Origin of the sequence: Idiomarina seosinensis, from assembly GCF_003987275.1 — a bacterium.
Classification (GTDB): domain Bacteria; phylum Pseudomonadota; class Gammaproteobacteria; order Enterobacterales; family Alteromonadaceae; genus Idiomarina; species Idiomarina seosinensis.
This window is the reverse complement of record NZ_PIQF01000001.1, coordinates 403,701-517,695: the sequence shown is the minus strand read 5'-3', so window position 1 is coordinate 517,695 and position 113,995 is coordinate 403,701. Positions and strand designations below refer to the sequence as shown.

Genomic DNA, 113,995 nt, shown 5'->3' with positions numbered 1-113,995 from the left:
CAGGTGTAAATAGCGTGTACTGCATACCCCAGTAACCATATAAATGGAAGCCGGCAAGAGCAATAAGCATCAGCCACAAGTTTAACTGCCCGTTGGCGCTTAGGCTTAGTTTTGATTTTGCCGCCAATAAAGCTAGAGCAATATAAGGAATAGCACGGAATGATGCGGTAAAAATATAGCTATCGAAAGACGCAAACTTAAAAGTTTTTGCGTAAGCTTGCTGCATGTCGAGATCTCCGACAAAAACCGCTAATAGCCAGGTTGCCAGATATTCATTCACCAGAACGAATGATGCCAAAAGTGCGATCCAGAAGCTCCGTTTCATATAAATTTCCTTAATAAAACTTGTACACGACTACTCTTGTTTAGCAATTTGCCATAGTTCTTCTAATTGTTCCAGATTGCAATCGGTAGCGTGTTTGTTCTGTTGTCTCAAGCTCTGCTCTATGTGCTGAAAGCGGGTTTTGAATTTTTCGTTAGCACGCTGCAAGGCTCGCTCTGGATTAACCTGCTTGTGTCGGGCTAAATTGACTACCGCAAACAACAAGTCGCCCACTTCCTCTTCAATATGATCGTGTTCGGTAGCTTCTTTGACTTCCTGAATTTCTTCTTCAACTTTGGCATAAACCGGTTCGGCATCATTCCAGTCAAAGCCAACCGAAGAGGCGCGTTTTTGCAGTTTAGCCGCTTTTAAAACACTCGGTAACTGACTCGGTATATCGTCAAATACCGATGCTCTAGCGTCCTTTTTAGTGCGCTCTTGATGCTTTATCTGCTCCCATTGCGCTTTTATTTCAGCGTCGGATAAATTGCGTTCAGCATCCGTCCCAAACACATGAGGGTGACGATGAATTAACTTGCTTGCGGTGTGTTCGGCAATATCATCAAAATTAAATTCGCCCTGCTCATTGGCCAGTTGCGCGTAAAAAATAACTTGAAACAGTAAGTCGCCAAGTTCGTCTTTAATTGAAGCCATGTCGCCCGACTGAATGGCATCCACAACTTCATAGGTTTCTTCAATCGTATAGGGCAGTAAAGACTCAAAGTTTTGTTTTAAATCCCACGGACAGCCCGTTTCAGGATTACGCAGACGCTCCATGACTTCAATCAGGGCGGCAGTTCCTTTAAATTCACTCATACGACTTAAACTCTCTGTACCTGTTCAACACCGTTAATTTGTCGCAAGCGCTGACTAATGCGTTGTAGACTCTCATTATCTTTTACCGCCAACTGCAGCACAATGATCGCGGTTTGGGAGCTGCTATCTGCATCACTATCCATCTGCAACACGGCGGCTTTCTCATTGGATAGAATGCTGGTGATATCGTGCAATAGACCATTACGGTCCATGGCAGAAATCCGTAAGCCGGCCTGATAATCCTGTTTAGTCTGCCGCGACCAGCTGACATCAATCCCCCGCTCAGGGTGTTGATGCAGTAAATGCCCGAGTTGATCACAGTCACGACGGTGGACTGACACGCCCCGTCCCTGCGTAATAAAGCCCATAATTGGCTCGCCAGGTAAGGGTTCACAGCATTTCGCGAACTGCATCATCAAGTTGCCAATACCCTCGATAACCACCTCGGAGGTGCCACCCAGCTTGCGTTTGTTAACTTTACTGCGTTTTTTCAGCTGTTCCAGCCGATCTTCTTCGCTCGCCTGTGGTTTAACTTGATTCACCACCTGCTGCAATCTGATATCACCGGCACCAATGGCGGCCAATAAATCATCCAGGCTGGTCACGTTAAAGCGTTCTAAATCAAGCGACTTACTCACTTTCGCCAGCGTTAGCTGATGTTTCTGCAATTCATTTTCGAGTAGCTCTTTACCGGCCGGAATATTCTTTTCACGATCGAGTTTTTTAAAGTAGGTGTGTACTTTGGCTCGCGCCCGCGAAGAGTGCAGATAACCCAGTTGCGGGTTTAACCAATCACGGCGCGGCTTAGCGGTTTTCTGAGTTAATATTTCAACCCGATCACCGTTTTGTAACTGATAAGTGAAAGGCACAATACGGCCGTCAATTTTCGCCCCGACACATTTGTGCCCAACCTGGCTGTGAACGTAGTAAGCAAAGTCCAACGGCGTCGAACCCATCGGCAAGTCGACTACCTCACCTTTCGGGGTAAATACATAAACACGGTCTTCAAAAACCTGGGAGCGGATTTCATCGACCAGACTCTCACTGCCCGCCATATCCTCATGCCAGGCTAGTAATTTGCGCAACCAGGCAATTTTATCTTCAAAGCCATGACGCTTGCCGGGTGCAGCTCCTTCTTTATACATCCAGTGTGCAGCAACACCCAATTCCGCGTCATCATGCATATCGTGCGAGCGTATCTGAATTTCAACGTTCTTATCTTCCGGACCAATCACCACGGTGTGAATAGACTGATAACCATTGGGTTTAGGCGTGGCAACATAGTCATCAAATTCTGAAGCAATGTGCCGCCAGCTTGAATGAACGACACCGAGCGCAGCATAACAGTCTTTCAGGTTGTGAGTGAGAATACGCACGGCGCGGATATCAAACAACTGATCGAACTGCAGATGCTTTTTCTGCATTTTGCGCCAAATCGAATAAATATGTTTCGGACGACCATAGACTTCAGCCTGAATCCCCTGCTCATCAAGCGCTTGCTGTAAACTTGATACAAAGTTATCAATATACTGCTCGCGATCGGTGCGCCGCTCGTGCAGACGCTTAGCAATGGTTTTATAGGTATTAGGGTGTAGGTAACGAAACGCAATGTCCTCGAGTTCCCACTTAAGCTGTCCAATACCTAAACGGTTGGCCAGCGGCGCATAGATTTCAGCGCACTCTTTAGCGGCTAACACTCGGGTTTCTTCGTCGGCCGCTTTTACTTCACGCAAATAACAAATACGTTCGGCTAGTTTGATCAGCACGGCCCGAACATCCTCGACCATCGACAGCAACATGCGCCGCACGTTATCAATTTGACTGCCATCGGGCTGGCCGTGCTGAAAATGTTGTAAATCGCCGATACTTTGCATTTGCTGCACGTTACGCAGCAATACGATTAAAGTCTTTGACTGTTTGCCATTTAACTTGTCTAAATCAAGTTTCCCAGCATCGAGTAACGGCACATACAAAGATGCCAGTAACGATTCAGCATCGAGTTTTAACGGGGCCAGTATCTCAACCATTTCCTGACCTTTTAGCAGTGCTTCTGGGTGCTCGGGAAACTGCTGCTGCAACTGCGCTAAGGTGTTTTCTAAGGGTTCAGGATCGCTGACCGCGTTCAGCCAATGCTGTTCGCTGTCTTTGTATTTGGGATCATCCACGTGGGTACTACGTACATGGACCATGATTTACGATGCTCGCTCCAGACAAACCATTGTTTCAATGTGATGTGTTTGTGGAAACATGTCAACTGTGCAGAGCTTTGTCAGCCGATATCCGCAGGCTTTTATACGGACAATGTCGCGCGCCAACGTATCGGGTGCGCAAGACACATACAAAATTCGTGTTGGCCGCTGCTCGGACTTTAATTTTTGCAATAAATTAACCACTCCTTCGGCACCTGGGCGGGCAGGATCCAGACACCATAAAGCAGCAGGTTCGGCCAGTTCAGCCGCAGTAATTCCGGTTAGATCAGCCGTTAATGATGTGAGATTTTTTAGGCCATTGGTTTCGGCATTTGCTCGTATTTGCTCAACCATACGCTGTACACCTTCAACCGCTACAACCGACTGTGCCCGCTGCGCTAACGGTAGACTAAAGTTACCAATGCCGGCAAAAAAGTCATAAACCCGATGCGTCTTTTCAGGTTGCAGCCAATCCATCGCCTGCTGCACCATACGCGCATTAATATCGCCGTTAACCTGTAAAAAATCGCCGGGTTGAAAGTACAACGTGTCACCATCGATACTGGTATCAAACGGCATTTCTGCACCGGTTAGCGGCTGCAACTCGTTATCAGTTTGCAGCCAAACACCCACACCATGTTCAGTCTGCCAGTTTTGTAACGCTTGCATTGCGTCAATTGGCAAAGTGTCGGTTATCCGCAACAAAACAGCAGGGCTATTAGTGTTAATTGCCTCAATATGACCAAGCTTAGTTGCCACAGTCGGCGTGTTCAGCACGGGGTATAGCGCATTAACAACCTGCAATAGCTTTTCATCAGCCACTAAACAGTCTTGAATGGGCACAATTTGATGGCTTTGGGCTTCTCGAAAACCAATCAGTAGTTGTTGCTCTTTGCCTAACCACCGAGTAGCCAACCTCACCCGACGCCGGTAGCGTATTGATTCACTAATTAACGGCTCTTGCCACGGCAAGCTTTCTGTTTGCGGATCAAAAACACCGAACTTCTGGAATAGCTGCTCAACCACTTGCTGCTTGTGATCTCGCTGCTTTGTTTCCTCAATATGCTGAAAGTCACAACCACCGCATTGCTGATAATAGCGGCACGGCGCATCACGCCGGTCATCGCTAGGCTCTAGAATACGCTCGAGAGTGCCGCTGTTTTTCCCCACGGTTTTATATTGGATTAGCTCTCCGGGCAAAGCGCCGATAATAAACCGTGTTGGTTGATTTCTAGCTTCGCTACGCAGCACCCCGCGAGCCTGATGATCTAATGCCGAAACACGTGACTTAAGCGTTTTGCTGATAGGTTTTTTATGCTTTTTCGGTTTAAAAAACTGTGCCATTAGAGTGTTAGCTTCCGTCCGTTTCTAAGATCACGGTTGCTACCGCATAATTTTTTTCATCACTAATGGATAAATGACTCGCGGTAATCGCGCGCTCTTCTAATAATTTGGCCGCTGTCCCGGTAAATTGCCAGCTGGGCTTTCCCCATTGGTCGTGGGTAACTTCCATATTCTGAAACGATAAGCCTTCAGCGATACCCAGCCCAAAGGCTTTGGCACAGGCCTCCTTGGCCGCGAAACGCTTCGCTAAATAATGATCGGGGCTTGGATCACCCTGCATTTGCTCGAATTCTTGCTCGGTTAAAATGCGTTTGGCTAAACCTTGTCCGCGTCCCAGCGATGCCTGTATTCTGGCCACTTCAACGATGTCCGTACCGATTCCATAAATTGCCATTAGCGCGCCTTGTTTAAAATTTCTTTCATATCCCGTACCGCTGTCTCTAAGCCAACCAGTACTGCCCTGCCAATAATTGAGTGGCCAATATTGAGTTCTTCAATACATTCAATTTGAGCTACTGCTAATGTATTGTGATAGTGCAGCCCGTGTCCAGCATTCACCTGTATTCCTAAATTATCAGCATACTCCGCTGCATTTCTAATTTTTATTAGTTGCTGTTGCTGCTCCGCCAATGTTTCTGCCTCTGCATATTGGCCGGTGTGCAGCTCGATAATTGGTGCACCCGTTGCTTTGGCCGCATCAATTTGCTGTTTGTCGGCGTCAATAAACAGCGACACTGCAATACCTGCAGCTGTTAAACGCGTGACCGCCTCGGTGATTGACTGCTGCTGCCCCTTTACGTCTAATCCACCCTCAGTGGTTAACTCTGCCCGTTTTTCAGGAACCAGGCAGCAATAGGTAGGCTTAATGTCTTCCGCGATACTCAGCATTTCTTCGGTGACCGCCATTTCTAAATTCATTGGTACGTTCAATGTCTGTTTTAACAACTGAACATCACGGTCAGTAATATGGCGACGGTCCTCACGCAAGTGAATAGTAATTCCATCGGCGCCGGCCTGTTCAGCAATGGCGGCAGCAGCTACCGGATCCGGATAACGAACACCGCGAGCATTCCGCAAGGTGGCTATGTGGTCAATATTGACGCCTAGTCTTAAGTTTTTCATTAATTACTCCTATCGTCTAAATAGCTCGCGTGAGCGCAGCGGCTTACTGCCTAAATGCAGCGCTAAAGCTTCTCGCATAATCAGTTTACACGCTTTACGTTGGCTTTGAGTTAAGTCATCAGTGCCGAGATCAATTTGCGCTAATGAGGTAATCAACTCGCTCGGCCAGGCGGTTGCTTTGTCTCGATGAGGGGTGTGCAAAAAGCCGCGCTCAGGATCAAAATAACTAACCGAATGTCGCGTTAGAGGTTCGCCATTTTCAGCATCACACGACCAATCAAAAGCGGTACCTAATTGATTTAGTAATTGCCATTCAAACCAGCGTAATATGGTTTCCAAATTACGCTCACCGGAAAGCTGCTGCAATGCCTGACAGTAGACCTCGAACAATTCATCAACTTCGGCTTGCAGGGGCAATAAGCGTTGCAACAATTCGTTTAAGTAAAAGCCGCTGTATAAGCGGTTACCGATTAAAACGTGGGGATGTCCCGACAGCTCCGCCAATGTCAGTGTCTTTAGTTCGTGGCGACCGCTAAACTCGATGTTAATGGGGGTAAATGCTTGTAATACCGCTCGCCAGGGGTTTTTGTTGCGTTTTGCACCTTTTGCAACAACTCGTATGCGACCTGAGTTTTGCGTAAGCAGGTCGACCAGCAAGCTGGTCTCCTGATAATCACGCCGATGCAGAACAAACGCCGCCTGGGGCACTCGCTAGTCCTCGCGATAACCTAAACTTTTTAACGCGCGTTCGTCATCCGACCAACCTGACTTAACTTTCACCCACAGCTTTAACAATACTTTATTGTTTAACAATTTTTCCAAATCCTGGCGAGCTTCGGTGCCAATCGTTTTTAGCTTACTGCCACCTTCGCCGATCACCATCCGTTTTTGTGCCGGGCGTTCCACTAAAATCAGCGCGTGAATGTGGTGCGTTCCCTTCTCCGATTGACCGAACTGTTCAATTTCAACAGTGGTCTCATAGGGCAGTTCTTCACCTGTAAAACGCATTAATTTTTCTCGAATGATCTCGGCAGTCATAAAGCGTACCGACCGATCGGTGACATAATCAGACGGATAAAAATGAAAGCCCGGTTGCAAGTGCGCTTTAACAATTTTGCGTAAGGCGTCAATGTTATCGCCCTTAGTCGCGGAGATAGGCAAAATATCGGTAAATTCGCGCTGCTCATTAAGCCACTGCAAATGCGGCAGCAACTTGCTTTTGTCCTTTATTTGGTCAACTTTATTCACTAATAACACCACCGGCCGCTGGGTACGTGCTAATTTTTCCAGCACCATTTTGTCGTCTTCCAGCCATTTGGTGTTTTCAACCACAAACAAAATTAAATCAACATCGTTAATAGCCGCGGCCGCAGTCTGGTTCATTACCCGATTTATGGCTCGCTTTTCTTCCACGTGCATACCGGGGGTGTCTACGTACACCGCCTGACAATCGCCCTCAGTGTCAACTCCCAAAATTTTATGTCGAGTGGTCTGGGGCTTATTGGACGTGATACTCACTTTTTGACCGAGCAAATGATTCAGTAGTGTCGATTTACCGACGTTAGGCCGACCAACAATCGCAACAAAACCACACTGCTTGTTTTCGTCCACAAGACCTTCATCACCCAGTGACTTTTTTAACATTTCATCAAGGTTCATGATGACTCCTGTAATTTCTCGAGTGCAGCTGTCGCAGCAGCTTGTTCCGCTTTTCTGCGGCTGGTTCCGGTGCCTAAGAAGGGATCAGACAGCCCCTCTATATGACAGGTCACGGTAAATTGTTGATTGTGCGCCTGACCTTGAGTGGCGGCTACATCGTACTCAGGCAAAGGCTGCTGACGCGCCTGCAACCATTCCTGCAACCGTGTTTTTGGATCTTTTTGACTAACGCCGGGTTGAATATGCTCTAGCTGCTCCGCAAACCAGGAAAGCACCATTTGCTTAACAGTTTCCATATCACTATCAAGATAAACCGCACCAATAATAGCTTCCATAGCGTCAGCCAGGATTGATTCGCGACGATAACCGCCACTTTTTAATTCACCCTGCCCTAACCATAAATAGTCACCGACTTCTTTTTTCCGACCTAAGCGAGCCAGCGAGCGACCACATACAATGGCTGCGCGCATCCGGCTCAGGTCACCTTCGGCGACTTGAGGAAAACGTTGAAACAAGGCTTCGGCGATAACCACACCGAGTATCGAATCACCAAGAAACTCAAACCGCTCATTGTGCTGTGCGTGAGCACTGCGATGCGTCAAAGCCTGCTTTAATAATTCTCGCTGCCGAAACTCATAACCAATCACCTGTTCTAATTTCGCCAACGGTGGTTTGGGTAAACTCACTCAATACTCCCCAATCGTTCAAACCTAACACCTGTGGGCACCCAGGATGGCAATAAGCTGTCAGGCCCACGATCCATCTCAAAGCTCATCCAAACAAAAAATGCTCGGCCTACAAGGTAATCATCAGAGACAAATCCCCAGTAGCGACTGTCTTGAGAGTTGTCCCGGTTATCACCCATCGCAAAGTAATGTCCTTCGGGCACAATAAACTCACCAGCACTGGTGCCGGGCTGCTCATAAAATAACGGCACTCGCGGGCTGACTCGCGGATCCAGTAAAATTTTATGCTCTACACCGCCCAGCGTTTGCTGATATACATTTAACGAACTGCCGCCCGAGAAGTATGCTTTATCAGTATTGATTTCCTTTTGCGTCACCTGCAACGGTTTACATGATTCACCATTGGCACATTGCGGTTGAATGAACAAATGTTTGTTACGGTAAATAATCCGATCGCCCGGCACGCCAACAATACGTTTAATATAATCGACACTCGGCTCTAAAGGATATTTAAAAACGGCAATATCGCCACGCTCCGGTTCACCTGTTTCAATTAACTTTGACCGGAACAGCGGATCTTTTATCCCATAGGCAAATTTCTCAACCAATATGAAGTCGCCTTTTAATAAAGTCGGCATCATCGACCCTGACGGGATTTGGAACGGTTCGTATAGAAATGAACGAAGCACTAAAACGACCGCCAATACCGGAAACACAGACTGCCCAAATTCAGTAATTGAATTTTGCTGTTGACCCTGTTCGCGCCTGGGCTTTAATACTAAAACGTCGAACAACCAGAGTAATCCGGCCACTAACGTGACCACAGTTAACAAGATTGAAAAATAGTTGGCCATTGCCAAGTCCCGTTGTTAATTTTACTAATTCGTTTTTGATTAATGAACAATGGCTTATTTGCCAACCTTCAAAACCGCTAGGAAGGCTTCTTGAGGCACCTCTACGTTACCCAAGTTTTTCATCCGTTTTTTGCCTTCTTTCTGCTTCTGCAACAGCTTTTTCTTACGACTTACGTCACCACCATAGCACTTCGCTGTTACATTTTTTCTCAGTTGCTTTACGGTAGAACGTGCGATCACATGAGTGCCAATAGTCGCCTGAATCGCAATATCAAACATCTGTCTGGGAATAAGCTCTCTCATTTTATCAACCAGCATCCGGCCGCGACCTTCTGCGTGATCCCGGTGGGTAATCATAGCCAACGCATCAACCCGATCGCCGTTGATCAAAATATCCACCCTGACCATATCCGCCGCCTGAAACTTCTTAAACTGATAGTCCAATGAAGCGTAACCACGGCTGGTTGATTTAAGACGATCGAAAAAGTCCATGACCACTTCAGCCATCGGCATTTCATAAGTGACTGACACTTGTTTGCCATGGTAGTTCATTGCCGTTTGTACACCCCGCTTGTCAACACACAGGGTGATAACATTACCAAGAAACTCTTGCGGCACTAAAATATTAGCTTCAACCACCGGTTCGTAAATTGTCTCAATTTCATTGACGGGTGGTAAATTTACCGGGTTGTCTACTTTTACCATGTCACCTTTAACGGTTTCGACTTCGTAAACAACCGTTGGCGCTGTAGTAATTAAATCAATATCGTATTCGCGTTCCAGTCGCTCCTGGATAATTTCCATGTGCAACATGCCGAGGAAACCACAGCGGAAACCAAAACCTAACGCAGCAGAATTTTCTGGCTCATAAAATAACGATGCATCGTTAAGTGACAATTTGCCCAACGCATCGCGAAACGACTCATAGTCGTCTGAGCTGATCGGAAACATACCGGCATATACTTGCGGTTTTACCTTTTTGAACCCAGGTACAGGCACTTTTGCGGGATCTTTGGCATTGGTCAAGGTATCCCCAACCGGCGCCCCTAGTATGTCCTTAATGCCAGAAATGACATAACCTACCTCACCCGTATGCAGAATTCCTGTTTCATGGGGTTTCGGGTTAAAATAGCCTACTTTATCAATGCCATGAGTCTGGCCAGTTGACATAACCGTCATCTTTTCACCGGCTCGCAAGGTACCATTTTTTATTCGTACCAGTGACACAACACCTTGATAATTATCAAACCATGAGTCGATAATCAGCGCTTGCAGCGGTTCTTCGGGCTCACCTTGCGGCGGCGGGATTTGACGTACAATGCGCTCTAGTACTTCCTCAATGCCAATACCTGTTTTGGCCGAGCACTGAACAGCGTCTACCGCCTCGATGCCTACAATATCTTCAATTTCCTGAGCAACGCCCATCGCGTCTGCTTGTGGTAAATCAATTTTATTCAGCACCGGCACGACTTCTAAGTCCATATCAATCGCGGTGTAACAGTTCGCCAGAGTTTGTGCTTCTACCCCCTGGGCCGCATCAACCACCAACAAAGCACCCTCACAACCGGCTAACGAACGAGAGACTTCATAAGAAAAGTCGACGTGACCAGGCGTGTCGATAAAGTTTAATTGATAGGTTTCGCCGTCCTTCGCCGTGTAATACAGGGTGACGCTTTGCGCTTTAATCGTGATCCCACGCTCACGTTCCAGATCCATCGAGTCGAGCACCTGTTCGGCCATTTCCCGGTCCGTTAAGCCACCACAATGTTGGATTAACCGATCCGATAAAGTCGACTTACCATGATCTATGTGAGCAATGATCGAGAAGTTACGGATATTCTTTTGATTAAACGCCTTATTCGGCATTGATGACACCTCTGAATACTAAACCCTGACTTGTTCTAGCATCCGCTGCACAAGCCTTCCAAAATAGTGTTGATCATACCGATGTTGCGCTAAAGAACAAATCCTTTTGTCGTTTTTCACTCAACCCTGTGGGTTGGATAATTGGATAAGCTGATTAACTTTTACGTCTCGACGACGAAACCAATGCTTTAATCCAATAAAGGTGAGACCAAAACCACAGAACGCGAATACGATAACGAGTCCTTCAGGGATTGTTTGTAGCGACGAAAGCGCCATGGCGCTAAACAATAAGACAAGGATGGGTAGACCGTATAACAACAAGGCAAAACGAATTACCTCAGATTCGGGCATACTAATTTCAACGTGTTCGCCAACAGCAACTTTAGTATCACTGATGACCCGGAACTGTGTGTTACGATCAGCAAACACTTTGCTTAAGATTCCGGCACCGCAGGTTGTGTTGTGACTACAGCCTGAGCAGGCTGTCTTCAACTCGGTTGTTAATGTAATTCTGTTACCTTCAACGGCAACAACTTCTGCTAATTCTTTCATCCCACTATTGTACGCTAGATGCGATCTGTTTGGCGACCTCTATCGGTATTTGACCAACCACCGTTACCATTATCTGAGCGTTGTGCTGGCTATACAATGTTTGCGGACCAGTAAAACTAATGTTTGCCTGATGCTGTTGTTCTGAATCGTCTGTTAAATAGACCGAGTATTCGGCTAAGCCGTCAGAATAAAGATAGTGGTCAACCGGTGTTCCGTCGATGACTAATCGATGATGTTGCTTCTTTAATAACTTAAAGCCCGCTGGTGACCAGTTGGGAGCTACGTCGAGCCGTGGAGGTTGATGAGGTTGCAATTTATCCAGCATGGGTGGACGCTCGATCTTTCCGAGCTCATTAACCATTTCGTTAGCAACTGGACGAACCGATAAATTGGTCAGTTGCAGCTGCTCCATTACTTCCCCTTCACGGTTGACCATTAACACCTTAAGCGGCATACCATTATCACGGTCAACCCAAATAGAAAAACCGTAACGTTGGTTGTCTCGACTGACTAAACGGATATGCTGAGCTTTGCGATCTAATATTCTGGCACCGCCCACGGCTACTGCCCGATAGTATTTTGATACGTTCACGAAAGGTTGGTTAAACGCACTGGGGATAAGCGTTGATACCGCATTTGAATTTAGCGAGTAACTGGTTGCTGCGGGATGAAAATGTGACACCACATCATCAATTCGTAAGGCGCGGAAACCCGGCCCATTCATTTGTGATAACCACTCAAACTGACGACCATTTTCGTCAACACCATGAACCCATTGATAAGGTTCGATGCGATCTCCTTGAACATGCACAAAAGAGGCTTCGAAGTTTAGCTCGTTTAGCGCGTCAGCCATTAAATTAAACCAACGCTCACCCTCCTCGGTCTCAGACAACTGAGTTTGCGCTGAAGCAGCAGCACTGACAAACAACAATAAAACTGCTAACCAACTCGTCAACCGCTGCATTACATCCTACTCCGTTATTATTGCGAGCCGTCTTTTTGCTGTGATTCAGGACTCTCGTTCTTATCGCTACGGGTTTGATTGGCTTTACCCTCAACAATCATTAGCTGCTGTTGATGGTCAATTAAATATGACTGAGCCTGACGCCTTAGCTGCGACTCTCTTGCTTGCTGCTGCTGTTGATCAGCGGAAGTAGTGTTAGCCGATGGACTGTAGCTGACCGGCTGACGTCCTCCTATTGGCGCAGTCATGAAAGCAGGTTCTTCTGCGGATGGCACCGAAGCAGGCTGTTGGTACGTTTGTACCGTAAGTACCGCAACAACCGCCACACCGGCTGCCACCGCCGCTTTGCCGGCAGGCTGGAGCCACCGCGCAGCCGCTTTACGCGCAGCTGCAGAGCGACTGCTAAAGGACGTGCGTACCACTTTTGCTGAGCTCTCATCATCAATCGACGCGCTAACCCTGGCGCTGATATCGATGTGAGCAACCTCTGCCAGATCACCTTTCAGACTACTGCTAATAATACTATAACGGTGCCAACGCTCAGTATTCTCAGTGTTGTCCAACCAATCGTCTAGCGACGCGCAATCCGCCACTTCGCCATCAAAAAGTGCTGATGTTGCCTCTACTTCTGGCGAATTTTTTTCGTCTTTAGACATATTGTCCTGAGACATAATTAACCCTCTATAAATTACCGTTCTAGCAACGGCCGTAACTGGTTATCGATAGCTTCCCGAGCGCGAAAGATACGTGATCTTACGGTGCCTATCGGGCAGTCCATCTCTATTGCAATCTCTTCATAACCAAGCCCTTCTATTTCTCTTAAGGTAATGGCTCGGCGTAAATCCTCTGGCAATTCGTCAATCGCTTTCAACACCACCGTCTGAATTTCGTCGGTTAATAACTGTCTTTCTGGTGTTGTGCTATCTTTCAGAGCCCCCGCACCTTCTAAGTACTCGGCGTCTTGTACATCAACGTCTGACGACGGCGGTTTTCGTCCCTGCGAGACTAAATAGTTTTTCGCCGTATTCACAGCGATTCGATACAACCAAGTGTAAAACGCACTATCACCACGAAACTTAGGAAGCGCTCTGTATGCTTTGATAAAGGCTTCCTGAGCTACATCAGCGACATCGCCCGGCTGTTTGACATAACGAGAAATTAAGCTCATTACCTTGTGCTGATATTTTTTTACCAGCAAATCAAACGCTCGGTTATCTCCTTGTTGTACTTTTTCAACTAATTGTTGATCTGATAACTGTTCGCTCATCCGAGCCGGTTCTCCCTAGCTTAAGGAACTGCTTGAACTGACGGCCCGTCGCTTTTGTTACAAACTGTGACAGACCTCAACGTAAAAAGTTCGCAAAAATTTTAGTGAATGCGTAAAATCAGGCAAAATTCTTTATGAGTACTTTATGGAACCTGCAGCAAATTATCAATCAGATGTCCTGGTTATTGGTTCCGGGGCAGCCGGTTTGACCACTGCTTTACAACTGGCAGACCATGTTAGCGTTATCGTCGTCAGTAAAGGCCCGTTAACCGAAGGCTCTACCTACTATGCTCAAGGCGGTATTGCCGCCGTATTCGACGAAAATGATAGCGTCGAAAGTCACATTGAAGACACCTTAAATGCCGGCGCAGGCTTATGTGACCGCGATGCCGTTAAATTTACTACGAGCAATGCTCGCGATGCTCTCCAGTGGCTCATCGAAGCCGGTGTCGGCTTTGATCAAGTCGGTTCTGACAAAAGTAAGCCTGAGTACCATTTGAACCGAGAAGGTGGTCATAGCCACAGACGCATTCTACATGCTGCCGATGCCACCGGTCGTGCTGTTCAGACCACACTACAGGAAAAAGTTCTACAGCACCCGAATATTACTGTACTGGAACGTTTTAATGCGGTCGATTTAATCACTGGACAACGCATCAACAAAGCTAACGGCTGTTACGGAGCTTATCTATGGAACCGTAAGCAAGAGCAAGTTGAAACGGCCTCAGCTCGCTATGTCGTGCTAGCTACAGGCGGTGCCAGCAAAGTTTATCAGTATACCAGTAATCCCGACATTGCCAGTGGCGATGGCATCGCTATGGCCTGGCGCGCAGGTTGCAGTGTCACTAATATGGAATTTAACCAGTTTCATCCAACTTGCTTGTTTCACCCTAACGCGCATAGCTTCCTGCTGACAGAAGCCTTGCGTGGTGAAGGAGCTCTGCTGCGTCGTCCCGACGGCAGTCGCTTTATGGATGGCTTTCATGAATTGGCCGAATTAGCGCCGCGTGATGTCGTTGCCCGCGCCATCGATTATGAAATGAAACGGTTAGGGGCTGACTGCATGTATTTAGACATCTCGCATCAGTCTGTAGAGTTTATCCAACAGCACTTCCCGACCATTTACAAAAAGTGCCTCGAATTAGGCATCGACATTAGTAAAGATCCTATGCCGGTTGTTCCAGCAGCTCACTATACCTGTGGTGGTGTCACCACAAATTTAAATGCCGAAACCGATTTACCGGGGCTTTATGCGGTCGGTGAAGTAGCTTATACCGGGTTGCACGGCGCAAACCGCATGGCCAGTAATTCGTTACTTGAATGTCTGGTGTTTGCCCGTGCCGCATCGCAACATATCCTATCGAAAGGCCCTGGTGCCGCGCCATTAAGCAATATACCAGCTTGGGATGAAAGTAAGGTTAGCAATTCAGATGAAGAAGTCGTGATTCAACACAACTGGCACGAACTTAGGTTATTTATGTGGGATTACGTTGGTATTGTAAGAACCAGTAAACGACTGGAGCGGGCGCTACATAGAATTCAGTTGTTGCAGCAAGAAATCAGTGACTATTATTCCAACTTTAGAGTGAGCAATAACCTACTGGAGTTACGTAACCTGGTGCAAGTTGCAGAGCTGATTGTGCGCAGTGCTATGAGCCGTAAGGAAAGTCGCGGATTGCACTATATACTGGATTATCCAGAGTTACTGCCACAAGCCAAACCGACTCGTTTAATACCGGACGCCACAACTCGCTAACAATCGTATCAGTGCCAGCTCCTGAGCTGGCAACTGAAACCACCAGAGCCATAACCAATGTCGCTGTCGCAAAGGTTCCGCGGCCAGCGGCACAATTACCGCCCAGCGCCAAAGCACCAGGGCCTTGCCGCACAACTGCAGTTGTTGTTCGTTTAACAGCCACTGCTCACCATCATCACTGATTGACAATAGCTTGTGCGGGTGTGCTGGCCGAAATCTATGCATCAACCCAAATTAAACTTTTACTCGCGACAGCATGAACTCGATCATACTTTTTAACTCTGGCTCGGGACACTCTTTATGCCCCATAAACCAGGCAAATAAATCAGGATCATCACACGTAACAAGACGTCTAAATACTGCTTTTTGTTGTTCACTAAGTTCGTCGTAAGCTTGTTCTACAAAAGGTTCAAACAGAACGTCTAGCTCCAGCATGCCGCGGCGACAAGCCCACTTTAACCGGCGTTTATCTTTTAGCGCTTCTTCGGATTGTTTTAATGGCAGCATGAATTCTCCAGCATCAACCTTGAAAAATAAATCAGTGCCCTAATATTAGCATGAAGTGAATCAATAAGGAGCTATTGTGATTGCACTCAATCAACCATTTGTAGAGCAGCCACCAGAGTGCGTTTCGGCAAAACTCGATGACTATGGTATCATCCAAGTCAGTGGCGACGATGCAAACAGCTTTTTGCAAGGTCAGTTGACCTGCGACCTGCAGCTATTAGAGCAGCAGTCGTTTGTCTACGGAGCGCACTGCGACCCGACCGGCAAAGCATTTAGTGTGTTTTGGTTGGTGCCATGGCAAGCATCTTTCTTGTTGATCATGCACCGCAGTGCGGTGGCTGGTTCTTTAGCACAGTTTAAAAAGTACGGTGTCTTTAACCAGGTTACGCTAGAAGATGTTAGCGATAATTGGACTCTTGCCGGTGTGTTTGGCACACAGGCAGATCAAGTTATCACTGATCAAAACGATGATACGATTATCATTAAGGTAGGTTCAGAACCGTTGCAATATTTGCTTCTGAGTCCTACACCAATTTCTACGGATTATTCGCAACTCTACTGGGATGCGTTGGAAATTGAACGAGTTCGTCCGCAATTAACGGCTGAAAATAGCCAACAATTTGTGCCGCAAATGTTGAATATTCAGGCGCTGGACGGAGTCAGTTTTGACAAAGGATGTTATATCGGCCAAGAGACTATTGCCCGAATGAAATATTTGGGTAAGCAAAAGCGAGCTTTGTTCCGGCTTAGTGGACAGGCACAAGCAGTAAAGCCTGGCACTGAACTTGAACGACAAGTTGGCGAAAATTGGCGTCGAGCAGGAACGGTCATTATGGCAGTGAACCGTTCCGAACAACTGCAGGACCTATTGGCGGTGCTCCCTAGCGATATAGAGCAGGAGACTTCAATACGAGTTCGAGGTGACGACGCAAGTCTCTTGGAAATACACTCACTGCCGTATCAATTAGGTTAACCAAATATGAGCGAAGCAATTGCCCAAGACAAAGTTGTGGGTATTCACTACACCGTAAAAACGGCGGAAGGCCAGACTTTAGATCAGTCAAAGGAAGGCAATCCTCTAACTTTCATTCACGGCCGTGGCATGCTAATTCCAGGTTTGGAAAATGCTCTGGAAGGTAAAACTCAAGGTGATAAGTTCACTGCAGAAGTTAAACCAGAAGAAGCGTATGGCGAACGTCACGACGGTTTGATTCAAACTGTTCCACGCAACCTATTCGGCGATAACGAAGTGCAACCTGGTATGCAGTTCCGTGCCAGCACTGATCAAGGCGACCAGTCTGTTGTTATCGTAGAAGTGAACGACGATGAAGTTACTGTTGATGGTAACCATCCATTAGCGGGTACTGACCTGAACTTTGACGTAGAAGTTGTTGAAGTTCGTGACGCGACAGAGCAAGAGCTTGAGCACGGTCATGTTCACACTGACGGCGAAGATCATTAATTAATTGATTTAAAACCGTTAAAAGCCCGTTTATTACTCGTTAATAACGGGCTTTTTTATGCCCTCGATTAAGAAGCCCAGCAACCTTCCTGGTCAAGCAACGCCTTTTTCCTCTCTATACCTGCAGCAAAACCTTTTATCTCGCCCTTTATCCCGATTACCCGGTGGCAGGGAATAACAATAATCAAAGGGTTTCTGGCAATCGCATTGGCCACAGCTCTGACACTATTGGGTCGCTCAATGGCATTGGCAATAGTCTTATAAGAAACCGTTTTACCAGGTTCAATTTGTTGCAGTTGAGCCAACACTTGTTGTTGAAATTCAGTAGCCTGAACGCGCAACGGGATACTAAAGCGCTGCCGCATACCGGAAAAATACTGTTCTAACTGTTGCTGAGTTTGTTGCAATACGGGATGACGATTATCAGGTTTAGAAATCGATAAATCCGGTAGGTTTTTTTGATCTCGATAGTACAGCCCGGTCAAATAGCAACCATCTGCAATGGCAACCATATGTCCCAACTGGGTATCGAATTCGATATGATGCATAGCGGCCTTTATCCTGCTGAGTGAATGTTCAACTATACAGAACTGTGAACTATTATCAGCATTTTTACCAATTTTCTTGAGGATTTTTTAAAAACCGCTGAAAAATCAAAGGCCACCCGAAGGTGGCCTTTTTATACTAGTTATTTGGATTTGTTTTAGGCCGCATGTGCGGGAACAATAACACGTCCCTAATTGACGGAGAGTCGGTCAGTAGCATCACTAATCGGTCAATACCAATGCCTTCACCGGCAGTTGGCGGCATACCGTGCTCCAGCGCGGTCACATAGTCTTCATCGTAAAACATCGCTTCATCGTCACCGGCTTCTTTTGCTTCTACCTGATCACGGAATCGCTGCGCCTGATCTTCAGCATCGTTAAGCTCCGAAAACCCGTTTGCAAGCTCCCGACCACCAGCAAAAAATTCAAACCGATCGGTAACAAATGGGTCGTCGTCGTTGCGGCGTGCCAACGGCGAAACTTCAGCTGGATAGGCCGTAATAAAAGTCGGTTGAATTAAGCGATGTTCAGCCACCGTCTCAAAGATTTCAATCTGAATTTTCCCAAGTCCCCAGGCCGGTTGCACTTGAACACCAACCTGCTCGGCAATTTCCAACGCTTTTTCACGGCTTTGTAACTGCTCAATAGTGACATCCGGCATATATTTTACAATCGCTTCAAGTACCGTCATTCGCTCAAACGGCTTGCCAAAGTCAAATTCAACGCCCTGGCTGGTGAATACTGAGGTTCCCAGAACTGATTCAGCAGCACCACGAAGCATTTCTTCGGTAAGATCCATCAAGTCATTGTAGTCAGCATATCCCCAGTAGAACTCCAACATTGTAAATTCTGGGTTATGCCGGGTCGACAGGCCTTCGTTACGGAAGTTACGGTTAATCTCGAAAACTTTTTCGAAACCACCGACCACTAGCCGCTTAAGGTACAACTCTGGTGCGATACGTAAGAATAGTTCCATATCCAAGGCATTATGGTGCGTTGAAAATGGCCGGGCCGCAGCTCCGCCAGGAATGGTTTGCATCATCGGCGTTTCGACTTCCAGGAACTGGCGTTCACTTAAGAAACGACGGATATAGTCAATAACTTTAGAGCGCACAAAAAAGGTACTGCGCGATTCTTCATTCGTGATCAAATCCAGGTACCGCTGACGATAACGGGTTTCCTGATCCGATAGACCATGAAATTTATCAGGTAACGGGCGCAAGGCTTTGGTTAACAGACGTATATCATCGACCTGAACACTTAATTCACCGGTGTTTGTCTTAAATAAAACACCGCTGGCACCAATAATATCGCCTAAATCCCACTTTTTGAACTCACTGTTATAGAGCCCTTCAGGCAAATTATCGCGAGCAACATAAAGCTGAATACGGCTACTCATATCCTGGATTGTAGCAAAGCTGGCTTTACCCATAATCCGGCGGGTCATCATACGTCCGGCAACTTTTACCCGAACACCCTGAGCCTCTAACTCTTCTTTACTGGCCTCGCCGTATTCTTGCAGTAAGTCGCTCGCTAATGAGTCGCGACGAAAATCATTGGGAAACGCAATTCCCTTGTCGCGAAGCGCTGACAGTTTTGCCTTGCGCTGGGCAATTTGCTCATTGACGTCGACATCGGGTGATTGCGATTTATCGGTCATACTTACTCTTCCTCTGTTCAGTCGCTTATAAGCCGCTTTTTAAACTAGCTTCTAAAAATGGATCTAGTGCACCATCTAGCACCGCTTGGGTATTGCGGTTTTCTACTCCGGTACGTAGGTCTTTAATTCTTGCATCATCAAGCACGTAGGATCGAATCTGACTGCCCCAGCCGATATCTGACTTGCTGTCTTCCAGTGCTTGCTTATCTTCATTCTGTTTTTGCAGCTCCATTTCAAACAATTTAGCTTTTAACTGCTTCATTGCTGAGTCACGGTTTTTATGCTGCGATCGGTCGCTCTGACATTGCACCACAATACCCGAAGGCTCGTGAGTAATACGAACGGCCGAGTCCGTCCGGTTAACGTGCTGACCACCCGCGCCAGAAGCTCGGTAGGTATCCACTCGCAAATCAGCCGGATTAATATCAATTTCTATATCGTCATCTACCTCAGGGTAGACAAATACCGAGGCAAACGATGTATGTCGGCGGTTGCCCGAATCAAATGGCGATTTTCGGACCAAACGATGTACGCCGGTCTCAGTGCGCAACCAACCGTAGGCATATTCGCCACCAATACGCACTGTGGCAGATTTAAGCCCCGCTACCTCGCCTTCGGATAACTCGGTAATTTCAACATTAAACCCATGCGCATCGGCCCAGCGCAAGTACATACGCAACAGCATATTCGCCCAGTCCTGAGCTTCGGTGCCACCAGACCCCGACTGAATATCTAAATAACAATCGGCGGTATCATTTTCACGCGAGAACATACGACGAAATTCCAACCGCTCTAACTGTGTAAGCAGTTGCGATAATTCCTGCTCAGCTTCGTTAAAGGTCTGTTCATCTTCTGCTTCGACCGCCAGGTCGACCAGTCCTTCAACATCATCCAAGCCTTGATATAGGTTGTCTAATGTTTCAATAATCTGCTCTAATGACGCACGTTCTTTTCCTAAAGCCTGTGCTTTTGGAGGATCGTCCCAAATCTCGGGCTGTTCGAGCTCACGAGTTACCTCTTCTAAACGCTCTTTCTTAGTAGAGTAGTCAAAGATACCCCCTAAGCGCCTCTGAGCGCTCGCGCATATCTTTTATCGCGTTGTAGGTTGCGTTCGTTTCAAACATGCATCACCTGTCAAGCTATTCGCTAAAATTCGAAGCGCATAGTCTACCGTAAAGCGCGGATTTGCTCCACCAACAACTGGATGTTTGTGCGACCGCGGAAGTGATTTAATTGCGGCTTGTATAGCAGTTCAACCTGCAGCACCTGATTGTTCGGCCATTGGTTAGTATCAACATTAAAAGCAATAGCGTCGAAGACACCACCACTTGGGCTTTTAACGACTAACTTTAAGTGATTACTACCGACAATTCGTTGTGATACCAAGCTAAACACACCATCAAATTGCGGCTCCGGAAATTTTTGTCCCCATGGACCCGCCTGCTGCAGTTGTCCAACCATGCTCAAGCTTAGCTGGTCGTCGGCAAGCTCTCCGTCTGACCAGTAAACGGCTTCTTTTTGCTCATCGGTCAGCCACTCACCAGCGACTTGCTGCGCTAGCTCCGTAAACTCCGCTAAATGTTGCTGTTGCAGAGTGAGCCCGGCGGCCATTGCATGACCACCAAAACGTTCTATTAGACCTGGCTTAATCGTGTCGATGCGTTCTAACAAATCACGAATATGCAGCCCGCTGACAGAGCGTGCTGAACCTTTTAGTGTGCGCTCGTCCTCTTGTGCAAAAACAATCACCGGTCGGTTAACGGTATCTTTCACCCGACCAGCAACAATACCAATAACCCCGGCATGCCAATCCGCTTGATAGAGACTCACCAGATCCGGCAACTGCCCTTGGTTATCAAGCTGCAACTGAGACATTATCTGCTCCGCATGCGCTCGCATTTCACTCTCTATAGAACGGCGTTCACGGTTCAATTGATCAAGCTCACCAGCCAGTTGCTCAGCTCTTTCTCCATCAGCTAATAAACATTCGATCCCCAGACTAATATCATCGAGCCTTCCGGCAGCATTTATTCTGGGAGCTAAGGCGAAGCCAAGATCAGTGGCTTGTAATTGTTGGCGGTCGCGTCCAGCGACCTCAAGCAGTGCCGCGATTCCAGGCCGACAATGACCGCTTCTAATGCGGGCCAACCCTTGCTGCACCATTATTCGATTATTGTAGTCCAGCGGCACTACATCAGCGACAGTACCTAACGCCACCAGGTCCAGCCAGTTAGCCAGGCTCGGCAGGTTCGATTCGCCCTGGTCTCTTAACGCCGCACGCAATGCCAGTACCAAATAGAAAGCAACACCAACACCTGCGAGGTTTTTACTTGGAAACTGACACCCCGGTTGATTCGGGTTAACGATTGCGTCGGCGTCCGGCAGCTGTTCCGGTGCCAGGTGATGATCGGTGACGATAACATCTAACCCCAACTGTTTCGCCCGTGTTACCGCCTCGTTAGCCGCAATACCATTGTCCACCGTTACAATTAATTGGGTGCCACGTGCGGCTAATTGGTTCACCATAGCCACCGACAAGCCGTAGCCTTCGGTCATTCGGTTTGGAACTCGGTAATCAACTTGAGCAAAGCCTAATTCAGCCAGAGCCGTAACCAATAATGCGGTACTGGTAGCTCCGTCTGCATCAAAATCTCCGCAAATAGTAATGCGTTGCTGTTCTGTTCTTGCGCTAAGCAACAACTGCACAGCACTATCAATACCGAGCAGGCTGTTAAAGTGGGTCAGCCCCCGGGCCGATAAATCGAGTTCTGCCGCCGAAGCGACTCCACGGTGGGCATAAATCCGACGCAGTATCGGCGGTAGGTTATCCGGCAGCATACTCTCATCCGCGGCCGGATAGCGGCGTATAGTAAAATCCGCCATAAAGCTTATTTGTTCATTTCAGCAAGCAAGGCATCAGCCGTACGCAGTCCTGGTAACAAACGCCCGTCAGGTAACACCATTGCCGGTGTTCCGGTTACGCCAAATGCCTGCCCCATACGATAATGATTTTCTACCGGGTTATTACAGCTTGGACTATCAACAAAGTCACCATCTTTAACCGCTGTTAGCGCATCTGCGGGATCATCAGCGCACCATACTGATTGTAGCTGCTTGCCGCCCTTACTGTTAATCCCACCACGGGGAAACGCCAGGTAACGAACGGTAATACCTTTATCGAGGTATTGCCCCAAATTTTCATGAAGTCGCTGACAGTAGCCGCAAGTCGTATCGGTAAATACCGTAATTTCATATTTTTCCTTCGATGACGGATACACTATCATTTCGTCTTCGACCTGTTTTAATTGCTCACGTCGCACGTCCGCCATAGCTTGCTCGGTAAGATTGGTCGGTTCACGGCTGGTTACATCAAACATGTTCCCTGCTATCAAGCGGGTGCCATCCTCAGACACGTAAAAAATCCCTTGGTTAGAGGTAATTTGATAAAGCCCGTCAATCGAGGTTTCTTCAAGGGTGTCCACAACAATACCCAGTGCTTCCAGCTTTGAAGTGTCTACCTCTTGCGCTATCGCTGCGTTTGTAACACCCAGGCCTGCACTCATGCTTGCCACATATAATAAACTACTGATCAAACTGCTTCTCATAATTACCTCTTTTAACCACGCGGATGATGCTCTGTATGCAGCGACTGCAACCGTTCCCGCGCTACTTGCGTATATATTTGTGTGGTTGATAAGTCACTATGACCTAACAACATTTGCAGAACTCTTAAATCGGCCCCATGATTTAATAAATGTGTCGCAAATGCATGGCGCAATGTATGGGGTGACAAATGCGCTCTAATGCCTGCCTGTTGTGCATAGTGTTTAATACGATACCAAAACGCCTGCCGGGTCAATAAAGTACCGCGTTGGGTAATAAAAATCCATGGACTCTGCTTACTCGAGAGTAACGGCCGGCCATTTTTAAGGTATTGCTGCACCCAGTCAAGAGCTTCCTGCCCTAGGGGTACCAACCGCTCTTTATCGCCCTTACCAACAATGCGCACCAGACCCTGCGACACGGAAACCTGATCATATTGCAAACGGATAAGCTCGGTAACCCTTAAGCCACTAGCGTAGATAACTTCTAGCATCGTGCGGTCGCGCAAACCAAGTTCAGTATCTGTGTCGGGGGCCTCCAATAATGCTTCCACATCCTGCTCACTTAACGAGTGCGGAATACTTTGCGGGAGTTTTGGTCGCTTAAGCCGCGCAGTGGGGTCTACCGCCAGCCAGCCTTGCTTAACTGCAAACTGACTAAATTTTTTCATTGCGCTTAAAAAACGTGAGGTACTGCGTGGTGACAATCCTTGCGCTCGCCGCCACAGCAAGTAGTCTTGTAGATGAGTTGCTGTTGTCTCCAGTAGTCGTAATTTCTGACCACTCAGATAATCACAGTAACGACGCAGATCGCTGCGGTAAGAAGCCTGGGTATTGGAACTGACCCCTTGATGTAGCCATAAGTGCTCGACAAACGCATCTATATGTTCGTCGTCCTCAGGGTGGACTTGCGTCATAAATTATCTGTGCTTCGCTGCCGCTTATTAATCGATAGCTTAAGCTTACATGAGCTGTTGCTTTGGTTCTATCCCAAGCTGCTGCAAAACATCATAAAGTCGCGCAGGGTCATGACGCTGTTTAGGCAACTCTTGTGGTTGCTTTTGTCGCTTCCGCCGTTGCAACGTTTGCCAGTCAAGATTGGCGATAAGCTCAAGTGGCAACCGCTGGGGATCGCTGTTGGCGATTAACGGTTGTGGATGTAGCGCATCGTGCAGTTTAAAATCGCTTAATTGAGAACTGCTTTGGTAAACACCAGCGCTTAATGCAAAAGCTTCGTTGTAGCCCAGTGGCCTTGCTTTAGCCGCTCCAATCGTGCGCTGCCAATTGGTTTCTGTTGACGTAGGTTCTACTACCGGTTGCTCACCCATGGCCGCTAACCACAAAGCAAACTCTCCGCCGTGTCCCTGACCTAGGGCATCACCAGCCTGCTGATCAAAAAACTGATACGCTGATACTGAACTGCTTGAAGAAACTTCTGCCATGTCTCACGCCAATAACCCCAACCTATTCCGGTTATCGGCATGACACAAAAAACATTAACTTTTTCTGCTTTGCCCTTTACAGCATCAGTCAGACTGCTATTATACGCGCCTCTTATGGAGGGGTTCCCGAGTGGCCAAAGGGATCAGACTGTAAATCTGACGGCTCAGCCTTCGCAGGTTCGAATCCTGCTCCCTCCACCACTTTTTCTAATACTGCTGGCTCTCCAGTTCAGCAATTTTCAGTACCACCTTACCCTGACTTCGGTCATCGCGCAGATAGTCTAATGCCTTATTTACCTGACGCGCATCAAACTCTTTATCAATTACAGGTGTTACTCGTCCGGCACTAAAAGCTGCACCAAACTGACGCCACATCGCTGTTAAAATATCGCCTTTACGGGCCGCTGATAAAGCGCGCAGAGTTGAACCAATAATGCGTTGTCGTTTTACCAATAACCGACCAAAATCAACTGTTCCCTGACGAGCACCCATTAGACCAATGATAATGATGCGACCGTCATCGTTCAGAATCTGCTGGTCACGGGCCACCGAATCACCAGCCACCGGGTTTAACACCACGTCTACTTTCCCCAGCCCTGTTAAGGTTTCCACGTAGTCTTGCTGATGCCGGTTGAACGCCTGTGTCGCTCCTAGTTGCTCGCACAAACGGCACTTATCATCACTGCCTACCGCAACATAAATGGGATTTCCCTGCTCTTTACACAGCTGAATCAATGATGTGCCAACACCGCTGGCACCCGCGTGCGCAAACACGCGGTCTGCCGAACTAAGTTGGCCCAACTGGAATACGTTTAAATAAGCTGTCGCAAATGTCTCAAGCCAGCCGGCAGCTTGTCGCAACTGCCAACCTGCGGGTACGGGTAATACCTGTTGCGCACTAACAGTAACAGACTCGGCATAACCGCCAGCTGCTAACAATGCAGCCACTTTTTGTCCTACGTGCAGGTTACTAACTTGCTCTCCGACTGCAGTAATAACACCACTACATTCCAGGCCTGGTATCTCTGAGGCCCCCTCAGGTGGAGGGTAAGCACCCGCGACTTGCATCACGTCAGCACGGTTTACTCCAGCATAACCAATACGGATAGTGACTTGCCCGGGGCCTGGCTGCTGATCTTCCTGCTGGGCAGAGACCCATTGAATCTTGCCCTGTTCAATCTTCGCTGCTTGCATAACCAATCCTGTTGTTCGCTAAATTTTTGCCGATAACAACTAATACGGTAGTTTAGCTTAGCATGATGCAGTAAGCTGTTAATCTTGAAAGAAACTTTTTGCACGAGCACCGACAATCAAAGGATGGCGTAACTACGACAATGAGTGACTCCGTTGAACTTACCGATAAACGTGTCTTGATTATAGAAGACCAAAAAGCATTCCAAGTGATGCTAAAAGGGCTGTTAATCAATTTGGGTGCGAAGGAGGTGGAGGCTAAACGAACCGGCGAAGCCGGTATTGCTGCTTACATTCGCAAACCTTTTGACATCATGTTGGTTGACTATAACCTTGGCCGCGGTAAAAATGGCCGGCAAGTTCTGGAAGAGTTAAAGCATCGCGGCGTACTCAAAGAAGATACTATTTTCTTTATAATAACTGGCGATAATACCCGGCCAATGGTGCTCAGTGCGCTGGAACTGCAACCCGACGATTATTTGACCAAACCATTTTCACACCGGGTGCTGCGCTCGCGCCTCGCCCGTGCATACAAACGCCGGATGTGGCTAAAAGATGTCTTCAAAGAGCTCTATCAAAACAATGACGAGCAATGTATTAACGCCTGTCAGCGGCACATCAACGCACAAAGCCGTTATTCCAGCTACTGTCAAAAACTGCAAATTGAGCTGTTTAATAAGACCCATCAATTAGACAACGCAGAAGCCGCTATAAAACAGGTTTTACAACAAGGTGCCCAACCGTGGGTACAAATGAAACTGGCCGAGACCCGGCTACTTCAAAAACGCCCGTCCGAGGCTCTGGAAATTGTTGAAAACGTATTAAAGAAGATGCCCAATGCTATCGAAGCGCAAGACTTAAAAACTCAGTGTTACTTGTTGTTAGAGCAATTGCAGGACGCCTTTGAAAGCGCTCGCAGCTCAATCGCGATGGCGCCATTTTCAATTGAACGACAAACACAGTTGGCCAATATTGCACGCGACAATGGTGATTTCGAAATCGCCAAACAAGCAATGAATAACGTACTGCAAATAGCCCGTACATCGGTGTTCCGAAACGTTCAGCATCTCTGCAATTATTTACGCGCCATTCTTGATGCAGCAGAACATGCAGACTCCCGACAAAAAATATCGAAATATCAAACCGAAGCGACTATGGAGTTGCAACGTGCGCGGTATGATGAAAATGTGGTCTACTCCGAACTGCCGTTTGAGACTATTGAATCAGTACTAGTGTCACGCATTGATGCGTATAATGGCCGACTGCGGGAAGCGCAACAGTCAATTAACCGCGCCGTGGGCGAAGAACTTGCCTCGGAAAAGCCAATCCCAACCGAATTACTGGCCGATGTCATTGTGGTGCTATTAGATCTGGGTGAATTCGAAAAAGCCAACGAACTGGCCGGAGATGCAGAAAACGCCGAAAAACTGGATAGCTATACGCAAAAGCTGCTTAGCGAGCGGCGCGAACTGGCCAAGAAAACAGAATCAGCGTTTCGTGATGTCCACCAACAAGGTATTCATTTATATGAGCAACACCGATACAAAGAGGCTCTGCAGACGTTTAGAGAAGCTCAACATCTGGCGCCACTGAATAGCGGCGCCGCATTAAACTTTATTCAAACGGCTATTAGCTATTGCCAAAATACTGGCAAGGTGGAACTCGAGCTGCTTCGCAAAGAATGCGCCAGTTGCTTCAAGACGCTGGAAGGACTGCCATTGTCAGACAGCCACCAGCGTCGCTACGATTACTTATTCGAACAAACCGCCTCACTTGGCCTACGTTAACTTTTGATTGGCTGCCAGGGTGCCCGCCTGATAGTCGCGGATTGCTTGCTCAATTTCTGTCGAGTTATTCATTACAAAGGGGCCGTACTGAGCAATTGGCTCTTCAATCGGATCGGCGGCCAGAATAATTAAACCTGCGCTATCGCTGCTCTCCAGCGATAATGCCACCCCAGCTGCCAAATGCACCAACTCGCCTTGCGCGACAGATTCGCCATTAATAGTTGCCGAGCCCTGATAACAATAAGCCACCCTTTGGGTCTGCGTGCCTGCTGCAACCGAGACCTCATCGCCAGCTTGTAGCTTGCAGTCCAACATCAGGAAATCTCTTCCTTTGGCGTTCACCGGCCCGCTTTGCTGCTGGTAATCGCCGGCAATAACACGCACCAAGCTGTTGCCCTGAGAAACTTCTGGTATGGTCGTGCTCGGGTAATCGTGCCACTCAGGCTCTGATAACTTTTCTTCTGCGGGTAAGTTAACCCACAGCTGAAAGCCCCACATCAGTCCCTGTTCCTGTTTCGGCATTTCCGCGTGAATAATCCCTTTGGCCGCCTTCATCCACTGCACGCCGCCTGCATCAACCAGCCCGGTATTGCCAACGGAGTCTTTGTGTTCCATTTGCCCAGCCAACATATAGGTAAGCGTGCAAAAACCACGATGAGGATGCGGTGGAAAGCCTGCGATATAATCGTCTGGATCATCGGAACGAAACTCGTCCAGCATTAAAAATGGATCCAGATGTTTTAGTCCAGGCTGGTTAATAACACGGGTTAATTTAACGCCAGCACCATCTTGCGCCGGAATTCCCCGGAAGCGTCCTTGAACGATGTTTTGCATTACAACCTCCTCCTACTCTACTGGCTGCAAAAAGTCGATATCGGGACCGACAGGCACAATTTGCGTCGGGTTAATTGTTTTGTGGCTACCATAATAATGAGTTTTGATATGGTCCATGACCACCGTTTCGGCAACTCCCGGATGCTGATACAAGCGACGTACGTAGCGCCACATATTCGGATAATCAACAATCCGCTGTTGATTCGTCTTAAAGTGACCATAGTAGACCGCGTCAAATCGAACTAACGTGGTAAACAGACGCCAATCCGCTTCAGTTAGACGCTCACCGGCCAAAAAGGGCTGCTGCTCTAATATTTTTTCAACCCGATTCAACGCTGAAAATAACGCCTCAAACGCCTCTTCGTAGGCATCCTGCTGGGTCGCAAAGCCACATTTATAAACGCCATTGTTGATGTCGTTGTAAACCCAGTCGTTGACTTCATCAATGTGTTGCTGCAAGTCATCAGGGTAGTAGTCGTCGTCGTTACCGGTTAGCTCGTTAAATGCCGAATTAAAAATTCGGATAATATCGGCCGACTCGTTATTAACGATGGTGCCCTGCTTTTTGTCCCATAACACCGGCACTGTGACGCGACCGGAGTAGTTTTTATCGGCTTGCAGGTAAAGTTGATACATAAAGTCATTCTGATACAGCGGATCGTTAAGCGGCGCATCACCAAATTCCCAGCCATTTTCTAACATCAGGGGATGTACCACAGACACATCGATGTGTTCTTCAAGAGACTTTAGCTTTCGGAAAATAAGTGCTCTATGAGCCCATGGGCAGGCATATGAAACATAGAGGTGATAGCGCCCTGATTCCGGTGGAAAGTCACCGTCAGCGGTTATCTGGTTACGGAATTGCGACTCGCTACGAACAAAACGACCGCCGTGTTTTTCTGTGTCGTACCACTTATCGTGCCACTCACCGTCAACTAATAAACCCATAAAACCTCCTCATTTAGACCTATTAAAGCATAAGCCTAATTAAGGAAAATAAAGAGCGAAGATTTTTTGGTTTTTCGTCCTATTTTTCCGAACTTACTAAAGACAGTACAGCGGCAGCTCCACGCTCGCTCGCATCAACTTTTAGTTGTTGGTGGAGTGCTCGAAAACGCTCTAACAACGGTTTGTTATCTTCGTCGATCAAACGCTGCAGTTGCTGCTGTAACTGGTTTGCATTGGCTTCATCCTGGGCCAACTCAGGAACTATTTTGTCACCAGCGAGTAAATTGGGTAAGGAAAAAAATGGTGCTTTAAACAATCGCTTAATCAACTGATAACTCAACCAGTTAAACTTATAGGCTACTACCATCGGCCGACTTATCAGCATTGCTTCTAAAGCAACGGTACCGGAGGTTAACAACAAATAGTCTGAGGCAGCCATAGTCTGCCGACTCTGCCCGACTTTGACGGTAATATCTAATTCTGGACAACAACGTTGTTGAATGGCGATAAATTGATCGGCGCGAGCTTGACTGACCATAGGCGCTACAATCGATAAATTATTGTTATCGTGTTGCAATTGAGCGGCAACATGCAAAAATAACGGTGCCATACGTTCAATTTCACCAGCTCGACTGCCCGGCAACAGCCCCAAATACATTTTGTCAGTAGCCAAATTAAGTTCGTTCCGCGCGGCCGTTTTAGACCACTCCCCCGAAATTTCGTCGGCCAGCGGATGGCCAACGAACGTAGCATCCAGATGGTGTTTGTCATAAAACTGTTTTTCGAACGGTAACAGGCAAAGCATGTGATCGACCGCTTTTTTTATGCCTTTGATGCGACCCTCGCGCCAGGCCCAAACCGACGGACTAACATAATGAACTGTCTTAATTCCAGCTTTCCGCAGTCGTTTTTCTACGGTTAGATTAAAGTCCGGCGCATCAATTCCGACCATAACATCAGGTTGTTGCTGTTTTAGGTAAGCGACAAGCTGACGACGATGTTTTAATAACTTAGGTAGATGCTTAACCACTTCGGCGATGCCCATAATGGCTAAGTCGTCCATTGGAAAAAAGGACGCCAGCCCCTGTTCTTGCATCAATGGGCCACCGACGCCAATAAACTGCACATCACCCTGGTATTGTTGCTTAATGGATCTCATTAGCCCAGCGCCGAGTAAATCGCCGGAATGCTCTCCAGCGACTATCGCAACTGTCAAACTCTTCGAACTGTTCATGGATATGCTGTATTTGCTTAGGGGCGGATAATACCGCGTTGACTGTTCTGTACAAATTGACAGAAGTCATCAAGGACGGGCTCTTGCAACGCGTTAATTTTTTCCAGCGACTCTTCAATGGTTAAACTTGAACGGTACAGTATTTTATAAGCGCGGCGAATATTCTGTATCTGCTCTGGTTCAAAGCCCCGGCGTTTAAGCCCCTCGGCGTTAATTGTGCGAGGTTTTGCGTTATGACCCTGAGCCATTACAAACGGAGGAATATCTTGCACCACAATGGAATTTACCGCGGTAAAACTGTGTGAGCCTATGTGACAAAATTGGTGCACTCCGGTCATGCCACCTAAAATAACCTGGTCTCCAACATGCACATGACCCGCTAGAGTCACTTGATTGGCTAGAATATTGTCGTTACCAATAACGCAGTCATGCGCAACATGCACATACGCCATCAACAGATTGTTATCGCCCAACTGAGTTAGGCTTTGATCCTGGACCGTACCACGGTGAATAGTTACCGACTCACGAATAACGTTATTATTGCCAATAACAAGGCGAGTAGGCTCCCCCGCGTACTTCTTGTCCTGACAGTCTTCACCCACCGAAGCAAACTGATAAATAACGTTATTATCACCAATTACTGTGGGGCCTTTAATCACTACATGCGAGCGGATATCACAGTTATCACCAATGACCACGTCCGGACCAATAATGGTCCAGGGACCCACACTGACATTATTACCAATGGTTGCACTGGGGTCGACTATTGCAGACTCGTGAATCACTAAACTTCCCTTCTTGCGCAAATAATATCGGCAGTAGCTGCAACTTCACCTTCTACTTCGGCAGTGCCAGTAAACTTCCAGATACCGCGTCGCTCTTTTTCAAAGCGAACATGGAAGTGAATGGTATCACCGGGAACCACTTGCCGTTTAAAACGCGCTTTATCAATACCGGCAAATAAGTATAAGTCGTTGGCAGCAGATTTTTGCTGAGTAATTTTAAACCCTAGCAACCCGGCCGCCTGGGCCAGTCCCTCTAGCAACAAAACACCAGGGAAAATGGGCTTACCCGGGAAATGGCCATTAAACATCGGCTCATTAAAGCTGACATTTTTAATCGCGTGGATAGACTCTTTCGAGTCGCACTCTATGACGCGATCAATTAATAAAAATGGGTAACGGTGCGGCAACAAGTCCAATACACCTTGAATATCGAATCCAGAATCCGTGGCTTTCACAATAACTCCAAGTTACTCTTTATCGTCTGCTTGCTTTTCTAGCGACTTAACACGCTTAAACAAATCATCTAATTGGCGGAAACGAGCGCCATTTTTTCGCCATTCGCGGTGGCTCGCGGCTGGTATGCCGGACGCATAAATACCTGGCTCCGTGATCTCTTTTATGACCATCGCAAAGCCCATAATCTGTACGTCATCACAAATACTAATATGTCCATTGATGGCTGACGCACCACCTATCATACAACGTTTGCCAATGCGGCAACTGCCAGCCAGCACTGTACAACCGGCAATTGCGGTGTCTTCATCAATAAACACATTATGTGCAATTTGGCACTGATTATCGATAATACAACCCGCACTGATGACTGTATCGTCCAAAGCTCCACGATCAACGGTGGTACTGGCACCAATTTCAACTTGGTCACCGATAATAACGGTACCAATTTGCGGTATCTTTAGCCACTTCCCGTCTTCTGGTGCCCAGCCAAAACCATCGGCTCCAATAACGGCTCCCGAGTGAATAGTGCAACGAGACCCGATTTGGCACCGATGATAAATATGTACCCCTGACCAAACTCGTGTGTCCGAGCCAATCACAGCTTCAGGACCAATATGGCTATGCGCACCGACACTGACATTGTCGCCAATAACGGCACCCGCTTCGATAACCACATAATCGCCTAAGCTAACGTTTTTCCCCAGCGTCGCTTGCTCGGACACTTTGGCCGTAGAGGCTATTCCCGTTGCCGGGGCTGGGGTGGTATCTAACAGCTGTGCCACTTTGGCAAACGCCGCATAGGGGTTAGTAATAACAATCGAATTAGCAACGTCGTTTTCATTAGCATCTTTTGGTGATAACAAAAAAGCACCCGCGTTACTGCTAGCTAACTGATTGGTATAGCGGCTGTTTGCCAAAAAAGCAATTTGCTTAGGTTGTGCTGATTGTAACGTGCCAACCCCATTAATAATGAGGTTCGCGTCACCGCGAACCTCACCACCAACATGATCGGCTAACTGCTGTAACGAATACTCAGCCATTCATTAGTTTCCTGATGACATTTCAGCAACAACTTCGTCAGAAAGGTCATTATTTGCTTTCATAAAGACCACTGAATTGCTCTCTAAGACAAGATCGTAGCCTTCTTCTTCAGCAACCACATCAATTGCCTGGCTAACTTTACCCATTAGCTGGTTGCGCTCTTCTTGCTGACGACGACGAGTGTCTTCCTGCAGTGCTTTATTTTTTAACTGAGCTTCTGACATCAGTTGTTCTAATTCACGTTTCAGTTGGGTCTTTTCCGCTTCAGACATGATCGATGCATCACGCTCTTGTTTCTGGCGTAACTCTTGAACTTTTTGTTCCATTTGGCGCAATTCGTCAAAACGTTCCTGAAACTCGCTCTGTAATTGCTGAGAGATCTGTTCACGCTGTGGAATTTGCTGAAAAACAGACATCATATCAACCACGCCGATTTTTTGTTGTGCCTGAGCTGCACCAGCGAATAAAGTTGTCGAAAGTGCAATCGCTGTTGCCGTTGTTTTTAATAAAGTTTTCAAAGTTAACTCCTGTTAATTCTAAATTTCTGTAACTGTCTGCTAAGTAAGTTTATCAGAAAGTTGTACCAATATTGAACGAGAACACCTGGGTCTCATCACCTTCAACTTCTTTTAACGCACGCCCTAATGAGAACGTCAATGGACCCATTGGTGAAATCCATTGCACCGATACCCCAGCCGAGGCTCGGAATTCGCCGGGATCACTATAATCTGATAACGGTTGGCTATTACCAACGACTTCCAGGTTTTTATAACGATCGTAATCGAATTCAGTATCCCACACCGTGCCAACATCGACAAACACGCTGGTTCTTATACTGTTTCTCATTCCTTCATCAACAAACGGTGTTGGTACGATCAGCTCGATTCCGCCTACCATTTTGGCATTACCGCCTACGGCGTACTGACTCACTTGTACTCGTTCAGCACCCTGTCCTTCTGGATACCCACTAGGTAAGCCGGATGGATTCGGTGGGCCACCAATTTGACCGGCAGAGCTATAGATTGCACGGGGACCTACGGTGTTAGCTTCAAAACCGCGTAAATCACCTTGACCACCAACCCGGAATGACTCCCAAAACGGCATTAGATAATCATTGCCGTTATCATCTTCCCCATAGCCGTTACCGTAGCCTATATTAAAGCGAGTCAAAACAGACCATTGCTCATCATCCGTTAGCGGCAAATAGTATTTAAAATCATAGTTTGCACGAAAATACTGAATATCGCTAAACGGTGCCGATAACTCAATGGACGCGCGTTGTGAGGAGCCCGATGTCGGGAACCTACCACGGTTTAAAGTGACTCGCCGCCAGCCTGCATTAAACTCGTATATATCGAAACCAACACCTTCATCAGGGTTGTCTCGGTTTAAGAAGGCTGAGTAGAATTTTCTTATCTGTTCATAGCCATCGACGTTGCTTACTTCTTGTTTTTTATAACCGATACCAAAGTTAAAGCTATTAATTTCGTCGACAGGGAATCCAATACTTGATGATGCCCCATAGGTTTTCTGATTATAGCGGATCAAGTTCTCAGCGCGGCCAGCATCAAACTCAGTCAAATACACTTGTCCGGATAAGCTAACACCATTGATGGTGAAGTAAGGGTCAGTATACGACAGACTAAAGTTCTTATTAAAACGGCTGGATGAGACATTAATACCGGCACGGTTACCTGTGCCTAAGAAGTTATCCTGCTGCACGCCTGCGTTTAACTGCAGTCCAGAATAGTCGCCATAACCAATACCGGCATTGAAAGAGCCTGACGGTTGTTCTTTGACTTTATAGGTAATATCAACCTGGTCTTCCTGACCATTAACTTTTTCTGTTGACGTTTCTACCGTCTCAAAAAAGCCAAGCCGCTCAAGTCGCACTTTACCTTGTTCTATTTTACTATCCGATAGCCACGCACCTTCTAACTGGCGCATTTCCCGGCGCAATACGCGATCCTGAGTAAGGCTGTTCCCTTCAAAACTAATCCGTCTAACGTAAACCCGTTTACCCGGTTCTATCGAGAAAGTTAATTTAACGGTTTTGTCGTCATCATTACGCTCTGGTATTGCCCGAACCTCTGGATAGGCATAACCATAGCGACCATAAAAACGTCCTAGCGCCTCTTCAATATAGGTAACCTGAGCGGCGTTATAGAGCGTACCTTCTTTAATGGTCGCAATTTGCTTAACAATATCCCCATGACCTTTTAGGTCGCCGATGACATCAGTACCGCTGACACGATATTTTTCGCCTTCGTCGACATTAACAGTAATATAAATGCCTTCTCGGTCCGGGGTCATGGATACTTGCACAGAGTCAATTGAAAACTGCAAGTAGCCGCGATCGCGATAAAACGACTCCAATGTTTCCAAATCACCACTTAGCTGCTCTTTTTGATACTTCTTCTTGCTGATGAAGTTCCACCAAGGCAGTGAATCACGCAGCTCGAAAGTATCCAGCAAGAGTTCGTCCGGGTAGGCTTTATTACCAACAATATTGATTTGCGCAATTTCGGCCGCTTCACCTTCGTCGAAGTTCATCTGCAGTTCTACCCGGTTACGGGGAAGCTCGATCACTTCAACTTCAACCTTAGCGTTGTACTTACCAACACTGTGGAAGAAATCCTCGAGGCCTTTCTCAATGCCTGAGATGGTTGTGCGATCTAACGGCTCACCGGCGACAATATTGTTGTCTTGCAAGCTGGTTTCCAACTGCTCGTCCTTAATATCGTTATTACCTTCGAAGGTAATATCAGCAATAGTTGGCCGCTCACTAACCTGAAAAATAAGCGTATTGTCTTTTCTTTGTGCCTCGATGTAATCAAAGTGTGTCGATGAATACAGCGATTTTATAGCGCTACGTATTTGTAGTTCGCTAATGTCATCACCCACTCGAACGGGGATGTACGTTAACGCTGCCCCCAAGGCAACACGCTGTAGACCTCTGACTTCAATATTGTCGACAACAAAATCGTCCTGGGCATACGCCGGTGATACCGCCGCCGCCACCATGGCACTTACTAACAGCTTTTTAAACGTCATTATCAATAGCTACTTATTGTTGATTCTAAATCAGAATGCATACCGCATGATGTCATTACTGATGGCAATGACCATTAACGCGAACACTAAAGCCGCGCCAACTCGATAGCAAACATCTTGCACTTTTTCTGAAACCGGCTTGCCACGCACCCACTCCAGCGTAAAGAACGCCAAGTGACCGCCATCAAGCACTGGCAATGGCAACAGATTTATTATCCCTAAATTGACACTGAGTAGCGCTAAGAAACTAAGAAAGTAAACAAAGCCGTTACCCGCGCTAACACCGGCACCTTCCGCAATACTCAGTGGTCCGGCTAAATTTTTAACCGACACGTCCCCGGTTAATAACTTACCTATCATCTGTACACTGACAACCATCAAGTTCCAGGTTTGCTGCGTACCTTTTATAAAGCCGCCGACAATACCATATTGATGGTTAAATACATAACCCTCAGGCAGTGGTTCGGTCTTCGGCACCACGCCAAGATAACCTATGACACCAGAAGCACTTTCCCGTTCCCCGGGGATCACGGAAATTTGTTGCGCCTGGCCATTTCGTTCTACGCTCAGCTCTAACAACTTGCCGGGTGACTGCCTGATTTGTTCGGTCAGTTGTTGCCAACTATCAATCGGCTCACCGTTCGCGGCATTGATTTTATCACCCGTTTTTAAGCCGGCCTGCGACGCTGGCGAATCGTCCATTACCTCTGCTAACTCGGTATATACATCAGGCTGATATACTTTAATGCCTAAGCTTTCGAAGGTCGATTGCTTTTCTGGATCAAACTGCCAGTCGCTAACGTCGAGCTGCTTTTGTTGCAACTGTCCACTCGAAGACTTAACGGTTATCGTCACTTGGTCATTGCCAATTGCCGACATTAAGCCTAACTGCACCTGTTGCCAGTCATACGCATCAACCCGGCCCACTTCAATAATTTCGCTGCCGCGCTGAAGGTCAGCCTGAGCAGCTATCGAGCCTGGCTGAACACCGCCAATAATAGGTTTTACCGTTGGTACGCCAATACCAAACATCAGCCACAACACCACCACAGCTAACACAAAGTTAGCAAGTGGCCCCGCCGCTACAATTGCAAACCTTTTATAAACTGACTGCGCATTAAATGACACCGATTTTTGTTCGGGCGGAACATCATCAACGCGTTCATCCAACATTCGCACATAACCACCAAGCGGAATAATACCCACCTGATATTGCGTTCCGTCTTTAGCAACACGGGACCAGATTGGCTTTCCAAAGCCAACTGAGTAAGTCAGTACTTTTACGCCACAACGCCGTGCCACCCAAAAGTGACCAAACTCGTGAAATGCAACTAAAATCCCCAGAGTGACTGCGAATGACGCCACATACCCTATTAAATCAAACATTCGCCACCGTCCTTACTACCTGCGCCGCTAACTGCCGCGCGTTATTGTCCAGCTCCATCAATTCATTGATTGACGACACCGGTTGTGTTGCGCTGCGCTGTAACACCTGGTCACAGACTTCGGCGATTTGGGTAAAGCCTATTTGTTGATTAAGAAAAGCAGCAACAGCAACTTCGTTGGCCGCATTCAGGCTGGTGGTTGCACTCTGTCCTTCCCAACAACAATCTATTGCTAACTGCAAGCACGGATAACGCTTAGCATCCGGTTGCGAAAAGTTCAGTTCGCTCACTTTCGAAAAATCTAACGGTTCAACACCGCTGCTTAACCGTTGCGGAAAACCTAAGGTGTGCGCAATGGGGGTGCGCATATCAGGCTGACCCATCTGTGCTAATACCGAACCATCCGTATATTGCACCATCGAATGAATAACACTTTGAGGGTGTATCACTATTTTTAGCTGCTCAGGAGAACAATTAAACAGCCAGCGCGCTTCGATGTACTCTAAGCCTTTGTTCAGCATCGTCGCCGAATCGACCGATATCTTACGCCCCATCGACCAGTTCGGGTGGTTACAGGCGGCTTCGGGGGTTTGCCGCGCTAACTGCTCTACCGGAAGTTCTCTGAATGGTCCTCCAGAGCCGGTCAGCAAAATATTATTAACACCATGTTCAGCCAGCTGCATGGAGCCAACTTGTTGTTGTGCACTTTCCGGTAAACACTGGAAGATCGCATTGTGCTCGCTATCAACAGGTAAAATTTGAGCGCCACTGTTACGCGCATGCTCAATAAATAGCTGGCCACTGACAACCAATGCTTCTTTATTCGCCAGCAGTACTGTTTTCCCCGCATCAACGGCCGCCAGCGTTGGCGCTAAACCAGCAGCTCCGACAATCGCAGCCATCACCAGCTCAACCTCGCTCGCTGAACTCACCTGCGACAACGCTTCAGGGCCGTATAAAATCTCTATGGTCTGGCCTTGTAACAGGGCTTGTAACTGCTTGGCAGCTTCTGCACTGCCTACTACCGCCACTTGCGGTTTAAATTCCAGGCACAATTGCGCCAACGGTTCAACTTGTGACATTGCCGTTAAAGCAAACACCTGAAAACGTTGCGGGTGCTGCCGAATAACATCCAGCGTATTCTGACCAATGGAGCCAGTTGCCCCTAATACCGTTATACTGCGCATGGTCTAGTGCAAAAACTCCAGGTAAGCGAGGGTAAAAATAGGTACCGCCGCGGTGAGACTATCTATTCGGTCTAAAATGCCGCCGTGCCCGGGCAAAATTGAGCCACTGTCTTTAACTCCGGCTGCTCGTTTAAACATACTCTCGTTAAGATCACCAAATACCGAAGCCACCACGGTAAACAAGCCCGTTAGATAGTAACCAGTAAATTGATCTGCCGGGATTTTGGTCCAGTGCGACACCACCATCATCACCACAAACGCCAGGCTAATACCGCCGCACAGGCCTTCCATGGTTTTCCCCGGACTTACCGCCGGCATCATTTTATTGCGACCGTAACGGACACCGGCAAAGAAAGCGCCTACGTCTGCGGCCCATACCAACAACAAAATAAACAACACAACCCAGCCGCCAAAGTACGGCTGTACGTCGATATTAATAGATCTTACGGTAACCAGCGCAGCCCAGGTCGGAACAAAAATAAGCAAGCCAAACAACCCGACAATGGACCGAGTGCGCGACCACATACGTCGGCTTGATGGGTAATTGACGATAAGTGCCAGAGCACACACCCACCATATGCCACCCAATAAAATAGTGTAGTAAATTAATGGATCGAGCGAGCCATCCGTCCACAGGTGCTGATAGGGCACGAAGAAACTCAAAATTCCTATGATGGCACCAACTGCAATGGTGTAAGCAATCCGACCGCTTTTACGGGTCACTCCCATCAGCGGAGACCATTCCCAGGCCCCAAGCATTAGTACTGCCTGGATAAATAAAGAAAAGCCCCATAGCGGCAATAAAAAAACCGCATACAGTGCTACCGGAATTAACAGCAGTGCTGTGAGTATTCGTTGTTTTAACAAAAATTATTCCTCTACCCGGGTTTCAATTTTTTGCATCACACTGTCCAGTTGTTCGCTGGTCAAGCCAAAACGGCGCTCTCTTTGCGCAAACTCGCTAATGGCGTGTAAAAACGTGTCATCATCAAAGTCTGGCCACAGGGTTGGCGTAAAATATAACTCCGCATACGCTGCCTGCCAAAGTATAAAGTTACTAATACGGCATTCACCACCGGTGCGAATCAGTAAATCGGGCGTTGGTTGATCAGCTAGCTGCAACTGCTGCTGCAGCATAGCGGAAGTAATATCTTCACTGCGCAACTCACCACATTGTACTTGTTCTGCTAACCGTTTTGCCGCTTCAGTGATATCCCATTGACCACCATAATTGGCCGCAACATTTAAGGTTAAAGAACCATTATGCTGGGTTTTCTCTTCCGCTTCGGCAATTTGTCGCTGTAAGCGTTTAGAAAAACGGTATCTATCACCAATAATATTTAGTTTTATATCGTTTTCGTCGAGCTTTTTCACTTCCCGCTTAAGTACAGTCATAAACAAATCCATTAACACCGACACTTCTTTTTCCGGTCGTTGCCAATTTTCGCTGCTAAACGCAAACAGTGTTAGTGACTGAATCCCATTTCTTCGAGCAAAGCTTACTGCACGGCGCACTGCCTCTGCTCCGGCCTTGTGACCGAACGTCCGCAGTTTACCTCGCTCTTTTGCCCAGCGGCCATTACCGTCCATGATAATTGCTACATGCTTAGGTACTAATTGCTGTAGCGAAGGAAGATCTGTCATGTTCTCGCCATAAATAATAAAACGCCGCGTGAGTTTTAGACTGACACGGCGTTTAACACCAAAGTGAAGTTAAAAAAGGCTTAAACTTCCATTAAGTCTTGTTCTTTAGCCTTTAACGCATCATCGATCTGCTTAACATATTTGTCAGTGATCTTTTGGATTTGTTCCTCAGCGCTACGTTCTTCATCTTCAGTAATTTCTTTGTCTTTCAATAATTCTTTAAAATCACCATTTGCATCACGACGAATATTACGTACTGCAACACGACCTTGTTCCGCTTCACTGCGAACCACTTTAACCAAGTCGCGACGGCGTTCTTCAGTCAATGGAGGTAACGGGATGCGGATAACAGAGCTGGTTGCAGCCGGGTTCAGACCAAGGTCTGAGTTCATAATCGCTTTTTCCACCGCTTGCGTTGCAGACTTATCGAAAACCGTCAAAGCCAGTGTCCGCGAATCTTCGGTGGTAATGTTTGCTACTTGATTTAAAGGCGTATCAACACCGTAATAATTGACCATCACACTATCAAGCAAACTTGGATGTGCACGCCCGGTACGGACTTTTGACATTTGACTGCGTAGTGACTCTACGCTTTTTTGCATGCGCTCTTCTGCGTCTTTTATAATTTCATTAATCACGTTGCTACCCTTTTTGCTTGAGTCGTTATTAACTATTTGCTTCTTTGCTGATCAGTGTACCCTCTTCTTCACCAAGAATCACTGACCGCAAGGCTCCGGGTTTATTCATATTAAACACTCGAATCGGTAAACCATGATCCCGTGCCAGCGTAAAAGCGGCTAAGTCCATGACTTTTAACTGCTGCTGCAGAACGTCATCGTAGTTAATGTGAGTATAAAGTTTGGCTTCTGGATCTTTAACCGGATCGGAAGAATAGACACCATCAACTTTGGTACCTTTTAGAACCAGTTCAGCCTCGATTTCGATACCTCGTAAACACGCAGCCGAATCCGTTGTAAAAAACGGGTTTCCGGTTCCTGCCGAGAAGATAACCACTCGCCCGGACTTCAATAAACTAATGGCTTCAGCCCAGTTATAACTGTCACAAACACCGGTCAGTTCAATCGCTGACATCAGTCGCGCATTAACAAACGCACGATGCAGTGCATCACGCATGGCCAAACCATTCATTACGGTTGCCAGCATGCCCATGTGGTCACCGACCACCCGGTTCATGCCAGCCTTTGCTAAACCTTCGCCACGAAACAAGTTGCCGCCACCGATAACCAGGCCTACCTGGACTCCCAATTCAACCAGTTCTTTAATTTCTTGTGCCATGCGATCAAGCACTTTGGCATCAATACCAAATGGCTCATCACCCATTAGCGCTTCGCCACTTAATTTTAATAAAACACGTCGATAGTTGGGTTTCGGGTGGGTGCTCATCATTGCCTCGCTTAAACTTACGTTTGAGTCATTAAAGTATATTCAAAAAAAACCGCGTCCTGAACCTTCAAGACGCGGTTTTTGTTCGTTACTTACGGGTTGTGACCCAGCACAAAGAATTAACCTTTGCTCGCTGCCGCCACTTGAGCCTGAACTTCAGACGCGAAGTCTTCTTCTTTACGCTCAACGCCTTCACCCACTTCGAAGCGAACGAATGTAACAACATCCGCACCTTCTTTTTTCAGCAATTCGCCGACGGTGGTAGAAGGATCTTTAACGAACGGCTGACCTGTCAGGCTGATTTCGCCAGTAAACTTACGCATACGGCCTTCAACCATCTTCTCAGCGATTTCTTTTGGCTTACCGCTTTGCATAGCAATGTCGATCTGAATTGCGCGTTCTTTTTCAACAACTTCAGCATCAACATCATCAGGCTTAACAAATTGCGGGTTGCTCGCTGCAATGTGCATGCACAAGTCACGCGCCAAGTCTTCGCTGCCACCAGTTAAGGCAACGGCAACACCAATACGGGCGCCGTGAGTGTAGGTAGCAACAACATCGCCTGCTTCCAGTGTTGCAACACGACGAACAGCCATGTTCTCACCGATTTTAGCGACTAAGTCTTCACGAGTTTTCTCGATGGTTTCGCCGCCGATGTCAGTTTCTTTTAACTTCTCAACGTCTGTTTCTTTGTTCGCAAACGCAGCGTTGATGACTTTCTCACCAAAACCAAGGAAGTTTTCATCGCGAGCAACAAAGTCGGTTTCGCAGTTCAGTTCAACCAATGTTGCCTGGTTACCTTCAGACTTAACTAAGATAACGCCTTCAGCCGCAGTACGGCCCGCTTTTTTAGCTGCTTTTGCCTGACCGCTTTTACGCATCAGTTCAATTGCCGCTTCCATATCACCGTCGACTTCCTGTAAAGCTTTCTTACAGTCCATCATGCCAGCGCCTGTGCGCTCGCGCAGTTCTTTAACCAGAGCTGCCGTAATTGCCATGATTTGTTCCTCGATTATTCTTCAGTTGCTTCAACAAATTCGTCAGCGTCTTTAGCGTCAGCTTGCGCTGAACCAGCTTCTTTTACCGCGTCTGCTGCTGCGTTCAAGTATAGCTGTACCGCACGAATTGCATCGTCGTTACCTGGAATGATGTAGTCGATGTTATCAGGATCTGAGTTAGTATCTACAACAGAAACGACTGGGATACCCAGGTTGTTTGCTTCTTTAACTGCGATGTGCTCGTGATCCGCATCGATGACGAACAATACGTCAGGCAAACCGCCCATGTTCTTGATACCGCCCAGGCCTTTTTCCAGCTTTTCCATTTCGCGCGTGTTAACCAGCGCTTCTTTCTTGGTCAGCTTATCGAAAGTGCCGTCTTGGCTCATGATTTCCAGATCTTTCAGACGCTTAATTGACTGGCGAACTGTTTTCCAGTTAGTCAGCATACCACCTAACCAGCGATGGTTAACGTAGTATTGACCACATGCCTTAGCTGCTTCTTTAACAGGCTCTGCTGCGGCGCGTTTAGTACCAACGAACAATATTTTGCCTTTGTTAGAAGAAACGTGCTGCAGGTAGCTCAACGCGTCGTTGAACATTGGCACAGTCTTTTCAAGGTTGATGATATGAATCTTGTTACGAGCGCCAAAAATGAACGGCTTCATTTTTGGGTTCCAGAAACGGGTTTGGTGACCGAAGTGGACACCAGCTTTCAGCATGTCACGCATTGACACGTTTGCCATAATCTTTTTCCTTTTGTAGGGGTTAAGCCTCCATACACCCCATAACACGACCCACCCTTTAACTTTTAGGTTAGGCACCCCGTATTATGTGTCGGTATATGTGTGGTTTAGGTTTAAGTTATTACCGCTTTGAGCATTACCACTCGAAACGGCGCGCATTTTATACCATAACCCCTGCCCAAACACAAGATAAAGAAGATAGCGAAAAGCCTGAGTGGCTGATAAACTAGGGCCATATTTGAAGCTATTTGACCGATTTAAAGAGAGCTGTAGTAATGGATATTTCGATTAAGACCCCAGAAGAAATCGAGAAAATGCGTGCTGCGGGGCGTCTGGCAGCCAGCGTTTTAGAAATGATTGGTGAATACGTTAAGCCCGGTGTCACTACCGAGGAGCTGGACGATATTTGTCATAAGTACATTACTGATCATGGGGCCTACCCCGCGCCACTGAATTACCACGGCTTTCCTAAGTCAATTTGTACATCGGTTAATCATTGCGTTTGTCACGGTATCCCGGGTCCTAAAAAATTGAAAGACGGCGACATTATGAATATTGATGTCACGGTGAAATTAGACGGCTACCACGGTGACACCTCAAAAATGTTTGTTGTCGGCAAGCCATCAATTTTATCCGAACGTCTTATCCGGGTCACCCAAGAGTCGCTTTACGAAGCGATAAAAATGATAAAGCCCGGTGTTCGCTTAGGCGACTTCGCCGAAGTTATTCAAAAGCACGCCGAAAGCCATGGCTACTCGATTGTGCGTGAATACTGTGGACATGGGATTGGCGCAGTATTTCATGAAGACCCGCAGATTGTGCATTACGGCACAGCCGGAACCGGCGAAGAGCTAAAAGCAGGCATGTGCTTTACCATCGAGCCGATGGTGAATGCCGGTAAACGTCACACCAAACTGATGAAGGATGGCTGGACCGTATTAACCAAGGACCGCAGTTTAAGCGCCCAGTGGGAACATACATTGCTGGTCACTGACGATGGCGTTGAAGTACTGACACTGCGTGCTGAAGAGCAGGACCAGTTATCTCGCGTTATCAGTAATAGTTAAAGAGTTTGTCATTATGGTATTTGATGTTGTTCCGGAAACATTGACTCAAGAAGACTTTTACAGTCAGTGGCCGAAAGCTTCTGAAGCACCCTGTCGCGAAACCTACCAGGAACTGCTTGAGCGTTATCGACAATGGTCGGAACAACAGTTTATTACCGCCGATATTGATGAGCTGGTTAATCACCGCTCAACCTTTTTTGATCAGTTGCTCGAACGTTTATGGCAACAATTTGAACTTAATAAAGAAACCGTAGCATTAGTTGCTGTCGGCGGTTATGGCCGGCAGTCGCTACACCCCGGCTCGGACATCGACTTGTTATTGCTGGATGACAGCCAGTCAGCATCTGCAGCCAGTAAACTGACTGACTTCCTGACCTTTTTATGGGATCTGCACCTTGATATAGGCCATGCAGTACGAACGGTAAACGACTGCTTTGTGCAGGCGGCCGATGATATTACTATTGCCACCAACTTAATCGAAGCTCGTTTTTTAGCCGGCGACGAGACCACTTTTCAACGCTTTCAACAACAATTAGTCAGCGATTTCCCCTGGTCCAGCCGTGACTTTTATCAAGCTAAATTAGACGAGCAAAAGCAGCGCCACCAGCAATACCACGGTACCTCCTACAATTTGGAGCCCAACATTAAGTCCAGTCCCGGCGGTCTGCGTGATATTCAAACCATCGGTTGGATCGCTAAGCGCCACTTTCAGACGCACTCCGACGAAAGCCTGGTTGAGTATGGCTACATGACCGCGGACGAATTTGTCGAGTTACGCGACTGTATGAATTGGTTATGGCGTATCCGTTTTGCCCTGCATTTAGAAGTGGGTAAACGCGAAGACCGCTTGCTGTTTGATTTTCAGCCCGGAGTTGCAGTCCGTCTTGGCTATGGCAACGAAGGTAAAGCATCGGTCGAACTCATGATGAAGGACTACTTTAAAGTCGTGCTGCGCGTTAGTGAGTTAAACCAAATGTTGTTGCAGTTCTTTCAACAGGCAATTCTGGGCGCTCAGGACTTACTCGACTCAACCAATCTTGATGATGACTTCGCGGTTACCGGAGAAATGCTGACCGCTCGTCACGACCAGGTGTTCGATAACCGCAATAATATGATTAAAGCGTTTGTGCTGATTGCTCAGCATCCGGAAATCACCGGCATTCAGTCACATACCATTCGGTTATTACGAAACGCGCGTGCGCAGCTGAATGAACCACTAAGCTATGATGCGCAGTGCCGGGAACTGTTCTGCCAACTGATTGAACATCCCCGCGGTTGCGGCCGAGCCTTTGCGCTAATGCATCACCACAGCGTCATGGCCAGCTATTTACCGCAATGGCAGCAAATCGTGGGGCAAATGCAGTTTGACTTATTCCATGCCTATACCGTTGATGAGCACACCTATCGCTTAGTCAGAAACCTCTATCGGTTTAGTGATCATGACCATCAGGGCGAGTTTCCGCTCTGTGAGCAGCTGGTCGAATCAATGCAGCGCCGTTATTGCCTTTATTTGGCCGGTATTTTTCATGATATCGCCAAAGGCCGAGGTGGTGACCATTCAGAACTCGGCGCAATGGATGCCCGAAACTTCTGTAATCAGCACGGTTATAAAGATGATGATGCAGAGCTCGTTGCCTGGCTGGTCAATCATCACTTAACCATGTCGGTAACGGCACAAAAACGGGACATTCACGATCCTGAAGTGATTCAGGCGTTTGCCAATAAAATGCAGACCCGGGAACGGCTCGATTACCTGTATTGTTTAACGGTTGCAGACATTCGCGCAACCAACAGCTCGCTTTGGAATAACTGGAAAGCCACTTTGCTCGAAGAACTGTACAACGCGACCCGTTATTTACTGGAGCAAAACAGTAATACCCCGACGCTGGATGTGCGCAAAAAAATCCAGCAAAACAAAGCCAGTGCCATGGCTCTGCTATTAAGTGCAGGCTTTGACGAAAAAGAAATTAACGCGCTGTGGGGACGTTTTACCGCGGACTACTTTTTCCGCCACACGGCCGAGCAAATTAGCTGGCATTCGCAACACATTCTCAATTTATCCACTGAGCAGCTGCCGCTAATTCTTATTGGTGATGAAAATAACTATGGCACCACCGAGCTGTTTATTTACCATCACGAAGAAAGCCACCTGTTTGCTTCCGTTGCCGGTGTTCTTGACTGCCAACAGCTGAGTATTTTGGACGCGCAAATTCTGGCCACCCGCGATGGCTATGTTATGGATACTTTTGTGCTGTTACAGCGCGACGGCAAGCCGTTAACGGACCCTCAACGGATTGAGGAAGTTAAGCAACAGCTACTGGATGTTATGCATAAACGTCAGTCTGTGCCGAAGAACGAACGCCCGCTATCGCGACGAATGAAGAACTTTGAAGTTAAAACGCGGGTTAAGTTTGTTACCAGCAAACACCAGCGGCGCACCACTTTTGAGCTAACAACACTGGACAGACCCGGTTTGGTGGCTAAACTAGCAGCCATACTGCAACGTCTTAATGTGATTGTTCTGGCCGCAAAAATAACCACGATCGGCGAACAAGCGGAAGATTTATTTATCGTTTCGACGACGGATAACGAAGCGCTATCAGACGCCGAAAAAGAAATTTTGAAGACACAAATTATTGAACAATTAGATTATTAACAAAGAACAGAATTCTGGAGCTCCAATGCCGTTAGATTACTATAAGCAGAAGATTAATGATGCCTTCGAGAACCGTAATGCGCTTAACCCGCAGACCGACGATGATGATTTACGCGAAGCAGTTCGCTACGTTATCGACGAAATCGATCGCGGCGAGCTGCGCGTTGCCGAGAAATTATCCGGCGAGTGGGTTGTGCATCAATGGCTCAAAAAAGCTGTGTTATTGTCGTTCCGACTTAACGATAACGACCTGATTGAGGGCGGCGAGACACGTTTTTGGGACAAGGTTCCTGCAAAATTTGCTGATTATGACGCCGCCAGATTCCGCGCCGAAGGCATGCGTGTAGTGCCACCAGCGATGGTTCGCAAAGGTGCGTTCATTGGCCGTAATGTGGTGGTCATGCCTTCTTACGTTAACATCGGTGCCTACGTTGGCGATGGCTCAATGGTCGATACATGGGCAACCGTGGGGTCATGCGCGCAAATCGGCGCAAACGTCCACCTGTCAGGTGGCGTCGGCATTGGCGGTGTATTGGAGCCGTTACAGGCAAACCCAACCATTATTGAAGACAACTGCTTTATCGGCGCCCGGTCAGAGATTGTTGAAGGTGTTATCGTTGAAGAAGGTGCAGTAATCTCTATGGGCGTCTATATCGGTCAAAGCACACGCATCTACGACCGCGAAAACGACAAAATTTTATACGGCCGGGTGCCGGCAGGCGCTGTTGTAGTGCCGGGGTCGCTGCCGTCTGCTGATGGTTCTCATAGCTTATATGCGGCTATTATTGTCAAACGCGTGGACGCAAAAACACGCGCTAAAGTGGGTATCAACGCCCTACTCCGCAGCGTCGAATAACGACGCTGCTTGACACTGGATTTGCCCTTTGCTAATCATAAGCTGGTGCGTTTCTGTAGTATGCCAAGGAATGAAATCGGCGTAGTTGCGTAAGAATATACTCTTAGCGATTAGACAAGGACTCTCCAGATGAAAATGTATCTATTAATAGCAGTATCATGCTTACTAGCGTCTGCTGTCGCATACGCGGACCAACCAGCACCAACCTGTTCCGCCGAAGCTTGTGTGCAACTCAAACACAATAAAGAATTTGAACGGCTGTCTGTAAAAGTTTGGGATGCTCAAGGCGACGTTATTCATTCCAATCAGTTTGATTTGGATAAAACGGCAAAATTAGTTCATCAAAGCCATGGAGAAGCTAAATTAACTGATGTTGAGCAGATTCCACCGTCTCCGTGCACTAGCGGCCAATATTGCTCCGAATCAAGGTCGGCTACCTACGAGACTGCAACAGATATTGTCACCGTAACACTGACCTTTATTTACCACGGAGAGGAATTATTCGACGTCGGCATAAGTAATAGCAATGTCACTTTTCCGCATAATAGCAGTCAGGACGCAGAATAGCGCCCTGTTCTTCAGTCCGCGTTGGAAACAGTCAGAGTCGTTGGTGTTCTGGGCCACAATGCTCCGGCACCGTATAACTGTCCCGCCAGCTCTACACCCAACACCTCAATTGAACGCATACTGAAATATAAGTACTCATCAGTATTTTGATCCCAGTTTTCCTCAAAAGCTCGAGCGAACTCTTCGCCAGTCGCAGATGCACCAAGCTCGGCATATAGCTGGATTTCAGCTTGGATATTCTCAGGGATTTTCTGTTCATCGCCTGATGGAGCCCAGGCAAACGCTGGGGCTGCAAACAAACTAACCGCTGTCGCTAAAATAAATTTGTTCATTATCTATTCCTCTTATCATAGACTTAACTAAGTCTTAGCAAAAAAAAAAGAGAAATCAATGATCAGAGTTCTGCTCGCGTTATCCTGTCTCGCTGCCGCTATCGCCTGTTATATCATCGGGGTTCCTGGCGGAGGGGTTATGTTTCTTATTCTGGGAGTTATTTTTGAGGTGCTATTCTGGTTCGGTTTATTCGGCCGGAAAAGGCGGTTCTTCAATTGATTTTCAGAGCCTCCTTGCTACTGGTGGCTCTTTTCCCGAATATCCGTTAACACGTTCTTCAATAAGTTTGCGCAAGCGCCAACAATAATTATTGGCATAAGCAAAATTAATAAATAGTCCATATTGCCCGCAAAAATCGCAATAACTTTTATGAAAACAATCGGAACTAATGCCAAAAATATCGCGAAAGCTGTGTGCTTTTTAATAACGGCATTGAGCTCTTTCTGAGTCAGGTTGAACACTGTACTTCCCCATTTACCTGGCCATACCGCGTGAATAAATAATATCTTCACCTGGGCAAGAATATTCTGGTTCTATTGTATCGCATGCCTGATTTCCTTTATCCATGCAAAAATCAAAGCGTGTTTGGGTTTTCACCGGCTCAGAAACAATATTGTTAGGAAGCTCACTCCATTTCCAGTTTGTCACAACATCTTTAGCCGCGGCCGAAAAATGCGTATCAGTTGACTCGACAACTGAAATGTCTTGGACCTGGTTATCTGGAGTTATTACATATTCAACCGTTGCGCAACCTTCTAACGAGTTAATAACTGCTTGCTTGGGATAACGTGCCGGGAACCTCTCCAGCTCAGCCCATTTAGCCTCTGCTAATTCATTATCGGTAACTGGTAAGTTAGGGTATTCAGCGGTCGTTGTTGTAGATGCGCAACCGCTAATTACGAATAGGCCGATGAGTCCGGCAAAAGAATATTTCATCATGTCACTTCCTCTGTGTTTTGGTTTTAAACCAAGGTAATTTCTTTAGTCAGGAAAATCAAATAAGTGACTTCTAGTTAACTGTCTATTCCACGTTGGAACGGCTGGCGTTGAGTTATACCAAGTGGGAGGTTATAGGTATGCGGTCCATTAAAAGAGTTAAATCACCCAAAGGGTACCAAAACAGTGCGCGTTCGTCTTTTCTGCGCCATAATCAAAGTAACTTTCGGGCAACGGGAATGATGACAATGACAGACAATGACCGTACTAAAGAGCAAGTATCCAGCGCATCTCAAGAGCTTGATGAGTTGATGAAGGAAAATCAGGGTATAACTGGCTACCTGAAACTCGGCTTTCAATCTTCGACAGCGGGGCTCGTCAAATTGAGCTATGTACTCGCCATCTTATTAACCGCTATTATCTTTTTTACAGGCTACAAGTTCTTCAATGCAGAACAATCACAACAAGTGTTTTGGGGCGTGTGCTTAATACTTAGCTTTAATGCGCAGGTCGCCACCAAATTGTGGATATTTTCGCAAAGTAACCGCAACTTTATTGCAAAAGAAATTCGGTTGATGGAGCTTCGGTTAAAGGCGCAACGGTAAGAAGCAAATATATGGAGTCACCACCCTCTGAACTTAGCCGCGATATAGGGAGAAAGCGTCGTTACCATAAGAACAACAAGCCAGATATTGCCATCTTTAAATGTATAGGCCTCAAGCAATTCAAGCCACGATTTGCCTTGCCAAAGTCCAAACGAAAATTCAAAAATAAGCGTCAGCGCGAGCCAGCTAGTCCCAACTGCGAAGAGCTGAGCGTGGCCGCTAATTTGCAGCCAAGGAAGCGACACGTATGCCACAGCAATGATCAACGATGAGAGTATCAGCCCGCTCAATACCAGTGCGCCCATGGTTTCTAATACAGGAACAAGTAAGGATTCCCGTAGTAGTCCGTTAGCAATGGCGAGCACAAGAATCCCCATCCAAACTATTAGAACTTTTAAAGCAACTCCCATAAATCTAAGTTACTCCCGGCAAGCTTAAAGACTTCTATACTTTTAGTATAAATAAATTACTGATAACATTATTTAAACATAAAAATAAGATAATCAGTGTTAATTTCAAGATATTCTGGAGGAAGTAGTGAAACGGATTTTATCTATTCTTTTTACAATCACATTAACGTCCTGTGGTGGGGCGGACTCAAATAACTCTAACTCAGGATCGAATCCAGACCCTCGAATTAATGATGTTATGGTTGACTTAAATGACGCTGAGGAGCTCTGGCAGTCAAACGGCTTGGTCGATTACAGTTTCGGCTATAACTTTAAGCTCAACCAAGCCTGCAGCAATTCTTCTAGTTCAGCAACAGATGAAGCGCCAGCGCTTAAAGTTACTGTCAATGATAACGAAATCACTAGCATTACAGCAGTCGACACGGGTATCGAGTGGCAAGCGCCTTCTGGTGACCATTTTGGTACTATTGATGAAATTTTTGCGTATTTAGAGGCGGAACTTGAAAAAAGCCCCCAAGTTGTTGCTTACAGTTTTTCCGAGAAAGATCAGCTTCCCGCATTCGACGAAAACTTTGGTTTTCCAACAAGGTACTACATAGAATTTAATGATGCCTCAGGGTGTAGCTCACTCGAAGTGGCAATATTCGACTTTAGCTGACAGACGAAGCTGATATCTTAGATCCAAACGTCGTTCTCTGCCGTTTTGCTGCCTTTTTCTTCACCGGTGTTCACAACACCTCGCGGCTCGATAAGTAAAATCTGGGCTTCGTGCTCCGCATAGGGCTTATGTTCGACACCTTTTGGTACGACGTACATTTCCCCCTCGGACAGCTCAACATGCCCATCCCTAAAATCGATTCGCAGACAGCCGGCAAGAACGATGAAGGTCTCATCCGTATCCTTATGCTCGTGCCAGACAGAGTCACCCTGAACCTTCACAACTTTGAACTGATAGTCGTTCATCGCGGCAATGACCTTCGGTGACCATTGCTCATTAAACAGACCAAGCTTGTTTTTGAAGTTGATCGCTTGGTAGGTCATGGTGACTCCTTTTTTTGTGTTTTGGGGCTGGTTTGTGTTGTGAGTTCAATCGTTCAGTGCAACACATTGTTTAAACCTCTCAGCTGGACATTCATAGTTTTGCGTTTTTCTCGGGCGTTCGTTTAACTGTCTTGCGATGCTGCTTAACTTCTGTTGACTGTGAACTGATAAATCGGTGCCCTTTGGGAAATACTGCCTGAGAAGCCTGTTTGGTAGATGGTCGGCATTATAGACGAATGGTAACGGTCAAACATTTTAGCGATATCGTGCAACGAATCGCCTTGCTTGTACCTATCCCAAATCAGTGCTTTTTGCTCTGTGTATAGTAAATACGTTTTCTTCGGTTCATGACGCAACCCTCCCTTAAATAAGGATAGCGTTGCATTCACCAATTGAACTCACAGTCGAGAGCGGTCATTAACAGCTCTACTATTTTGTATGGCAGCACCAAAGTGCTGCCATTCCTTTACATTTCTGCTACTCAGGATCACGAGAGTCATCCTCATCATCTTCGGGAGCGTCTCGTAAGAATGTTTCTGAGTAGAAAATCACATACCATCCGCCTGAGCCACCTGACTCTTGATACTCTTCAGTCCTCTTATGGCCATAGATTTTCCCGTTCCTTTCACTTTCCCACTTGTACGTAATTGTATCACCGTCTTGAGGAAGGTGGGGGGTTGGAGGAGCCGTATTAGTAGTAGAGCGCGACTGTTGTACTAACTTCTGCCCATCCCTACGTTTTGTAGTGGCCAGTACATCATCATCTTTAACCCCCATTGATAGAAGGTTGTTATATTGCTCAGAATTTATTGCTTGGCTATTGTATAGTTCAATTAGTGAGCTTTCCTCCTTTGAAATAGTAACCATTTCTTGTTCTTCACTACCCCCATTCGCTATAACAAATGAGCTAAATATCAAAATTAGCGTTCCCATTAAAAAGTTGCGAAGCATCATCAACCCTACTTTTTTAACATGTGCATATTCTTTGTAAAATAAAAAATAATAGCTATCAAGTACTAGCAAAGGGTACATTTTCCACTTACCCCTTATGCGTGTGACACTGTCCGCTGCCGAGAGCGCGCTGGATGATTTAGAAGCCAAATGGGGCGATAAATATCCCATCGTTATTCAATCCTGGCGCAATAAATGGGCTACACTCTCAGCGTATTTTAAAGACCCCGACTATGTAATGTACGCGGGTATGTTAAAGGCAACTGAGCGCTGGTCACATCCGGTGCAGAACTGGAACCTGACATTGTCTCAGCTAACCATCCACTTTGAAGGTCGACTGGATGGCCACATAGATTTATGAAAACTTGGCTGACACAGAATATTGAACAGTCTCGTATCACCTTGCAAGCCTTGCCACGGGCCTTCATTCCGCAGTTTCTTGTTTTAAGTTATGTGGTTAGTTGCCTTTTCGTATTCAAAAAATTATCGTAGGTTCAGTATTCGTAATGAACGAGGACGTCGCTCTATGTCTTCTTTTAAACAATCTTTTTTGCTTTTATTCGCTATTGTTTGCTCCATACTTTTTGTGGCCGCTATTGTGAATATTGTCTTTTATTGGCCGAGTAAAGGTTTTGACTGGATGTTCTTGGGAAGAAATGTACTTTACGCCCTAGCGACCGGCTATTGGGTATGGAAGCTTTTAATTATGCCCCAAAGGCGAAAAGTCGAATCCTGAAGCGGTTACGACATAGCGGCGTCCGGACTTCGTTCATTGCACACAACAGCGGGAAGTCACCCAGATTCCCATTGTTTACTTACCAAAGTCTTTCAGCCTGAGATGAGCATCTATTGAGTCGGTAAGCACTTTTGGCACATCATGTTCAGTGGCTAACTTCCGCCATTGAGACACCGCGAGTGTGGCCGCTGCGCTTGCCATTTAAAGACATCCAGTGCTGTTCTACCCAAGGGTTTCCGGGTTTATAGCTAAAGGCAACGTCGTAAGCCGGGCCCAACCGCCATTGTTTGTCCTCCAGCATAAAACCAAAGTTCTTGGAATGATCGTCGTGGTTCGTTGCTACGTGGTTAAAGACCATACGGCGAAACAAGTCTATAGCGTCCGCCCGTGGCAATCTTAGCTGGCGGGCAACCTGAAACAGCTCTTCATAAGAAAAAGCGCCAATGTCGTGATAATTCACGTGCTTAATAGCGGTCAGCGTTTGAATATGCCTTTTCTCATTGCCTATTCTGTAAAAGCGTTTGGTCACAAAATGGCGTCGGTTGCCTTCATCCAACAGGAGGCATGGTTTAAGGCACCGGCAGGCTCACCTTTGTAGCGAACTTCAATGGTATTAATCACCAGTCCAACTCCTTGTCATCAGCAGGTTGCACACGCGTTTTACCGCTCGCTCGTTTCTTCTGTTTGGTGCTACTTTTGAGTAGTTGCACAGGAGAAACGCCCTCGTCCGGGAACGCAGCCAGTAAATTATCGATATGACCCAAAGCCTGAAGAATCGCGACATAGGTCGGTAAGGTGCTTTTGCCACCCTCGGCGGATTTAACTGCATTCAGTGAGACATTCGCTAAGGTCGCTAAGTCCTCCTGAGTTAAATCCTGGTTCAACCGGTACTGCCTGACTCGCTGACCAATGATTGCTGAAACACGCTCAGAATCCATATAAAGAACCTTAAATAGACCTTAAAACTATAATTGGAGTATAGCAGACTATTTAAGGAACGTAATAAACTTAAAACAAAAGGCTTTTAATGGGCTTTAAAACCGTAATATTATTTTAAAAGCCCTTTTAACAGCTATAACAGTTAAGCACTGTGCGTAGGTTGGGTGCAACTGAACAGGTTCAGAACGGCTCACTCAAGCGAACGCGCCCTAAACGCCCTCATCAACTCATCGGGCAATTCTACGGACAGATCGAGTAACTCGTCGGTATGGGGGTGTTGAAAGCGGATGTTGGTGGCTGCGAGCAATAACCGATGGCTGTCAAATTGGTCCTGAAAAAAACGGTTATGGCGGCCTTCTCCGTGTCGGCTGTCGCCGATAATCGGGTGTCGAATGTGCGACATGTGTCGTCTTAGTTGATGCTTACGGCCGGTTTTTGGCTTTAATTCGACCAGTGAATAGCGCGTGGTGTCGTGCTTTTTACTGACTTTAAAGGGCAGTTCGACTCGCTCCAGGCAGCGGTATTCGGTGATGGCCTGTTGCGCTTCTTTGTCTTCTCGCGCATTTTTATCGGCAATTTTGTCGAGTTCTTCTTTTAATGGGTAATCGATCAGACCTTGGTCATCAATATAACCGCGAACTACTGCGTGGTAGGTTTTCTCAACAGTTTGCTCGGCCCATTGCTGGTTCACTAACCGCGCTGTTTCGCTGTCTAAAGCGAACACCAGCAAACCGGAGGTAGGACGATCTAAGCGATGCACGGGGTACACATGCTGGCCTAACTGATCACGCAACATCTGCATGGCAAATTGGCTGGCTCCACTGGCGAGCCGGCTGCGATGAACCAATAAGCCGCTTGGCTTATCAATAACCGCTAAATATTGATCCTGATAAACAACCGGTAACAGGTCCGTTGTCACTAAACATCGTCCTGCAAAGGGTCGGTACCGCTCAGCAGCACGTCAAATTCACGAATCAACTGTATTAATTGTTCGTGCTGTTCCAGTTCATTGCGGAAATTATGCGCGGCCATTGGGCTTACTGCAATTGATTCCGGCAGCGGATGTTGCCCGTCAATCAGTGCCCACATCCGCGGAATCATGACAAACTGCAGCCACTGATGAAACTCTAAGGTGTCTGTAGCAAAGGGTTGCTGACTCTCCAACGCTTGCACCGGGGGCTGATGAGACTGCCATAAACCCAAACTATTTAGCTCACGCTCAATTCGGTCGAGCAAGCGCGCCGCTTTTTGATACTGCTCCATTGGAGACTCCGTTACCACTTCGTACGATAAAACCGATATAATGCCGGCAATAGTGAGTTAATCGTTCATAAAATTCAAGTTTTTGGGAGATGTTGTGGCGCAATCAATTTCTACGTTGGGAGAGTTTCTACAGGCGGGTCAGGCTGATTATCAGATTTTTGATCTTGGCCGTTGCCTGACCGAGCTGGATATCACACAGTTTGATCGCATCGAGCGCCAGCAGCAACCTTACCCCTACCCGATTCGTCGTCAGGCGCAACTGGCGGTCCTTTTCCGCCACCGGAAACAACCCGATAACGACTACCTGTGGTTTTTACAATTGCCGCTGGACGAGCGGGGGCTGCTTAACGTTGCGGCCCGCGATCATTATCTGGAATTTGTGGTTAATGCACTGGGTCATGAGATCACCGGCGAATTAACTGATGAACAACAGCAGCAATTAAAACAAAACCCCTATTTATTTACCCCTAACGAAACACAGCGCGCCGCTTTGCACGCACGTATTGCCATGCAGCGCCATGGTGCACCCAGTCTCTACTTTGACGACGCGGTCAAATTTTTGCACCAGCAACAAGGTGACTGGAAAGACGTTGGCATGCAGGGAATTCACGATTGCGCGGCACGTCTGCAGCAGTTACCTGAAGTGACCAGCGCCATTGCCGAGCAGTTTGCGGACTATCCAGCCGCGGTTCGTCAGCAGCTGGCGGTTGCTCTTGAGCATCAACAAATACCCGCTCGGTTACGCGACGGCTTGCTCGAGCATGCTCGCTCGACGGACGCAGCTATTGCCAATGACGCCTTACGGGCCTTGGCATCGGTAGCAACAGATGGCACCGTGAGCAAACAAATTCGGACAGAGCTTGCAGACCAATCGGCGATGGATGCTGACCGGCTGACCATTATTGCGGCCAGGTTATGGCCAGTGCTTGAGCATGGAACACCGCTCAAACATTATGTTGAGCACCTGGCACAGCTGGAAATGGTATTATTTGATGCGTTGTTCCAGGATATTATTAGCCTGCCCGGTGTGCGGCCGATGCTGCTCAGCCTGTTAGCGCAGGGAGAGCTGTCGGAAACTTGTATGGAAGCCCTCAACCGCTTGCGCCAGCAAGCTCAGGGATGATTGACGATGAATTTAGTCGATGTTTTAGTACTGCTAGCGATTGTTTTGGTCGGCTGGGTGTTCTGGCAACACCGCCAGCAATCAGAAAGTGCTGACCGGCACGCGCGCTATTATTGTAAACAACAACAGCTGCAGTTTTTAGATGTTCGGCGTGATAAAACGCGATGGTCTTTTAAAGGTCGCCAGCCAGGTTGGCGCGCGACCTTTAAAATGGGATTTAGCAGTGACGGCGAAACCCGTTACGAAGGGAACCTTGAGCTACACAATCAGCAACTGATCGGGGTGGATCTACCTGCTTTCCGCGAACCTACCGTGCACTAGTCGTTTTTATCGCGCTGGTGAAAAAGCAGTTCGCCGGGTAGTTCCGCGATCTCTATGGTCGCAATTGACTGATAGCCACGCTTTACAAAGAAATCACGGTAATCATTGCGAGTAACATAGACACCGACGCCATGAGAGTTCGGGTCTTCCTGCAGAATGGTATCCACTGCTTTGACCAGTAACTGTCCCAGCCCATGATGTTGGTACTGCGGTGACACCGCGATAAAAGCCAACATGTGATAAGGCACATCTGGCATCGCCTGTTGGATCCGTCGTTCTTTTTCCAGCACTTGTTTGGTGCTTAAAAAGCCCGCGGTCATCAACATAGAGATACGCCAATGCCAAAAGCGCCCCGGCCCAAAATTTTCGCCCGGCTTGGTTAGACAGGCGACACCCAGCAAGGTGTCGCCGTCCCTAACCCCGACTAACGGCTGTCCGCTTTCCCAAAACGCATTGAGATCTTCGCGAATAGCTGCTCTTAGGCGCTTATCGTAGTCCGCTTTCTCGGCGCGGAAAATACGCCGAAACACGTCATCATCATAATAGGTTTGGTACAACAGTGAGGCCGCGGCTTTTAAGTCCTCCGCGACCAAATATACTAATTCCCCGTCTATTGATTCAACAATGTGTTGTTCAGCCGACTCCGACATCCTATACCCTTACTATTGTTATTGTTTTTCTCTAACCTAGCGAGATTTCTTGACTCTGTCGAGAGCCAATTCACCAGTTCCAGTTAATTCGCCATTAACAAACACCAAAGGCGTGCATTCATCGCGTGTGGTCATACCGTCGGCCTTAGTACGGTGAGTACGGTAATACAGCACTTGATAATCATGCTCTTGCTGCCAACGATCAGTAAATTCCGGCGTTCCGAGGCGTTGTTTAACCTCTGTTACTGATAACTCCATAGGTAAAGCCGCTATCTGGTCACGATTTTCTCGCTCTTGCTTATGTCCGTCATACTGCGCCTCACCTTTTTCCCAGCCTGACTCAGTAACAACAACACACCCTTGCAGCGCCAATGAGCTAACAACAACCGCAGCCAATAGTGGTAATTTCTTCATTCTTCTATTCTCCCTTTGTGATAATTCCTGCGATAGATTGCAATTACTATTCCACAATTATAAATAACTGATTTTATTGATTTTTATATTTTTTTAAGTTCAATCCTACGGCTCATCTTTTAGTGATTTTCACCACTAATTGGCGAACATTGCTGTAAAAACTCATCCAAATTACTGCTCAAACACTGATGCTGTGTCTTGCCTATCCACTCCAGCCCAATTTCCCCACTGTCATTATCAATCGAAATTAATAAGTCGTCGGCTTCTTCGGCAAGGCCAATAAAAACCGTTATGGGCTGCTTTAGTTTTCGCTTCATTAACACATGCCCGGTCAGGTTTTGTAATAGTCGCTCAGCGTCTTCTGGCCCTTGTACCTGTAGCAGCGAAATTGGGTGTTGCTCATCATCCTGCCGAAACTCTACTTTTAAGTCACCCGCATACCAGCGCCCGTAAAACGTTTTTACGGACGAATGAAAGCTAACTTCTAAAGCGGACTCGAGCGCTTCAAAATCCAGCGCTGGCTGTTGCCGACAGGGCAACCAATTCACATTATCGTCGTCGATCGGCTGCTGATAAATAGGACTCTGCCATTCTTCGACGTACTCGGTTACCAACGGCTCTACCTGTTCCTGGTAGCGCGCCATTAAACTATCCAATGCATCACTCATCTGGTACTCACTGTTAATTCGCTTTAGAATATTAAGCATTGTACGTGCGGAGTCTACTAATGCCAAAGAACAACTCGCTTGATCATCTCAAGCTCGGGCAAGCCACCGAATACCCGACCCAATACGATGCCAGTCAACTGATGGCTGTCCCCCGCTCGCTGAACCGTGAGCCCATCGGAATTAGCCAGCACAATCCGTTGCCTTTTCACGGGCTCGATTATTGGACCGGTTACGAAATTTCATGGCTGAATAAAAAGGGACTACCGCAGGTTGCCGTTGGCTATTTTACGGTGCCCGCGGACAGCCCTAATTTAATTGAGTCTAAGTCTTTTAAATTGTATCTGAATAGCTTTAATGAGAGTCGGTTTGAGGACTGGGCCGAGGTCACAGCCAGCATGCAAACCGATCTTTCTGCGTGTGCAGGCGCTACGGTTGAGGTTTCGCTAAAACCGGTAACCGCCATCAGCAATGAGGTGATAGATGACTTACCCGGCGAGCTGATTGACCAACAGGATATTACTATTGACAGCTATGACTATGACCCGCAGTTGCTGTGTATCGACGATGACGGCGCAACACACGAGCTGTCGGTAAAAAGTCATCTATTGAAATCAAACTGCCTAATCACTAACCAGCCTGACTGGGGGTCTGTTTATATTCACGGTTTCGGTCCGCAACTGGATCGGGCATCACTACTGCGTTATCTGGTCAGTTTCCGACGTCACAACGAATTTCATGAGCAGTGCGTGGAGCGTATTTTTCAGGATCTATCGCAGCTGGGCTTTAACAAGTTAAGCGTATACGCGCGCTATACGCGGCGCGGCGGTCTGGACATTAATCCGTTTCGATCTAACTTTGAAGAAGCGCCAGCCACGGGTCGACTGGCGCGTCAGTAGTTATTATTAAGCGTTAGGGTGAGGAATATTCAGCCACTGTAAAAAACGTGCTTGTTGTTTAGCCGTTGGCTCTTTAACAGGCACGATAGTAGCGCCGGTATGTTGCTCTTCACCAATCACTATCGTTGTTTGCTGCAACTGGTCGCGACGGAAGAAAGTCACTTCAACTTCGTCACCCACCTGATACTCGCTGATAGCTTCTTTAAAACGCCCACCGGCAGCGCGGTGATCATCATAGGCAACAATCACATCGCCTGGGGTAAAACCAGCATTCCAGGCGGGACTGTTGCGCTCAACCCTGGTCAGTTTAACGCCCTCTGCGGACTCAGAGCCTTTCCAGCCAACCCAGGGCAGTTGCTCATCGTCTGACTTAAAGGTCAGTTCCAGGCCGACTGTCTGTAGCATTTCTGCAAATGGCACATCGGCAACCGGTGCCTTAACGTTGGTTGCCCACCAGTCCTGCCAGGACTTGCCGGTCAGGTCCTCTAAAATGGTCAGTACGTCGTCACTGACAAAGCCGACTTCATCGGCATCAAAGCGCTGGTACAACTCATTATGCACATCGCGGTAACTGACTTCACCGTCAGTGGCTTCTATTAATGCCATATCCAGCAACCAGGAGATCGTCGCACCTTCGGCATAAATATTCACCGAGAAGTTTTGAGCCCGATCACCGTATTGGTCACTCCAGGCTTCAAACGATGCTTCCGCCACCGACATAACGTCAGTGCCTGGTTTGCGATAATATTTCTCGATGTCTTTTGACAGTCGCTCAAAGTACTCATTAGGCTCCATGATATCGGCTTTTAGCAACAAGTGATCCTGGAAATAGCTGGTGGAGCCTTCGGCAATCCAGAATAGCTCTGTGTAATTTTCTTTTTGATAGTCGTATGGAACCAATGGTGCCGGGCGGTAGGCCTTAACGTTCCACGTATGCACGAATTCATGCGACGCGGTCGACATAAACGACAGATAGTCTTCGCGGCTACCATAGCTGTAACGAGGGCGCTGAATAATGGTCGAGTTGCGGTGCTCGGTCGCGCCCCCTGCCCCGGATGTTGCGTGGATCATAAACACATAGCGTTGGTAGGGGTAGCCTTGCCAAATCTCAGGCCCGGTAGTGACCAATTTTTTAAGGTCAGCGACGGTTTGCTCAGCGTCATAGTTACCCTCGCCCCAAAACACTACTTCATAATCGCGATCATCCACTTCGAACTTGAACAGTTTGTTGATGCCTGTTTCGATCGGGCTATCGACTAAGATATCCCAATTATCGGCCACAAAGCGATGATCGTCGGTACTATCCATGCCTGATACACTGCGCCACGAATCCTGCACCTCCAGTGACACTGAGACGGGTTCCTGACGGTACTCGTCGGCATACATAAATACCGCTGAGGCGTCTAAATAAGCATGTGAGTCATCAATATGGCGTGCGCGGCGGCCCAATAAGTCGGCATAAATCTGATACTCGACGACAATATCTTCGGCTCTGGCGTTAGCTGGCAGTTCAACCCGCCAGGTGCTTTTATCCAGTTTGTGCCAGTTCAGCGAATCGCCGTCTTCCGTCATTACCTGAAAATCTCGAACGCCATTGGCTAAATTTAAAATGCGATAATAGCCTGTGCGCCAGGCCGGCATTTTTATATCCAGGTAATCTTTATCGGTCGCCGGGAAGGTAATCTGAACGTCGCCGGTGTGGTGCGTCGGCTCGGTTAAATCAATTTTGTAGTCCACATCAGCAACAGCTGGCATAGCTGCCAGTGCAACTGCAACACTCAATAAGCTTTTCTTTAACACGATCAAACCTCTGGTTTTTTTATTTTCTATATGACACTGTGAGCTTAAGGCTATCATAACTTTGGGCGCAACTAGAGCCAATGCGTTTAACGCCATGGATCAATAGTTTAATGATAATTAAACAATCAGCGGTGGTTCTTGGACACTAGAAAACGTACAATAGAAAGTGTAATTCAGCTTTACTATGCAGTATTTACGCTAGTTCCTATGATTTAGTAAATGGCTCAGTAAATGGCCCAGTAAAAAGTAAGGTCTCGCTTTGAATAACACCAACACCGCAGAAGCAAAAATCAAGCAGTTAAGTCAGCGACTGCAGCAAAGTATTCAGTCACGCAAGCAACTGGAAAACCAGTACAACCGTGATTACAACACCTTGTCAGAGCTAGTCGTTAAATTAACTCATGCCTGTTCTGGTGTAGATCATGAACTTGATAGTAAGCTGGTCAAGCTACGGGGCCTACTGCAACGTAATGCTAGCATGGCGGTACTAGAATCCACCATCAACGACACGCAAACGTTAATTCAAAAGCATACCTTAAATATTCAGCGTCAGCTTAAACAAACCAGTGAGCAAACGAGAGCTACGCTAACCTATTTGCGCCAACAGAGTTTACCACCTAAGTTGCGTACAAAGCTGAACGCGATTGAAGATCAAATGGAATCTCCCAGTATCGCTTTGAGCCATTACGTTCCAATCTTGTTAAGCTTTCTTGAGCTACTTACTGATCCCTCAGCAAGTTTATCCCAAGCTCCCAAGAATGGGGAACATAGAGACTCAGCGGTACCCAGTAAACAACTGCTTAACTTGCTTAATCAAGTAGAATTTGATGGCGCGACCGGGCAGCTGGTGCAGCGCATAAAGGCGCGCTTGGCTCAGCCGGTTAGCGCAGAACAATTTATTGAGTTAGTGCTGGAGCTGATTAAAGAAATATTTAAAAGTATTAACGACGAGCGCCAGTCGGCGCAAAGCTTTTTACTTGAATTAAACCAAACACTGGGGTTGGTACAGGGAGCGTTGCAACAAACTCTGAAGTCGAAAGGCGAGTTTGATCAGCGCAGCGGCGCCTTAAACAAACAACTGCTGGTGAACATGCAGCAGCTTAATGATTCGGTGAGTAAAGCCACTCAACTGGCTGAGTTAAAAGAGCAAGTTAGCGCTCATATGAGTTCAATTAATCAGGCGCTCGAGCAGAAATTTACGTTAGAGAACGATGAGCGGCGTAATTTTGAAACTCAGTATCAAACCGTTTCAGTGCGCCTGCAACACTTAGAGCGTCAAGTTGAACAATACAAACGCCAGCTGGCTGAACAAAAGTTTAAGAGCCTGCAAGATTCGTTGACTAAGTTGCCGAATCGAGCTGCCTTTGAAGAACGGCTGGAGGTCGAATTTGAACGCTGGGCACGTTATAAAGAACCTCTGTGTATCGCTGTTGCCGATATCGACCTATTTAAACGCATCAATGATAACTTTGGCCATATTGCCGGTGACAAAACCTTACAGGTACTGGCCAGTATGTTGCGTAAATCCGTAAAGTCATCTGACTTTGTTTGCCGTTATGGCGGCGAAGAGTTTGTCATCATCTTCCCGCAAACGGAACTTGAGCAGGCGTTACAACGACTGGAAATTGCCCGCGAAAAAATTGGTAATATTCCTTTTAAGTTTAAAAATGATGATATTCGCATTACTATCTCTGCTGGTATTGCACAATTTAAGCAAGACAGTGACACGGTAGTGACTGTCTTTGAAGCCGCCGACAAGGCACTTTATGAAGCCAAGCGAAGAGGCCGCGATCAATTAGTTAGCGCCAACGAAGATAAATAAGCGCAATGGCCGGACGCTGGTTAACAGGAGTAAATTAAAAGAATGAGAGCAAGTATTTCCCCGCAGGGCAGCATGTCCCTGCTATCACAATTAGAAATTGAACGACTGAAGCAATCTTCCAACAGCCATCTGTATAAACTTTTTCGTAATTGCTGCCTGGCTGTTCTAAATGCCGGTAGTCATACCGACAGCAGCGCCGATATCTATGATGCCTACAAAGACTTTCAGGTTAATATTATCCGCAAAGAGCGCGGTATTAAGCTGGAGCTTATTGAGCCGCCCGAAGAGGCTTTTGTTGATGGCGAAGTTATCGCGGGTATACGCGAATTACTGGAATCAGTACTGCGTGATATTTTATTTACCGGTGAACGCTATTCTGAAGCAGAACTGCAGGCAGCCGATGGGTCGACACTGACGCACGTTGTATTCGATATTTTACGTAATGCTCGCACCTTAAAACCGATGGAAGAACCCAGCATGGTAGTCTGTTGGGGTGGTCATTCAATTAACGAGATTGAATATAAGTACACCAAGCAGGTGGGCTATCATTTAGGTTTGCGTGGTCTAAATATCTGTACTGGTTGTGGTCCTGGCGCAATGAAAGGACCAATGAAAGGAGCCACCATTGGTCACGCCAAGCAGCGAATTAGCGGTGGTCGTTACCTGGGTTTAACCGAGCCCGGTATTATTGCTGCAGAGCCCCCGAACCCCATTGTTAATGAACTGGTTATTCTGCCGGATATTGAAAAACGGTTAGAAGCTTTCGTTCGCTCAGCGCACGGTATTGTTATATTTCCCGGTGGTGCAGGGACCGCAGAAGAATTGCTGTATTTATTGGGTATTTTAATGCACCCGGATAATAAGCAACAAAGTCTGCCGGTTATTTTAACCGGGCCTGAATCATCACGCGCTTATTTTGAAGCTCTTGATGAATTTATCGCCTCCACTATTGGCGCTGAAGCCAGAGACCTGTATCGGATTATTATTGATGACCCAGCCACTGTTGCACAACATATGCATGCGGGTATGGCCACGGTTAAGCAATATCGCCGCGATTCGGGTGATGCGTACTACTTTAACTGGACACTAAAAATCAACGAAGAATTTCAGCGTCCATTTATTCCGACTCATGAAAATGTGGCGTCACTAAACCTGCATCCAGATCAGCCAAAAGAGAAACTTGCCGCCGATTTACGTCGTGCTTTCTCAGCTATTGTTGCGGGTAATGTTAAAGATGAAGGTATTCGTCAAATTCGCAAAAATGGCGTGTTTACCATACATGGCGAACAAAGTCTGATGAAACGTTTGGACGAGTTACTGCGTGCATTCGTCGAACAAGGGCGTATGAAACTGCCAGGTTCGGTGTATCATCCATGCTATAAAGTCATTACCGACTAACGGCAAAGAAAAGCATGCGTAAAGTTGTCTTACTGCTCATAACGGGCATTTTATCTTATCTGGCGATTGTCGGCTTAGTACTGAGTTTGTACGAAGCCGACCCGGCTGATATGAAATGGCAGGAACGGGAAACCTACAATGCCAAACAAATAGGTCAGCTAGAATTTGGGATGAGCAAAGACGATGTTATTCGCATGCTTGGCTCACCCGATATTAACGAAGCTAAAGAAACATCTACCGGTGCGCATCAGGTGCTGTTTTATCGCACTCACCACGTGACCTCCGATGGCATTACCACCAAAGACGAATGTACACCGCTACTATTTAACGACAACCAACTGATTGCCTGGGGCAGTGATGCCTATGAAGATTATCAGGAACTGGAATGAACCGCTGCGTTGAGTTAATTGCCTCTGCCCGGGAGGCTTTTAATCGGCCTACCCCTGCTGCTATTTACCAATGGATCCAACATCTGGATGACGAATACAGTCGCCATCGCTACCCTGAACTGCTTATTCATCAGTTAACAGCCGACGACCAGCGGGACTCTGCTTTTAGTGTCGCCTGTTTGAGCGCTGTGCATGCACTCAAGTTAGCCTTGCGCCTGCACCTACATACTCATTTCCGGCGGGTAATGGCGGCCGCTTGCGTTACTCGGGCACTGCACGATCAACTGGAGTGGTGGCAACAAAAAGGCCTGACACAAGCGAGCTGGTGCGCTGCTTTTGGACTACAAAAACCGCTCCGAGACAGTTTTTATTTTTCCGAATGGTGTCTACAACTTGCCCGTTTCCAGCTTTCTCCTGAGTCAGAAAAATTCGGCATACAACAATTGGTAGCGGGCTCTCAGCGCAGCCGCTATTGGCTTTTTGCGGAACAAGTACGCGCCCCGATTGACTGGACTACCGGCTGTTTATTGACCCATAAAGCGACTGAAAAACAGGGCTATTTGTTGTGCACCCATAATGACCATGCACTGTTATTACTCAGCGACTTAAACACTGTTGAAAAAGTCGATTGCAGAGACTTTGGATACTGGCAAACATCGCCGTCAGAAATGCCGAGCCAACCTGCCTTACAGCAACTTGAATATCACCGCAGCTTGAATCAACAACTGCCCAGCATTAGCTTTAAAGCACCCAAAGCCCTGTTAACCGCTGTAAAGCGCTACACTGCTGGTCAAGGTGCCTTGTCACCCGTCATCCGCCACATCCGCCAGCAACCGTTGCTGGCCAATAGCTTACGACAGGCTGCACGGCAACAAATAATAGCAGCCAATAATCCGCAGCGCATGGATCTCAAACACATCTATCTATGGCTGGGCGGAACCCGCGCATCGGCAACATTAGCGACGGCGAGCCTGCAACAACAATTTATGCAGCAGCGAGTGCCATTACAACAATCACTGATGCAACGACTGTCGTTACTCACCGAGCTACTGCAAAGTTTATCAACAAAGACCGGCAGCCGGCTGCCGGTGCCTGCTTCGCTATTAACCCTATTAACGGCTGCTGATTTATTCAGAAACCAACAGGTACTGCGGGCCAGTTACTGGCCGCAACTTGAGATTTTACGCAATGCCGACAAGGCAGGCTGGGTCGCAACCGATGAAGCACCAACGGATCAGCGGTTAAGCCGTCAACTGATTAGACGCTGGCAGCTTGAACGCCAGTTGGCTCCACTAATGACTCCCGAGCAATATCAAGGTCACCCGCTGCCGGCGCTTATGAGCTTGGCAAATATTGGAGTTGTGTTGGCATTTCAGCCTGATATCAAGCTCAGCAAATCGGTTCACCAACACATGCAGTCGTGCCTTAAATGCCTCAAACTTAAGCCCGCTACTTACTCGAGATTACGTCAACAAAGTATTTATCGCTGTCACTCAATTAGCCCTTTGAGCGAGCTGTTTAATTTACAGGATGAATAGCTGCAATAAGCCTTGATGATATTTGTCAGCTAGTCTGTATACCGCTTCGATGCTAAACTCTAAAGCTAATGGCTAAACACCCTCCCCCTCTGTTTAACAGTTGTAACAACACGGTAAAAGGAAAGGTTTATGAGTACTAAAATTACAGTCATCCCCGGCGACGGCATTGGCCCGGATATTGTCAAGTCAGCTCTGGAAATATTAGAAAAAGCCGGTTGTGATTTCGAGTACGACTATGTTGATGCCGGACTAACTGCGTTAGAGAAAACCGGCGAGTTACTGCCCCAGGCCACCCTTGACACCATTGCAAAAAATGCAGTGACTCTTAAGGGGCCCCTGACAACACCCGTTGGCGAAGGCTTTACCTCAATTAACGTGAGCCTGCGTCAGCATTTCGGCTTGTACGCCAACTTGCGTCCGGTTAAATCTTTTAAAGGCACCCAGGCTCGCTACGATAACGTTGATATTATTACCGTACGTGAAAATACTGAGGGGATGTACTCCGGTTTAGGTCAAAAAGTCTCGGATGACGGCTCTGAGGCAGAAGCTGTCAGTAAGATTACCCGTGAAGGTGCAGAACGCATCGTTCGTTTCGCATACGAGCTAGCACAACGCGAAGGTCGTAAAAAGGTAACCGCGGTACATAAGGCGAACATTCTTAAATCAACCTCTGGCTTGTTCTTAAAGGTTGCCCGGGAAGTTGCGGAAGAATACCCGGACATTGAATCAGCAGAAATGATCGTCGATGCAGCTTGCATGCGGCTGGTGATGAACCCGGAAGACTTCGATGTGATTGTAACCACCAACTTATTCGGCGACATTCTTTCTGACCTTTGTGCGGGCTTAGTCGGCGGTTTAGGCATGGCTCCGGGCGCGAACATAGGTAAAGACTGTGCAATCTTTGAAGCCGTACATGGCTCAGCACCGGACATCGCCGGTAAAAATCTGGCCAACCCAAGCTCAGTCATTCTGGCTTCCATTCAAATGCTGGAATACTTAGGCTTACCAGAAAAGGCGGAAAAAATTACCAAAGCTCTGGCCGACGTTATCGAGTCTGGTGATCGTACTACCCGTGATTTAGGCGGTAGCCACGGAACCACTGACTTCACTCAGGCTGTTATTGAGCGTTTATAAGCGCCCTATGAAAAACTGGCTATTTCTTTTTATCGCAATTTTTGCCGAAGTGGCCGGCACAACCGCACTCAAATCCAGTGCTGGGTTTACCAAGCTGTGGCCCAGCTTACTGGTTATAATCAGCTACAGTGTGGCTTTTTATTTTTTGTCATTGACGTTAAAAGCTATTCCGGTAGGGATAGCTTACGCAATTTGGGCTGGTCTTGGCATTGTTCTGATTACATTAATTGGCTGGATTGTCTATAACCAAAAGTTAGATGTAGCCAGCATCGTCGGTATGGGCTTGATCGTTGCTGGCGTACTAGTGATTAATATCTTTTCCAAAAGCAGTCTACACTAAGCCTCTTACCGCGGTACCCAACGTAAATGTACGGTGATTTCTTCGCGGTCGTGATACAGGTGCTTAGCCTGGATTTCAAAGGGCTTAGTGCCCTCGGTTTGTAGCTGATCCTTAATCTGCTCCAGATATTCTTTAACCGCCGCATAACGCTGTCGCATTGGCAGTTTTAAGTTGAAGATCGCCTCCTGACAATGTCCATCGAGCAACCAGTCGGTCATCAACTCACCAACCCGCGCTGGCTTCTCGACCATATCGCACACCAGCCAGTTGATATTGCGCCGTTTTGGCCGAAACTTAAAACCGTCTTCCTGAATATGCTGAACCTGACCAGTCTCCATTAGCGATTCAGCCATGGGCCCGTTGTCCACCGCCTGTACCATCATGCCGCGCCTGACCAACTGATAAGTCCAGCCACCGGGAGCAGCTCCTAAATCAACGGCTTTCATACCGGCATGGATACGTTTTTCCTGCTCGTGCTCCGGCACAAACACCTGAAAAGCCTCGTCTAATTTTAAGGTCGAACGGCTGGGCGCATCTTTTGGCATCCGCAGTCGCACAATACCGCCGTGATGAGGCGTTTGATTATAGCTATAGGAATAACCCACCAACGCGTGAGCAGAATTAACAAACAGTACATGCAACAGTGGCCGTTTTGCTAATGGCTTATGGCTTAACAGCTCTTCCTTTCTTAACGCCTGACGCAGCGGCACGCTGAACTTGCGGCAGAACTTAGACAGCTGGTTCGCTTCGTTGGTATCCGGCGTTTCGACTCGCAATTCGCCAGCCAGGCCGAAGCTTTCCTGATGCGGCTTTAGTGCAGCAATAACTTCTTTAGCGCGGTCTTCAACCCCGGCCAACTTAACTGCGCCGAGCTGCACCAGCATTTCACGTGCAAAAACCAGCTCTTTAAGTTCCAGTTTGCGGGCAATATGATCAGCCTCTTCCAGCTGACAATGGTAAGTCACGTAGCCTTGATCCGGCTGCGTCTGGCAATAACCAAAAACGCCTAACTGTGCTGTTTTATCCTGAATTTCTGCAGCACAATCGCCTTCGAAACCTGCTCGGCATAACAGGATAATACCGGTATTACTGCCACTCATTAACTCACTGCTCCTAATTTAATCGCACCCACTAACAAACTGATCCAACCGACAATAAATAATAGTCCGCCCAACGGCGTGATCGGCCCAAACCACTTTACTCCGGTTAGTGCCAAAGCGTATAAACTGCCGGAAAATAATATGACGCCCGCAAGCCATAAATAACCACTGGCAATCAGCCACACTGAATGGCTTTGTTTTAGCCACAATGCCAGAATAAATAATGCCAGTGCGTGATAGAACTGATAACTGACACCGGTCTCAAAAGCGCTTAAAAGCGTATCACTTAGCCGCGATTTAAGGCCGTGTGCGGCAAATGCGCCGAGCATCACGGCAGAGCCGCCCAACACAGCGGCAATAATCAGAAACAGCTGACTCATTGCATAAACTCCTTAATCGCGTTTGCTGCCTGTCGCCATAATCCAGCAGTATTAGCAGCTTTGGCTTTGGTTGCGGCAAAGCTGTGATCAGCACCATCCAGCCACTGTAATTGCCAATTGTTCGGTAACTCAACCTTAGCAGCCTGTAGCGGCTTGCTAAAAGGATCGCGGGTACCCTGCAAAATTAACCCCGATACCGAAGTCATTGCTAATTCCTGAAGTCGCGAGTTTTCCGGCTTTTGCGGAGGGTAAAACGGAAACCCTAGGGCAATTAACTTGCTGGCCTGATGCTTATCCGCCAGTCTCAGCATTACCCGACTACCTAAGGACTTACCCATTAAGACCAATGGTTTGCCATCTTGCTGCAGCATGGCGAGCAGTTCATCAATGGCGTCCACTAATACCGGCATTTTATTCGGCGGCCGGGTTTTACCCGTTTCCCGAACCTTCTCCCAATACGGGAAGTCCGGCCGCACAACTTCTGCGCCGAACGCAATCATCTGCTCAGTAAAGAAATCCATAAATGACGTATCCGGGCCACCGCCCGAGCCATGCAGAAAAACGACTCGAAAATCTCCGTCAGTATGCTGCTGCTGATAACCTATCATTCGCTAAACTCTCGTTCTTCTTTATCGACCATCGCCAATAACCATTGCCGAAAGGTCGCGATTTTACCGACTTCCGCCTGATTGTCACGGCAAACTAAATAAAACGCTTTATTTCGTTGCAACGCCTGCGGAAATACTCGTACCAGATGACCACTATCGATTTCTGGTTTTGCTAATACGTTATTGGCCAAGGCAATGCCCTGTCCATGCACCGCCGCCTGGAGCGCCAAGCTCGAATGACTGAACACCGGCCCGTTATCACCTTTGTATTGATTAATGCCCACTAGGGAAAACCAGTCTTTCCAGGCATTACGAGTTTCGTCGTGCAATAACGGCTGCCGTAAAAGATCTTCAGGTTTTTCAATACCCGCTTTGTTAATTAATAGCGGTGAACAGACCGGCCATAAATACTCTTTGTGTAAACGATAGCTTTTAACGTGGGGCCAGCGTCCGTCGCCATAATAGATAGCTACATCGACGTCATCGGTGAGAGAGCCGCTTATTTCGTCCACTGCTTTTATACGGATATCCATATCGGGGTGCTCTTCACGAAAACTGCTTAAGCGTGGCACAAACCAGAGAATTGCAAAGCTGGGTGGCACGGATACGGTTAATGCGCCCCGTTCTGACACCAACCTCAATTTATCCGTAGCTTGTGCTAACTGCTCAAAAATATCCCGCAGCTGCAGGTAGTAAGCTTGTCCCTCTTCGGTCAACAATAACGAACGGTTACGGCGAATAAACAGTTTTAACTGCAAAAAGTCCTCAAGCGCTTTTACCTGATGACTGACCGCAGCTTGGGTAACAAACAATTCCTCGGCTGCTTTAGTAAAGCTGAGATGACGAGCCGCAACTTCAAACGACTTAAGGGCATTCAGTGGAGGCAGTTTACGCATGGTTAATCGTCTTTGCCTCCGTAGCTTCCGGCAAATTGATTAATCGCATCAATATACTTATCTCTTGGTAATTGTTCGGATAATAGCTGCAGAAATGATTTTAAGTTGTCCATCATCAATGAGACTTTAACCCGACGGCCGTCCTCAAACTTAAGTTCAAATGCTTGCCAACGGTTTAAAAAGTTAACGGTTTCAAGTTGCGACCACGAATAGCTGCACGGTTTTGTCAAAGACTGAGTAAACTCAATGCGCTGCTTATTCAGTTTAATCGCTTTAAAAAATATTTCGGTACTCAAACGAAACGCCAGCAGTAGCACAAGCAGACAAATAATAGAGCTAACTGCAATAGCAAGTGGCTCGGCGGGTGTTTCAATGATAGCCAGTGCGATAACGGCCAGCGCCAGCCAAATGGCACAAACGGGGACTAATCGAATGATTCCGCGGTAGCGCATCCGCATAAAAAAGCGCCTCTGTTAAGTCGTTTATAATACAACAACTATAACAGAGACGCCTTGTTAAAGACCATTTTGTTAAGACTGAAATTGGTTACAGTCGAACACCGCCATCAATCTCGACGACACGGCCACTAAAGAAGTCATTCTCGATAATATAGCGCGCACTGTGTGCGATTTCATTCGGCTGACCCCAGCGCTTCAACGGCACCATTGATAAGGCGCGATCAACTGCTTCTGGTTTCATTTGTGCGGTCATTGGCGTTTCAATAAAGCCTGGTGCAATAGCGCCACAACGAATTCCGTAGCGACCCAGTTCACGGGCCCAGGTAACTGTCATTGCAACCACACCGGCTTTGGTCGCAGCGTAGTTAGTCTGGCCCATGTTACCGGCGCGGGCAACACTGGAAATATTAATGATAAGGCCTTTTTTGCCCGCCTTAACCATTTGCGCAGCTGCTTCACGACCGCATAAAAAAGTACCGGTCAGGTTGACATCCAGCACTGACTGGAATTGCTGTAATGGCATTTTTTGCTTCAGCTCGCCGTCTTTATATTTAATCAATAAGCCATCGCGCAATAAGCCCGCGTTATTGACCAATACGTCGATACCATCAAATTCCTGATGGATGTGTTCAAATACCGTTTCTACCGATTCTTCGTCGGTGATATCAACTTCGTATCCGACAACTTTGGCAGCACCTAACTTTTCGCAGTGCTCCTGAGCTTCGCCCAGCACATCGCCGTTAATATCGATCAGAGCTAATTTAGCACCCTGCTTAGCAAAGTCCTCAGCCATAGCCAGACCAAGCCCCTGCGCACCACCTGTTATTACTATAACACTGTCTTTAACTTGCATAATTTGCCTCTGTTACTTCTTAGTCACTGGTTGCACATAATTAAAAATACTGGAGAAGTCTTTACGACCATTTCCTTGCTGTGCCCAGCTGTGATAAAGGTTGCGGGTTAATGAGCCCATTGGCGTGGTAGCGCCCGCTTTCAGCGCAGTTTGCTGCGCTAGCCCCAGATCCTTGGCCATCAGATCGACCATAAAACCACCCTGGTAATCGTTGCTGGACGGCACGCCCTCCATAACGTCCGGGCACGGATTATAGACTTCTAATGTCCAGTTACGCCCAGAGCTTTGTAACATAATCTCTGATAATACCTTTGGATCCAGACCATTTGCTTTACCAAGCTGCAATGCTTCAGAAGTACCGACCATTAATACGGACAACAGCATGTTATTACATATCTTGGCAATTTGACCGGCACCAACGTCGCCCGCGCGGAACACGTTTTTGCCCATGTCATTCAGCACAGTGCGTGCCCGGTCGACGTTTTCTTCGGTGCCGCCACAAATAAAGGTCAGAGTGCCTGCTTTAGCACCGCCAACACCGCCTGATACCGGTGCGTCGATAAAGCCAATACCGGCCTTTTCAAGTTCGCCGCCGACATACATAGCCGCTTCCGAGGAGATGGTACTACAATCGATAACCAGCTGGTTTGACTGTAATTGATTAACCAGTCCGTTATCGCCTAGGTACAAACCTTCGACGTGATGGTCAGCAGGCAACATCGAGACCACAAAATCAACGCCTTTAATCACTTCAGCGGCGCTATCTGCTGCTGTTGCACCAGCCTCAACTAGCGTTTTTACAGCATCCTGTGATAAATCAAATACTTTTACCTGGTGCCCTGCTTTTGCCAGGTTGGCTGCCATTGGGCCGCCCATGTTTCCTAGACCTATAAAACCTACGGTTGCCATTTTGGCACTCCTTCTTATTGTCCGCTGCTATTTATTTAAGACATTTTCAAGATCCGCTAACGGATGAGTCCGATCACCCCACGGCGGTATGAAAAAGGCATCGACATCTTCAGCTGATACTTCGGCGGCCGAGCTGTGTTGCCATTTTGGTTGCTTATCTTTATCAATTAACAACGCCCGAATACCCTCGGCAAAATCACCACGTACTGCACAATTACACGACAATGTTAACTCCAGCCGGAAGCAATCAGGTAATGATAAGTCGCGGCCTTGCTGCAACTGGTTCCAGACGATATGCGCGGTCATTGGACACCCATTAGCCAGGTTCTTACGTGCTTTACTCAGCCATTTATCGTCGGTGTCGTCAGCCACAATGTTCTCAACGATATCTGCACAATCATTGCCGCTTGTTAATGATTTAATATGAGCATGCATCGGCTCGACCTGAGGAGCAGGCATGGCGGTGATATCGTCAGCCGCCATCTGATTCAATAGATCAGTGACCTTTTCCTTGTTTAAGGCACCGGTGTTGCCCCACTCCAGCTGCTGCAAGTTTTCCAGTAAGTCCTGTTTATGCTGATGTCCCAGATAATGGTCGGCTAAATTCAGGAACAAGGCATCGTTCGCGTTCATAGTCGCGCCGGTCATACCGAGGAATAAACCACAGCCTTCTGGCATACGATTCAAGAAATAAGTCGCTCCAACATCTGGATACAAACCAATGGTTACTTCTGGCATTGCCAGCAATGAACGGTCCGTTGCCACGCGGTGACTGGCACCGTTCATTAGGCCCATACCGCCACCCATGACAATACCGTCAGCCCAGCAAATAAGCGGTTTAGGGAAGGTCTGAATGGCGTAGTCCAGCTGGTATTCCTGGGTAAAGAAGTTTTCCACTTCCGATACCAGTTTACCCGGTTCAGCCTGCATGGCTTTGTACATGGCAACGATGTCGCCACCGGCACAAAACGCTTTTTCACCAGCGCCTTGTAACCAGACGCAAACCACCCGGTCGTCATTGGCCCACTGCTGCAACTGTGGCAACAGTTTTTCAGCCATCGCCAGGCTCAGAGCATTTAATGATTTCTCTGAATTTAAAGTAGCAACGCCGATGACTTTGTCACCGGCGTTGATTTCTTCGATTAACACCACGTCTTGCATGGAAGCTCCTTACAAAATTTCGCGGTCAAGGTCAGACAAGATGCGACGACCAATAATCAATCGCATCACCTCGTTGGTTCCTTCGAGGATCTGGTGCACCCGCACATCGCGCACATGACGCTCCAGCGGGTACTCTTTGATGTAGCCGTAACCACCGTGTAATTGCAAAGCGTCGTTACACACTTTAAAACCAACATCGGTAGCGAACTGTTTTGCCATCGCACAATAGGTTGTCTTGTCTGCATCGTTATTATCGACTTTAGACGCCGCCAGACGCACCATTTGCCGCGCAGCAACTAGTTCAGTCACCATGTCAGCCAGTTTAAACTGTAGCGCCTGAAAAGCCGCTAACGGTTTACCAAACTGAGTACGTTCCTGCATGTAAGCCGCAGCGGTATTCAGTGCTGCCTGCGCAGTACCTACCGAACAAACCGCGATATTGATACGACCACCGTCTAAGCCCATCATGGCAAATTTAAAACCTTCGCCTTCTTTACCTAACAGGTTTTCAGCAGGGATACGGACATCTTCAAAAGTAACCAGTCGGGTTGGCTGTGCATTCCAGCCCATCTTATCTTCGGCTTTGCCGTAACTAATACCCTTAGCATCAGCTGGTACTACAAAGGCTGAGATGCCTTTCGGACCGTCTTCACCGGTACGTGCCATAACCACCAGCACGTCGGTTTCACCAGCGCCTGAGATAAACATCTTAGAGCCGTTCAGCACGTACTCGTCACCGTCTTTTTTAGCGGTAGTACGGAGGCTTGCCGCATCCGAGCCTGAACCTGGTTCGGTCAAACAGTATGAACCTAACTTTTCGCCGGTAACCAGTTCTGGCACCCACTGATCTATAACCGACTGCTGACCAAATGAGCCAATCATCCAGCTGACCATATTGTGAATAGTCATCATTGCGGTGGTGGCTGTACAGCCACCCGCCAGTTGCTCAAATATTAACGCAGAATCAAGACGGCTCATGCCAAAGCCGCCCGCTTCTTCCGGGGTGTACATCCCCATAAAGCCCATTTCACCGGCTTTGCGGAACACCTCGATGGGAAAATGATGTTCTTCGTCCCACTTCGCCGCGTTAGGGGCTAACTCTTTATCAGCAAAGGCTTTAGCCGTGTCGACAAAGGCTTGTTGGTCTTCTGATAATTCAAAGTTCATGGTTATCCCCTACTACCTTAGGTTAATTGACATGTTTGGACCTGCCGGGTCTTCCAGGTCACTTTCAAACCAACGCGCCGTTACCGTTTTAGTCTCGGTGTAAAAACGGACGCCCTGCTTACCGTATGCATGAAGGTCGCCGAAGAACGAACGCTTCCAGCCAGTGAACGAGAAGAACGGCAGTGGTACCGGAATCGGAATATTGATACCAACCTGACCGACTTCAACTTCGTGCTGGTATTTACGAGCAGCAGCGCCGCTTGCGGTAAAGATAGAGGTACCATTACCGTATGGGTTGTTGTTCACCAACTCTAACGCATCTTCCAGGCTGTCAACTTCGGTGGTACATAGCACCGGACCAAAGATTTCAGTTTTATACACTTCCATATCCGGCGTTACATTGGAGAATACTGTTGGACCCACCCAGTTGCCGTCCGGCAGACCGTCTACTTTGCAGCCGCGGCCATCAACCAGCAATGTCGCGCCTTCCTCTTCGCCTTTGCTGATAAGCGCTTCGACACGCTCTTTGGCTTGTGGGCTAATAACCGGTCCGTAAGCAGCATTTTCGTCATTCCAGGCACCAGGACGTACCTTAGCGATGGCTTCAGCAACTTCCGGAATCCATTCTTTCGCCGCGCCAACAAATACTGCCACTGAAATTGCCATGCAACGCTGGCCGGCAGCGCCAACAGACGACCCAACCATGTTGTTGATTACTTGCTGCTTATTGGCATCTGGCATGATAACGCAGTGGTTCTTAGCACCGGCAAAGGCTTGTACACGCTTACCATTTTCTGTACCGCGGCGATAAATATATTCAGCCACCGGTACTGAGCCAACGAACGACAAAGCACGCACGTCAGGGTGATCTAACAGGAAGTCGACCTGTTGTTTATTGCCGTGCAATACCTGTAACACGCCTTTCGGTGCGCCAGCCTCTTCAAACAGCTCGACCAGACGCGTCGGCGTTAATGGATCCTGCTCAGAAGGCTTAAGAATAAAGGTGTTACCACAGGCAATCGCCAGCGGGAACATCCACAGCGGGATCATAGCCGGGAAGTTAAACGGTGTAATACCAGCACAAACTCCTAACGGCTGTGTGTAGCTGTACGAATCGATTTTACGGGCTACGTTTTCAACGGTCTCGCCCATCAGTAACGATGGGATATTAGCCGCGTGTTCCACGACTTCGATGCCACGCCAAACATCACCTTTTGCATCTTCAAAGGTTTTACCGGTCTCTTGTGCCAGAATTTCGGCAATTTCTTCCTGATGTTCTTTTAGCAGCGCCTGGTAACGCATCATTACCCGCGCGCGTTCAGAAACAGGCACTTCTTTCCAGGTTTTAAAGGCTTCACGTGCACTGTTAACTGCCGCGTCCATTTCGCTTTGTGTTGCAACTGGAGCTTCAGCGATTACTTCCTGAGTCGCGGGGTTAGTCACAGGAATCCACTGTTCTGACTTCGAGGCGACAAATTCACCATCTATGTACAGAGGCACTTTCTTAGACATAATTCACCTTCTTATTGTGTTATTTTGTCATCTATTGATGAGCTAATTTAGTTAAGTGAGCCTTAACGTGACCCTCTTAATTCTGATTACTTTGCTTTGGGCCGCCAGTTTTTCGCTAATCGGCGTTTATCTTGCCGGCCAGGTTGACGGCTATTTAGTCGTATTTATTCGCATGATTTTAGCATTGATAACAGTGCTGCCGTTATTTCGCTGGCGGTATCTGTCTCCGAAAAGTGGGCAGTTACCTCAACTGACTAAACTCGCTGCTATCGGCGCACTGCAAATTGGCGCCATGTATCTGTTTCTTTATCATGCGTTTTTGTATTTGAGCGTTGCTGAAGTGCTTTTGTTCACTATTTTTACACCTCTGTATATAACGCTAATTGATGAACTGATACTCAACCGCAAACATTTACCCCTGTTGTGGTGGATTGCCGCAGCTGTATCCGTATTAGGCGCCGCAGTTATTCGTTATCAGCCTTTATCCGATGACTTTATCACCGGCTTCTTTTTAATTCAGGCAGCCAACCTTTGCTTTGCCGCAGGTCAAGTTGCCTACAAACGTTTACCCACCGGCAAGACTCTGGAACAGAGTCAGCAGTTCGCCGCGTTTTTCTTCGGTGCCAGTGTTATTGCCGGCATCGGCGTTATTTTGTTTGCTGACTTAACCAAGCAACCAACAAACAGTCTGCAGTGGGGAATTCTGTTGTGGCTCGGTATCGCTGCCTCCGGGCTTGGCTACCTTGGCTGGAATATCGCTACCAAGAGAGTAAATACCGGACAGCTCGCTACCATGAACAACGCGTTAATTCCCGCAGGGATCCTGATCAATGTGCTATTTTGGGAGCAGTCGTTTGACTATACCCGATTAACTATTGGCGCTTTGATTATTATCCTTGCCGTGTGGCTGGCCGGACGGGTTCAAAAACTAAAACCCGCCCGCTAGCCAGCAACGTTACATCATTTCGACGGCCAGAGCGACGGCTTCACCGCCACCAATACAGAGCGAGGTAACACCGCGCTTTTGGCCGGTTTGTTTAAGCGCATGCAGCAAGGTGACTAGTAGTCGCGCGCCACTGGCGCCAATTGGGTGTCCTAACGCACAGGCACCGCCATGAATATTGACCTTATTAGCATCCAGTTTCATTTCCTGAATTGCCAGCATAGTGACCATGGCAAAGGCTTCGTTAATTTCCCAAAGATCAACATCGTCTTTTGTCCAGTCGAGCTTTTTTAATAACGAATTCATTGCACCAATTGGCGCTATGGTAAATTCTGCCGGTGCTTGAGAGTGAGTTGAATGACCCATAATCCGCGCCAATGGCTGTAAGCCTTTCGCTTTTGCTTCGCTCTCGCGCATTAGAATGAGTGCCGCCGCTCCGTCAGAAATCGAGCTGGAGTTGGCTGCCGTAATAGTACCATCCTTTTTAAACGCAGCGCGCAATTGTGGAATTTTATCCAGCCGCGCTTTACCAGGTTGTTCATCGGTATCGACGGTGACGTCACCTTTACGAGTTTCGTAGGTTACTGGCGTAATTTCAGCATCAAACAAACCGTCAGTTATTGCTTTTTGGGCTTTGGTCAACGAGCCAATGGCAAACTCGTCCATCGCTTCGCGGTTAATCTTATAGTCATCTGCAGTGGTTTGAGCGTAACTGCCCATTGCCTGGTTCTCGTAAGCATCTTCCAGCCCGTCGAGCATCATATGGTCTAATACCTGACCATGACCCATGCGATAACCACTGCGTCCTTTCGCTAGCAAGTAAGGCGCACGCGACATACTTTCCATACCACCGGCGACCACGACATCAGCCGATCCGGCTTTAATTAGATCGTGACCAAACATTGCAGCCTTCAAACCAGAGCCACACACCTTATTAATCGTGGTTGCCCCTGTCGAGCGCGGTAATCCTGCGTACAACATTGCCTGACGAGCGGGAGCCTGGCCAACACCAGCGGGCAATACATTACCCATAATAACTTCCGACACGTCCTCTGCCGCCAGCCCACTATTACTGACTGCTGCTTTAATCGCTGCAGCACCAAGATTCGGCGCGCTGACTTCACTTAAACTCCCCTGAAAACCGCCCATTGGCGTGCGGTTAGCGGCGACAATAACGATTGAATCGCTCGACATGTTTCCTCCAATTGCCCTTTACGTTAACGTAAACTTCCTCTAAGCTTAGATCTTAGGGCAACAAAAAAGCAAGTCTGATGAACAATAAAATAACTTATTCAATCGGCGAACTGGCAAAACAATTTGACATTACCACCCGTAGTATCCGCTTTTATGAGGATGAGGGACTATTGTCACCGAAACGTCAGGGTCAGCATCGCATCTACACAAATAAAGACAGGGTTCGGTTAAAACTTGTCTTACGTGGCAAACGACTTGGCTTCTCTCTAGCCGAAACACGACGGTTGTTCGAGCTATATGACGCCGATAACAGTTCAGCAGCTCAACTTGAAAAAGTTCTTGAGCTTATCGAAGAAAAGAAAGTCTCTTTGCGCCAGCAAATGGAAGACATCAACGTACTATTAACGGAGTTGAGTGGTTTAGAGCAACGTTGTCAGGACGAACTCACCAATATCAAGCCGTTAGCTAAAGAAGTTCAATCTCAGGAGTAACTATGATCAGTCAATACACCACTTTTAATTTTGGCCTTGGCGAAACCGCCGACATGATGCGAGAACAAGTTAATGCATTTGCACGTGACGAAATTGCGCCACGCGCAGCTGAGATTGACGAAAACAACGAATTCCCTGCTGATTTGTGGCGCAAGCTCGGTGATATGGGCCTACTAGGGCTAACGGTAGATGAACAGTACGGCGGTTCCGGCATGGGCTATCTTGAGCATGTGATAGCGATGGAAGAAATCAGCCGTGCCTCGGCTTCGGTCGGTTTAAGCTATGGTGCCCATTCAAACTTGTGTGTTAACCAAATCGCGCGCAACGGTAATGACGCTCAAAAAGAAAAGTATCTGCCTAAACTCTGCACCGGCGAATACGTAGGTGCCCTGGCGATGAGTGAACCCAATGCTGGCTCAGACGTGGTCAGCATGAAACTGCGGGCTGAGAAAAAAGGCGATAAGTTCATCTTAAACGGTAATAAGATGTGGATCACCAACGGTCCTGACGCGCATGTTTTTGTTATTTATGCGAAAACAGAACCAGAGAAGAACTCGCGCGGCATTACTGCTTTTATCGTTGAAAAAGACTCACCAGGCTTCTCGCAGGCACAAAAACTGGACAAACTGGGTATGCGTGGTTCCAACACCTGTGAATTAGTGTTTGAAGATGTTGAAGTACCTGAAGAAAATATTTTGGGTGAGCTCAATGGCGGCGTCGAAGTATTGATGAGCGGCCTAGACTACGAGCGTGCGGTACTGGCGGCCGGCCCGTTAGGCATTATGCAAGCCTGTCTCGACAACGTTGTGCCTTACGTGCATGACCGCACTCAGTTTGGTAAAGCCATCGGCGAATTCCAGCTGGTTCAGGGTAAGGTTGCTGATATGTATACTCGTACCAACGCGGCCCGTGCTTATGTTTATGCTGTAGCGCAGTCGTGCGATCGCGGCGAGACGACCCGTAAAGATGCAGCCGGCGCTATTCTTTATTCTGCCGAACTGGCAACGCAATTAGCGCTTGATGCCATCCAGTTACTCGGTGGCAATGGTTACATTAACGAATACCCTACCGGACGCTTGCTACGCGATGCTAAGCTCTACGAAATAGGTGCCGGAACATCAGAAATCCGTCGCATGTTAATTGGCCGAGAGCTATTCAGCGAATCCAAATAAGGAGCAACCGTGGCGATTTTAACCAGTAAAGTTAATACCCGCGACGAGCAATTCAAGACAAATCAACAGGCCATGCAAAAGGTGGTCAATGATTTACAAGAAAAAGTCGCTCAAATTAAGCAAGGCGGCGGTCCAAAGTATCAGGAACGCCATTTATCCCGGGGTAAGTTGTTGCCTCGCGATCGCATCAATAAACTACTCGATGCGGGTTCACCCTTTTTAGAAGTGGGCCAGTTCGCTGCCTGGGATTGCTACGAGGATTACGTTCCGGCGGCAGGCGTTGTTGCCGGTATCGGTCAAGTTGAAGGGGTCGAGTGTATGATTGTCGCAAATGATGCGACAGTTAAAGGCGGCACCTACTACCCTCTGACGGTTAAAAAACATTTGCGCGCGCAAGAAATTGCCGAGCGCTGTCACTTGCCCTGTATCTATTTGGTCGATTCAGGCGGTGCCAACTTACCCCGCCAGGATGAGGTATTTCCGGATAAAGACCACTTTGGTCGTATTTTCTTTAACCAGGCCAACATGTCCGCTAAAGGCATCCCACAGATTGCTGTGGTTATGGGTCTGTGTACCGCCGGTGGTGCTTATGTTCCGGCAATGGCCGACGAGAGTGTCATTGTGAAAGAACAAGGAACTATCTTTTTGGCAGGGCCGCCCCTGGTTAAAGCAGCAACCGGTGAAGAAGTCAGTGCCGAAGAGTTAGGCGGTGCCGATGTGCATACACGTATTTCCGGTGTTGCTGACCATTTTGCCCATAACGACGAACATGCATTAGCACTGGCGCGCCGCTCTGTTGCTCGCCTGAATCGGCCTAAACCCACTGAGCTGGACCGTGTACCCAGCAAGCCACCGCGCTTCGATGCAAAAGAAATTTACGGCATTGTCGGCACAGACTTGCGCAAACCATACGATGTACACGAAGTGATCGCTCGCGTGGTCGACGATTCCGACTTTGACGAGTTTAAAGCCAACTATGGCAACACGCTGGTCACCGGCTTTGCTCGTATTCATGGCTATCCCGTTGGGATTGTCGCCAATAACGGTATTTTGTTCTCAGAAAGTGCACAAAAAGGTGCTCACTTTATCGAGTTATGTGCACAGCGGAAAATTCCTCTGGTGTTTTTACAAAACATCACCGGCTTTATGGTGGGTAAAAAATACGAAGCCGAAGGTATCGCCAAGCACGGTGCCAAAATGGTCATGGCCGTTTCCTGCGCTAATGTGCCTAAGTTTACGGTACTCATTGGCGGTAGTTATGGTGCCGGCAACTACGGCATGTGTGGCCGGGCTTATGATCCCACCATGATGTTTATGTGGCCCAATGCCCGTATCTCGGTCATGGGTGGTGAACAGGCCGCCGGCGTTATGGCGCAGGTGACTAAAGACAACCTGGCCCGCAAAGGCGAAAGTATGAGCGAGCAACAAGAACAAGAACTTAAAAAGCCGATCGTTGATCAGTACGAGCAGCAAGGTCACCCTTACTACGCTTCTGGTCGGTTGTGGGACGACGGTATTATTGACCCGGCACAGACTCGTGAGGTGCTGGGTTTAAGTATTGCTGCCTCGTTAAATGCACCGATAGAAGACAGCCGTTTCGGCGTCTTCCGCATGTAACCAGGAGGTCTCGATGAGTCAATACACTAACTACGAGGTCGATGCTCGTGGCGTTGCACGGTTAACTTTAAACCGTCCCGAAGTACACAACGCATTTGACGACATCATGATTGCAGAGTTGCTTGAGGCCCTTGATAAGGCAAACAACGACGATAACGTGCGCGTGTTGGTTTTGCAGTCAGAAGGGAAAAACTTCTCTGCCGGTGCTGATCTTAACTGGATGCGCTCAATGGCAGATAAGGATTATCAACAGAATATTGATGATGCCGGCCAGCTTAGCTTGTTAATGCAACGTCTGGATCAACTGTCTAAACCTACCATCGCCCTAGTACAAGGTGCCGCCTTTGGCGGCGCCGTAGGCCTTGCCGCATGCTCGGACATGGTGCTAGCGCAACCTAAGAGCAGCTTTTGTTTAAGCGAAGTAAAAATTGGCTTAATCCCTGCGGTCATTAGTCCTTACGTGGTAAAAGCGATAGGCGAGCGTCAATCGCGCCGCTATTTGCTAACGGCGGAGCGCTTTTTTGCTGACGAAGCACAGCAGCTAGGCCTGGTACACCGTATTGTCGATGATTTTGACAGTGCTCTGGGTGAATGGCTGGACGCTTTGCTCAATAATAGTCCACAGGCGGTCGCGGCATGTAAGCAGCTAATCGCCAACGTCGGCTCACGCCCTGTTGATGACAGCGTTAGACAGCAGACGATTGAAGAAATTGCCAAAATTCGCGTGTCGGACGAGGGTCAGGAAGGCTTATCTGCCTTTTTGGAAAAACGCCCTGCCGCTTGGCGCAACGACAGCTAATACAGGAACTAGCATGATTAAATCATTATTGATTGCCAACCGTGGTGAAATTGCCTGTCGTATTATTGCCACAGCAAAATCCATGGGAATTCGAACCATCGCGGTGTATTCCGATGCCGATCGCAATGCACGCCATGTTGCGTTAGCAGACGAAGCGGTTCACATAGGACCAGCGGCCAGCAGCGAGAGTTACTTACGTGCCGATAAAATTATTGATGCGGCCAAGCAAACTGCAGCTGAAGCAATTCATCCAGGTTACGGCTTTTTATCCGAGAACGAAGAGTTTGCTGATTTATGTCAGCAAAATAACGTAATCTTTGTTGGCCCTCCGGTGTCATCGATTGCCGCAATGGGCTCAAAAAGTGCTGCTAAAGCAATTATGCAAGAAGCCGGCGTGCCCTTAGTGCCCGGTTACCATGGCAGCGAGCAAGAGCCAGCAACGCTCAAAGCGAAAGCTGAAGAAGTCGGCTTTCCGTTATTATTAAAAGCAGCCTATGGCGGCGGCGGCAAAGGGATGCGGGTGGTCGAAAACATTGACGAGTTTGACGAGGCGCTGGCATCGGCCAAACGCGAAGCGAATTCATCGTTTGGCAACGACAAAATGCTGTTTGAACGCTTTATCCGCAACCCGCGGCACGTTGAAATCCAGGTGTTTTGTGACGAACACGGTAATGCCGTGTATTTAGCCGAACGTGATTGCTCAGTGCAGCGTCGTCACCAAAAGGTACTAGAAGAGGCTCCGGCCCCTGCACTCACCGAAACCACCCGCAAGGCCATGGGAGAAGCTGCCGTTAAAGCCGCTCAGGCGATCGACTATGTGGGCGCGGGTACGGTCGAGTTCTTGTATGACCAAAGTGGTGAATTCTTCTTTATGGAGATGAACACCCGACTGCAGGTAGAGCACCCCGTCACCGAGATGATTACCGGTCAGGATTTAGTCGAGTGGCAGCTACTGGTCGCCTCCGGTCAGCCGTTGCCGCTGGTACAAAATGATATTCAGGTAAACGGTCATGCCTTTGAGGCACGTATTTATGCTGAAGATCCAGACAACGACTTTTTGCCTTGTACCGGCCAGATTCGGCATTTACGCACACCTGAAGGTGAAGCTGGGGTACGTATTGATACCGGGATTACCGAAGGTGATGAAATTTCGTCGTTCTATGATCCAATGATCGCGAAATTAATTGTCTGGGACACTGACCGGGAACGCGCATTACTCAAGCTGCAGCGTGCATTAAGACAATACCGGTTAACCGGACTAACCACTAATATCGACTTTTTACATCGCTTAGCCAGTCATCCTGAGTTCGTGCAAATGAACCTGACCACAGAGTTTATTCAGCAGCACGAGCAATCACTGATGCCAGCTAAAGATCTCGATATTCAGCGAATTGGCACAGAGGCTGCGTTGTATGACGTCGTGGCTCGTCAAAATGCACTAACTGATACAGCATCGCCCTGGCAACAGGCTAATGCTATGCGCTTAAACGATGCTGCTGTCCACCAAATAGAGCTACAGCATCAGGGCGAGGTGCATGTGGTTGCTGTTGAACAACGGGGTGACCAGTTTATTACCGGTGAGGGCGACAACCAATGCAGCTGGCAGGTTCAGGTTAGTGACGACCAGCTTACAGTAATCCGTAATGGCTATCGCTATCAGCGTTTTGTTTGCGCGGATGATCAAGAGTTAACGGTCTTTACCGAGCAAGGTCCGGTTATTCTGCATCGCCATAAGGTGACTGATACATTGGTCGATGAAGCCGCTCATGGTGGCCTTGTGGCACCGATGAACGGCACCATCATGGAAGTATTGGTGAACAAAGGCGATGCCGTTGAAAAAGACCAGCCATTGGTGATCATGGAAGCAATGAAAATGGAATATACCATTCGCGCTGGTCACAATGGCGAGGTTACCGATATTTACTTCGGCGCCGGCGACTTAGTCAGTGACGGCGATGAGTTACTGGCAATGACTGAGGAGGAATAATGACCGAATCTGCACTGCCTAAGCGAGTCAAAATTGTCGAGGTGGGACCGCGTGATGGTCTGCAAAATGAAGTTGCCGTGCCGACCTCGGCCAAAGTCGCGCTGATTGATCAACTCACAGAAGCTGGCCTAAGCTATATTGAGAGTGCCAGCTTCGTCAGCCCGAAGTGGGTTCCTCAAATGGCCGATAGTGCTGACGTTATGCGCGCGATTCAGCGCGCAACAGGCGTTACTTATGCGGGCCTTACGCCAAACCTTAAAGGTTTTGACAACGCGCTAGCGGTTAATACTGACGAAGTTGCTGTATTTGGTGCAGCTTCTGAAGCTTTTAGTCAGAAAAATATCAACTGCAGTATTGATGAGTCTTTAGCTCGTTTTGAACCGGTTATCAGTGCCGCAAAAGAAAAAGGCATTCCGGTGCGGGGCTATGTATCGTGCGTATTAGGCTGTCCTTATCAGGGGCAAGTACCATTAGCCGATGTAGTAAGAGTTGCGAAGACTTTGTACGACATGGGCTGCTATGAAGTATCGCTGGGCGACACTATTGGCATCGGTACCCCGTTACAAGCCAAAGAAATGCTGCAGGCGGTGGCCGCGGAAGTTCCGATTGAACACCTGGCGTTGCATTTTCATAATACCTACGGCCAGGCACTAGCCAATATCAGTGCCTGCCTGCCGCTTGGAGTAGCGACCATTGATAGTGCCGTGGCCGGACTGGGTGGCTGCCCATACGCTAAGGGTGCCAGCGGCAACGTTGCCACCGAAGATGTGGTTTACATGTTAACCGGTATGGGCATCGAGACCGGTGTCGACCTGCAAAAACTGATTGCTGCCGGCGCCACAATTTGCCAACATTTAGAGCATGGCCCACGCTCGCAAGTCGCTCTGGCTGAGCTCGCGAAACAAGGGAAGTAATGATGACAACTGAACGACTTTGGCAACCATCAGCAGATACCATCGCTGATGCTCGTATGACGGATTTCTTACAGCAAGTTAATTCGCAACACCAGCAGGCTTTGGCCAATTACCACGACCTTTATCAGTGGTCGATTAATAATGACGAAACCTTTTGGTCAATGATCTGGGATTATTTCGCGGTCATTGGCGATAAAGGCGATACCATCGTTACGGACAAAGACAAGTTGCCCGGCGCGCAATGGTTCCCAAATGCGCAGCTGAACTTTGCTGAAAATTTATTACGTGATCGAGACGACAAAGTCGCGTTGATATTCCGTGGTGAGAATGGTGCGCGGCAGCAGCTGACCTACAGTGAGCTGTATCAGCAAGTCGCGCAATTTGCCGAGTCGTTAAAACAACGCGGTGTCGGAAAAGGTGACCGCGTCGCCGCGATGATGCCAAACTGTATTGAAACGATTGTTGCTATGCTGGCAACCACCAGTCTGGGTGCAGTATGGTCCTCATGTTCGCCTGATTTTGGGGTGCAGGGAGTACTCGACCGCTTTGGCCAGGTTGAGCCCAAAGTTATGCTAACCGTCGATGGCTATTTTTATAACGGTAAAAACTTAAATATTAAAGACAAAGTCAGTGACATTATGGCAGAGCTGCCTTCTGTCGAATGCCTGGTGCTGGTCAACTTCAGCGATCAATCTGACCGTATCAGTAACGACAAAGTGGTGAGCTGGGAAGACTTTATTGATAACTCGGCCACCCACATTGATTTTGTCCGCACCGATTTTAACCATCCGCTTTATATTATGTTCTCCTCGGGCACCACGGGAGTGCCTAAATGCATTGTCCATGGCGCCGGTGGCACCTTACTGCAGCATTTAAAAGAACATGGTCTGCATACCGATTTACACGCGGAAGATGTTTTGTTTTACTTCACCACATGCGGTTGGATGATGTGGAACTGGCTGGTTAGCGGTCTTGCTCATGGCGCCTCATTGGTGTTGTTCGACGGCTCGCCATTTGCCCCGGAACCTGAGTTTTTATGGGACGTTGCTGATGAAGAAGGGATCAGCGTATTTGGCACCAGTGCTAAATATCTGGCAGCTCAAGAAAAAGCCGAGGTGAAACCGCGTGAGTCACATGAACTGGAAAAGCTTCGCGCTATCTTAACCACCGGTTCAGTGCTGCCGCCGGAAAGTTTTGACTATGTCTATCGGGACATCAAGCAAGATGTTTGCTTGTCATCCATCTCCGGCGGTACTGATATTGTTTCCTGCTTTGCACTTGGCTGCCCTATCCTTCCGGTTTACCGGGGTGAATTGCAATGCCGCGGCTTAGGTCTTGCAGTCAATGTCTATAATGATCAGGGCAAACCGGTTCAGGGCGAAAAAGGCGAATTGGTTTGTGAAAATTCTTTCCCTTGTATGCCGATAGGATTCTGGAATGATAAAGACGGCAGTCGTTATTCTAAGGCCTATTTTGAACGGTTTGAAAACACCTGGGCGCACGGCGATTTTGCCGAACTGACGCAGCACGATGGGGTTATTATCTATGGCCGCTCGGATGCTGTCTTAAACCCCGGCGGGGTGCGCATTGGTACGGCAGAAATCTATCGACAAGTCGAAAAAGTCGATGAAGTTTTGGAAAGTATTGCTGTCGGCCAGCAATATCAGGATGACGAGCGAGTTGTCTTATTTGTACGGTTGCGTGACGGCATTGAGCTTGATGATGAACTGCGACAAAAAATCGCTAAAACAATTCGAGCTAATGCGACACCTCGACACGTGCCAGCTGTTATATTGCAAGTATCAGACATTCCGCGCACAATCAGTGGTAAGATTGTTGAATTAGCGGTTCGCAATGTCATTCATGGTGAACCGGTTAAGAATACCGATGCACTAGCTAATCCTGAGGCTTTAGATGAGTTTCGTCAGCGTCCGGAATTGTCATAGTTCATCGTTAATAAAAAAAATTAAAATGCCAGACCAAAGGCCTGTATGACATTATTTCCCGGCGCTAAGCAAGTGTTTTTGACCGCTATTGCCGGCATCGTATTAACGATGCTGGCTTTTAGCTATCTACGTTACGGTGAAAACCAGGGTGTGCGTGAAGCACTGCAAACTGAAGCGTTCAACATTCAGCGCGAAATTCGGCAAAATATGACAGCGCATTTGTTTGCGACCGAGTTGCTAGCGCGCGAATGGGAGCAAAGTGACCAGGAAATTAATGATCGCTGGCAGCGAGATGCAGAACTAATATCGCTTTATTATCAAAGTGTACAGGGCATGGTCTGGTTATCGCCAGAACTCGTCATTCAACGCTTTTACCCACCTCACCGACAGCCACAATTACTCGGTACTGAGTTTGCTGGCTCGGACATGCTCACCACCTTACAGGCTTCGGCCGGTAATCGTCACGCAATGGTCGGGGACGCTGGTAATTTGGCCCGTTTAAGCAGCGACATCGCCATGTTTGCCCGGTTAGACCGTGGCGACAAAGAGGGCTTTTTAGGGCTTATCATTAGCCTGCAAGACTTACTTAATAATGTCGTGCGCGGCAATATTTCAGAAGGTTTTCAGTTATCCTTAAGCCGCAAAGAGCAGACCCTTTACCAATTTGCCGGTGACATCAGCTTAAAAGACGACTGGCAATTACATCGCACGTTACAGGTGCTGGGTAACAGCTGGCAGCTAAATCTTTGGCTAACACCGAGTAAACTGAGAGAACTACAAGGCGGCGTATCGCTAGCGATCCTGGTTGCCGGATTATTAATCACCCTAATGTTGACCTTTGTCATCTACATCTTGTCGCAGAGTCGCTACAAAGCACAGCAACTGGCCGACGCCAACATCGAATTGTACACAGAGATTGATGAGCGCGAACGCATTGAAAAGCAGATGGCATATTTAGCCGAGCATGATTCGCTGACCAACTTAATCAATCGTAATGCCTTAATGCGTATTCTCGGTGAGAATTTAAGAGACCGTGAAAAAAGCGCAAATACCGCTATTTTATTTATCGACCTTGACCGCTTTAAAGAGGTAAACGATGCCTTAGGTCATACCGTTGGTGACGAACTATTGCGCCGTGTTGCGCGACGAATCAGTAAACTAGCGCCCAAATATAGCCGCTTAGCCCGTTCGGGCGGCGATGAGTTTCTGTTAGCTGTATTTGAACCTGAGAATCGCCAAACGGTGCTGAACCTTACCCAGCAGTTACTCACGGCACTGGATTCACATTTCTTTGTTGATGACTACGAGCTATTTATTAGCGCATCCATTGGTATTGCCTTTGCCGATGACGCCGATTATAACCCAGAGTTTTTAATCCGGAATGCCGATACAGCGCTCTATCAGGCAAAAGATAATGGCCGCAATACATTCCATTTATACAACACTGCGGTACACCGCGATTTAGCCAAAAAACTAGAGCTGGTTAAACAACTCCGTTACGCGGTAGAAAATGAAAAATTGGCGGTCTACTACCAACCTAAAGTCGAACTGCTGAGCCATCGCATAGTTGGTATGGAAGCGCTTGTGCGCTGGGTGCAAGATGACGGTACCGTGATTGGCCCCGACGAATTTATTCCAATTGCCGAAGATACCGGCCTTATCATTCCACTATCGGAATTTGTACTAAAAGAAGCCTGTAAGCAATTACACCATTGGCACCACATGGGCTTTGATGATCTGACCATGGCCATCAACATTTCCGGAAAACAGCTACACTTGCCCGATCTGGTCGATAACATCATGGATACCGTTAACTCGGCACAAGTTCCTGCCGAGCGTATTGAACTGGAGTTAACCGAGCAGGTATTTATTGAGAATATCCAGTCACACACCAACTTTATGCATTCTGTACGGAAGCATGGTATTAGTCTGGCGATCGATGATTTTGGTGTGGGTTATTCATCGCTCTCATATTTAAAGAACTTTCCAGTAACATCGTTAAAAATTGACCGGTCATTTGTTAATGACCTACCCCACAACGAAGACGATGCAGTGATTGTTCAGACCATCATTAATTTAGCGAAAAACCTAAATATTCAACTCGTTGCTGAGGGCATTGAAACCCCCGAGCAAGTTGACTTTTTAATGAATCGTGAGTGCAGTATCGGTCAGGGCTATTTATTCAGCCGTCCTTTACCAGCAGAAAAAATTACCGAATTACTCGAAAATTATCATGGGCTAATCCCAATACAGATTGCCTAGTGAAGCGGAGGTTATTGTGGAACGCGAAAGCATGGATTTTGATGTTGTTATAGTCGGTGCCGGCCCCTCAGGCCTGGCAACCGCCTGTCGACTCGGGCAACTAGCTCAGGAAAACGACCAGGAGTTAATGATTTGTGTGGTCGAAAAAGGAGCAGACATTGGTGCCCACATTCTTTCAGGCGCCGTTTTCGAACCGCGTGCCATGAATGAACTTTTCCCCGACTGGAAAGACAAAGGCGCTCCGTTAAACACGGAAGTTACCGGTGATGAAATCTTGTTCCTAAAAGACCAGGATAACCACACCCAACTGCCCGGCTTTTCTGTACCTAAGTCGTTCCATAACAACGGAAACTATATCGTCAGTATGGGTAATATTTGTCGCTGGTTGGCAGAACAAGCTGAGCAACTGGGTGTCGAGATATTTCCGGGGTTCCCCGCCAGCGAATTGCTGTACAACGACGATGGTAGCGTTGCTGGTATTCAAACCGGCGATATGGGCGTGGCGGCTGACGGCTCTGAAAAAGACGGTTATATGCCCGGCATGGAATTACGCGCCAAATATACGATTTTTGCTGAGGGCTCACGCGGCCACTTAGGCAAACAACTGATCAAGCAGTTTGACTTGGATAAAGATGCAACACCGCAACATTATGGGCTCGGCTTTAAAGAAATCTGGGACGTGCCTGAAGACGTTCACCAACCGGGTAAAGTAGTTCACACCGCGGGCTGGCCGCTCAATAATAACGGCTCCGGTGGTGGTTACCTGTACCATGCCGAAGATGGCCAGGTGTATGTTGGTCTAATCATCGACCTTAACTATAAAAACCCCTATTTAAATCCATTTCAGGAATTCCAGCGTTTTAAAACACATAGCGCCATTAAAAGCGTTTTAGAAAATGGTAAACGTGTCAGTTACGGCGCACGAGCGATCTCTAAAGGTGGTTATTATTCTTTACCGAAGATGACCTTTCCCGGCGGACTGATGGTTGGATGTAACGCAGGGACTCTTAACTTTGCTAAGATTAAAGGCAACCATACCGCCATGAAGTCCGGTATGATTGCAGCCGAGACTATTTTCTCTGCGCTGCAACAGGGTCAGCAACACACCGACTTAACCGATTATAAAGACGCTTTTGAAAATTCCTGGGTATTTGATGAGCTCTACCGCTCGCGTAATTTCGGTGGTGCTATTCACAAGCTTGGAACGACGTTAGGCGGTGCTTATAACATGCTTGACCAAAACTATTTTGGTGGCAAATTACCGTTTAAATTTAAAGAATGGACCGCGGATTATAAATGTACGGAAAAAACGGATAAACATCAGCCGATTGACTATCCTAAACCTGATAACAAGATTACTTTCGATCGGTTATCATCGGTTTTTCTATCAAATACCAATCACGCTGAAGATCAACCCTGTCATCTACAATTAAAAGACAGCGATATTCCGTTAACGGTGAATTTACCTGAATTCGCTGAACCTGCTCAACGCTATTGCCCTGCCGGCGTTTACGAGATAGTTGAAGAGGACGGTAAAGAAGTCTTTAAAATTAATGCACAAAACTGTATTCATTGTAAAACTTGCGATATTAAAGATCCGTCCCAGAATATTAACTGGGTGACACCGGAAGGTGGCGGCGGCCCGACATATCCTAATATGTAACCATTAAATATAAAGGATCGTTATGAGTGACTTCATTAATATCATTACCCATGAGCGCCGTTTAAACGCGGCGCTTAAAGAGCTTGATGTCAGTGCTTTAAAAGATATTCAGGATAAGCTGACTAATATTATTAGTAAGCGCGAGCAGCAAGAGGCTGAGTTAGAGCGTGAACGCCAACAAAAAAGAGAAAAAATAGCCGAGCTTAAAAAAACCATGCAAGAAGCTGGGATTGATATCTCCGATATCCTGGAAGAAGAGCTAGGCGGTGAGAAGCTGAACAAGACAAAAACTAAACGAGCCCCTAAGCCAGCTAAATATGCGTTTATCGATGAACACGGTGAGCGTAAAACCTGGACCGGTCAAGGACGTATGCCGAAGGGCTTGCAGAAAGCACTCGACAATGGTCGTCCGTTAGAAGAGTTTCTGATAGGCTAAACCAAACAATAAGAAAAAGGGCTTTGTGTTGCGTAAATCCTTCGTTTCCAGTGTAAAGGTGCTGAGTTTCGTTACTGCGCTACTAACCTTAGCCGGGTGTAGTCAGTTTCAGTGGCAAAATCCGTTCGCACTTGTTGCGCCAGTTAATCAACCTACTGAGAGTAAGTCGTCTGCAAGTGACCCGAATGATATTGATGTTTTAACCAATGCCGACAGCAGAAATTATCGGTTATTAAGTATTGTCACCGGTGATAGCTGCCAACTACGCCTTGATCAGCCACCTGCCTCACAACAGCAGGCAATTCAATCAATGCGTATTGATGCTGCACGTTTTGGCGCACAGGCAATCATCGAGAATCATTGCTATCAGCTACCCAGTACCCGTCATTCAAGCTGCTACACGCAAGTTAGCTGTTTTGGCAAGGCGGTCTCTCGCGTTAGCAACAACTAACGCGAGCTAACCTTTAAACGACTGTTATTTTAACCCCTTTACGGTCAGGCTAACGTCTCCGACCCCAACATCGGCAGAAATTCGATAGCGACCACTACCACTGGCATTAGATTCTGAGCTAACAACTGCGGTCGTTTTTTCGACACGACCACCACTAAATCCGCTAATACTGGAGTCTCCAATCCCCACGTCCACACTGATAGAGGCAATATCTTCGCCGTAGAAAGTTAGATCAACTTCGCCAACACCCAGATCCAATTCCGTATCAGTCGTCAACAGCTCACCGTGAATCTCACCAACCCCCAGATCAACATTAACCGCTGCTACCTTAGGTAAGGTAATTTGCCAGTTAGCCTGAACATCCTCGTCTGGCTCTATTGACAGAGTCAACTGCTGCCCACGCCATTGTTCCTCTAATTTTACTTGCTCTATGTCACCGCCACCAAAAAAGAACCCTTCCTCAGTCGCTTTGATGGTCAATTCAACCAGCAACTCATTGCTGTCACCACGAATAAATTCGACTTCTCCAACCCCGTTATCGATATTCAGTTCAGTGCTGGCATCAACCGAGAATTGATGATTATAGACGACTTTATCATCGGCATAGGCGGCCGAGCTGACTGTTACTAAACCAATTAAACCTAATGCGATAGGCCAGATTTTTTGCTTAAACATATTTTTAGTATCCTGTTTTGGTTGTTACTCATTAATACTTTTCGCTACAAATGCTAATAAAGTTGAGCAAACAACATGCCAGACTTATTTATCCTTATTTTTCAATGGTTTAAAGGTCGGCCACTAAATTGTATTTATATCGTGTTAGTGATTTAGCTTAAAATGTAGTGAAAATAGTTAACACTAACTGAGTTTTACTATGCACCCGATTGCTATTGTTCACAGTCCCTTTCCGGAAAAGTTTAGTATTCCACGACAACCCGGATTAGCACCGGCAGTAACTTCTACCATAGTGCTAACTGGCGATTACGATCATCAAGCGAGTATTGAAGGGATTGAACAGCATAGCCATTTATGGCTGGTATTCGAGTTCCACCAGCACTCTTCCAATCAATGGAAGGAAAAAGTTCGACCACCGCGCCTGGGGGGCAATAAAAGTGTCGGTGTTTTCGCCACTCGTTCCCCTTTTCGGCCTAATAATCTGGGTTTATCCGTGGTTAAATTAGTAGCAGTAAAGCGTAGCCCCACGGTCGAGCTCGTTGTGGCCGGAGCCGACTTGCTGGATCAAACGCCAATCATCGATATTAAGCCTTATGTGCCTTATGTCGACTGTATTAATAGTGCCAGCAGTGAGTTTGCCGGCAGTCAGCCTGAATTTCTGACTGTAGCCTACAGCGAGCGAGCCGCAAAACAGTTAGATCGTTATTTACCGCAAACCCCCGAACTCAAACAGGTGATTGACCAGGTGCTGCGACAAGATCCAAGACCCGCCTATCATAAACACTCCAATCACAGCCGCCAGTACGGTAGTCGCTTATTTAACTACGATATTCGTTGGGTAGTTAATGATAAATCCTTGATGGTCGAAGAAATTAAGCTATTCCAGCCGTAAAAGTCTTTTGACATTGTGCAGACGCTGTTAAACTTCCGGCTGTTTTCGGGTTAACAAACATGAGACCGTTAAATCATGCGCAGCAGCCAATATTTATTATCAACTCTTAAAGAGACTCCTTCCGACGCAGAAGTCGTCAGCCATCAGCTAATGCTTCGTGCCGGCATGATCCGGAAAGTCGCGGCCGGTTTATACACCTGGACGCCGAGTGGTTTACGCGTGCTGCGTAAAGTCGAGAAAGTTGTTCGTGAGGAGATGCAGAGCATAGATGCTCTGGAAATTCTTATGCCAATGGTACAACCCGCAGACCTCTGGCAAGAGTCTGGTCGCTGGGACGACTACGGTCCAGAGTTATTACGGCTTAAAGATCGTCACCAACGTGATTTCCTGCTCGGCCCTACTCATGAAGAAATCATCAGTGAACTGGTTCGCAAAGAAGTTAGCAGTTATAAACAACTGCCGTTGACGCTATTTCAGATTCAAACCAAATTCCGCGATGAAATCCGCCCACGCTTTGGCGTAATGCGAGCGCGCGAATTCGTGATGAAAGACGCCTATTCATTTCATTTAACCCAGGAGTCGCTGCAACAGTCTTATGACCAAATGTACGCAGCTTACTGCCGAATCTTCGAACGGCTGGGGCTCGACTACCGTCCAGTGATAGCTGACACCGGCTCTATTGGTGGTAACTCGTCACATGAATTCCATGTACTTGCCAGCTCCGGTGAAGACGATATCGCATTTTCTGACGGGTCTGACTACGCCGCTAACGTCGAAATGGCCGAAGCACTCCCTCCAAAAGGCGAACGTGCGACGCCAGCCATGGACAAGCAGGAACATCAGGTAAAAGGCGACGAGTTAGCTGCATTATTGCAACCCCTGTCGGTAGAAGCACAGCAAGCGGTTAAATGTTTCCTGGTGGAAGCCAGCGACTCGGTAGAAGCCGAGTACGTGCTGCTGGTAGTGCGTGCCGACCATGAGCTCAATAGCGTAAAAGCAGAAAAACTCGAGCAAGTAGCGAGCCCGTTTAACCTGGTCGATAGTTACACCACCCATGAGCTTCACAATGTATTCTTAAGCCCAGTTGATTTTTCCGGTCCAATAATGGTCGATCACGCCGCCGCGCAGTTATCAGACTTTGCTTGTGGCGCTGGTAGAAATGGCGTTTGGTTCACCGGTGTCAATTGGCAGCGTGACGCAAAAATTACTGAAGCCGTTGATATCCGCAACGTGATCGAAGGCGATCCGAGTCCATGCGGACAAGGGTATTTAAAAATAGCCAGGGGTATCGAAGTTGGCCATATCTTCCAGCTCGGCAAAAAATACAGTAATGCGATGAAGGTCGGAGTTTTATCAGAAACAGGTAAACACGAAACCTTAACCATGGGCTGCTATGGTATCGGCGTTTCACGTATTGTTGCTGCGGCTATCGAGCAACATCATGATGACCGCGGTATTTGCTGGCCGGATAACTTAGCGCCATTTCAAGCGGTCATTATTCCCATGAACATGCACAAATCAGCGCGTGTTCAGGAGACCGCCGAAAAGCTCTATCAGCAACTAAAAGATCAAGGTGTTGAGGTTTTATTTGATGATCGCAAAGAACGCCCGGGTGTTATGTTTTCAGATATGGAACTGGTCGGTATTCCACACCAAATCGTGGTAGGTGAACGCAACCTCGACGAAGGCATGGTCGAGTATCAGGCACGTAAAGCCGGTGATAAAGTAAAGTTGAAAATAGAGCAGGTAGCTTCCCACATTAAAGACGCGTTATCATAACGCGTCTTTAGTTATCGGGACTTGCTGCCTAGCCTTCCTGGCCGGCTAACGGCTCGACGTAGTGTAAGTGCATATCCCATGGAAAATGAATCCAGGTGTCTTGCTCCAGGTCTGCAACATAATCATCGACTAACTCCATCCCGGCAGGCTTTGCGTAGACAGTAATAAATTTAGCCTTGGGTAAACGTTGCCGCAAAAACTTTAAGGTATTGCCGGTATCCACCAAGTCATCAACCACCAAAAAGCCCTCACCGTCCTGTGTTGCAGTCACGTCTTTTAGCATATTCAAATCATCGCGTTGCTCGTTATGATCGTATGAACTGACCGATACACAATCGACGGTTCGCAAGTTTAGCTCTCGCGAAATAATAGCAGCGGGTACTAGACCACCACGGCTGACCGCAATAACACCCTTATATTGCTCCGCTGGTAGCTGCCGGCGCGCCAGTTCTTTCGTCGCTCGATGTAACTCTTCCCATGATACAAAAAACTCTCGATTTGAATGCCATCCCATAATTTCACTATCCCTACTGTCACTAATAAAGCCAAATACGTTCAAGCTTGGCGAAAATGACATTGTGTTACAACGCCACGTAATTTATTCTATCGTGCCCAAGATTTTAACGAAAGAGAGTATTATGCCGACAGTTTATTTTATCGATGCCGATGGTAATCAGTTTGAAGCCGACGCAGAAAACGGCTCAAGTGTTATGGAAGCAGCTGTAGATAATTTTATTGATGGTATTGTCGGAGAATGCGGCGGCGTTTTATCCTGCGCGACCTGTCATTGTTATGTCGATAAAAAGTGGGAAGATAAGCTGGAGCCAGCATCTGAACAGGAAGAAGACATGCTTGATATGGCGATAGAGCCAAAGGAAAACAGCCGTTTAAGCTGCCAAATTGAGCTTAACGACGAGCTCGATGGACTGGTTGTCCACCTGCCCAAGTCGCAGTTCTAGCAGCCCATTAAATTTGCGGCTATGACACCGCCTCTAGCCGCACCAGCACTTCGTCATGATAGCCGGTAATAACGGACAGCAAGCCAGACCACTGCTGGTCCAGGCTGTCATCCCCGGAGTCGATCAGCAAAGGCCGTCCTTGCAACGCTTCAAGTTTATTCTTGGTTGCAACTACCCATAAATTATCACGGCCTATCTTATCTAACACGCGCGCACTCAGCTGCTGATTGCCGCGCCCGATGATATGCCCTTGGCCTCCAATTACGGTGATGACCAGCTTTACCTGCCCGGCGTCGAGCTGGCAAAGACGTTCATATAGCTGTTGCTCCGTTAAGTCGCTGGCCAATAATTGCTGTTGATGCACCCAGTCGATACCTAGCAAGGTATTCTGCAACTGCATATCTTCCATGATCGCAGCGACCGTCGAGCCCGATCCCATAATCAAGTGTTCATCATCCGCTCGCTCAATAACTTCGGCGGCAATATCAGCTAATACCAGTTCGTCGCTTTCTTTACCGCCCATTTTTACCGCTTGCACATATTCCAGCTCGGCTGGGATCAGCATCTCTCCAAAGCGCCGGGCCTTTACTGTGCCCTGCCGGAACAAAGCTTCATCAATGTCCATGACATCGGCGGCTTTTATCGATGATAGTTTTCCGGTAACAATGTTTTCCAGCACTCGGCCAGCGGCTTTAGGGCTGACCGCATACACCCCGGAATGGATCTTCACGCCCGCCGGAATACCTAGCACCAGTTGCTGTTCGTCGACTGCCTGATAGACGTCACGGGCGGTGCCATCGCCGCCGGCAAACACGATGATATCAACACCCTGTTGCTGAATTTTTCGGACAGCCTGTTGGGTATCCAGACCGGAACTGTTTTTAGTTTCCTGAGAATAAACTGAACGATAGCGAAAGCCATGCTGTGCAAGCTGCTGCGCACCCATCGCCCCCTCGCAGGTGACAAACTCAAGCTTATCCCGGTAAGGTGTCAGTACTTCCAGTGCCAGCCCTGCACGTAGCTGAGCTTTGGGCTCAGCCCCCATCTCTAAGGCCTTTGCTCGAGTTTCTTCGCCATCACTGCCTTTAAGTGCAACGGCACCACCAATACCTGCAAAAGGGTTAATAATTAAACCGACAACTAAACGGTTAGACGACATTATTCGTTATTATCCTCAGCAGACTCCTGAATAGCTTCACCAGCAGATTCGAGATCCTCGCCGGCTCCTTCAATGGTTGCGCAGCTGGCAAGGCCTAAAACAAAACTTAACATCAATAAACGTCGTAACATCACACTATCTCCTTGCGTTAGTTATCAACCGGCAATTGCCTAAGCTCTTCCAACGAGGGCCAACAATTGCCATAGTAACGACACAATGCTCGCGCAAACTGCTCCGCGCGTGTCGGTAATTTTGTACGAAAATACCGCAGTAATTGATCTTTCACAGCAACAGTAAACGCCCTTCGGTCAACCTCGATGCCACCTAAATTGTCGACGCTAACCCGGAAGTTAACACCGGCGCATAAAGAAAACAGCCACTCTAGCGCTTGCGGTTTGAGTTCTACCTGTTCAAACGCCTGTTGCTGCTTTTCGTCCCTGCCATCAGGTTCGTACCAATAGCCGTAATCAAAAATCTGGCGACGTACTTTTCCGGCAATACACCAATGACTGACTTCGTGAAGCGCTGAGGCATAAAAACCGTGAGCAAATACCACTTTGTGATACCGCTGACCCACCGCCGCTGGCTGGTAATAGGGTTCATCCTCACCGGCCACCAACTGAGTTTTTTCGCTGTCCTGAAAACAGTCCGCAAAAATATCAATTAATTGTTGGTACTGCCGCTGCTGCATAATTTATCGGGTAATGACCGGAGTACTGTGTTTAACGTCAGCGTTTTGTGCTCGTTGTCGTAACCAGTGATCAACCAGCACTAATGCAGTCATTGCCTCTACAATAGGTACCGCTCGAATGCCAACACATGGATCGTGTCTACCTTTGGTGACAATCGCTTGTTCATCACCAAAACGATTAATTGTTTGTCCCGAAAGACTGATACTCGAGGTTGGTTTAAACGCTATATCCGCGGTTACCGTTTGGCCTGAGCTAATTCCCCCAAGCACACCCCCGGCATGATTTGAACAAAAACCGGAGGCTGTCATTTCGTCCCGGTGTTCGCTACCACGTTGAGCTACCGCATCAAAACCAGCACCCAAGGATACGGCTTTTGCTGCGTTAATGCTCATCAGTGCCTTTGCCAAGTCAGCATCAAGCCGGTCGAATACAGGCTCGCCCCAACCAGGCGGTAGCCCGCTCGCCTCAACACGAATTCTGGCGCCGACCGAATCGCCGTCTTTTAACAGCTGTTTGATCAACTCTTGCATCGGCGCAACCGCGTCTACATCGGGACAAAATAGAGGGTTATCCCGAACCGTTGACCAATCAACTTGCTCGATTTTTATATTGCCCATTTGAGTGAGTCCGGCAATTATACGGACGCCTTGCTGTTCTAATAGCTTGCTCGCTATGGCTCCGGCCGCCACTCGCATTGCCGTTTCCCGCGCTGAAGAACGGCCACCTCCGCGATAATCGCGAACGCCATATTTATGTTGGTAAGTGTAGTCCGCATGGCCGGGTCTAAAGCTGTCTTTGATATCGGAATAGTCCTGGCTACGCTGATCGGTGTTACGAATCAACAACCCAATCGGAGTACCGGTTGTTTTGCCCTCGAACACCCCTGATAAAATTTCTACCTGGTCAGCTTCGCGGCGGGCCGTAGTATAGCGATTGGTGCCCGGTTTTCGCCGGTCCAGTGCCTGCTGTATATCTTCCTCTGACAGCTCTAGCCCCGGCGGACAGCCATCAACGACCGCGCCTAACGCGGGGCCATGGCTCTCACCAAAAGTCGTAACCTTAAACAACTGACCAAAGGAATTACCCGCCATAACAACTCCGATGCGTGATTAATTGCTCACGCGATAAAACAAAAACGCCGTCACCGCCACGTTCAAATTCAACCCACAGAAACGGTGTTTCTGGGTATTTTTCATTTAAAGCTGGCATCGAGTTACCCACTTCACAAAATAACAAGCCGCCATCGTTCAGGTAATCAGCCGCTTCTAATAGCATTTTGTCGACTAGTTCCAATCCGTCAGAGCCAGCGGCGAGCCCCATTACTGGCTCATGTTGGTACTCATCGGGCAAGTCGGCCATATCTTCATCATCAACATAGGGTGGATTGCTGACAATTAAATCGTAACGCTCGCCACTAAGTTCTCTAAAAAGATCCGATTTCAGCGGGATCACCTGCTGTTGTAAACCGTGCTGCGCAATATTTTGCTCCGCTACCAGCAGCGCATCGGTCGATAAATCTACGGCATCAACCTGTGCTTCAGGGAACGCATAAGCGCAGGCAATAGCAATACAGCCACTGCCAGTACACAAATCTAAAACGCGTTGCGGTGATTGTTGTAGCCAAGGCTGAAAACCATTTTCAATTAATTCTGCTATTGGCGATCGCGGCACTAGCACCCGCTCGTCAACGTAAAAGGGTAACCCGGCAAACCAAGCTTCGTGAGTCAGATAGGCAGCCGGTTTTCTTAGTTCAATGCGCTGTTTTAATAATTGCAGGTAGTCACCCTTTTCGTCCCGGGTCAGGCGGCAATGGCGGGCATCGACTAACTCATCAGGAGTTAGCTGAAGAATATGGCCTAACAACACTCGAGCTTCTTCGACGGCATTAATAGTGCCATGACCGAAGTACAGCTCCTGAGACATCATTTGGCTGACGCTCCAACGTAAAACGTCGTCTATGCTATGTAGATCGAGCAGCGCATTTTCAAGAATAGAGGGGTTCAACGGTGTCTCCGCTTAGCTGAATGATTTATACTACAAACTTGTCTCATAGAATAACCGAAATAAGCATCAGAATCATCTACCATGAAATCCTTTAAGAGCGCCCGCAAGACCAATTCTACCGCAGTCGATGATGACGAGCGTGCGTTATTTCGTGACGCGGTAAAGGGGGCTCGAACGATCGACAACGATAAAATACAGCCGTTACCCGCAAAACAACGGCTGCAGCAAAAGAAGCATCGGCAAAAAGCTGACTCTGTAGGGCTTAACAGTCGAGCCGCCACCGACTTTTTCTCCGATCAGTTTCAAGGATACATTGAGGATGGTCCGGTTCGTTATGTTGCGGAACAGGAATCTCACTATTTGCTAAAACAATTGCGCAGAGGTGATTACTCGCCGGAAATGCTACTTGATCTGCATGGCATGACATTGGCAGCAGCCAAACAGGAGCTGGCCGCCATGCTCAGAGCCTGCGAAAAACAATTAATTGAATGTTGTTCGATTATGCATGGACATGGAAGTGGCCGTCTAAAACAACAGTTGCCACATTGGCTGATTCAGTATCCGGGGATAAGAGCTTTTCATCAGGCCCCAAAGGAATGGGGCGGCGATGCTGCTATTGTGTTGCTGATTAAACGGCGCGACTAGCTAATAAACTTAAACCACGCAGCGCTCAGCAGCCATGAGTTGTTCGAAAGTACCACGCAGGCTTTGCGGATCAAATTCCATCACCGCTATGCCACCCGTTGGAAATATCGGTGGTTGTTTGCTGCGGTCAATTTCGTGCACCAGATAACTCACCAACGGCATGTGTGACACTAATAACACCTGCTGATAATTATGCGCTTCAATTTCGGCAGCAACTGCGGTTAATGCTTTACCCGGGTCAGTATCAGGCGTCAATTCGCGTACATCATTACGACTGTTAGTGTTAACACAACCCATCGCCACCGTAGCCGTTTGTTGAGCACGAATATACGGACTGACCAGACAGCTATCTAATTGTCCCGCCTTTTGCGCTAACCAGGTTGCTGTTGTAACAACCTCCTGCTCTCCTTCGGGCGTTAACCGGCGCTCCTCGTCTGACTGAGTCGACAACGGCAGCACTGCATGGCCATGGCGCATAATATACAACCGCATAGTTACTCCTTGCTCCGTTGATTACGCTTAGCGTCAGGGCGGCCGCCTGTCACTTTATCCGCTCGCCCTTCTTGTTTCGCTTTCTCGGCGCGGCGCTTACGCACTGCTTTCGGGTCGGCTATTAAAGCTCGATAAATTTCAATCCGATCACCATCTCGTGGCTCTGCATGAAGCTTCGTCGCTTTATTCCAGATACCCACTTTTTGCTGACTCAGATCAATGTCATTAAAATGTTGCCGGATACCAGACTGCTCAATACACTGTTCAACCGTGGTTCCGGCAGGAACCTGTACCGTTAAAATCAGCTGTTTCTCAGGAGTTGCGTAGGCAACTTCCACCGTGTTCATCGCCATCGCTAGCTGTAGACCTTTTTCGAACGCTCGACAAAAGCATCGACCATACGTGCAGTAACTTCACTAAAAATTTTACCAAACGCCATACCGAGCAGACGGTTAGCAAACTCAAAGTCCAGTTCAAACTGAATTTTGCAGGCGTCATCCGCCAGCGGAGTAAAGCGCCAGCCACCTGATAACTTCTTAAACGGACCGTCCACCAACTGCATATCGATACGTTCCGGCGCTACTAGCGTGTTGCGAGTGGTAAAGCTTTTACGGATGCCCGCCTTACTGATATCCAGAGTTGCAACTTTGTAGTCATCACCCTGCTCTATTACCTTGGCATCCACGCACCCCGGTACAAAATCGGGATACTTATCAATATCGTTAACTAAGTCGAACATCTGTTGCGCGCTATGCGACACTAACGCACTTTTTTCGATTCTGGGCATGATTTTCCTACGGCCAAATTCGGATTGCGCAATAATAACGCAATCTGTCAGCCTTTCTAGTCCTTAAAGCAATTTTCTTTTACTAAATCATCGGTATAATGGTTGGCATGAGTAAAAATAAATCACAACAAAGCACCGGTACTATTGCTCTCAACAAAAAAGCTCGGCACGAATATTTTTTAGAAGAAAAATTCGAAGCCGGAATTAGCTTGCAAGGTTGGGAAGTCAAAAGTATTCGAGCCGGTAAAGTTAATATTCGCGACAGTTACGTCATTATCAAAGATGGCGAGGCTTACTTATTGGGTGCAGAAATACAACCGATGAATCAAGCTTCTAGCCATGTTTATTGTGAAGCTGACCGCAGCCGCAAACTGCTTCTGAAACGTAAAGAGTTAGATAAGTTGATTGGGGCGGCAGACCGGGAAGGCTATTCGATCGTTGCAACCGCAATGTATTGGAAAGCGTGCTGGGTTAAAGTTGAGTGCTGGTTAGCCAAAGGTAAAAAGTCTCACGACAAACGGGACACCATAAAGGAACGTGACTGGCAACGTCAGAAAGCCCGCATTATGAAACATTCGGTACGTTAATCAGCAACGATCGATTGGGTTTCAGTAATCAGCCAGTGATTGCCAACGACTTGTCCACCCAAACGTTGGATTAATCGCCTTTGCCATTGTGGCCTCGCAAGCGGCAACTGCCATATCATTGGCTGCTGCTGGACAACGTCAAACGACCAGCTAATCAGCTGGTCTTGTTGATAACTCATCAGTTCAAGCTCAGTCGGCCAACGCTGCAGCTGCTGTGCCAGTGTACGCAGCAAATTTTGTCGATTAATCACACTATTAATCACCACATCCGCATACAACTTGTCGTACTCCAGCCGTTGTCCAACAACAGCGGTCACTGCCGAACTCAGCAGCAGACTAAAAAGCACGGTGCTTAATAAGACAATGCCTGCTTGTTGAGGCATTAATTGAGCGTTACTCGTTGCAGCTTTAATAGCGTATCCAGTAATGTCGCATCGTTATCTGATAACGATCCGAGTTGTGTTCGAGCCGACATCAATGTCGATGTGGTTAACCTCAGTCTTACCAGTGCCAGGTTGTGCCAGCTAACAGCATCCGACGGCTCTAGCTTCAACGCCGCTAAATAGGCTTTTTCTGCCGCTTGCATTCGCTGCTGACGAAAATGGATATTCGCTAAAAGCCGCCAGCTATTTGGACTTTTTAGGTTATGCCGATGCAGCCGGTTAAGTTGTTGTTCGGCCGCTAATAAATCGCCCTGCTGATACCATTGTTGAGCCCGCTGAAACACTTGCTGCTGTTGCTCAAGGGGTTGCTTCGTTAGCTGACACCCGCTCATCGCAAGACTTAAGGGCAATACCAAAATAGTCAGTAGGTGATAATTTCGTCGTTTCATTAATACGCTCTCCTTGCGCTATAAATACAAACTGTTGTCCAACCCATGACTCCAGCGGCCAAGGGCTCGAAGCAGCCAGCTCAATAATACCGTAGCAACCTTTAAAACGGATACTTCTTCCCGGGCAGAAATGCCGTTCTACAGCTAGTAGGCGGAGCTCTTTATCAACCGCAATCAGATCAATCGCTGCCTTCATGCCAAAACTATGTACTGCGCGACATTTCGGGAACCAAAAGGCGTGCGATAAAGTCGGTTCCGGCTCACCAATCATGCCGCGGCAACGCTGCCAAAAGCCAGTCATAGCTTTGCTGTAAGGCCACAGTACACAGCCATTTTGAATAGACACGATTAAAACCCTCCCTCGCTAATTTGTAAAACAATCGGTCCTAATATGACTAAAAAGTTGACCGGAAAAAAACACGTCATTAGCGGGAATAGCAGTTTTACTGGCGCCTCCTGTGCCTTTTTTTCAGCTTCGTTAAGCAGTTGCTGGCGCATTTGTAATGAGTGAAAACGTAAAGTGGTCACCAGGCTACTGCCTTGTTGATGTCCCTGAATCAATAATCCTGTCCATTCACTCAGTAGTGGCAGACGATAGAAGTCTGCAAGTCGGTTCAGGGCCTCAGAAAATGGTGTTCCCTGCCGTAATTGATGGTTTACCCGGCTGACTTCAGCGGCTAGCAACCCTCCCTGGCATGCCTCTGACACTCTGGACATGGCCGGTATTAACGGTATTCCAGCAGCAATCATCATCGCCAGTAAATCGCAAAAATCCGGCAACTCCATCTTGATTTGTCGTTGCTTGCGGGCAAAACGGTTCTGATTGCGGCTGATCTGAAATAACAACAGCAGCACCAGTGCCAGCAGTAACATCCCAAGACCGGTCATTACCGCCAGTACTGAACTGCTAACAAGCACTAGTGTCCAGCTACTCACAAAACGATGAACGGTAGGACTGCGGCCCTCGCTATCGAACAGGTACCCTAATCGCCGCCTGAATTGGCCGGGGATACGTCGCCAACACTGTTCGCTTAGCCTGTCCAGCCGCGGCAATATATTCAACCACTGCCATAGCCGCAATAGCGCATAGCTGATGACACAGGTGCAGAGAAAAATTAATGGCAACAACAGTAGTAGCATTAAAAGTCATCCGTATTCAGTATCTTCTTCATCATCCAGCCGCCAATCATCATTAAAATGGCCGCAGCTACCAGCATTAATTGACCGGTTAGCGTATCGGTCAGCATCGCAATATGATCCGGCTTCATACTTCTTAGCAGGAAAAACAAAGCTACTGGCATCAATACCAGGATACGAGCTTGCATTTTTGCCTGTGACGACAGCGTCGCCTGACGTTCGCGAATATGCTCTTGCTTTTGTAAGTTATCCGCTAGGCGCATTAATAAGTCAGACTGCTGCCCACCACTGCGAAAGCCTAGAATGAGCGATTGGACGACCATTTTTACGGAAAATATCGGCATTCGATGCTGCCAGCCGAGCAAAGCCGCTTCTAGATCCTGGCCTAACTTTACCTGGCGTAAGATCTCGTTCACTTCTTGTCCCAACGGAGCTGCCAACTCGCCTTTTAAGCCGCGGATACCATTAGCTAAACTGATACCACTGCGCAATTGATTACTAAGCGTTACCAGCATTGGCGGTAGCTGTTTTTGCAATGCCCGATAACGACGCTTTAATAACCAGCGGTAACCCATCGGCGGAGCTATAACCACCACAAATAAACATATTAGGGCACTAAACCAATCGCCTAATAGCCAGCCTAACAAAGGGCCTAAAAGGCATAGGCACAGATACAGCCGCACCAGAATACGGGCAGGTAAGTACAGGAAAAACTCCTGCATTGAGCGCTGCGCGTTAGTCTCGAGTGCGCCTTCGATGGTTTTTAAACGCTGCTTGTTAAATTGTACGAGCAGTGTGCCCCAGAACACACCACTGAGTAACAAACAAAAAGCCACCAGCCATTGAGTCCACATACTTAGTTCACCAGACAATTCATTAATTTTGTCTGCATTTCGTCACTTTGTTGTTGCGCAAACTGACACAGCGTTTGGCAGCTTTCTAATTGTTGCCCGGACCGCGAACGTTCGTACAAACTGGCAACTTGCAAGGTATCACCATCAAGTCCTGTCACCTCATTGATACTCATGACCACTCGTCGACCGTCAGAAAGTCGCGCAATTTGCACAATAATATCGACCGCACTGGCAACCTGCTGACGAATGGCGACAACCGGTAGCTCAATCCCTCCCATCAGCACCATGACTTCCAGACGCCTTAAGGCATCGCGCGCCGTGTTAGCGTGTACCGTACTTAACGAGCCGGCGTGTCCGGTATTCATTGCCTGCAACATATCCAGCGCCTCAGCTCCCCGGCACTCACCCACCACCAACCGATCAGGCCTCATTCGTAAGGCATTTATGACCAGCTCACGGATACCCACAGCACCTTGTCCCTCCTGATTTTTCGGGCGAGCCTCTAAGCTGATCAAGTTTTCATGTTCAAGTTGCAGTTCTGCCGCATCCTCGATGGTTATCACACGCTCTGAAGCCGGTATTTGTCCGGATAGCGTGTTTAAAAGCGTCGTCTTACCGGTGCCGGTACCCCCCGACACAATAATATTTTGCCGACATTTTACCGCCAAAATCAAGAACTCTGCAGCCGCAGCGCTCAATGAGCCAGAATCTATTAAGGCATTCAAGCTCAATGGTTTGGCTGAAAATTTACGAATGGTCACGCAGCTACCTGCCAGCGCCAACGGTGTTATTACAGCATTAACCCGCGAACCATCACTCAACCGCGCGTCCACCATAGGGGATGCTTCATCAACATGCCGCCCTAATGGTAAAACAATACGATCGATGGCGCGCCGGAGCGCTTGCTCGCTGGAGAACTTAACCCCTGCGTTTTGTAAACAACCGGCTTTTTCGATAAAAATCTTGTCGAATCGATTAACCATAATTTCGGAAATACTGTCATCACTTAACAACGGCTCTAGTGGGCCCAATCCAATCGCCTCATTAACGACCTCGGCAATAATCAATTGGTGTTGCTGGTCCTGTACACAAGCTGATAAATAGTTACTGGCATGTTCCCGCAACTCCTGCTCAGATAAGTTATCGATGGCTGGATCACGCTGATCTAGGTGCTCTCTTAACTGTTGTTGTAAGTGTTGTTTAATATCCGTCATGAGTTCCTTCCTGTAGTCCTGAGCATCCTGCCTCAACCAACCAATGTTGTTGCTGGAAAGCTCTTTGCTGCGCTTCCTCTGCGCGTTTATCCGCCGCGTCTAAACGCTCCGTAGTAACCATAATCAGCAATTCTGTCTGTTGCTCACGCTGCTGACTGGAGCTAAACAACTGTCCTAGCAATGGCAATTCGCTAATACCCGGCAGCCCATTACTACTGTCACTTTTCTCCAGGCTCATTAAGCCGGAAAGAACCAGCGTATCGCCTTCATCTGACAAAAATATCGAGTCGGTACGGCGCGACAGAATGCCGGGAACTCCGGCGACCGTGACGGCCGGATCGATATTGCTGACCTCGGCCGATAACTGCGTCTTAATTTTGCCAGTCGCAGTGATTTCCGGCTCGATATTGAGCTTTATCCCGTACTCCCGAAAAGTAACATCCTGCATTCCCTGCGCGACCACTTGTGGGATCGGCAATTCACCACCCGCTAAAAACGCAGCACTTTCGCCGCTCTGTGCGGATAATGTGGGACTAGCCAACAATTCAGCCTGCCCTTGTTGTTGCAGTAAATTGAGGGTCGAATCTAATTCGGCTGACCAACGGAACATGCCTTTAATTGCAGTAGATGCGGAGGGTCCGCTAGTCGCGCTTTGCCAGTCAATTCCAAGCTCCTGCAATCGCTGGCGCTTTATTTCGAGGATTTTTACCGTTAGCCGCAACATTGGCTGATCGGAGATTGGCGGTTCGGTTTTATTAAGTAGCTGAGGGTAATTATCCTGCAACGACTGCAAAGCCTCAGCGGTATTCTCCGTTACTGTTCCAGAGGCAATAACAAAGCTATCGACAAACTCCAGAGCTAAATGTGTATCACGCGACGATAACGCCTGAAGTTCAAGCGCCAGCTTCTTATTTAATGGTTCGGTAACAGCTACCCGCAACCGTTTGGGAGCGTCATTGATTAACCATAAGTCACTGTAGCCAGCGGCCAGACCTTTTATTAACAACTGTGTTGGCGTGATCAAATTTACCGTTATCACAGATTCATCAGCGACCATGATTTGGGTGTTGGTAGCCACTTGCAGCCGCTCACTTTGACCAACCTCAAGCTCTATGGTCTGTTGCGCAAAGACATTACAGCTGAGCAGCAGTAATCCAGCTAGCAGTCGTTTCATGGTTGTTCCCCTGTCCAGCTCAAAACGCGTGTCGGTGGCGTGATCGGCTGCCAGCGGTCACTGTTTTCTGCCAGCGATGTTGGTCGCACCCAAAGCGAATACTCATCGGTTCGAAAGTGGGTGAAATCGCGAATTTGGTTCTCGGGAACCAACAAGGTTATGCCAGTTGCCGCCGCCAAGTTTTGCTGCTCGCCTCCTAAGTCAAACACAGCCAGATCGGTAAAACTGTGCTGGTCGCGTTGGCCGCTTGGTAAATGCTGATAAAACACCACATCAACCCGGTCACCCACCGCCAACAATCCATTATGACGAGCGCCTTCGACGCTCGACAAGGTTACGGCGTAATGATCTTTCGGCAGCTGCCGGCTTAGCCCGGCAAAATTATTACTGATCAGCATTGCCCGGGTTAACGGTTCACCTTGTTTTACTGCGTACTTAAGTCGCTGCCCCAATAACTCCGCGATTTCAGAACTGCTGAGCCACTGCGAGCTAACCAGATGTTGCGGAAAATCACGTATCGCCAAAGCCTCAGCATAGACTTGCTCGTCGGCCTCCATTGGTCGCGCAAAAACAACCACAGACTGACCTTCAGGCTCGGCTTGCTGGATCCGCCGTTCGGTTTCCTCTGATAGATACTTCTGTAAAAATAATAAGGTGATAACCGTCATCAACAGGCTGATGATCAAAATAACAATCCACTTCAGCTTTCCTTTCACAAGCCGCTCCCTGGCACTAACGAAACGTAGTTAAAGATAAAGAAAAAATGCTGGATGACTTGTTCACCCAACAGTCGCAGCTGTGCAACCAGATCAAACTGACTGTCAGCTGCCCATAATAAAGCGATGGTTGTTAAAGCCATTATGAGCCACTCGAGCGTTGCCTGACCCTGCTGCATTAGCGAAGCAGCACGACAAAGGTCCAGTCGCCGTGCTCGCTGAAAATCAAGCGACCGTCATCATCCTTTAATAACCAGTAGTCATCCGTCTCGTCTAAGCTGGACTTAGCAGCAATGCGCTGTCCCAGCCGAAACTGCAGCTGGCGTTTTAATAGATTCATCGGCCGGTTACTAAAATAGAGCCAGACGCTATGACCGTTTTGTTCATTCACACTGATTAGATCCAGCCCCAACGGCAATGGTGACTGCTGACGTAGCGATGGCGCGGTGAGCGGCATTAATACCCACTGGCCCTGCTGATATTCGAAAAAGGTCCAGGTTTTGCCCTGTATGGGACATACCCAGTAGTTATTCAGCCGGGCCTCGGTGCACTCCGGATACCAACGATTTAGTTGCGCCCAGTCAGGTTGCTCGGGTTTACTGAGCCGATACGCAGTCACTTGAGTAAAGTGGTTAATCGATTGTGGTTGCCATTGCCACTGTTCAAAGCCTGTCGGGATATCCATATCCTGCCCCATGCCCTTTAATTAATGTTTTAGCGCCATAGGCGGCACCACGTCAGAGTCGATATGACCAAATTTTAACGAACTGGAGTGCACTTCCCTGGCGATTGGTAGCCAGCCAATACCGTCCTGAATCAGTTTCACCAGACCGTTAGATAACAGTGAATTAACCACCAATAAGGCGGGCCGTTTAGACAACGCCGATTCTGTTTGTGCGGACCAGCTGTCGGTGATCCTTGCCATTGGGTAGATACTGGCAACCTCAGTCTCTTGGTTGTTAGTGCGGTGTAAGTTATCGACCTCAAAGTCCAGTTCCACCAGCTGGCTGAGGCCATTTAACAGTTTGCCGGTATATTTGGCCGAGGCGTAATCGTCACTCACCTGCAACTGACTAAGATCCGCCTGCCGCGACCAGATAGCGGAGCGGTTGTCGACCAGTTGCTGTTGATTGCCCGAAGCCGCCGGGAACAAATGCTCCGATAACATCAATACCGCCAACAACAGTAACGTTAGCCCGACCAGTGCTTCGACCACTACTTGTCCTTTAGTCATCAATCACAATCTCGCGTGCTGCAATAGTCACTTTATCGGTCGCCGTCAGCGGCACCAGCTTAGGCTCCCATAAGGCATTAAACAGATTGGCTTTTTCCTGTTTCCGGTCGCCGCGCGGAAAAATCGATAACGGTCGTGAAAAGTGAACCTCGGCGCGCGCGTGGGTGACTTGTTGAGTCTCCGGGTCGGAAATTTTTACTACGATAGCGTGAGCGCCATAGGGGTTACCCTCTCTTAACCGCAAATAACTAAACGGCAGAGTTTGTACCCGAAATGAGCGCATTGCATTCCAGCCGGTTCGTGATACCCATTTATTAACCTTAAATGCGTTACCGTACGATTTGTGATACCACCGGGAACGACGATATTTGCTGTAAGCCGCTCGGGCGCCCCAACCCGCTGCCTTAACAACTTCCCAGCCCCAGCCGAGAGGATTCGGTAAGTAGGCATGAACGGCGAGCGAATCTAACGCATTCCAGTTCCAGCGCCCGCCCGGCATTGACTGCAGCTCATTACCACCCGCTTTCTCAAGTTTTAGTAACTTAATCGAGCCCCAGCGATAAGTTCTTCTGGTGGTAAAAGGATCGCGACTTTTAAGGGTAAGCTGTTTAAAAAATTCGGAACTTTTTTTATTGCGGGTACTGTGGCTATCAGTGAAACGCCACCAGAGGCCCGGGAACGGTGCAATACTGCCGCCCTGATACAAAGAGGCTTCGAGTTTTTCATCGTGTTGTTCAATCACCTTATGGACCGAAAACGGCGTTTCAACAATCATCGAGGTTTCCAGCCCCACCTGCGCCAGAGAAATCGCTTTAATCACACCACTGTGGAAATAGAGCAACACCTGTACCGACTTATCGGTCATCTGCTCAGCCTTACCGACGATACTATTAAGTTTGATTGCCGCCGCCTGTAAACCGGGTATCAGCCCTATTACCCAGGAAGCATTTTTGCCAAACCGGGTGATCATTGCCATCCAGCTGGCCAGACCAACCCACTGCCCCATCGCCACCTGGTTACCAATTAATGCCCGGTTCAAAATCGCCGATAAATTAAGTTGCCGCGCCATCAGCACCGCCCCGCTGTGAGCCGCGTTATCAGCCACACTCTGCATATACCATTGGCGGCGGGCATGCTCGCCCATGCGCGTGGCTGCAATCAATAACAGTACCATCAGAAAAACAGCAACCGCCATCAGCATCAGTGTCTGACCTCGTTGGTGAGTCATTGAAGCCCGGCGGTCCACTTATTGATTGCCCTGTTCAGTGGCTTCGTCGTAGTTACCTAAATTAATATCCTGATTGGCATTGGTTCCGGCAGTTCGTGATGACTGACGAGCTCTGTTTAACTGCTGACTGGACGACTGACCAGTAATTTCCTTAGCCAGTCCCGCGACCTGATTACGAATCGACTTACCAAACAGCGAGTAAACACCAATAGCCGCAACGGCAATTAGCGCAACGATAATAATATATTCGGTCATCCCCTGACCGGCGATCTTACGGCGAGAAGTTTTGGGCTGCATAGCGGCCTCCAGACAAAGTCAGCAACGGGATTGTCACTGAAAGGTCTGAGTATAGGCAGCCGCTAACCGGGCATTGACGAAAGTAGTAAAAGGCTTACTCGATGTTGAGGTACTTGTGCAACTGAACCGACAGCCGCCAGTTACGTGCTATGCAGGTCTTCATTGCCAGTTCCGTTGCGCGCGGCCGCTGGCTAATCGGTTGCAAACAAATCTGTACGTCATCACGTAGCTGAGATCGGGCTAATAACGCATCCAGAGCATCAATATGTTTTTGCATAGCGACCGGGTGTTTTATTTCGTTGGCGCGGCTCATGCAATCGGGGCGTACCAGATATCCGCCGGGCATATCCAATTTGGGGGATACCGTTACCCAGGTGCGTTCCGAGACCAGCAGTTCAAAGGTACCGCTGGTTTCGATTTGCAGTTGCAGACCGTTTGCCTCAAGTGCCTCTGCCATTGGTAACAAATCAAACATCGCGGGTTCACCACCGGTGATGACCACATGCTTTGCCTGATAGCCCTGTGTGCGAAAGGTATCGACGATATCCTCGGCCGTCATTTCTGCCCAGGCCGAAGAAGCGCTGTCTTTGCTTAACATGCTAGCTATCGATACCTGATCCTCGGCATTGGTTTCCCAGGTATGTTGGGTATCGCACCAGGGACAGCCGACTGGACAACCCTGCAGGCGAATAAAAATAGAGGGAACACCGGTAAAGGTTCCTTCCCCTTGTAAAGTTTCAAAAATTTCGTTGATGCGATACGTCATAGCATTGGTTAAGATGGGTGGCATACGAATTATAACGGAGAGATGGCGAATGTCACAAAAAGTCGTAGTGATTTATTCCGGCGGCATGGATTCTTTTACGGTTCTCAACAAAGCATTACAGCAAGGGCATGAGGTTTCAGCCTTATCCTTTAACTATGGTCAGCGCCACGTTAAAGAGCTGGACGTTGCTGCAAAGGTCTGTGCAGAGCTTGGCGTGCCGCATAAAGTGGTCGATATAACCGCGATAAACACCCTGTTGGCCGGCAGTTCATTGACTGACGATATTGAGATTCCGGAAGGTCATTATCAAGAGCAGTCAATGCAGTCGACAGTAGTTCCTAACCGAAATATGATTCTACTGTCTTTGGCTATTGGCTACGCGGTGTCGGAACAAGCCAGTGCCGTTTATTATGGAGCTCACTCCGGCGATCATGCAATCTATCCGGATTGTCGCCCTGAGTTTGTTCGACAAATGAATGTGGTCAGTCAGTTAGCGAATTACGAGCCAGTTGCAGTTGTCGCTCCCTACCTGGAGGATGACAAAAATGAAATTTTGGCCGATGGCATCCGCATGGGGCTGGACTATGAAAAAACCTGGACCTGCTACAACGGCCGTGACAAAGCCTGCGGCAAATGCGGTGCCTGTATCGAACGGCTGGAGGCATTTGCCGCTAATGGTCTTAACGACCCACTGCCTTACGAATAGTTTCTATACCTTGCTGTGCGCGCTGCCAACGGTCAGTGCGTTGCAGCTCATCCATTGCCATAGAAACGTCACCCGACAACATCCG

127 protein-coding genes, 1 tRNA gene and 2 pseudogenes (2 of these 130 only partly in view) are annotated in these 113,995 nt (G+C 47.8%); 39 read left to right on the top strand and 91 right to left on the bottom strand.

From position 1 onward, the window contains the following. From CWI81_RS02475 to rpoE, 15 genes are all read right to left on the bottom strand, one after another. Nucleotides 1-325, bottom strand: the 5' portion of a protein-coding gene (locus CWI81_RS02475; RefSeq protein ID WP_126783647.1) for a hypothetical protein. Its footprint begins 128 nt before the window's first position; the window shows 325 of its 453 coding nt (coding positions 1-325); the start codon lies at nt 323-325; its stop codon lies beyond the left edge, outside the window. 30 nt (nt 326-355) lie between these two features. After that, nucleotides 356-1,138, bottom strand: coding sequence for a nucleoside triphosphate pyrophosphohydrolase (mazG, locus tag CWI81_RS02470; protein WP_126783646.1), 783 nt, complete (start codon nt 1,136-1,138; stop codon nt 356-358). Nucleotides 1,139-1,143: 5 nt separating this feature from the next. Further along, nucleotides 1,144-3,327 carry a GTP diphosphokinase gene (gene relA / locus CWI81_RS02465; RefSeq protein ID WP_126783645.1) on the bottom strand — a complete coding sequence of 728 codons (2,184 nt, stop codon included), beginning with the start codon at nt 3,325-3,327 and terminating at the stop codon, nt 1,144-1,146. A 3-nt stretch (nt 3,328-3,330) separates the two neighbouring features. Continuing rightward, the gene (rlmD, locus tag CWI81_RS02460; protein ID WP_126783644.1) at nt 3,331-4,671 is read right to left on the bottom strand and encodes a 23S rRNA (uracil(1939)-C(5))-methyltransferase RlmD; all 1,341 of its coding nucleotides are present in this window, start codon (nt 4,669-4,671) and stop codon (nt 3,331-3,333) included. A gap of 7 nt (nt 4,672-4,678) precedes the next feature. Next, nucleotides 4,679-5,065 carry a holo-ACP synthase gene (acpS, locus tag CWI81_RS02455; RefSeq protein ID WP_126783643.1) on the bottom strand — a complete coding sequence of 129 codons (387 nt, stop codon included), beginning with the start codon at nt 5,063-5,065 and terminating at the stop codon, nt 4,679-4,681. Beyond that, complete coding sequence (pdxJ, locus tag CWI81_RS02450) at nt 5,065-5,793, bottom strand: pyridoxine 5'-phosphate synthase (protein WP_126783642.1); 729 nt, start codon at nt 5,791-5,793, stop codon at nt 5,065-5,067. Before pdxJ ends, acpS begins: the two co-directional genes overlap by 1 nt. 9 nt (nt 5,794-5,802) lie before the next feature. Further along, nucleotides 5,803-6,501, bottom strand: coding sequence for a DNA repair protein RecO (recO, locus tag CWI81_RS02445; protein ID WP_126783641.1), 699 nt, complete (start codon nt 6,499-6,501; stop codon nt 5,803-5,805). Between the two features lie 3 nt (nt 6,502-6,504). Further along, on the bottom strand, nt 6,505-7,452 hold the full coding sequence (era, locus tag CWI81_RS02440; RefSeq protein ID WP_126783640.1) for a GTPase Era: 948 nt from the start codon (nt 7,450-7,452) through the stop codon (nt 6,505-6,507). After that, nucleotides 7,449-8,138 (bottom strand): ribonuclease III, encoded by a 690-nt coding sequence (rnc, locus tag CWI81_RS02435; RefSeq protein WP_126783639.1) that lies wholly within the window; start codon nt 8,136-8,138, stop codon nt 7,449-7,451. Before rnc ends, era begins: the two co-directional genes overlap by 4 nt. Then, entirely contained in the window at nt 8,135-8,992 is an 858-nt protein-coding gene (gene lepB, locus CWI81_RS02430; RefSeq protein ID WP_126783638.1) for a signal peptidase I, read from the bottom strand. The genes rnc and lepB overlap by 4 nt, the downstream gene beginning before the upstream one ends. A gap of 54 nt (nt 8,993-9,046) precedes the next feature. Then, nucleotides 9,047-10,858, bottom strand: a complete 1,812-nt coding sequence (lepA, locus tag CWI81_RS02425; RefSeq protein WP_126783637.1) for a translation elongation factor 4 — start codon at nt 10,856-10,858, stop codon at nt 9,047-9,049. Between the two features lie 120 nt (nt 10,859-10,978). Next, nucleotides 10,979-11,410 carry a SoxR reducing system RseC family protein gene (locus CWI81_RS02420; protein ID WP_126783636.1) on the bottom strand — a complete coding sequence of 144 codons (432 nt, stop codon included), beginning with the start codon at nt 11,408-11,410 and terminating at the stop codon, nt 10,979-10,981. A 4-nt stretch (nt 11,411-11,414) separates the two neighbouring features. Beyond that, nucleotides 11,415-12,374 carry a MucB/RseB C-terminal domain-containing protein gene (locus CWI81_RS02415; protein ID WP_126783635.1) on the bottom strand — a complete coding sequence of 320 codons (960 nt, stop codon included), beginning with the start codon at nt 12,372-12,374 and terminating at the stop codon, nt 11,415-11,417. Nucleotides 12,375-12,391: 17 nt separating this feature from the next. Then, nucleotides 12,392-13,045 carry a sigma-E factor negative regulatory protein gene (locus CWI81_RS02410; protein ID WP_241970320.1) on the bottom strand — a complete coding sequence of 218 codons (654 nt, stop codon included), beginning with the start codon at nt 13,043-13,045 and terminating at the stop codon, nt 12,392-12,394. 17 nt (nt 13,046-13,062) lie between these two features. Beyond that, nucleotides 13,063-13,641: an RNA polymerase sigma factor RpoE gene (gene rpoE, locus CWI81_RS02405; RefSeq protein ID WP_126783633.1), complete on the bottom strand. Its 579-nt coding sequence runs from the start codon at nt 13,639-13,641 to the stop codon at nt 13,063-13,065. 145 nt (nt 13,642-13,786) lie between these two features. Here rpoE and nadB point away from each other — a divergent pair, with 145 nt between their 5' ends. Continuing rightward, a complete protein-coding gene (gene nadB / locus CWI81_RS02400; RefSeq protein ID WP_126783632.1) occupies nt 13,787-15,397 on the top strand; it encodes an L-aspartate oxidase in 1,611 nt (536 codons plus the stop codon). Here nadB and CWI81_RS02395 read toward each other — a convergent pair. Next, entirely contained in the window at nt 15,371-15,622 is a 252-nt protein-coding gene (locus CWI81_RS02395) for a hypothetical protein (RefSeq protein WP_126783631.1), read from the bottom strand. The genes nadB and CWI81_RS02395 overlap by 27 nt on opposite strands. Nucleotides 15,623-15,631: 9 nt before the next feature. Then, nucleotides 15,632-15,904: an FAD assembly factor SdhE gene (locus CWI81_RS02390; RefSeq protein ID WP_126783630.1), complete on the bottom strand. Its 273-nt coding sequence runs from the start codon at nt 15,902-15,904 to the stop codon at nt 15,632-15,634. Nucleotides 15,905-15,980: 76 nt separating this feature from the next. On the opposite strand from CWI81_RS02390, the gene ygfZ reads away from it, so the two are divergent. Next, nucleotides 15,981-16,877, top strand: coding sequence for a CAF17-like 4Fe-4S cluster assembly/insertion protein YgfZ (gene ygfZ / locus CWI81_RS02385; protein ID WP_126783629.1), 897 nt, complete (start codon nt 15,981-15,983; stop codon nt 16,875-16,877). Nucleotides 16,878-16,883: 6 nt separating this feature from the next. Next, entirely contained in the window at nt 16,884-17,366 is a 483-nt protein-coding gene (locus tag CWI81_RS02380) for an FKBP-type peptidyl-prolyl cis-trans isomerase (protein WP_126783628.1), read from the top strand. A 68-nt stretch (nt 17,367-17,434) separates the two neighbouring features. On the opposite strand, the gene CWI81_RS02375 is transcribed toward CWI81_RS02380, so the two are convergent. From CWI81_RS02375 to CWI81_RS02345, 7 genes are all read right to left on the bottom strand, one after another. Then, nucleotides 17,435-17,914, bottom strand: coding sequence for a methylated-DNA--[protein]-cysteine S-methyltransferase (locus CWI81_RS02375; protein WP_126783627.1), 480 nt, complete (start codon nt 17,912-17,914; stop codon nt 17,435-17,437). 136 nt (nt 17,915-18,050) lie between these two features. Further along, nucleotides 18,051-19,571 carry a lysine--tRNA ligase gene (gene lysS / locus CWI81_RS02370; RefSeq protein ID WP_126783626.1) on the bottom strand — a complete coding sequence of 507 codons (1,521 nt, stop codon included), beginning with the start codon at nt 19,569-19,571 and terminating at the stop codon, nt 18,051-18,053. Between the two features lie 25 nt (nt 19,572-19,596). Then, nucleotides 19,597-20,695, bottom strand: a protein-coding gene (gene prfB, locus CWI81_RS02365) for a peptide chain release factor 2 (protein WP_126783625.1) whose coding sequence is annotated in 2 segments (ribosomal slippage) — nt 19,597-20,619 and nt 20,621-20,695 — 1,098 coding nt in all. Because the reading frame shifts where the segments join, the coding sequence is not laid out codon by codon here. Nucleotides 20,696-20,738: 43 nt separating this feature from the next. Next, nucleotides 20,739-22,454, bottom strand: coding sequence for a single-stranded-DNA-specific exonuclease RecJ (recJ, locus tag CWI81_RS02360; RefSeq protein WP_126783624.1), 1,716 nt, complete (start codon nt 22,452-22,454; stop codon nt 20,739-20,741). A 5-nt stretch (nt 22,455-22,459) separates the two neighbouring features. Then, nucleotides 22,460-23,176, bottom strand: coding sequence for a bifunctional protein-disulfide isomerase/oxidoreductase DsbC (gene dsbC, locus CWI81_RS02355; protein WP_126783623.1), 717 nt, complete (start codon nt 23,174-23,176; stop codon nt 22,460-22,462). An 11-nt stretch (nt 23,177-23,187) separates the two neighbouring features. Further along, entirely contained in the window at nt 23,188-24,090 is a 903-nt protein-coding gene (xerD, locus tag CWI81_RS02350) for a site-specific tyrosine recombinase XerD (RefSeq protein ID WP_126783622.1), read from the bottom strand. A gap of 45 nt (nt 24,091-24,135) precedes the next feature. After that, entirely contained in the window at nt 24,136-24,615 is a 480-nt protein-coding gene (locus CWI81_RS02345; RefSeq protein WP_126783621.1) for a VC2046/SO_2500 family protein, read from the bottom strand. 116 nt (nt 24,616-24,731) lie between these two features. Between CWI81_RS02345 and CWI81_RS02340 the strand changes: the two genes are divergently transcribed. Beyond that, a tRNA-Tyr gene (locus CWI81_RS02340) sits at nt 24,732-24,816 on the top strand. Between the two features lie 6 nt (nt 24,817-24,822). Here CWI81_RS02340 and CWI81_RS02335 read toward each other — a convergent pair. Next, the gene (locus CWI81_RS02335) at nt 24,823-25,809 is read right to left on the bottom strand and encodes an NAD(P)H-quinone oxidoreductase (protein WP_126783620.1); all 987 of its coding nucleotides are present in this window, start codon (nt 25,807-25,809) and stop codon (nt 24,823-24,825) included. Between the two features lie 140 nt (nt 25,810-25,949). Between CWI81_RS02335 and CWI81_RS02330 the strand changes: the two genes are divergently transcribed. Then, on the top strand, nt 25,950-27,593 hold the full coding sequence (locus CWI81_RS02330; protein WP_126783619.1) for a tetratricopeptide repeat-containing response regulator: 1,644 nt from the start codon (nt 25,950-25,952) through the stop codon (nt 27,591-27,593). Here CWI81_RS02330 and CWI81_RS02325 read toward each other — a convergent pair. The 16 genes from CWI81_RS02325 to rpsB form a co-directional block, all read right to left on the bottom strand. Next, a complete protein-coding gene (locus CWI81_RS02325; protein WP_126783618.1) occupies nt 27,585-28,427 on the bottom strand; it encodes a pirin family protein in 843 nt (280 codons plus the stop codon). The genes CWI81_RS02330 and CWI81_RS02325 overlap by 9 nt on opposite strands. A gap of 12 nt (nt 28,428-28,439) precedes the next feature. Next, the gene (locus CWI81_RS02320; protein WP_126783617.1) at nt 28,440-29,375 is read right to left on the bottom strand and encodes a glutathione S-transferase family protein; all 936 of its coding nucleotides are present in this window, start codon (nt 29,373-29,375) and stop codon (nt 28,440-28,442) included. A gap of 79 nt (nt 29,376-29,454) precedes the next feature. After that, complete coding sequence (gene lpxB / locus CWI81_RS02315; protein WP_126783616.1) at nt 29,455-30,609, bottom strand: lipid-A-disaccharide synthase; 1,155 nt, start codon at nt 30,607-30,609, stop codon at nt 29,455-29,457. A gap of 17 nt (nt 30,610-30,626) precedes the next feature. After that, a complete protein-coding gene (gene lpxA, locus CWI81_RS02310; protein WP_126783615.1) occupies nt 30,627-31,394 on the bottom strand; it encodes an acyl-ACP--UDP-N-acetylglucosamine O-acyltransferase in 768 nt (255 codons plus the stop codon). Continuing rightward, nucleotides 31,394-31,849 carry a 3-hydroxyacyl-ACP dehydratase FabZ gene (gene fabZ / locus CWI81_RS02305; RefSeq protein ID WP_126783614.1) on the bottom strand — a complete coding sequence of 152 codons (456 nt, stop codon included), beginning with the start codon at nt 31,847-31,849 and terminating at the stop codon, nt 31,394-31,396. Before fabZ ends, lpxA begins: the two co-directional genes overlap by 1 nt. A gap of 12 nt (nt 31,850-31,861) precedes the next feature. Next, nucleotides 31,862-32,890 (bottom strand): UDP-3-O-(3-hydroxymyristoyl)glucosamine N-acyltransferase, encoded by a 1,029-nt coding sequence (gene lpxD / locus CWI81_RS02300; protein WP_126783613.1) that lies wholly within the window; start codon nt 32,888-32,890, stop codon nt 31,862-31,864. A gap of 3 nt (nt 32,891-32,893) precedes the next feature. Further along, the gene (locus CWI81_RS02295) at nt 32,894-33,409 is read right to left on the bottom strand and encodes an OmpH/Skp family outer membrane protein (RefSeq protein WP_126783612.1); all 516 of its coding nucleotides are present in this window, start codon (nt 33,407-33,409) and stop codon (nt 32,894-32,896) included. 52 nt (nt 33,410-33,461) lie between these two features. Beyond that, entirely contained in the window at nt 33,462-35,945 is a 2,484-nt protein-coding gene (bamA, locus tag CWI81_RS02290) for an outer membrane protein assembly factor BamA (protein ID WP_126783611.1), read from the bottom strand. Nucleotides 35,946-35,975: 30 nt separating this feature from the next. Beyond that, a complete protein-coding gene (rseP, locus tag CWI81_RS02285) occupies nt 35,976-37,331 on the bottom strand; it encodes a sigma E protease regulator RseP (protein ID WP_126783610.1) in 1,356 nt (451 codons plus the stop codon). Next, nucleotides 37,324-38,517, bottom strand: a complete 1,194-nt coding sequence (gene ispC / locus CWI81_RS02280) for a 1-deoxy-D-xylulose-5-phosphate reductoisomerase (protein WP_126783609.1) — start codon at nt 38,515-38,517, stop codon at nt 37,324-37,326. Before ispC ends, rseP begins: the two co-directional genes overlap by 8 nt. A gap of 3 nt (nt 38,518-38,520) precedes the next feature. Further along, nucleotides 38,521-39,384 carry a phosphatidate cytidylyltransferase gene (locus tag CWI81_RS02275; protein ID WP_126783608.1) on the bottom strand — a complete coding sequence of 288 codons (864 nt, stop codon included), beginning with the start codon at nt 39,382-39,384 and terminating at the stop codon, nt 38,521-38,523. Nucleotides 39,385-39,387: 3 nt separating this feature from the next. Next, nucleotides 39,388-40,161 carry a polyprenyl diphosphate synthase gene (uppS, locus tag CWI81_RS02270; protein WP_126783607.1) on the bottom strand — a complete coding sequence of 258 codons (774 nt, stop codon included), beginning with the start codon at nt 40,159-40,161 and terminating at the stop codon, nt 39,388-39,390. An 80-nt stretch (nt 40,162-40,241) separates the two neighbouring features. Further along, a complete protein-coding gene (gene frr, locus CWI81_RS02265) occupies nt 40,242-40,799 on the bottom strand; it encodes a ribosome recycling factor (protein ID WP_126783606.1) in 558 nt (185 codons plus the stop codon). 28 nt (nt 40,800-40,827) lie between these two features. Beyond that, complete coding sequence (gene pyrH / locus CWI81_RS02260) at nt 40,828-41,565, bottom strand: UMP kinase (protein WP_126784444.1); 738 nt, start codon at nt 41,563-41,565, stop codon at nt 40,828-40,830. A 119-nt stretch (nt 41,566-41,684) separates the two neighbouring features. Continuing rightward, entirely contained in the window at nt 41,685-42,563 is an 879-nt protein-coding gene (gene tsf / locus CWI81_RS02255; RefSeq protein WP_126783605.1) for a translation elongation factor Ts, read from the bottom strand. A 14-nt stretch (nt 42,564-42,577) separates the two neighbouring features. Continuing rightward, nucleotides 42,578-43,309, bottom strand: coding sequence for a 30S ribosomal protein S2 (gene rpsB, locus CWI81_RS02250; RefSeq protein ID WP_126783604.1), 732 nt, complete (start codon nt 43,307-43,309; stop codon nt 42,578-42,580). A gap of 275 nt (nt 43,310-43,584) precedes the next feature. Between rpsB and map the strand changes: the two genes are divergently transcribed. The 4 genes from map to CWI81_RS02230 all read left to right on the top strand — a co-directional run bounded on the left by map (nt 43,585) and on the right by CWI81_RS02230 (nt 48,455). Continuing rightward, the gene (gene map / locus CWI81_RS02245) at nt 43,585-44,376 is read left to right on the top strand and encodes a type I methionyl aminopeptidase (protein ID WP_126783603.1); all 792 of its coding nucleotides are present in this window, start codon (nt 43,585-43,587) and stop codon (nt 44,374-44,376) included. Nucleotides 44,377-44,389: 13 nt separating this feature from the next. Further along, nucleotides 44,390-47,032, top strand: coding sequence for a [protein-PII] uridylyltransferase (gene glnD / locus CWI81_RS02240; RefSeq protein ID WP_126783602.1), 2,643 nt, complete (start codon nt 44,390-44,392; stop codon nt 47,030-47,032). A 25-nt stretch (nt 47,033-47,057) separates the two neighbouring features. After that, entirely contained in the window at nt 47,058-47,888 is an 831-nt protein-coding gene (gene dapD, locus CWI81_RS02235) for a 2,3,4,5-tetrahydropyridine-2,6-dicarboxylate N-succinyltransferase (RefSeq protein WP_126783601.1), read from the top strand. 129 nt (nt 47,889-48,017) lie between these two features. Continuing rightward, on the top strand, nt 48,018-48,455 hold the full coding sequence (locus CWI81_RS02230; RefSeq protein WP_126783600.1) for a hypothetical protein: 438 nt from the start codon (nt 48,018-48,020) through the stop codon (nt 48,453-48,455). 11 nt (nt 48,456-48,466) lie between these two features. Here CWI81_RS02230 and CWI81_RS02225 read toward each other — a convergent pair whose 3' ends face one another. Both CWI81_RS02225 and CWI81_RS02220 read right to left on the bottom strand, forming a co-directional pair. After that, nucleotides 48,467-48,787: a hypothetical protein gene (locus CWI81_RS02225; protein ID WP_126783599.1), complete on the bottom strand. Its 321-nt coding sequence runs from the start codon at nt 48,785-48,787 to the stop codon at nt 48,467-48,469. Nucleotides 48,788-49,262: 475 nt separating this feature from the next. Further along, nucleotides 49,263-49,727 (bottom strand): energy transducer TonB, encoded by a 465-nt coding sequence (locus CWI81_RS02220; RefSeq protein WP_126783598.1) that lies wholly within the window; start codon nt 49,725-49,727, stop codon nt 49,263-49,265. 137 nt (nt 49,728-49,864) lie between these two features. On the opposite strand from CWI81_RS02220, the gene CWI81_RS02215 reads away from it, so the two are divergent. Beyond that, a complete protein-coding gene (locus CWI81_RS02215; protein ID WP_126783597.1) occupies nt 49,865-50,329 on the top strand; it encodes a DUF6768 family protein in 465 nt (154 codons plus the stop codon). A gap of 17 nt (nt 50,330-50,346) precedes the next feature. On the opposite strand, the gene CWI81_RS02210 is transcribed toward CWI81_RS02215, so the two are convergent. Further along, on the bottom strand, nt 50,347-50,739 hold the full coding sequence (locus tag CWI81_RS02210) for a hypothetical protein (protein WP_126783596.1): 393 nt from the start codon (nt 50,737-50,739) through the stop codon (nt 50,347-50,349). Between the two features lie 127 nt (nt 50,740-50,866). Between CWI81_RS02210 and CWI81_RS02205 the strand changes: the two genes are divergently transcribed. Beyond that, a complete protein-coding gene (locus CWI81_RS02205; RefSeq protein ID WP_206750245.1) occupies nt 50,867-51,397 on the top strand; it encodes a DUF6174 domain-containing protein in 531 nt (176 codons plus the stop codon). A gap of 17 nt (nt 51,398-51,414) precedes the next feature. Here CWI81_RS02205 and CWI81_RS02200 read toward each other — a convergent pair whose 3' ends face one another. The 3 genes and pseudogenes from CWI81_RS02200 to CWI81_RS02190 all read right to left on the bottom strand — a co-directional run bounded on the left by CWI81_RS02200 (nt 51,415) and on the right by CWI81_RS02190 (nt 52,812). Continuing rightward, nucleotides 51,415-51,780: a cupin domain-containing protein gene (locus tag CWI81_RS02200; RefSeq protein WP_126783594.1), complete on the bottom strand. Its 366-nt coding sequence runs from the start codon at nt 51,778-51,780 to the stop codon at nt 51,415-51,417. Between the two features lie 45 nt (nt 51,781-51,825). Next, nucleotides 51,826-51,990, bottom strand: a pseudogene (locus CWI81_RS02195) (IS30 family transposase); the annotation flags it as partial. Nucleotides 51,991-52,257: 267 nt separating this feature from the next. Further along, complete coding sequence (locus tag CWI81_RS02190) at nt 52,258-52,812, bottom strand: hypothetical protein (protein ID WP_126783593.1); 555 nt, start codon at nt 52,810-52,812, stop codon at nt 52,258-52,260. Nucleotides 52,813-52,837: 25 nt separating this feature from the next. On the opposite strand from CWI81_RS02190, the pseudogene CWI81_RS02185 reads away from it, so the two are divergent. Next, nucleotides 52,838-53,092, top strand: a pseudogene (locus tag CWI81_RS02185) (IS256 family transposase); the annotation flags it as partial. A gap of 520 nt (nt 53,093-53,612) precedes the next feature. Here CWI81_RS02185 and CWI81_RS02180 read toward each other — a convergent pair. The 4 genes from CWI81_RS02180 to CWI81_RS02165 all read right to left on the bottom strand — a co-directional run bounded on the left by CWI81_RS02180 (nt 53,613) and on the right by CWI81_RS02165 (nt 55,669). Then, on the bottom strand, nt 53,613-53,996 hold the full coding sequence (locus CWI81_RS02180) for a HipA domain-containing protein (RefSeq protein ID WP_241970319.1): 384 nt from the start codon (nt 53,994-53,996) through the stop codon (nt 53,613-53,615). An 88-nt stretch (nt 53,997-54,084) separates the two neighbouring features. After that, nucleotides 54,085-54,405, bottom strand: a complete 321-nt coding sequence (locus tag CWI81_RS02175) for a helix-turn-helix domain-containing protein (protein ID WP_126783592.1) — start codon at nt 54,403-54,405, stop codon at nt 54,085-54,087. A 191-nt stretch (nt 54,406-54,596) separates the two neighbouring features. Continuing rightward, entirely contained in the window at nt 54,597-55,325 is a 729-nt protein-coding gene (gene truC / locus CWI81_RS02170; protein WP_241970318.1) for a tRNA pseudouridine(65) synthase TruC, read from the bottom strand. Beyond that, complete coding sequence (locus CWI81_RS02165) at nt 55,325-55,669, bottom strand: YqcC family protein (protein WP_126783591.1); 345 nt, start codon at nt 55,667-55,669, stop codon at nt 55,325-55,327. Before CWI81_RS02165 ends, truC begins: the two co-directional genes overlap by 1 nt. Nucleotides 55,670-55,763: 94 nt before the next feature. On the opposite strand from CWI81_RS02165, the gene CWI81_RS02160 reads away from it, so the two are divergent. Continuing rightward, nucleotides 55,764-56,792: a DUF3549 family protein gene (locus tag CWI81_RS02160; protein ID WP_126783590.1), complete on the top strand. Its 1,029-nt coding sequence runs from the start codon at nt 55,764-55,766 to the stop codon at nt 56,790-56,792. A gap of 6 nt (nt 56,793-56,798) precedes the next feature. After that, on the top strand, nt 56,799-57,113 hold the full coding sequence (locus CWI81_RS02155; RefSeq protein WP_126783589.1) for a DUF3301 domain-containing protein: 315 nt from the start codon (nt 56,799-56,801) through the stop codon (nt 57,111-57,113). Here CWI81_RS02155 and CWI81_RS02150 read toward each other — a convergent pair. The 3 genes from CWI81_RS02150 to syd form a co-directional block, all read right to left on the bottom strand. After that, a complete protein-coding gene (locus CWI81_RS02150) occupies nt 57,110-57,763 on the bottom strand; it encodes a GNAT family N-acetyltransferase (RefSeq protein WP_126783588.1) in 654 nt (217 codons plus the stop codon). The two genes, CWI81_RS02155 and CWI81_RS02150, sit on opposite strands and share 4 nt — an antisense overlap. A gap of 36 nt (nt 57,764-57,799) precedes the next feature. After that, nucleotides 57,800-58,177, bottom strand: coding sequence for a DUF3192 domain-containing protein (locus CWI81_RS02145; protein WP_126783587.1), 378 nt, complete (start codon nt 58,175-58,177; stop codon nt 57,800-57,802). A 119-nt stretch (nt 58,178-58,296) separates the two neighbouring features. Continuing rightward, a complete protein-coding gene (gene syd, locus CWI81_RS02140) occupies nt 58,297-58,845 on the bottom strand; it encodes a SecY-interacting protein (protein WP_126783586.1) in 549 nt (182 codons plus the stop codon). A 59-nt stretch (nt 58,846-58,904) separates the two neighbouring features. Here syd and queF point away from each other — a divergent pair, with 59 nt between their 5' ends. Then, nucleotides 58,905-59,741, top strand: a complete 837-nt coding sequence (gene queF / locus CWI81_RS02135) for an NADPH-dependent 7-cyano-7-deazaguanine reductase QueF (protein ID WP_126783585.1) — start codon at nt 58,905-58,907, stop codon at nt 59,739-59,741. A 6-nt stretch (nt 59,742-59,747) separates the two neighbouring features. Here the strand turns inward: queF and CWI81_RS02130 are convergent, their stop codons facing one another. Then, nucleotides 59,748-61,496, bottom strand: coding sequence for a M61 family metallopeptidase (locus tag CWI81_RS02130; RefSeq protein ID WP_241970363.1), 1,749 nt, complete (start codon nt 61,494-61,496; stop codon nt 59,748-59,750). Between the two features lie 304 nt (nt 61,497-61,800). Between CWI81_RS02130 and CWI81_RS02125 the strand changes: the two genes are divergently transcribed. The 6 genes from CWI81_RS02125 (at nt 61,801) to CWI81_RS02100 (ending at nt 68,162) form a co-directional block, all read left to right on the top strand. Then, complete coding sequence (locus CWI81_RS02125; RefSeq protein ID WP_126783584.1) at nt 61,801-63,363, top strand: sensor domain-containing diguanylate cyclase; 1,563 nt, start codon at nt 61,801-61,803, stop codon at nt 63,361-63,363. A 42-nt stretch (nt 63,364-63,405) separates the two neighbouring features. Continuing rightward, nucleotides 63,406-64,761 (top strand): nucleotide 5'-monophosphate nucleosidase PpnN, encoded by a 1,356-nt coding sequence (gene ppnN, locus CWI81_RS02120; RefSeq protein WP_126783583.1) that lies wholly within the window; start codon nt 63,406-63,408, stop codon nt 64,759-64,761. Nucleotides 64,762-64,775: 14 nt separating this feature from the next. Then, complete coding sequence (locus CWI81_RS02115; protein ID WP_126783582.1) at nt 64,776-65,150, top strand: DUF3192 domain-containing protein; 375 nt, start codon at nt 64,776-64,778, stop codon at nt 65,148-65,150. After that, nucleotides 65,147-66,688: a hypothetical protein gene (locus CWI81_RS02110; RefSeq protein ID WP_126783581.1), complete on the top strand. Its 1,542-nt coding sequence runs from the start codon at nt 65,147-65,149 to the stop codon at nt 66,686-66,688. Before CWI81_RS02115 ends, CWI81_RS02110 begins: the two co-directional genes overlap by 4 nt. 129 nt (nt 66,689-66,817) lie before the next feature. Further along, complete coding sequence (locus CWI81_RS02105; RefSeq protein WP_126783580.1) at nt 66,818-67,822, top strand: isocitrate dehydrogenase; 1,005 nt, start codon at nt 66,818-66,820, stop codon at nt 67,820-67,822. Nucleotides 67,823-67,829: 7 nt separating this feature from the next. Further along, nucleotides 67,830-68,162 (top strand): SMR family transporter, encoded by a 333-nt coding sequence (locus tag CWI81_RS02100; RefSeq protein ID WP_126783579.1) that lies wholly within the window; start codon nt 67,830-67,832, stop codon nt 68,160-68,162. Nucleotides 68,163-68,167: 5 nt separating this feature from the next. On the opposite strand, the gene rlmM is transcribed toward CWI81_RS02100, so the two are convergent. The 10 genes from rlmM to CWI81_RS02050 all read right to left on the bottom strand — a co-directional run bounded on the left by rlmM (nt 68,168) and on the right by CWI81_RS02050 (nt 77,206). After that, nucleotides 68,168-69,262, bottom strand: coding sequence for a 23S rRNA (cytidine(2498)-2'-O)-methyltransferase RlmM (gene rlmM, locus CWI81_RS02095; protein WP_126783578.1), 1,095 nt, complete (start codon nt 69,260-69,262; stop codon nt 68,168-68,170). Next, entirely contained in the window at nt 69,262-69,642 is a 381-nt protein-coding gene (locus tag CWI81_RS02090) for a DUF423 domain-containing protein (protein ID WP_126783577.1), read from the bottom strand. The genes rlmM and CWI81_RS02090 overlap by 1 nt, the downstream gene beginning before the upstream one ends. Next, nucleotides 69,639-70,250, bottom strand: coding sequence for an alpha/beta family hydrolase (locus CWI81_RS02085; RefSeq protein WP_241970317.1), 612 nt, complete (start codon nt 70,248-70,250; stop codon nt 69,639-69,641). Before CWI81_RS02085 ends, CWI81_RS02090 begins: the two co-directional genes overlap by 4 nt. Next, the gene (locus CWI81_RS02080) at nt 70,247-71,146 is read right to left on the bottom strand and encodes a transcriptional regulator GcvA (protein ID WP_126783576.1); all 900 of its coding nucleotides are present in this window, start codon (nt 71,144-71,146) and stop codon (nt 70,247-70,249) included. Before CWI81_RS02080 ends, CWI81_RS02085 begins: the two co-directional genes overlap by 4 nt. A 2-nt stretch (nt 71,147-71,148) precedes the next feature. Further along, entirely contained in the window at nt 71,149-71,604 is a 456-nt protein-coding gene (locus tag CWI81_RS02075; protein WP_126783575.1) for a hypothetical protein, read from the bottom strand. An 88-nt stretch (nt 71,605-71,692) separates the two neighbouring features. Then, entirely contained in the window at nt 71,693-72,457 is a 765-nt protein-coding gene (locus CWI81_RS02070; RefSeq protein WP_126783574.1) for an SDR family oxidoreductase, read from the bottom strand. Between the two features lie 12 nt (nt 72,458-72,469). After that, nucleotides 72,470-73,366, bottom strand: a complete 897-nt coding sequence (gene mmsB / locus CWI81_RS02065) for a 3-hydroxyisobutyrate dehydrogenase (protein WP_126783573.1) — start codon at nt 73,364-73,366, stop codon at nt 72,470-72,472. Between the two features lie 27 nt (nt 73,367-73,393). Continuing rightward, nucleotides 73,394-74,527 carry an enoyl-CoA hydratase/isomerase family protein gene (locus CWI81_RS02060; protein WP_126783572.1) on the bottom strand — a complete coding sequence of 378 codons (1,134 nt, stop codon included), beginning with the start codon at nt 74,525-74,527 and terminating at the stop codon, nt 73,394-73,396. Nucleotides 74,528-74,536: 9 nt separating this feature from the next. Continuing rightward, nucleotides 74,537-75,694 (bottom strand): acyl-CoA dehydrogenase family protein, encoded by a 1,158-nt coding sequence (locus tag CWI81_RS02055; RefSeq protein WP_126783571.1) that lies wholly within the window; start codon nt 75,692-75,694, stop codon nt 74,537-74,539. 12 nt (nt 75,695-75,706) lie between these two features. Beyond that, nucleotides 75,707-77,206 (bottom strand): CoA-acylating methylmalonate-semialdehyde dehydrogenase, encoded by a 1,500-nt coding sequence (locus CWI81_RS02050; protein ID WP_126783570.1) that lies wholly within the window; start codon nt 77,204-77,206, stop codon nt 75,707-75,709. 67 nt (nt 77,207-77,273) lie between these two features. Between CWI81_RS02050 and CWI81_RS02045 the strand changes: the two genes are divergently transcribed. Further along, nucleotides 77,274-78,152, top strand: a complete 879-nt coding sequence (locus tag CWI81_RS02045; protein WP_126783569.1) for an EamA family transporter — start codon at nt 77,274-77,276, stop codon at nt 78,150-78,152. A gap of 9 nt (nt 78,153-78,161) precedes the next feature. On the opposite strand, the gene CWI81_RS02040 is transcribed toward CWI81_RS02045, so the two are convergent. Then, nucleotides 78,162-79,343: an acetyl-CoA C-acyltransferase gene (locus CWI81_RS02040; RefSeq protein WP_126783568.1), complete on the bottom strand. Its 1,182-nt coding sequence runs from the start codon at nt 79,341-79,343 to the stop codon at nt 78,162-78,164. Nucleotides 79,344-79,420: 77 nt separating this feature from the next. On the opposite strand from CWI81_RS02040, the gene CWI81_RS02035 reads away from it, so the two are divergent. From CWI81_RS02035 to rcsF, 11 genes are read left to right on the top strand one after another with little or no spacing between them, the layout of a single operon-like run. Next, nucleotides 79,421-79,834 (top strand): MerR family transcriptional regulator, encoded by a 414-nt coding sequence (locus CWI81_RS02035; protein WP_126783567.1) that lies wholly within the window; start codon nt 79,421-79,423, stop codon nt 79,832-79,834. A gap of 2 nt (nt 79,835-79,836) precedes the next feature. Next, nucleotides 79,837-81,006, top strand: coding sequence for an isovaleryl-CoA dehydrogenase (locus tag CWI81_RS02030; protein ID WP_126783566.1), 1,170 nt, complete (start codon nt 79,837-79,839; stop codon nt 81,004-81,006). Between the two features lie 9 nt (nt 81,007-81,015). Then, a complete protein-coding gene (locus CWI81_RS02025) occupies nt 81,016-82,623 on the top strand; it encodes a carboxyl transferase domain-containing protein (RefSeq protein WP_126783565.1) in 1,608 nt (535 codons plus the stop codon). Between the two features lie 13 nt (nt 82,624-82,636). Then, complete coding sequence (locus CWI81_RS02020; RefSeq protein WP_126783564.1) at nt 82,637-83,422, top strand: enoyl-CoA hydratase/isomerase family protein; 786 nt, start codon at nt 82,637-82,639, stop codon at nt 83,420-83,422. A gap of 13 nt (nt 83,423-83,435) precedes the next feature. Continuing rightward, nucleotides 83,436-85,409 (top strand): acetyl/propionyl/methylcrotonyl-CoA carboxylase subunit alpha, encoded by a 1,974-nt coding sequence (locus CWI81_RS02015; protein WP_126783563.1) that lies wholly within the window; start codon nt 83,436-83,438, stop codon nt 85,407-85,409. Continuing rightward, nucleotides 85,409-86,323, top strand: coding sequence for a hydroxymethylglutaryl-CoA lyase (locus CWI81_RS02010; protein WP_126783562.1), 915 nt, complete (start codon nt 85,409-85,411; stop codon nt 86,321-86,323). The genes CWI81_RS02015 and CWI81_RS02010 overlap by 1 nt, the downstream gene beginning before the upstream one ends. Before the next feature lie 2 nt (nt 86,324-86,325). Then, nucleotides 86,326-88,269 (top strand): acetoacetate--CoA ligase, encoded by a 1,944-nt coding sequence (locus CWI81_RS02005; protein ID WP_126784440.1) that lies wholly within the window; start codon nt 86,326-86,328, stop codon nt 88,267-88,269. Between the two features lie 45 nt (nt 88,270-88,314). Continuing rightward, a complete protein-coding gene (locus CWI81_RS02000) occupies nt 88,315-90,531 on the top strand; it encodes a putative bifunctional diguanylate cyclase/phosphodiesterase (protein ID WP_126783561.1) in 2,217 nt (738 codons plus the stop codon). Nucleotides 90,532-90,547: 16 nt separating this feature from the next. After that, on the top strand, nt 90,548-92,194 hold the full coding sequence (locus CWI81_RS01995; RefSeq protein WP_126783560.1) for an electron transfer flavoprotein-ubiquinone oxidoreductase: 1,647 nt from the start codon (nt 90,548-90,550) through the stop codon (nt 92,192-92,194). A gap of 22 nt (nt 92,195-92,216) precedes the next feature. After that, nucleotides 92,217-92,630, top strand: coding sequence for an H-NS family histone-like protein (locus tag CWI81_RS01990; RefSeq protein ID WP_126783559.1), 414 nt, complete (start codon nt 92,217-92,219; stop codon nt 92,628-92,630). A gap of 28 nt (nt 92,631-92,658) precedes the next feature. Then, nucleotides 92,659-93,081 carry an Rcs stress response system protein RcsF gene (rcsF, locus tag CWI81_RS01985; RefSeq protein ID WP_157983288.1) on the top strand — a complete coding sequence of 141 codons (423 nt, stop codon included), beginning with the start codon at nt 92,659-92,661 and terminating at the stop codon, nt 93,079-93,081. A 24-nt stretch (nt 93,082-93,105) separates the two neighbouring features. Here rcsF and CWI81_RS01980 read toward each other — a convergent pair whose 3' ends face one another. Then, on the bottom strand, nt 93,106-93,756 hold the full coding sequence (locus CWI81_RS01980; RefSeq protein WP_126783557.1) for a hypothetical protein: 651 nt from the start codon (nt 93,754-93,756) through the stop codon (nt 93,106-93,108). Nucleotides 93,757-93,955: 199 nt separating this feature from the next. On the opposite strand from CWI81_RS01980, the gene tsaA reads away from it, so the two are divergent. After that, on the top strand, nt 93,956-94,648 hold the full coding sequence (tsaA, locus tag CWI81_RS01975; protein WP_126783556.1) for a tRNA (N6-threonylcarbamoyladenosine(37)-N6)-methyltransferase TrmO: 693 nt from the start codon (nt 93,956-93,958) through the stop codon (nt 94,646-94,648). A gap of 75 nt (nt 94,649-94,723) precedes the next feature. Beyond that, the gene (locus CWI81_RS01970; protein ID WP_126783555.1) at nt 94,724-96,427 is read left to right on the top strand and encodes a proline--tRNA ligase; all 1,704 of its coding nucleotides are present in this window, start codon (nt 94,724-94,726) and stop codon (nt 96,425-96,427) included. 28 nt (nt 96,428-96,455) lie between these two features. Here CWI81_RS01970 and gpt read toward each other — a convergent pair whose 3' ends face one another. Further along, nucleotides 96,456-96,941 carry a xanthine phosphoribosyltransferase gene (gene gpt / locus CWI81_RS01965; protein ID WP_126784439.1) on the bottom strand — a complete coding sequence of 162 codons (486 nt, stop codon included), beginning with the start codon at nt 96,939-96,941 and terminating at the stop codon, nt 96,456-96,458. A 124-nt stretch (nt 96,942-97,065) separates the two neighbouring features. On the opposite strand from gpt, the gene CWI81_RS01960 reads away from it, so the two are divergent. Then, the gene (locus CWI81_RS01960; protein WP_126783554.1) at nt 97,066-97,386 is read left to right on the top strand and encodes a 2Fe-2S iron-sulfur cluster-binding protein; all 321 of its coding nucleotides are present in this window, start codon (nt 97,066-97,068) and stop codon (nt 97,384-97,386) included. 19 nt (nt 97,387-97,405) lie between these two features. Here CWI81_RS01960 and CWI81_RS01955 read toward each other — a convergent pair whose 3' ends face one another. The 5 genes from CWI81_RS01955 to prmB are packed head-to-tail and all read right to left on the bottom strand — an operon-like array spanning nt 97,406 to nt 101,241. Then, entirely contained in the window at nt 97,406-98,545 is a 1,140-nt protein-coding gene (locus CWI81_RS01955) for an ATP-NAD kinase family protein (RefSeq protein WP_198678635.1), read from the bottom strand. Continuing rightward, nucleotides 98,545-98,676 (bottom strand): entericidin A/B family lipoprotein, encoded by a 132-nt coding sequence (locus CWI81_RS01950; RefSeq protein ID WP_126783552.1) that lies wholly within the window; start codon nt 98,674-98,676, stop codon nt 98,545-98,547. Before CWI81_RS01950 ends, CWI81_RS01955 begins: the two co-directional genes overlap by 1 nt. A gap of 17 nt (nt 98,677-98,693) precedes the next feature. Then, nucleotides 98,694-99,236, bottom strand: coding sequence for an elongation factor P hydroxylase (locus CWI81_RS01945; RefSeq protein ID WP_126783551.1), 543 nt, complete (start codon nt 99,234-99,236; stop codon nt 98,694-98,696). 3 nt (nt 99,237-99,239) lie between these two features. Further along, nucleotides 99,240-100,328: a chorismate synthase gene (gene aroC / locus CWI81_RS01940; protein ID WP_126783550.1), complete on the bottom strand. Its 1,089-nt coding sequence runs from the start codon at nt 100,326-100,328 to the stop codon at nt 99,240-99,242. After that, on the bottom strand, nt 100,318-101,241 hold the full coding sequence (prmB, locus tag CWI81_RS01935) for a 50S ribosomal protein L3 N(5)-glutamine methyltransferase (protein ID WP_126783549.1): 924 nt from the start codon (nt 101,239-101,241) through the stop codon (nt 100,318-100,320). Before prmB ends, aroC begins: the two co-directional genes overlap by 11 nt. A gap of 81 nt (nt 101,242-101,322) precedes the next feature. Between prmB and smrB the strand changes: the two genes are divergently transcribed. Next, nucleotides 101,323-101,886, top strand: coding sequence for an endonuclease SmrB (smrB, locus tag CWI81_RS01930; RefSeq protein ID WP_126783548.1), 564 nt, complete (start codon nt 101,323-101,325; stop codon nt 101,884-101,886). 9 nt (nt 101,887-101,895) lie between these two features. Here the strand turns inward: smrB and sixA are convergent, their stop codons facing one another. From sixA to CWI81_RS01915, 3 genes are read right to left on the bottom strand one after another with little or no spacing between them, the layout of a single operon-like run. Then, entirely contained in the window at nt 101,896-102,378 is a 483-nt protein-coding gene (gene sixA, locus CWI81_RS01925) for a phosphohistidine phosphatase SixA (RefSeq protein WP_126783547.1), read from the bottom strand. A 2-nt stretch (nt 102,379-102,380) separates the two neighbouring features. Next, nucleotides 102,381-102,725: an RnfH family protein gene (locus CWI81_RS01920; protein ID WP_241970316.1), complete on the bottom strand. Its 345-nt coding sequence runs from the start codon at nt 102,723-102,725 to the stop codon at nt 102,381-102,383. An 8-nt stretch (nt 102,726-102,733) separates the two neighbouring features. After that, a complete protein-coding gene (locus CWI81_RS01915; protein WP_126783545.1) occupies nt 102,734-103,165 on the bottom strand; it encodes a type II toxin-antitoxin system RatA family toxin in 432 nt (143 codons plus the stop codon). Between the two features lie 107 nt (nt 103,166-103,272). Here CWI81_RS01915 and smpB point away from each other — a divergent pair, with 107 nt between their 5' ends. Beyond that, nucleotides 103,273-103,752, top strand: coding sequence for an SsrA-binding protein SmpB (gene smpB, locus CWI81_RS01910; protein ID WP_126783544.1), 480 nt, complete (start codon nt 103,273-103,275; stop codon nt 103,750-103,752). On the opposite strand, the gene CWI81_RS01905 is transcribed toward smpB, so the two are convergent. From CWI81_RS01905 to queE, 14 genes are all read right to left on the bottom strand, one after another. Continuing rightward, complete coding sequence (locus CWI81_RS01905; protein ID WP_126783543.1) at nt 103,749-104,135, bottom strand: hypothetical protein; 387 nt, start codon at nt 104,133-104,135, stop codon at nt 103,749-103,751. The genes smpB and CWI81_RS01905 overlap by 4 nt on opposite strands. Then, nucleotides 104,135-104,584, bottom strand: coding sequence for a tetratricopeptide repeat protein (locus CWI81_RS01900; protein WP_126783542.1), 450 nt, complete (start codon nt 104,582-104,584; stop codon nt 104,135-104,137). The genes CWI81_RS01905 and CWI81_RS01900 overlap by 1 nt, the downstream gene beginning before the upstream one ends. After that, nucleotides 104,493-104,930, bottom strand: a complete 438-nt coding sequence (locus tag CWI81_RS01895) for a DUF192 domain-containing protein (RefSeq protein WP_126783541.1) — start codon at nt 104,928-104,930, stop codon at nt 104,493-104,495. The genes CWI81_RS01900 and CWI81_RS01895 overlap by 92 nt, the downstream gene beginning before the upstream one ends. Before the next feature lie 2 nt (nt 104,931-104,932). Further along, entirely contained in the window at nt 104,933-105,724 is a 792-nt protein-coding gene (locus CWI81_RS01890; protein ID WP_126783540.1) for a type II secretion system F family protein, read from the bottom strand. Next, nucleotides 105,724-106,575, bottom strand: a complete 852-nt coding sequence (locus tag CWI81_RS01885) for a type II secretion system F family protein (protein ID WP_126783539.1) — start codon at nt 106,573-106,575, stop codon at nt 105,724-105,726. Before CWI81_RS01885 ends, CWI81_RS01890 begins: the two co-directional genes overlap by 1 nt. A gap of 2 nt (nt 106,576-106,577) precedes the next feature. Further along, nucleotides 106,578-107,789: a TadA family conjugal transfer-associated ATPase gene (locus CWI81_RS01880; protein ID WP_126783538.1), complete on the bottom strand. Its 1,212-nt coding sequence runs from the start codon at nt 107,787-107,789 to the stop codon at nt 106,578-106,580. Continuing rightward, nucleotides 107,776-108,963: a type II and III secretion system protein family protein gene (locus CWI81_RS01875; RefSeq protein ID WP_126783537.1), complete on the bottom strand. Its 1,188-nt coding sequence runs from the start codon at nt 108,961-108,963 to the stop codon at nt 107,776-107,778. Before CWI81_RS01875 ends, CWI81_RS01880 begins: the two co-directional genes overlap by 14 nt. After that, nucleotides 108,960-109,679 (bottom strand): Flp pilus assembly protein CpaB, encoded by a 720-nt coding sequence (gene cpaB, locus CWI81_RS01870; RefSeq protein ID WP_126783536.1) that lies wholly within the window; start codon nt 109,677-109,679, stop codon nt 108,960-108,962. Before cpaB ends, CWI81_RS01875 begins: the two co-directional genes overlap by 4 nt. Further along, nucleotides 109,676-109,822, bottom strand: coding sequence for a hypothetical protein (locus CWI81_RS01865; protein ID WP_206750244.1), 147 nt, complete (start codon nt 109,820-109,822; stop codon nt 109,676-109,678). Before CWI81_RS01865 ends, cpaB begins: the two co-directional genes overlap by 4 nt. Before the next feature lie 35 nt (nt 109,823-109,857). Continuing rightward, on the bottom strand, nt 109,858-110,364 hold the full coding sequence (locus CWI81_RS01860; RefSeq protein WP_126783534.1) for a hypothetical protein: 507 nt from the start codon (nt 110,362-110,364) through the stop codon (nt 109,858-109,860). A gap of 21 nt (nt 110,365-110,385) precedes the next feature. Then, nucleotides 110,386-110,913, bottom strand: a complete 528-nt coding sequence (locus tag CWI81_RS01855) for a hypothetical protein (RefSeq protein ID WP_126783533.1) — start codon at nt 110,911-110,913, stop codon at nt 110,386-110,388. Beyond that, entirely contained in the window at nt 110,906-112,141 is a 1,236-nt protein-coding gene (locus tag CWI81_RS01850; protein WP_126783532.1) for a Tad domain-containing protein, read from the bottom strand. The genes CWI81_RS01855 and CWI81_RS01850 overlap by 8 nt, the downstream gene beginning before the upstream one ends. An 18-nt stretch (nt 112,142-112,159) precedes the next feature. Further along, entirely contained in the window at nt 112,160-112,438 is a 279-nt protein-coding gene (locus CWI81_RS01845; protein ID WP_126783531.1) for a Flp family type IVb pilin, read from the bottom strand. A gap of 94 nt (nt 112,439-112,532) precedes the next feature. Beyond that, the gene (gene queE, locus CWI81_RS01840) at nt 112,533-113,204 is read right to left on the bottom strand and encodes a 7-carboxy-7-deazaguanine synthase QueE (RefSeq protein WP_126783530.1); all 672 of its coding nucleotides are present in this window, start codon (nt 113,202-113,204) and stop codon (nt 112,533-112,535) included. A gap of 49 nt (nt 113,205-113,253) precedes the next feature. Between queE and queC the strand changes: the two genes are divergently transcribed. After that, nucleotides 113,254-113,910, top strand: coding sequence for a 7-cyano-7-deazaguanine synthase QueC (queC, locus tag CWI81_RS01835; protein ID WP_126783529.1), 657 nt, complete (start codon nt 113,254-113,256; stop codon nt 113,908-113,910). Here queC and nagZ read toward each other — a convergent pair. Next, nucleotides 113,885-113,995, bottom strand: the 3' portion of a protein-coding gene (gene nagZ, locus CWI81_RS01830) for a beta-N-acetylhexosaminidase (protein ID WP_126783528.1). Its footprint extends 909 nt past the window's final position; the window shows 111 of its 1,020 coding nt (coding positions 910-1,020); the start codon falls outside the window, past its right edge; the stop codon is at nt 113,885-113,887. The genes queC and nagZ overlap by 26 nt on opposite strands.

Coding starts and splice junctions, on each gene's coding strand:
- mazG (WP_126783646.1), bottom strand. CDS start 1,138: ATGAGTGAATTTAAAGGAACTGCCGCCCTGATTGAAGTCATGGAGCGT.
- relA (WP_126783645.1), bottom strand. CDS start 3,327: ATGGTCCATGTACGTAGTACCCACGTGGATGATCCCAAATACAAAGAC.
- rlmD (WP_126783644.1), bottom strand. CDS start 4,671: ATGGCACAGTTTTTTAAACCGAAAAAGCATAAAAAACCTATCAGCAAA.
- acpS (WP_126783643.1), bottom strand. CDS start 5,065: ATGGCAATTTATGGAATCGGTACGGACATCGTTGAAGTGGCCAGAATA.
- pdxJ (WP_126783642.1), bottom strand. CDS start 5,793: ATGAAAAACTTAAGACTAGGCGTCAATATTGACCACATAGCCACCTTG.
- era (WP_126783640.1), bottom strand. CDS start 7,452: ATGAACCTTGATGAAATGTTAAAAAAGTCACTGGGTGATGAAGGTCTT.
- lepB (WP_126783638.1), bottom strand. CDS start 8,992: ATGGCCAACTATTTTTCAATCTTGTTAACTGTGGTCACGTTAGTGGCC.
- lepA (WP_126783637.1), bottom strand. CDS start 10,858: ATGCCGAATAAGGCGTTTAATCAAAAGAATATCCGTAACTTCTCGATC.
- CWI81_RS02420 (WP_126783636.1), bottom strand. CDS start 11,410: ATGAAAGAATTAGCAGAAGTTGTTGCCGTTGAAGGTAACAGAATTACA.
- CWI81_RS02415 (WP_126783635.1), bottom strand. CDS start 12,374: ATGCAGCGGTTGACGAGTTGGTTAGCAGTTTTATTGTTGTTTGTCAGT.
- CWI81_RS02410 (WP_241970320.1), bottom strand. CDS start 13,045: ATGTCTCAGGACAATATGTCTAAAGACGAAAAAAATTCGCCAGAAGTA.
- rpoE (WP_126783633.1), bottom strand. CDS start 13,641: ATGAGCGAACAGTTATCAGATCAACAATTAGTTGAAAAAGTACAACAA.
- nadB (WP_126783632.1), top strand. CDS start 13,787: ATGGAACCTGCAGCAAATTATCAATCAGATGTCCTGGTTATTGGTTCC.
- CWI81_RS02395 (WP_126783631.1), bottom strand. CDS start 15,622: ATGCATAGATTTCGGCCAGCACACCCGCACAAGCTATTGTCAATCAGT.
- CWI81_RS02390 (WP_126783630.1), bottom strand. CDS start 15,904: ATGCTGCCATTAAAACAATCCGAAGAAGCGCTAAAAGATAAACGCCGG.
- CWI81_RS02380 (WP_126783628.1), top strand. CDS start 16,884: ATGAGCGAAGCAATTGCCCAAGACAAAGTTGTGGGTATTCACTACACC.
- CWI81_RS02375 (WP_126783627.1), bottom strand. CDS start 17,914: ATGCATCATATCGAATTCGATACCCAGTTGGGACATATGGTTGCCATT.
- lysS (WP_126783626.1), bottom strand. CDS start 19,571: ATGACCGATAAATCGCAATCACCCGATGTCGACGTCAATGAGCAAATT.
- recJ (WP_126783624.1), bottom strand. CDS start 22,454: ATGGCGGATTTTACTATACGCCGCTATCCGGCCGCGGATGAGAGTATG.
- dsbC (WP_126783623.1), bottom strand. CDS start 23,176: ATGAGAAGCAGTTTGATCAGTAGTTTATTATATGTGGCAAGCATGAGT.
- xerD (WP_126783622.1), bottom strand. CDS start 24,090: ATGACGCAAGTCCACCCTGAGGACGACGAACATATAGATGCGTTTGTC.
- CWI81_RS02345 (WP_126783621.1), bottom strand. CDS start 24,615: ATGGCAGAAGTTTCTTCAAGCAGTTCAGTATCAGCGTATCAGTTTTTT.
- CWI81_RS02335 (WP_126783620.1), bottom strand. CDS start 25,809: ATGCAAGCAGCGAAGATTGAACAGGGCAAGATTCAATGGGTCTCTGCC.
- CWI81_RS02330 (WP_126783619.1), top strand. CDS start 25,950: ATGAGTGACTCCGTTGAACTTACCGATAAACGTGTCTTGATTATAGAA.
- CWI81_RS02325 (WP_126783618.1), bottom strand. CDS start 28,427: ATGCAAAACATCGTTCAAGGACGCTTCCGGGGAATTCCGGCGCAAGAT.
- CWI81_RS02320 (WP_126783617.1), bottom strand. CDS start 29,375: ATGGGTTTATTAGTTGACGGTGAGTGGCACGATAAGTGGTACGACACA.
- lpxB (WP_126783616.1), bottom strand. CDS start 30,609: ATGAACAGTTCGAAGAGTTTGACAGTTGCGATAGTCGCTGGAGAGCAT.
- lpxD (WP_126783613.1), bottom strand. CDS start 32,890: ATGGCTGAGTATTCGTTACAGCAGTTAGCCGATCATGTTGGTGGTGAG.
- bamA (WP_126783611.1), bottom strand. CDS start 35,945: ATGACGTTTAAAAAGCTGTTAGTAAGTGCCATGGTGGCGGCGGCGGTA.
- rseP (WP_126783610.1), bottom strand. CDS start 37,331: ATGTTTGATTTAATAGGGTATGTGGCGTCATTCGCAGTCACTCTGGGG.
- ispC (WP_126783609.1), bottom strand. CDS start 38,517: ATGCGCAGTATAACGGTATTAGGGGCAACTGGCTCCATTGGTCAGAAT.
- uppS (WP_126783607.1), bottom strand. CDS start 40,161: ATGACAGATCTTCCTTCGCTACAGCAATTAGTACCTAAGCATGTAGCA.
- pyrH (WP_126784444.1), bottom strand. CDS start 41,565: ATGAGCACCCACCCGAAACCCAACTATCGACGTGTTTTATTAAAATTA.
- tsf (WP_126783605.1), bottom strand. CDS start 42,563: ATGGCAATTACGGCAGCTCTGGTTAAAGAACTGCGCGAGCGCACAGGC.
- rpsB (WP_126783604.1), bottom strand. CDS start 43,309: ATGGCAAACGTGTCAATGCGTGACATGCTGAAAGCTGGTGTCCACTTC.
- map (WP_126783603.1), top strand. CDS start 43,585: ATGGATATTTCGATTAAGACCCCAGAAGAAATCGAGAAAATGCGTGCT.
- glnD (WP_126783602.1), top strand. CDS start 44,390: ATGGTATTTGATGTTGTTCCGGAAACATTGACTCAAGAAGACTTTTAC.
- dapD (WP_126783601.1), top strand. CDS start 47,058: ATGCCGTTAGATTACTATAAGCAGAAGATTAATGATGCCTTCGAGAAC.
- CWI81_RS02230 (WP_126783600.1), top strand. CDS start 48,018: ATGAAAATGTATCTATTAATAGCAGTATCATGCTTACTAGCGTCTGCT.
- CWI81_RS02225 (WP_126783599.1), bottom strand. CDS start 48,787: ATGAACAAATTTATTTTAGCGACAGCGGTTAGTTTGTTTGCAGCCCCA.
- CWI81_RS02220 (WP_126783598.1), bottom strand. CDS start 49,727: ATGATGAAATATTCTTTTGCCGGACTCATCGGCCTATTCGTAATTAGC.
- CWI81_RS02215 (WP_126783597.1), top strand. CDS start 49,865: ATGCGGTCCATTAAAAGAGTTAAATCACCCAAAGGGTACCAAAACAGT.
- CWI81_RS02210 (WP_126783596.1), bottom strand. CDS start 50,739: ATGGGAGTTGCTTTAAAAGTTCTAATAGTTTGGATGGGGATTCTTGTG.
- CWI81_RS02200 (WP_126783594.1), bottom strand. CDS start 51,780: ATGACCTACCAAGCGATCAACTTCAAAAACAAGCTTGGTCTGTTTAAT.
- CWI81_RS02190 (WP_126783593.1), bottom strand. CDS start 52,812: ATGTACCCTTTGCTAGTACTTGATAGCTATTATTTTTTATTTTACAAA.
- CWI81_RS02175 (WP_126783592.1), bottom strand. CDS start 54,405: ATGGATTCTGAGCGTGTTTCAGCAATCATTGGTCAGCGAGTCAGGCAG.
- CWI81_RS02165 (WP_126783591.1), bottom strand. CDS start 55,669: ATGGAGCAGTATCAAAAAGCGGCGCGCTTGCTCGACCGAATTGAGCGT.
- CWI81_RS02155 (WP_126783589.1), top strand. CDS start 56,799: ATGAATTTAGTCGATGTTTTAGTACTGCTAGCGATTGTTTTGGTCGGC.
- CWI81_RS02150 (WP_126783588.1), bottom strand. CDS start 57,763: ATGTCGGAGTCGGCTGAACAACACATTGTTGAATCAATAGACGGGGAA.
- CWI81_RS02145 (WP_126783587.1), bottom strand. CDS start 58,177: ATGAAGAAATTACCACTATTGGCTGCGGTTGTTGTTAGCTCATTGGCG.
- syd (WP_126783586.1), bottom strand. CDS start 58,845: ATGAGTGATGCATTGGATAGTTTAATGGCGCGCTACCAGGAACAGGTA.
- queF (WP_126783585.1), top strand. CDS start 58,905: ATGCCAAAGAACAACTCGCTTGATCATCTCAAGCTCGGGCAAGCCACC.
- CWI81_RS02130 (WP_241970363.1), bottom strand. CDS start 61,496: ATGCCAGCTGTTGCTGATGTGGACTACAAAATTGATTTAACCGAGCCG.
- ppnN (WP_126783583.1), top strand. CDS start 63,406: ATGAGAGCAAGTATTTCCCCGCAGGGCAGCATGTCCCTGCTATCACAA.
- CWI81_RS02115 (WP_126783582.1), top strand. CDS start 64,776: ATGCGTAAAGTTGTCTTACTGCTCATAACGGGCATTTTATCTTATCTG.
- CWI81_RS02110 (WP_126783581.1), top strand. CDS start 65,147: ATGAACCGCTGCGTTGAGTTAATTGCCTCTGCCCGGGAGGCTTTTAAT.
- CWI81_RS02105 (WP_126783580.1), top strand. CDS start 66,818: ATGAGTACTAAAATTACAGTCATCCCCGGCGACGGCATTGGCCCGGAT.
- CWI81_RS02100 (WP_126783579.1), top strand. CDS start 67,830: ATGAAAAACTGGCTATTTCTTTTTATCGCAATTTTTGCCGAAGTGGCC.
- rlmM (WP_126783578.1), bottom strand. CDS start 69,262: ATGAGTGGCAGTAATACCGGTATTATCCTGTTATGCCGAGCAGGTTTC.
- CWI81_RS02090 (WP_126783577.1), bottom strand. CDS start 69,642: ATGAGTCAGCTGTTTCTGATTATTGCCGCTGTGTTGGGCGGCTCTGCC.
- CWI81_RS02085 (WP_241970317.1), bottom strand. CDS start 70,250: ATGATAGGTTATCAGCAGCAGCATACTGACGGAGATTTTCGAGTCGTT.
- CWI81_RS02080 (WP_126783576.1), bottom strand. CDS start 71,146: ATGCGTAAACTGCCTCCACTGAATGCCCTTAAGTCGTTTGAAGTTGCG.
- CWI81_RS02075 (WP_126783575.1), bottom strand. CDS start 71,604: ATGCGGATGCGCTACCGCGGAATCATTCGATTAGTCCCCGTTTGTGCC.
- CWI81_RS02070 (WP_126783574.1), bottom strand. CDS start 72,457: ATGCAAGTTAAAGACAGTGTTATAGTAATAACAGGTGGTGCGCAGGGG.
- mmsB (WP_126783573.1), bottom strand. CDS start 73,366: ATGGCAACCGTAGGTTTTATAGGTCTAGGAAACATGGGCGGCCCAATG.
- CWI81_RS02060 (WP_126783572.1), bottom strand. CDS start 74,527: ATGCAAGACGTGGTGTTAATCGAAGAAATCAACGCCGGTGACAAAGTC.
- CWI81_RS02055 (WP_126783571.1), bottom strand. CDS start 75,694: ATGAACTTTGAATTATCAGAAGACCAACAAGCCTTTGTCGACACGGCT.
- CWI81_RS02050 (WP_126783570.1), bottom strand. CDS start 77,206: ATGTCTAAGAAAGTGCCTCTGTACATAGATGGTGAATTTGTCGCCTCG.
- CWI81_RS02040 (WP_126783568.1), bottom strand. CDS start 79,343: ATGTCGAGCGATTCAATCGTTATTGTCGCCGCTAACCGCACGCCAATG.
- CWI81_RS02035 (WP_126783567.1), top strand. CDS start 79,421: ATGAACAATAAAATAACTTATTCAATCGGCGAACTGGCAAAACAATTT.
- CWI81_RS02030 (WP_126783566.1), top strand. CDS start 79,837: ATGATCAGTCAATACACCACTTTTAATTTTGGCCTTGGCGAAACCGCC.
- CWI81_RS02020 (WP_126783564.1), top strand. CDS start 82,637: ATGAGTCAATACACTAACTACGAGGTCGATGCTCGTGGCGTTGCACGG.
- CWI81_RS02015 (WP_126783563.1), top strand. CDS start 83,436: ATGATTAAATCATTATTGATTGCCAACCGTGGTGAAATTGCCTGTCGT.
- CWI81_RS02010 (WP_126783562.1), top strand. CDS start 85,409: ATGACCGAATCTGCACTGCCTAAGCGAGTCAAAATTGTCGAGGTGGGA.
- CWI81_RS02005 (WP_126784440.1), top strand. CDS start 86,326: ATGACAACTGAACGACTTTGGCAACCATCAGCAGATACCATCGCTGAT.
- CWI81_RS02000 (WP_126783561.1), top strand. CDS start 88,315: ATGACATTATTTCCCGGCGCTAAGCAAGTGTTTTTGACCGCTATTGCC.
- CWI81_RS01990 (WP_126783559.1), top strand. CDS start 92,217: ATGAGTGACTTCATTAATATCATTACCCATGAGCGCCGTTTAAACGCG.
- CWI81_RS01980 (WP_126783557.1), bottom strand. CDS start 93,756: ATGTTTAAGCAAAAAATCTGGCCTATCGCATTAGGTTTAATTGGTTTA.
- tsaA (WP_126783556.1), top strand. CDS start 93,956: ATGCACCCGATTGCTATTGTTCACAGTCCCTTTCCGGAAAAGTTTAGT.
- CWI81_RS01970 (WP_126783555.1), top strand. CDS start 94,724: ATGCGCAGCAGCCAATATTTATTATCAACTCTTAAAGAGACTCCTTCC.
- gpt (WP_126784439.1), bottom strand. CDS start 96,941: ATGGGATGGCATTCAAATCGAGAGTTTTTTGTATCATGGGAAGAGTTA.
- CWI81_RS01960 (WP_126783554.1), top strand. CDS start 97,066: ATGCCGACAGTTTATTTTATCGATGCCGATGGTAATCAGTTTGAAGCC.
- CWI81_RS01955 (WP_198678635.1), bottom strand. CDS start 98,545: ATGTCGTCTAACCGTTTAGTTGTCGGTTTAATTATTAACCCTTTTGCA.
- CWI81_RS01950 (WP_126783552.1), bottom strand. CDS start 98,676: ATGTTACGACGTTTATTGATGTTAAGTTTTGTTTTAGGCCTTGCCAGC.
- CWI81_RS01945 (WP_126783551.1), bottom strand. CDS start 99,236: ATGCAGCAGCGGCAGTACCAACAATTAATTGATATTTTTGCGGACTGT.
- aroC (WP_126783550.1), bottom strand. CDS start 100,328: ATGGCGGGTAATTCCTTTGGTCAGTTGTTTAAGGTTACGACTTTTGGT.
- smrB (WP_126783548.1), top strand. CDS start 101,323: ATGAAATCCTTTAAGAGCGCCCGCAAGACCAATTCTACCGCAGTCGAT.
- sixA (WP_126783547.1), bottom strand. CDS start 102,378: ATGCGGTTGTATATTATGCGCCATGGCCATGCAGTGCTGCCGTTGTCG.
- CWI81_RS01920 (WP_241970316.1), bottom strand. CDS start 102,725: ATGAACACGGTGGAAGTTGCCTACGCAACTCCTGAGAAACAGCTGATT.
- CWI81_RS01915 (WP_126783545.1), bottom strand. CDS start 103,165: ATGCCCAGAATCGAAAAAAGTGCGTTAGTGTCGCATAGCGCGCAACAG.
- smpB (WP_126783544.1), top strand. CDS start 103,273: ATGAGTAAAAATAAATCACAACAAAGCACCGGTACTATTGCTCTCAAC.
- CWI81_RS01905 (WP_126783543.1), bottom strand. CDS start 104,135: ATGCCTCAACAAGCAGGCATTGTCTTATTAAGCACCGTGCTTTTTAGT.
- CWI81_RS01900 (WP_126783542.1), bottom strand. CDS start 104,584: ATGAAACGACGAAATTATCACCTACTGACTATTTTGGTATTGCCCTTA.
- CWI81_RS01890 (WP_126783540.1), bottom strand. CDS start 105,724: ATGCTACTACTGTTGTTGCCATTAATTTTTCTCTGCACCTGTGTCATC.
- CWI81_RS01885 (WP_126783539.1), bottom strand. CDS start 106,575: ATGTGGACTCAATGGCTGGTGGCTTTTTGTTTGTTACTCAGTGGTGTG.
- CWI81_RS01880 (WP_126783538.1), bottom strand. CDS start 107,789: ATGACGGATATTAAACAACACTTACAACAACAGTTAAGAGAGCACCTA.
- CWI81_RS01875 (WP_126783537.1), bottom strand. CDS start 108,963: ATGAAACGACTGCTAGCTGGATTACTGCTGCTCAGCTGTAATGTCTTT.
- CWI81_RS01865 (WP_206750244.1), bottom strand. CDS start 109,822: ATGGCTTTAACAACCATCGCTTTATTATGGGCAGCTGACAGTCAGTTT.
- CWI81_RS01860 (WP_126783534.1), bottom strand. CDS start 110,364: ATGGATATCCCGACAGGCTTTGAACAGTGGCAATGGCAACCACAATCG.
- CWI81_RS01855 (WP_126783533.1), bottom strand. CDS start 110,913: ATGACTAAAGGACAAGTAGTGGTCGAAGCACTGGTCGGGCTAACGTTA.
- CWI81_RS01850 (WP_126783532.1), bottom strand. CDS start 112,141: ATGACTCACCAACGAGGTCAGACACTGATGCTGATGGCGGTTGCTGTT.
- CWI81_RS01845 (WP_126783531.1), bottom strand. CDS start 112,438: ATGCAGCCCAAAACTTCTCGCCGTAAGATCGCCGGTCAGGGGATGACC.
- queE (WP_126783530.1), bottom strand. CDS start 113,204: ATGACGTATCGCATCAACGAAATTTTTGAAACTTTACAAGGGGAAGGA.
- queC (WP_126783529.1), top strand. CDS start 113,254: ATGTCACAAAAAGTCGTAGTGATTTATTCCGGCGGCATGGATTCTTTT.